Genomic DNA, 113534 nt, shown 5'->3' with positions numbered 1-113534 from the left:
TGATCAGCAGATCGACTTCGCGGGCGAGAGGCGGGCACCGGCGAAGCATCGGATCAGGGCTTTCGTCGACATCGAGGAGCTCGAGGACGGGACCGTGGCGGTCAAGCTGCGCCAGGTGCGGGCGTCGACGAACATCGATTCGACGATCAAGTCCAAGTCGGCGAGCGGACCGGTCGTCGCCGTCGAGATCGACACGCTCGAGTAATGCACCGCGACGAACTGCTCTTCGAGGACCTCCTGGACGAGCACCTCACCCGCGATCTCGTCCGGCGGGACTGGCTCTTGGCGCAGGTCAAGGATCTCCTGGATGCGCCGCGTGTCCGGTTCATCGTGCTCGAAGGGGTCGCCGGGACCGGGAAGAGCACGTTTCTCGCGTCGCTGGCGCGGGAGCCGGGGATCAATCCTCGCTATTTCATCCGGCGTGACAGTGTCGCGCCGTTGTCGTCCGGAGACGGGCGGGCGTTCCTGGTCCGCGTGGGGCACCAGATCGCGGTACTGCGTCCCGAGCTGATGGATCTGGACCTGAACGTGACCGCGACGATGGAGGTCGAGCAGGCCGACGACCTGATCGGCGTCGAGATCCGCAGGCTGGTCGTGTCGTCCTTTCGCAGGACGGCCTTCGCGATCAGGCAGTCGGCGGCGAAGGCCGGGCAAGTGATCGCGGTCAGGATCGGCGAGCTGATCGACGACCTGTCACGGACCAGTCTGGCCGATCTGACCAGGCAGGCACTGATCGAGCCGGCGGCCCGGCTGGCCGAGGCCGATCGGTCGGCCTCGATCGTGCTGCTGATCGACGGACTGGACGAGATCGGCGCGGCCACCGGCTGGGCCGGCGGCGAGGACTCGATAGTCGACTGGCTCACCGACTGCGCGGAACTGCCGGAGAACCTGCGGGTGGTGGTGACGACCCGCCCACTGCCGCTCAAGCAGTTCTACCTGCGCCAGCAGAACCGGTACGCGCGGATCAGCCTGGACGGGCACCGCCGGCAGATCGAGGACGAGATCGCGGAGTACGCCGCGTCCGTCCTCGCCCGGGCCGGGATCACCGGACGCCCCGGGCTCGACCGTGAGGTGGCGCGCAAGGCCGACAACGTCTTCCTCTACGCCGCGCTCTGGGCCAGCACCGTCCCCGACCTGCTCGACCCGCAGAGCCTCCCCGACGGCCTCGACGATCTCTACGAGTATCTGGTCGGCCAGGCACGCCGGGCCTCGGGCCGCCGCGTCCCCGGTGAGAGGGCGGGAGACAGCCGCTGGAAGGCCTACTACCAGCCCCTGCTGGCCACGCTCGCGATCGCTTTCACCCCGCTGCCGCCGCGGAGCCTGGCACGGTATCTCGGGTTCCCCGCGGACTCTCCGGACCTTCTCACGGCCGTCCTGGAGGACCTCGGGCCGATCCTGCGCGTCGACCAGGACCGGGTCAGGTTCTGCCACGGGAGCCTGGCGGACTTCCTCACCGCCGAGTCCGGGCACGAGTATTGGAGCGTGCAGCCTTCGACGAACCACCTCCAACTGGCACGGAACCTTCTCGGTCTGTACGGCCACGACTGGGCGTCCTGCGAGGACGTCTACGCGTTGACCAACACGGCCAGACATCTGGTCACCGCGCTCGAGGAGGGCGTCCCCGAGGCCCTGGATCCGCTCGTGGGCCTGCTGGGAGGCCTGCCGTTCGGCCGGGCGAAGGCTCAGCACGCCGAGGTCGGTTTCGGGAGCCTGGTCACCGACTACATCGCCGCCTGTGCGGTCGCGCCGAACCTGCGGGACGAGCTGGCCCGCGGGCTCGCCCGGGTCGTCATCAGCCTCGAGGCGCACGACCAGCTCGGCGACACACTCGGCTACCGCGCCGACGGCAACGAGCTGCACGAACGGGTCCTGACCCTGCTGGGGGACGAGGAGTTGCTGGGGGAACACGCGTCCCCGGGCCGTCAGCAGGCGCTGGCCCTGGTCGCGGCGCACCGCGAGTCGGCCCGGATCCGTCGTCTGGGCGGCGCGGCCAACCTGGCGCGGGCGGGCGAGATCCTGCGCCGTCTCGTCTCGGCGGACGTCTCCGGCGACGAGGAGCCGGGCAATCTCTCGGCGATGTTCTACGACTTCGCCTATCTCGAGTTCCTGCTCGGCAACGCCGAAGCGGCGCGCTCGTGGTTCCACCGCTCCATCGAGGTGGACGAGCGCCGGGGCAACGCCAAGGGCCGCTACATCACGACGTCCGCGCTGCGCCGCCTGGAGTACCACCTCGGCGAGCTGACCCCTGACGCGTACCGGGCCTTCCTGGACGAGGCCGAGGCCTACTTCAGCGGTCTGGGACCCGACGCCCAGGGCGAGCGCTGGATCATGACCCTGACCTTCCACCGCCTGGAACTCGCCATCGCGACGGACGACCCGGCCCTGGCCGGCCTCCAACTGGCCGCACTCGAGGACAACGCCTGGCTCCGCGACCACGGCCGCACCGACGACCGCGCCAAGGACGACCTGATCACCATCGCCCGCGCCAGAACGGAGCTGGCCCGGCGGAACTGGACAGACGCCATCCCCCTGTTCGAGCAGCGCCTCGGCGAGGACCTCGACGGCGACCCGGACCACCGCGAGGAGATGGCCCGCGACCTGTACGAATACGCCAGGGCCCTGGTCGGCGCGGACCGTCCCGACGACGCCCGGCGCGTGCTGGCCATGGCGGCCGAACTCCCGGACGGCACCGGAGCCTGGCTGTGGAAGCCGCACATCCGCGCTCTCCAGGCCTCCCTGGAGTAGCCGGTTCACCGCTGAGGCGGCCGGCTCCGGGTGGCTTTCGGTGGCCTCGGTTGAGTACGCGTACCCAGTCCCGACCAGGTAGCCGCGCCCATCCACGGCGCTCAACCGCCGGCCTACCCTCCCGTCATGTCCGAGACGACCATACCGACCAGCGCACCCCCCGCACCGACCGATTCCAGGTCCCGCCCGTCCACCCGCAAGGTCCTCGGATGCGGCTGCGCCGCGCTCATCGGCATACCCCTGGTGACCGTGCTCGCTCTGATCGGCAAACTCGCCTGGGAGAACCGGGGATGGGCCGACTTCCCCCGCGTCGCGCCCGAGGACATGGCGAGCCGCGCCTTCCAGCACTCCCAGGAGGCGTACGACGTCATGGGGTTCGAGCGCACCGTGGAACCGGGAGTCGAGGACATCGGCGTCAGCACGGAGAACACGTTCAGCTCCGACTTCTGCTGGACAAGCGGCTCGCTGGGCTTGGAGGACAAGACCGTCGACGGCGCCTATCAGGTGAGCCACAGCTGGGCACTGGACCACGTGCCCGCGGACCAGGCCGTCTCCGGCCTCCGCCGACTCCACCAGCACCTGAAGGCCGACGGCTGGAAGGTCACGGCCTACCGTGAGGGCGGCAAGGGCAAGGACTGGGACCTGTCCGTCCAGCGGGACGACGGGAACGAGCGCATGTCCTTCACCTGGCACCCGGACCGGGAGTACCTCACCGGTGGCGCCGCCATGCCCTGTGCCTACGCCCCCGGCTGGAAGACCGGCGACCCCGGCCCGTCCGACGACCACCGGACGCCACCGGCCCTCGGTCCCGCGCAGCGGGCCTCGGCGAGCTGAATCCGGCCGATCTCGCCGGCCCCTCGGTCGGCGCACCCACGTCGGAGCGGAAGGTAACGGGCTCCGGGAGGGTTCCCGGCAGACCGGTCAGTTCTCCGAGCGCGGGAAGGAGACCTCCACCCTTCGGTTCTTCTTGCGGCCGGACTCCGTCGCGTTGGAGGAGATCGGGTACTGCTCGCCGTAGCCCCGCACCTCGTACGTGATCGTCGAGTCGTTCAGCTCAGACTCCAGGACGCCCTGTACGGCGTTCGCACGCTTCCTGGACAGGACGTCGCCGTGGGCCGAGGAGCCCAGGTTGTCCGTGAAGCCGAAGACGCGGATCCGGGTGGCGTTCTGGGTCTTGATCTCCTCGGCTATCGAGGAGATACGGGCCTTCGCCTCGCCGGTCAGCTTCGCGCTGTCCTTGGGAAACAGGACCTCCGCCTGCAGCGCGAACTTCACGTCCGTGTTGGTGTCCTCCCGGCGTTCCTCACCGGCCTGGTCCTCGACGACCTGCTTGATGTCCAGCACCTTGGGTTCGGCGAGCGTCGCGCCCTCCGGGAGTTTGAGGTCCGGATCGTTCGCGTCCACCTCGACGGGCGCGGCGGCCGTGGCCTCGGTGCCGGGCGGGACGCTGGGGTCGTCGGCCGCGTCGGCTGTGGTGGCGCCGAGGATGTTGGCGGCGACCATGAGGGTGGCAGCGGTGAGGGTGAGGGGGAGGCGGGGGGTGCGGGTCATTGTTGGCCTCACCCGGAGATCGTGATGTCGGCCGGGGCGAACATGGGCAGTTGGAAAGACACGTCGGTCGTGTCCTGGGGCGGTGCCGGGAACTGCATGAACACCGGGATGTCCTCACCGGACTTGATGGACGTGACGCCCGTCGTGGTGAGAGGACGACCGTCCGTGTCCCGGAGCACGTAGTAGCGCTTCTTTCCCTTGGGATCGACCAGTGTGGCTCCGCCGAAGGACCGACCGTTCCTGAGGATCTCGGTCTCGTTGCCACTCAACTGGGCAGGAAGCGACAACGTTTTGTCGGCGTCGCTCTTCAAAGTGCCGCTGACGGTGACGAATCCGCCGGTATCCCGTGTGGCGGAGCTTATCTGGAGCGACAAGCCGTTGGGGCCCTTCAACTCAGCCAGAGGCTCCTCCGCCTGGCCCTCCTGAGCACTCGGCACGGATCCGCTGCTCTTGGATGCGGGCGTCGACGCCTCAGGCTTGTTGTCGTCGCCCCCTCCACTGCCGCAGCCGGCCACGCCGAGGGCCAGGCCAGCCGCAACGGTCAGCGCGACCATCCCCCTGTGGGCCTTCGTGGTGAACCGAATGCTCATGCCTCTGCTTCCCTCGTCACTCGTCGATCGCTTGTCAGTCGGCCAGATGGACGTCGAAGAGGTCCTCGGGCCCTGGTAGATCGTCGAGATCCTCCGGGTCCAGGGTCCAGTTCCGGTCCTTGCAGGTGAGCTCCGGCAGTACGTCGTCTCCGGCATCCTCACCCGGGAGCTCGAACTCGCAGAGCGGCTCGATGACGGCGGTGGCTGTCGCGGTCGAGTGCATGTCCTCTGTGCCCGGCACAATGGAATCACCGACGGGTTTCGTGGTCTCGACGTCGACCTCGTAGCCCGGAGGCAGTCCGAGCGTCGACTGGCAGTCCGCCGTGGCGTCGTTCTGCGCCGCCAGCTCTGCCGCGCGGCCGCACCCGTCGAACACCACGCCCTCGCCGTCGAAGATGGCCTGCCACTTCGTCGGGTCGAGTACGTTCTCCACCCACTCGTCCGTGAGCTTGTCCCGAGTGTCCAGAGCCGCCGCGAGCGCTGCCGCGTCGGCTGCCGTCTGGGCGCCGTTCCGATTTGCCGCCGCCTGGCCGACGGCAAGGTAGGCGAACGCGAGAAAGAGCAGGCCCGCCACCACCGTGATGTAGATGGGGAAAGCCTGCCCTGCGTCGCCAGACCTTCGGGGCCGCATCAGCCGCCGGTGACTTCGAGGATCTTGTCGGTGATCGCGTTGTAGATCGTCTGACCGATGTCGGTCCCTGTAATCGCCAACACAATCGCCACCACCACCGCAATGATCCCCAGGTATTCCACCGCCGTCTGCCCCTCGTCCCCCCGAGCAGCCCGCGCGCGGAGGTGTGCGACGGTGGTGTTGATCCAGTTGCTCATGGTGTTCCCCTCTGGTGTCCGGCGATCGCTGAGCACTTGGCTCGTATTGCTCAGGAGAAAAGTAAGCGGGATTACCCGGAACACCAGAGGGTCCCTGGGCCCAATTACGGGCCCAGGCCGAAAACCGTCGCTGTGTCATCGCCGGTCAGCTCCGTCCTGGGTGTGAACCCGGGGCCGTGCCCAGCCACTTGGCCGCGGCTTCCGCCCGGCTGGTGCTGTGGAGTTTGGCGAAGATGCGGTTGATGTGGTTCTTGACCGTCTTCTCGCTGATGAAGCAGGCGGCGGCGATCTGCTGGTTGTTCATGCCCGATGCGATGAGGTCCATGATCTCCGCCTCCCTCCTGCTCAGCTGGAACCCTGACCGATACGACGACGACTGTCCCACATCCGGTTGCACTTGCGAAAGGCGTTCCAGGGAATTGCCCGTAGGGGTTGGTAGTTGAGTATTTGCTTCCGTTAGTGATGCCGCCGCCGTGGGGGTGAGTCGAGGCGGCCCGCCCCGCCTGATGTCCCGTACGGCCTCCACCAGTTCGTCCGTCGTGAACTCACCGTGGACCAGGTAGCCGACGGCCCCTCGGCGCAGGGCCTCTCGGACCGTCTCCGACTCACTGCTGTAGGTCAGCATCATCACCGGAGCCATACGGACCAGGTGCGGCAGTGCCTCGATTCCGCCCACACCCGGCATGCGAACGTCCAGGAGGATCACGTCGGGACGGTGATCGCGCGCCGCGGCCTCGGCCTCCTGGCCGTTGGTCGCCTCCGCTACGACCGTGATGTCCTCGTGGCTGGAGAGGAGAGCCGTCAGACCTGCCCGGACCACTGGGTTGTCGTCGGCCACGACGATCCGCAAGGGGGTGTTCATGGGGTCGCCTTCGTCGTCGTCAGGGCCGCCAGCGGGAGTTCCAGGCGGACCTCCGTGCCGCGTGCGTGCCTGCCCTTGCCGATGTGGATACGGGCTCCTATCGATGCGGCCCGTTCCGTCATGCCCAGCAGACCGAAGTGGCCCGTCCTGCGTTGCTGTTCGACCGTCGTGCCGGCGGGGAGGCCCTGGCCGTCGTCCCGGACCGTCAGGCGGAGTTCGTCGGCCTCCACTCCCGCGCGTACCTCGACCCGTGTCGCGTTCGCGTGGCGGTGGGCGTTCTCCATGGCCTCCTCGGTGATGGTGAGGAGGTGGCGGGCCACCGTCGGCGGGACCGAAGGCAACGGGGCCTCGCCTGTGACGTCGAACGTGGTGTGCAGGCCGGTGCGGGATGTGAAGTCCTGCGTGCGGGCGGCCAGTTCCGGCGCGATGTCCGTCGTGTGGTCCGGGTCGGACTCGCGGCGCAGGTCCGCCAGGAGCTCCCGGGACTCCGCGGCGGCTCGGCGGGCCGCCCGGGACACCAGCTCCGCCTGCTGCCTGATCACGCTCGGGTCCACGCGGGACGGGTCCTTGGAGGCCGCCGACGAGATCGCCAGTCCCTCCGCCGCCAGCGCCACGCCGTGCAGCGTCTTCGCCACCGAGTCGTGCATCTCACGGGCCAGGCGGGCCCGTTCCGCGCTCACCGCCTCCGTGACCGCCAGGCGGGCCTGGATCGTCGTGAGGGCCTGGGTGGCCGTGCCGAAGCGGAGCATGAGGTTGCGCAGGGACGAGCCGAGGGCGCCCGTGATGACGCAGAAGCCCGGGAGGAGGAGTTTCTCCGCCAGTCCGCTGCCCGCCTGTGCCTCCCGGTCGATCGCATAGGCCAGGAGCAGGATCAGGGACTGCACGCTGGCGAACGCCGCCGCGCCTCGGTAGCCGTAGACGATGCCGGCCAGGAGCGGGGTGCAGACGCTGACGTAGGCGAGAGTCGTGTCCGGGCCCGCGGAGATCAGGAGGAGGGAGGTGAAGAGGGTGTCCGCCGCCAGGAGGGTGGGGTGGCGCAGGAGGAGGGGGCCGAAGCGTTCCCAGTCGCGGAACAGGGCGTAGGAGACCATGAAGGTGATCACCACCGCCGCGCCCACCAGACGGGTGCCCAGGCCCGGCGCCGCGTTGAGCAGTGCCCCGGGAGCGGCGAGCGCGATCATGGCGAGCCGGAAGCCGAAGACCTGGCGGCACAGCGCCTGGAGCGCGTTTATCTGGAGGGAGATCGTCGCGGACCGCTCCGGCTGCTCCCCGGTCGCCGACCGGGACGTCCAGCGGCGGCGGATGAGCGCGCGGCCGCCCTTCGTCGCGCCCCGGCCCGCTGCCGTACCGACCCCCGCACTCATCCGCACCGGCATCCCCGCCATACCGCCCGCCCCCTACTCCCCCGTCAGCGACCCGAAGTCCGTCCCCGACCCCAGCAACAACCCCGCCCCCAGCAGGATCATCGTCGCCGGAACCATGAACGTCGTGATCATCATCGTGGCCTTGGGCACCGCCCTGGCCGCCTTCCGCCGGGCGTTCTGGGCATCCGTCCGGCGCATGTCCTTCGCCAGCGCCACCAGTGTGTCGACGATCGGCGCACCCAGCTCCTCGCCCTGCTGCAGCGCCGTCACGAACATCGCGACCTGCTCCGAGTCGTTGCGCCGCCTCAGCTCCGCGAAGGCCTGGCGGCGGCTCATGCCGAGGTCCATCTGGCGCAGGGTGATGCGGAGTTCGTCGGCCCACGGGCCCTCGTACTTCGAGGCCACCCGGTCGAGTGCCTGACGGAAGCCGAGGCCCGCGCTCACGACGACGGCCAGTACGTCGAGGAAGTCCGGCAGGGTCCGTTCGATCTCGTCCTTCCTGATGCGGATCGCCGACCAGATGCCGACCTCCGTCCAGAAGGCGCCGAAGGCCAGCAGCAGCAAGGCCACCAGCACCTGGCCCCGGGCCAGGAAGACCAGGAAGCCGACCGCGCCCAGGAAGCCGTACACCGCCCGCCTGGCCGCATAGCGGTCGATGGTCAGGCCGCCGGGGTTGCCCGCGAGGTCGATCTTGCGGCGGTACTTGGCGACCAGTTTCGGGCCCATCAGGCGCAGCACGGCGGGGGCGTAGCGCATGCCCATGCGGTCGATGAGCGAGTCCACGGCGCCGGTGCGGGTCGCGCCGACCTCCAGGGCCAGCGCCAGGTCGCTGGGCAGTTTGGCGTCCGCCCGGTACATGCGGATGCCGGCGAAGATCCCCCACACGCTCAGGCCCGTCACCAGCGCCAGGAGCAGGCCCAGTTGTCCCAGTGTCATCGTCGTCCTCCCCTCGAGAGCCTCAGGCGCCTCAGACGTCGATCCGCGACAGACGGCGGATCAGGATGAAGCCGACCGCGTACAGCCCGAACGCGATCAGCACCGCCGCCTGGCCGAACGGCGAGCCCGTCATGCGGTCCAGGGCGCCGTCCTTCACGCCGTTCATGAGGAACAGCGATCCCACGCCCAGCGCCGGGACCGCGTACGACGTCATGCTGACCTGGGAGAGCTGGGTGCGGACCTCGCGTCGGGTCTCCTTGCGCTCCTCCAGCGTCTCCGTCAGGTTCCGCAGGGCGCTCACCACCTGGCCGCCCGCCCGGTTCGACAGCACCAGGGTCGTGACGAGGACGACCAGTTCGCGGGACGGGAGGCGTTCGGCGAGTTCGCCGAGGGCGTCGTCCATCGACGCGCCGAGGGCCAGCTGGTTGGAGACCTTGGCGAGTTCCTCGCCCGCCGGGGCCTCCAGTTCCTCGGCCGCGAGGCCGATGGCGGTGCGCATGGCCAGGCCCGCGTGGGCGGCGTTGGCCAGGATGCGGGCGAGCTCGGGGAGCTGGTTGATGAACTTCTCGATGCGCTTCTGGCGCTGCCAGTTGAGGAACTGGACTGCCGCCCAGACGCCCAGCAGGCCCGCGATCGGGCCGAAGAAGGGTGCGAGGGTCGCCTGGCCGATCAGCCACAGGCCCGCGACCGTCGCCAGCATGTAGACGAAGAACTCGCCGGGTGTCACGTCCAGCCCCGTTGCCGCCAGGCGTAGTTCCAGCCGCTTGCCCGGCTTCGTACGGCGCAGCCGGCGGTCCAGGTCGGCGAAGCGGCGCCGGCGGCCCCCTGCCCCGGTGATCTGGCCGGTGGAGGTCAGACGGTCGACCAGTGCCTGGCGCTGGGCCCGGCCGGAGGCGTACGCGTGGACACCCAACACCGCCAGTGCGCAGGTCAGCAGGGCTATGCCGGTCGTGAGCGTGATGCGGGTCTGCAGGTCCATAGCGACCGTGACGGTGTGGGGTTCCATGGCAAGGGTTCCTACCTGGCTTCTCGGGTGGCGAGCTCGAGCGGGGACTGGGCGACGCCGAAGGCCTGCGGGATCGGCTGGCTCGCCATGTAGAGGCGGTCGGCGGTGCGGCGCGGGAGCGGGAAGTAGCCGAAGGCGCCGTGCACGCGGCCGTCCGGCGTCATGGGCTGGGCCTGGAAGCGGGCCACCGTGGCCAGGCGGTACGGCTCCGCCCCGTGGCTGTCCAGGATCGCGATCTCGGTGATCCGGCGGGCGCCGTCCGGGAAGCGGGTCAGCTGGATGATCACGTCGATGGCACTGTTGATCTGGTCGTGCAGCGCCTCGAACGGGACCGCGACGTCGGACATGGACGCGAGGGTCTTGAGACGCATCAGGGCGTCCTCCGCGCTGTTGGCGTGCACGGTGGCCAGGGAGCCGTCGTGGCCGGTCGACATCGCCTGCAGCATGTCCAGGGACTCACCGCCGCGGACCTCACCGACGACGATCCGGTCGGGGCGCATGCGCAGGGAGTTGCGGACCAGGTCGCGGATCGTGACCTGGCCCTTGCCCTCGACGTTGGGGGGCCTGGACTCCAGCCGGATCACATGCGCCTGTTGGAGCTGGAGTTCGGCCGAGTCCTCGATGGTGATGATGCGCTCGGACTCGGGGATCAGGCCCGAGAGGGCGTTCAGCAGGGTCGTCTTGCCGGTGCCGGTGGCGCCCGAGACGATGATGTTGGACTTCGCCTGCACCAGCCCGGCCAGCAGGTACACCATGGGCTCGTCGAGCGAGCCGAGGCCGATCATCTCGTGCAGGGTGAAGGAGCGGGGGAAGCGGCGGATCGTCAGGGTCGCGCCGGTCAGGGACAGCGGCGGGATGATGACGTTCACGCGCTCGCCGGACGGCAGGCGGGCGTCCACCATCGGGTTGGACTCGTCCACGCGCCGGTTCACCGTCGAGACGATGCGCTCGATGGTCTGCATCAGCTGGTCGTGGGAGGGGAAGCGGAGCGGCAACTGCTCGACGCGGCCCCCTCGTTCGACGAAGATCGCGTCCGGGCCGTTCACCATGATCTCGGTGATCGACGCGTCCTCCAGGAGGGGCTCCAGGATGCCGAGGCCCAGCGCCTCGTCGACGACCCGGCGGATCAGCTGCGAGCGCTCGACCGTCGACAGCACCGGGCCCTCACGGCTGATGATGTGGCCGAGGACCCGTTCCAGGCGTGCCCTGCGCTCGGCGGCGGCCAGCGAGCTCATCTCCGCGAGGTCGATCTCCTCCAGGAGCTTGGCCCGGTAGGAGGCGACCAGGTGGCCGTCCTCGCCCCGGCTGCCGTTCTCCTCGGGGGTGTTGATGCGTGACCTCAGGCTCATGGGGATCCTCGTTCAGCGGTCGAGCGGCATGGTCGCGGTCTTCTGGGCGTCGCCGAAGTCCCAGCCGGGGACGATCGACGGGATGTCGACGGTGGCGGTGACGGTGACCTCGTCGCCGCCGTACGACTCCGGACAGCTGGTGCCGTCCGCGAGCCACCCGCTCACCGCGGTCCGGCAGCCGTCCTCGGCGCTCTGCTCCAGTGAGGCCGCGCGCGCCCCGGCCCGGGCCGCCGTGCCCGCCTGCTGGGCGGTGTAGGCGATCAGGCCGATCTGCACGCCCGCCAGGGCGACGAGGATCAGGATCGGGATGAACCCGAGGTACTCGATGGCGACTTGGCCGCGCTCACGGCCTTCACGGGCGTACGGCATCTCAGTCCGTCTCCTCCTCTACGGCACCCGCGTGGCCCTCGACCTCGAACGGGAAGCCGATCGCGCCGGGGAAGAGGACGGGAACCTTCAGGCTGACGTCGGCGGTGACATAGCCGCCCCCGGTGGAGCAGGTCACCTCGCCGGCCCACGCGTCCGGAAGCTTCTCCAACCCGGCCTCCTGGCACGCCGCCTGCCGGCCGCCGGGGTCCGCCGCCGTCCCCGCCCGCACCGCTTCGTCCGCAGCATTCCCCGCGAGCGAGAACGTGTACCCCACCAGCACGAACTGCCACAGCAGCACCAGCGTGACGATGATCAGCGGCATCATGCCGAGGAACTCGACGGTGACCTGGCCTGTGTCCCCCCGCCGCCTGCGCCCCGGCCCCCTCACCGCCCCAGCTCCTTGCGCCGCCGGAACGTCAGCGCCGCCCGCTCCCCGCCCCGCGCCTTGTCGTTGCGCCGCTGAAGGGCCCCCTCCGTGCCCTTGACCAGCCCCAGCTCCCCGGCGAGCGCCCACAGGGCCTGCCGGACCGCCCCCTTGCCGTCCAGCTCGTGCACGCGGCCGGCGTCGACGGCGCCCTGGAGTTCCTTGTAGTTGGCGGGGATCGCGGTGGCGGCGATCGAGGTGCCGGTGATCTTCTGGATCAGGGCGGGCTGGATCTCCGCGCCGCGCGAGTACCGGTTGACGACGATCGTGGTCTCCTCCGCCTTGCGGATCTGCAGGCGGTCCCACATCCGTACGGTGCGCTTGGCGCCGCGGACGGCGACCACGTCCGGGGTGGTGACCAGGAGCGCCGTGTCGGCCATCTCCACGGCCGCCGCGCTCGCGCCGGTCAGCTGGCCGCCGCAGTCGATGACGACGACCTCGTAGCGGGAGCGCAGGGCGCTGACGATGTGGCGGGCGGCGCGGTCGGTGACCTCCTCGCCGCGCTCGCCGTCGCCGGGGGCGAGCAGCAGGGCGACCCCCGAGTCGTGCCGGAACACCGCGTCCGCGAGCACGCGCGGCGAGATGTCGTTGATGGCGGCGAGGTCGACGACCGAGCGGCGGAACTGGACGTCCAGGAAGGCGGCGACGTCCCCGGTCTGCAGGTCCATGTCGAGCAGGGCGGTGCTGCGGCCCGACGCCTGCGCGGCGAGCGCCAGCTGGATGGCGGTGAGCGTGGTCCCCACCCCGCCCTTGGCGCCGCTCACCGTCACGACGGTGCCGCCGACGCCGCTGAACACGTCCCCGCCGGCGCCCAGATGCCGCCGTACGCCCACCGACCACTGGGCCACCGCGTGGACGCGGCTGGCGAGCTCCTCGTAGTGCAGGGGCAGGGTGACCAGTCCCCGGGCGCCGTAGTCCATGGCGGCCTGGAAGAGGCCGGGGCCGGCGTCGGAGGTCACGAGGATGACGCCCACCGCAGGGAAGCGCAGGGCGACCTCCCGGATGAGCTCCAGGGCCGGGACGGGGCCGATGCGTTCGTGGACGACGACGACCTCGGGCAGTTCGTCGACGGACTCGGCGGCCAGGCGGGCGAGGGCGTCGACGAGCTGGGTGGAGTCGGTCACCGGGGCCACCGGCTCGGCGTCGGGGAGCTGGCTGAGCAGCGTCGTGAGGGACCGGACCGCGTCCGCGTCGCCGACGGCCGGGAGGATCCTCGTGGGCATGGGGGCCTCTCACTTGTCCTTGGCGAGTTCGTACGTGCGGTCCGTCGGGGAGATGTCGGACTCGCCGCCGGGTGCCACCAGGGCGAGCCGGACCTCGTCGGCGAACGACTCGGCGTAGGTGATGCGCTGGGCGTCGACGGCGGTCAGGGCGAAGGTGATCGGGACGGCCTCGGTGGTCCGGCGGGTGCGGTCGTCGTCGTCGGGCTCCAGCGAGGTCAGCCTGCCCACGTCGATGACCCTGGCGTTCTCCACGATGAGCTTGGACTGGTCGGGGTCGCCGTCGCGCTGCCCCTCGAAGGTGGCGTAGACGTTGACCTTTGCGCCCGGGGTGATCTTGCCGGCCACGCCGGTGGCCGCGTCGATCATGATGGCGATCTCCTGCTCGCCGGCCTGCAGGGCGGGCTGGTCGACGATCATGTCGCTCTGCAGCAGGGAGCCCTCACGCAGGTTCGTGACGGCGATCTTGCCCTGGATCTCGCGGAGGTCGGTGACCGCGTTCCTCGACAGCCACCGCTCGGGCATCTCGATCTTCTCGAACTGGCCCGCGCTGAGCGGGGTGTAGGGAGCCACGTCCCGCTTGAGCTGGTACGCGAAGACCTCGGGACCGACCTTGGACTTCACGTCGCTGATGACGGAGAGGACGCCGGCGAAGGCGCCGAGGGCGCAGACCACCGACAGGAGCAGGAGTATCACGCCGCGGCGCTGACGGGAGTTCATTGAACCGTACAACCTCATTGGGGGAATCGGTCGGGAGCGGTCGGGTGGGGTCGGGGCGGCCTCGGTGGGCCGGGGTCCGGTCAGCCTGCGCGGGCCGGTTGCTCGTGGGCGGGCGGGATGGCGGAGCAGAAGACGCAGCGGTCGCCGATGACGTCGATGCCGCACCAGTGACAGGAGTTCTGCCGTACGGAGGTGACCAACTGGTAAAGCACCGACAGGTCGGGCAGATAGGCGCAGAACTCGATCAGCTTGGACGTCCCCCACCAGGCCGCCGACTCGGCGGGCAGCGCCGCCTCGCGCAGGCCCTGCGCCTTCCAGGACGGGGCCAGGGCGGTGGTGACCCAGTCGGACTGGAGCTGTCCCTTGGCGAACAGCAGCGAGGTGCCGAACTCCGGGCCGTCGAGGGCGACCCCGGGGCCCATCCTGACCAGTTGCGGGTTCGGGTGGGCGAGGACGCCGAACTGGCTGCCCGGGACCCAGGACTTGGCATGCGACTTGAGGTCGACGGGGATGCGGTCGAGCTTGGCGACGGAGCCGAGCAGGGCCCCGGCGTGGATGTAGTGGGTGAGCAGCCGGCCGGCCGAGGCGAGGACGCCGGGGCTGAGGTCGCAGGAGGCCAGCTGCCGCAACTGGCGGGCGAGGACGGCGAGTCCGAGCGGGGGCAGTTCGGGGCGGAACAGGGCGATCCGGTCACTCTCCAGCAGGGACCGTACGGTGCGCAGCCGCTGCTCCACACTCCGGGGGACGGCCTGTGAGCAGACGACGACGACATGCCCGTGCTGCTCGATGAGCGTCTGCATGTCCGCCAGCGAGTGGTCCAGCGGCTCGCGGTCGAGGTCCCCGAGCACGACGGCGGGCACGGTTCGCTGGTCCTGCGCCGGCAGCGCCATGTCGGCGCTGGTCACGGCAATGGCAGTTGGCACGCGCAGCTCCCCGATGACTTCATTGCGTGACTGTCTCAGCACTGTATCCACGGCTCTGTGGCCGGAGAACAGCTTCTCTCCAGCCGAGAAGCAACTCCACTCGCCCAAGTCACGCCAAAACGGGGCAGGTTACGCACACGATTTCTCCACCACCGCAATCCCTTGACAGGCGAATTGGTCTGGACCAAGTTGTTCAACATGTCTCTTGTCATGTCCATACGCGGCAGATTCCGGGTGGTGGGCGCGGTCACCGCAGCCCTCGCCCTCTCCTTCCTCCCGGCGGGCCAGGCGTCCGCGGCGGACGTCAACAACGCCAGGAACGCCGGCTTCGAGTCCGGCCTGAGCAACTGGACCTGTTCGGCGAACAGCGGCACGACCGTCTCCTCCCCGGTGCACGGCGGCACGACCGCGCTCAAGGCGACCCCGGCCGGGCAGGACAACGCCCGGTGCTCCCAGACGGTGGCGGTGAAGCCCAACTCGTCGTACACGCTGAGCGCCTGGGTGCGGGGCGGCTACAGCTACCTGGGCGTGACGGGCACGGGCACCACCGACGTGTCCACCTGGACGCCCGACTCGACCGCCTGGAAGCAGCTGTCGACCACCTTCACCACCGGCGCCGCCACGACCTCGGTGACGGTGTACACGCACGGCTGGTACGGACAGGCCGCGTACTACGCGGACGACGTGTCGGTGTTCGGCCCCGACGGCGGCGGTGGCACCGACCCCTCCCCCACGATCCCGGGGGCGCCGAGCGGGCTCTCCGTGTCGGGTACTTCCTCGTCCTCGGTCTCCCTCGCCTGGAACACCGTCTCGGGTGCCACCGGCTACCACGTCTACCGCAACGGCACGAAGGTGACCGCGGTGACCGGCACCTCCGCGACGGTGACCGGGCTCGCGGCCTCGACGTCGTACTCCTTCCAGGTCACGGCGACCAACGCGGCCGGTGAGTCGCCGAAGTCGGCGGCGGTGACGGGGACGACCACGGCGGGCCCGGTGGGTCCGGCCCTGCCCAAGCACGCGGTGACCGGCTACTGGCAGAACTTCAACAACGGGGCGACGGTCCAGAAGCTCGCCGACGTACAGTCCCAGTACGACATCATCGCCGTCGCCTTCGCGGACGCGACCTCGACGCCGGGCGCGGTGACCTTCAACCTGGACTCGGCCGGGCTCGGCGGCTACACCGTCGACCAGTTCAAGGCGGACATCAGGGCCAAGCAGGCCGCCGGGAAGAAGGTCATCGTCTCCGTCGGGGGTGAGCGCGGCACGGTGACGGTGAACGACTCGGCGTCGGCGACGAACTTCGCGAACTCGGTGTACGCGCTGATGCGGGAGTACGGCTTCGACGGCGTCGACATCGACCTGGAGAACGGCCTCAACGCCACCTACATGACGCAGGCGCTGCGCTCCCTGTCGGCGAAGGCGGGCTCGTCGCTGATCATCACGATGGCACCGCAGACCATCGACATGCAGTCGACGTCGAACTCCTACTTCCAGACCGCGCTGAACATCAAGGACATCCTCACGGTCGTCAACATGCAGTACTACAACAGCGGTTCGATGCTGGGCTGCGACGGCAAGGTCTACAGCCAGGGCTCGGTGGACTTCCTGACCGCCCTGGCCTGCATCCAGCTGGAGGGCGGCCTCGCCCCGTCCCAGGTCGGGCTGGGCCTGCCGGCCTCGACGCGGGGCGCGGGCAGCGGGTACGTCTCGCCGACCATCGTGAACAACGCCCTGGACTGTCTGGCGAGGGGCACGAACTGCGGTTCCTTCAAGCCGTCCAGGACCTATCCCGACCTGCGGGGCGCGATGACCTGGTCGACCAACTGGGACGCGACCGCGGGCAACGCGTGGTCGAACGCGGTGGGGCCGCATGTGCACGCGCTGCCGTAGGCGCCGCCGGCCTCACCCCGTCGGACGGTAATGGCCGAGCACCCAGGCGAGCTGCGGGAACCACTCCTGCAGCCTCGTCCGGGGCTTGGCCTCCACCACGCACTCGTAGAACCGGCCGTCCATGTGGACCACGGCGACCATCAGGGCCTTGCCGTCCGGGCTCGCCTTGTAGTGGACGCTGCGGATCTCGGGCCACTGGAACTCGAGCGTGTTCCCGGACATCTCGAAGGCGACGCCGGACGCGTCGACGACGACCGCGTTGCGCTTGTCGACGGCCAGGAAGTCCGGGCCGGCCGGAGCCGGGTGGGGCGGGACCGGGGCGTACGGGGACTGCGGCGCGGGGGCGTACTGCGGCGCGGGCTGGTGCGCCGGCGGGTACTGCGGCGGCTGCGCGGGCTGCCCGGGCGCATACTGCGGTGGGGGTGGGCCGAAGCCCGGGCCGGGTGGGGGTGTGGGCTGCTCGGTCATTCGTGGGGTCCTCGGTCGATGTGCTCGCGGTGAGCTTTCTGCGTGCTGCGGTGAAACATTCTCCCTGCCCCACCGCATCAGTGAAGTGAGGACCTCACCAGCAGCCGGCGCACAGCAACAGGGGGAGCCGATGAGACAGGCCCGCGCGGACGAGTACGCGGAGTTCGCGGCGGCCAGGGCCGGCCATCTGTACCGGTCGGCCTGTCTGCTGACCGCCGGGGACACCCACCTCGCCGAGGACCTCGTCCAGGAGACCCTCGGCCGGATCTACGTCCGCTGGGGGCGCGTGTCGCGGGTGGGGAACCCCGCCGGGTACGCGCAGACCGTCCTCACCCGTGCCTTCCTCGCCCACCAACGGCGGCGCAGCAGCACCGAGCGGGCCACGGACGCGATTCCCGACCGCGCGGCGACCTACGGCGGCCACGGCGACCTGCCGCTGCGGCTGACCCTGCTCCAGGCGCTCGCCGGCCTGCCCGCCAAGGACCGGGCGGTGATCGTCCTGCGCTACTGGGAGGACCGGTCCGTCGAGGAGACCGCCGACGCGCTGAACGCCAGTTCCGCGGCGGTGCGGACGCGGTGCACGCGGGCGCTCGGGCGGTTGCGCCAGCTGTTGGGCGAGGACCTCGGCGAGTACGCGACGCCCTGACCCGCGGCCCCTCTACGACGACCCCGATCCCCACCCCGACCCTGAGAAACGGTGGTTTCGCCATGCCTGTGGAACACGACGAGGAGCACTTCGCGGGGCGGCTCAGTCACGCCCTGCACGACGCCGGCGACCGCTTCGACGCCGACCGGGCCGCGCTGGTCGCCGGCGGCCTGGTGCGGGGGCGCCGGCAGCGGCTGCGGCGGCGGGCCGCCGTGGTGGGCGGCGCGGCCGGGATCGCGCTGGTCGGCGTGGGCGGGGCGCTGCTGGCGCCGTGGGGCGGCACCCCGGCCCCGCGGCCGTCCACGTCCACGTCCGCCTCCAGCGTGGCCGGGCAGCCCTCCGGCACACCGTCCGCCGTGCCCCTGACGGGCCGCGAACTCATCGCGACACTCGAAGACCTGCTCCCCGAGGGAAAGTTCAGTGAGCAGCAGGCACGCGGCACCGAGGACTCGATGCCGGCGCCGTACGTCCGCCTCGTCTACGACGACGGCAAGGGCCCCGGGGCCATCGGCGTCAGCCTGAACCGGGTCAAGCCCGGCAGCGACCAGGCCCGCGAGACGACCGACTGTCCGGACAACGCGCTCGTCCCGCACGACAGCTGCGTCTCCACCAGGCTGTCCGACGGCTCGCTGCTCAAGCTGTTCCAGGGGTACGAGTATCCGGACCGGCGCGTCGACACCAGGCTGTGGTCGGCCGACCTGATCACGCCCAGCGGACAGCATGTCTCCGTCAGCGAGTGGAACGCCGCCGCCGAGAAGGACGCGCCGATCAGCAGGCCCGAACCACCGCTGTCCACAGCTCAGTTGAAGGAGCTGGTGACGGCGCAGGTGTGGCGCAAGTACGTCGAGTTCATTCCCGACGATCCCAGTAAGCCGACCGCGACGGTCACACCGCCGAGCGCCCCCGCCGAGCCGACCGTCGAGGCGATCCTGGGCACCCTGGTGCCGCTCCTCCCCGAGGACGCCGAGGTCGTCGACAGGGGCAGTGACTACTCGTACGTCGTCGTCGACGACGGCAAGGGCAGGAGCCTCGTCCAGATCGACGTCCAGCACGGCATGGGTGACGTCGCCGACGAGCTGTTCGGCTCCGGCTCCGAGACCCTGGCCGACGGCACCAAGGTCATCGAGCGGAAGGGGCCGGGCGACAAGGGCGTCGCGGGAGGCGCGATGTGGACCGTCGACACCCTGCGCACCGACGGCTTCCGTATCGCCGTGAGCGCCTTCAACGCGGGCACCCAGCACGAGGCACCGACGCGCGAGACGCCCGCCCTGACCACGAAGCAGCTCCGGGAGATCGCCCTCAGCCCGGAGTGGGACCAGTACCGCTAGAAGAAGTCCGCCCACGGCTGGTCCCAGATCTGCTTCACGCACAGGACCAGGAACAGCAGGCCCGCGATCGCGAGCATCGCGTTGCTCACCGGCCCGTTGCGCCACTCCCTCGGTGTGCGGGCGGAGTTGAGGAGCCAGATCAGGGTGCCGGCGAGGAAGGGGAGGAAGGCCGCGCCCAGGACGCCGTAGATGATGATCAGGCGGAAGGGCTGGCCCTGGAAGAGCAGGACGATGGGCGGGAAGGTCAGCCAGAGCAGGTAGGCGCGGAAGGGCCAGGAGCGCTCCCGCTCACCGGAGGCGACCTCCTCGCCCTTCAGCTCCTCCCGCCCCCGGTAGCGCGCCACGAAGTCCGCGAACATCAGGCTCACGCCGTGCCAGACGCCGATCAGCGAGGTGAAGGAGGTGGCGAAGAAGCCGATCAGGAAGAACTTGGCCGTCGCCGTGCCGTACTCGTCCTCCAGGATGTCGCCCAGCTGGATCAGGCCCTTGTCGCCGCTGGCGATGGCGATGTTCGCGGAGTGCAGCAGCTCGGCGCCGACGAACAGCATCGAGATGACGAAGATGCCGGTGGTGGCGTAGGCGACGCGGTTGTCGAGCCGCATGACCTTCATCCAGCCGGTGTTCGTCCAGCCCTTGGCGTTGACCCAGTAGCCGTACGCGGCGAGGGTGATGGTGCCGCCGACGCCGCCGATCAGGCCGAGGGTGTTGAGGATCGAGTCCTTCTCGTCGGGCAGGACGGGCAGCAGGCCGGCGAAGGCGTCCCCGAGGTTGGGCGTGACGCGGATCGCCAGGTACACCGTCACCACGAACATGACGCCCACCAGGACCGTCATGACCTTCTCGAAGACGGCGTACTTGTTGAACCAGACGAAGACCAGGCCGACCAGGCCGCAGGCGATGGCCCACCATTCGAGGTCCATCACGTCCGGGAACAGCGCCTGCAGCGGCAGCGCGCTGGACGACATCGCGGCCGCGCCGTAGACGAAGCCCCAGATCACGACGTAGCCGACGAAGAACCAGGTGGTCCAGCGGCCGAGGCTGGCCCAGCCGTCGAAGAGGGTGCGGCCGGTGGACAGGTGCCAGCGACCCGCCGCCTCGGCGAGGGAGATCTTCACCAGGCAGCCGATGATCGCCGCCCAGAGCAGGGTGTAGCCGAAGTTGCTGCCCGCGATGAGAGTCGCGACCAGATCGCCCGCGCCCACACCGGTCGCGGCGACGACGATGCCGGGGCCGATGTAGCGCCAACTGGACTTACGGGGACGGGAGTCCGTCTCGCCGACTGGTGATGCCGCTGTGTTTCCCGTGGTGTCCGCCATGAGCGTCAAGAAAGCGCAAAGGCGCCGACGGGACAAGAGGGCGTGCGCGATCTCCACTCGATGTGCTCACCGAGGTTTGGCGGGGCCCTACGACTGCCGCCGACAGCAGTCGTCGGACCCACACGTCCCGAGCTCGAACCACACCGTCTTGCCCGTCCCGTCCTGATGGCATCCCCAGCGCCGGGCGAGCGCGTCCACCAGGAACATCCCCCGACCGCTCTCCGAGCCCCCCGCGTCCAGCACCGTGGGAACGCGGCGACCCGCGTCCCGGACCTCGCAGCGCAGGATCCCGTGCGCGGCGAAGAGGGTGAGGCGGAAGCGGCTCGCCGAGTGCAGCAGGGCGTTGGTGGCCAGCTCGCTCACCAGCAACTCGGCCACGTCCGCCACGTCGTCCAGATCAGCGAGCCCCCATCCCTCCAACTGCCGCCGGACCTCCGCACGGGCCTCACGGACCGCGGAGGGACGGGGGTCGTACTCGACGCTCAGATGGCCGGCTCCCATGGGCGGTTGGGGATACGAGCCGTACTGGTGATCAGGATCAGGGAAGCGCGCCCCGGAGAGGTGCAGCATGGGTACAGGGTTGCGGATACGGGGGTACGGCCGCACGGGGAGGAATACCCGATTCCATACCTGCACCGGGACTCCGCTAGCCGTACTGCAGCCGTACGCTCGTCCCCTCACCCTCCGCACGCACATCGACGTACGCGCACACCTGCCGCGCGAACCACAGCCCCTGCCCGGGTTCCAGTTCCGCGCTCGGCGGCGGCACGAAGCCCGCGAGCGGGTCGTCGACGCGGCGGGGGGCGCGCAGTTCGGCGACGCAGGCCGGGGCCATGCCCCACAGCACGGCTCCGTCGAGCGGGCCGAGGGCCTCGGCCGCCTCGGTGACGGCCGTGGCGAACAACTCGGCGTCCGCGACGGCCAGTCCGCGCGTGCCCGCCCAGTCGCGTACGGCGTCGGCGGTGGGCGCCGGGCCGGGGAGCCGCTCGGCGTCGGCGGGAGCCGGTGGCAGTGGTACGGCGTCGAGTTCCGCGGCGACGCGGACCGGGTCCTCGTACACGTCCGTGTCGGGGTGGGCGCGGCGGGCCGCGGCGACGATGGCGGGGCCCGCGACGCGGGAGTCGTAGGCGCACAGGGCGGTCGTCGCGAGCGGGGCGAAGAGGAGGTTGGCGAGGGCCTCGTAGCGGATCCACTCGGCGGTCTCCCGAGGTGAGCGGCCCGCGCGGCCGCCCCAGTCGGGTTCCATGAGGAGATGGATACGGCCGCCGGGGCCGGCGTTCGCGGCGAGGTAACCGGCGCCCTGGGCGATCGCGTTGGCGGCGGAGCCGGTGTACCACTCGGTGTGCGGGACGAGACCGACGTCCTTGGCGTCGGTGCCGAGGGCGTCGCGCAGGAGGTCGAGGTTGCCGGGGGCGGCGATGGCCACCGGCGGGGGTTCGGCAGGGGCGGCGAGGGCTTCGGTGAGGAAGGGCAGGGCGGTGGCGAGGAACTCCTCGTCGGTGGCGTAGACGGCCATGCGGTGGTCGAAGGGGGACTGGGGCGGGGCGGGCTGGGGGGTCATGGGGGTGGGCTCTCCTTGGGAGCGGGGTGTCGGGTGTGCCGGTCGTGTGGCTCAGCGCTGGGCCGCCACCCAGGCCGCGATCTGGCTGCGGTTGCTGAAGCCGAGCTTGCCGAGGATGCGTTCCACATGGCCCTCGGCGGTGCGGCGGGCGATGATCAGGCGGTCGGCGATCTGCTGGTTGGCCAGGCCCTGGGCGACGAGTTCGGCGACCTCGGTCTCACGGCGGGTGAGGTGGACGCCGGTGGCGGGGTGGGGGGAGCCGGGTCTGCCGTTCGTCTGGCGGGGGCCGGTGGCGCCCGTCGTGTTCGTGACGCCGGTGATTACTGCGCTGAGTGTCCTGCTCGTGGTGCCCGGGGTGCCTGCCGGCCGCCGGGGCTGTCTGTCGTCGACCGCGTAGGCGACGGTCTCGGCGAGACCGAGTCCGGTGCCGTGGTCGTACGACCGTTGGAAGGCGGGTCCGTCAAGGGCCTTGCGGGCGCGGGTCTCGCTGTCCTGACGGGTCGCGTTGAGGGCCGCCGATCCCCAGCGGTCGCTGTCGATGCCGGACCAGGTGCGGTCGGCGGCGCCGAGCAGGACGGCCGCGCGGTCGTGGGCGCCGGTCTCCGTGGCGACGCGGGCCAGGAGGTCGAGGGTGAGGGCGATGCCGATGACGTCGTGGACGGCGAGTTTGAGACGCAGGGCCTCGCGGGCCTGGCGTTCGGCCCGCCGCCAGTCGTGCCGCACGGTGTGGGCGAGGGCGAGCATCCGCAGGACGTACGAGTGCACCCACTCCTCGCCGTGCCGTTCGCACATCCGCCGGGCCCGCTCACAGACCTCGACGGCACGGTCGGCCTCACCCAGGAAGCCCAGGGCACAGGCGAGTTCGACCTGGTCCAGGCCGTACAGGCTGAGGTGCTGGCCGGGGACGGGGCCGCGGGCGACGCTGGCCTCGAAGTGCTTCAGCGCGGTCGGGAGGTCGTCCAGGAACAGGGTGATGACGCCGATGGCGTACGCGGCGTGGGCCGCCTCGGCCTCGTCGGCCAGTTCGCGGGCCAGGGCGTGGGCGTCGCGGGCACGGGCGAGGCCGGCGGTGAGGTCGTGGGTGGCGGCGGCGAGGAGGCCGGCGATCCACAGGCCGCGGGCCCGTTCGCGGGTCGGCTCCGGGTTGGCGGCCAGGGCGCGGTCGAGCCAGTGGCGGCCCTCGCGGGGGGCGCCGCAGGCGTGCCAGTAGAACCACAGGGTGCCGGCGAGGCGCAGTCCGGCGAGGCGTTCGCCCGGGGTGGTGAGGCTGAAGTCGAGGGCACTGCGGAGGTTGTCCTGGTCGGCGCGCAGGCGTGCGACGATCTTTCGCTGGCCGGGTCCGAACCAGGCCTGCTCGCAGGCGGTGGCGCGGTGCAGCATCCAGTCCCGTTGGCGGCGGCGGGCGGCGGGCTCCTCGCCGGGGAGCCGGCGCAGGCGGTCCAGGCCGTAGTGGCGCAGGGTGTCGAGGAGGCGGTAGCGGATGCCGTCGGGGCCGTTCTCCCGGGACAGTACGGATTTGTCGACGAGGCCGGTGACGGCGTCGAGGACGTCGGAGGGTCGAAGGGGCTCCGCCCCCTGGACCCCCGTCGGCCCTGAAGACACCGCCTCCGCCGTATCCAGATCAAAACTGCCCGCCAGCACCGACAACCGCGCCCACACCAACCGCTCCCGCTCGGTGCACAGTTCATGGCTCCAGTCGACCGCCGCGCGCAGCGTCTGGTGGCGGGGCAGGGCGGCGGGGCTGCCGCCGGTGAGGAGGCGGTAGCGGTCGTCGAGGCGGTCGAGGAGCTGGTCGACGTCGAGGACGCGCATACGGACGGCGGCGAGTTCGATGGCCAGCGGGAGGCCGTCGAGGCGGCGGCAGAGGCGGGCGACGGCCACCCGGTTCGCGGCGGTCAGGCGGAAGCCGGGGACCACTGCGGCGGCCCGGTCGGCGAAGAGGGCGAGGGCCGGGTAGCCCTCGGGGGTGGAGAGGTCGCCGTCGGGGTCGGGGACCGGCAGCGGCCGTACGTCCAGGAGGTGTTCCTCGGTCAGGCCCAGGCGGTGGCGGCTGGTGGCGAGGATCCGTACGCCGGGCGTGCCGTGCAGCAGGGCGGCGGCGAGTTCGGCGCAGGCCGGCAGCAGGTGTTCGCAGTTGTCGATGAGCAGGAGCAGCCGGCGGTCCCGCACCCGCTCCACCAGCGCCTGCAACGGCGGCCGCGCGGAGTGGTCGTGCAGGTCGAGCGCGTCGGCGGCGGCCAGCGGGACGAGTGCCGGGTCGTCCAAGCCGGAGAGGTGCACGAACCGCACCCCGTCCGGGAAGGTGCGCCGTACGGCGGCCGCGATGCGCGCGGCGAGGCGGGTCTTGCCGACGCCGCCGGGTCCGGTCAGCGTGACCAGCCGGGTCCTCGCCAACAGCTCGCGTCCCGCGGCGAGTTCGCCACGCCGGTCGACGAAACTGGTCGTCTCGACCGGCAGCCGGTGGTCCCGTCGTGGCGCTGATCCGCCCATGATCAGCCGTTCCTCTGGGGTGTCGTCCGCAGGAGCCGGGGAGACGGAGGGTGCGGCGTTCCCCACCACTCCCGCCGCTCCCACCGCTCCCCCTTGCGCGGTTTCTCACCCTTCCCCGCTCCCGCGCCGCCCCGCACGTCCGGATCACACCCCTGGGTGGACTTGGTCCGGGACCACTCCGCACCGAGGGCGCACGCGTACACTGCGCGGCTGATTTCCGCATGGTTCTCGCCATCGATCAGCGAGTCACCCTTGACCTGCACATGCCATCGGCCCACCATGAGCGCCACACCCGCACCAGCACGTCGCACTGAACCCCACCCCCCACTCCCACAAGGAGAATTCATGCGACTCCGCATCCGCGGCTCAGGCGCTCGAAGCGGCAGACGAACCGCCGCACTCGCCACCCTGCTCGCCCTCGCCCTCGCGGCTCCCCTCTCCTCGAACGTGACCGCGAACGCCGACAGCGCCGCCAAGGCGGCCTCTTCGGCCGATGACGTCCGGCAGTACGAGGTCCACATGCACTCGACCGCCAAGGACCGCACGGCACTTCAGCGGACCGGCGTGACCGTCGACGAGGTCCACGGTCACGGCGTCGTCGTCTCCGGCCGCGCGGACCAGATCAAGAAGCTGAAGTCGCTCGGCTACGACGTCACCCCGCTCGGCGCGGTCCCGGACCGGTCCGCGGGCGAGGACGACGTACGCCTCTACGACTTCCCGTCGGGCGACTCGCGCTATCACAACTACGCGGAGATGACGAGCGAGATCAACTCGATCGTCTCGGCCAACTCCTCGATCGCGAGCCAGCGCGTCATCGGCACGTCGTACCAGGGACGGAACATCGTCGCGATCAAGATCAGCGACAACGTGGGGACGGACGAGTCCGAGCCTGAGGTCCTCTTCACCCACCACCAGCACGCCCGTGAGCACCTCACCGTCGAGATGGCGCTCTATCTGCTGCGCGAGCTGACCTCCGACTACGGCAGCGACTCCCGCGTCACCAGCATGGTGAACAACCGCGAGATATGGATCGTGCCCGACCTCAACCCGGACGGCGGCGAGTACGACATCGCCACCGGCTCCTACCGGTCGTGGCGCAAGAACCGGCAGCCCAACTCCGGTTCGTCGTACGTCGGGACCGACATGAACCGGAACTGGAACTACCGGTGGGGTTGCTGCGGCGGTTCGTCGGGGTCGCCGTCCTCGGACACGTACCGGGGTACGTCCGCCGAGTCCGCGCCCGAGGTGAAGGTGGTCGCCAACTTCGTGCGCAGCCGGGTCGTGGGCGGCGTGCAGCAGATCAAGGCGGGCATCGACTTCCACACGTACAGCGAGCTGGTGCTGTGGCCGTTCGGGTACACGTACTCCGACACCACGACCGGGATGACGGCCGACGACCGGAACGCCTTCGCGACGGTCGGACAGAAGATGGCGGCCAGCAACGGCTATACGCCGGAGCAGTCCAGTGACCTCTACATCACGGACGGGTCGATCGACGACTGGCTGTGGGGGTCCCAGAAGATCTTCGGGTACACCTTCGAGATGTACCCGTCGTCCAGCGGCGGTGGAGGGTTCTACCCGCCCGACGAGGTGATCGAGCGGGAGACGTCCCGGAACAGGGATGCGGTGCTGCAGTTGCTGGAGAACGCCGACTGCATGTACCGGTCGATCGGCAAGGAAGCCCAGTACTGCAGTTAGGACTCGCTGTCCTCGAAGTAGGCGTCGAGGACAGCGTCCAGCTGCTCGTCCCACTCCTTGAAGCGGCTCCTGGCCGTCGCCTCGATCTCGATCGGGTACCAGCGGCGGTCAGGAGTGTGCACCGTGACGGTGAATCGCTTCCCGAAGCGCGGGGACTCCGTCTCGACGGCGCCGATCTCGTCCCAGCGGAACTCGCACTCCTGGTCGTCCAGGGAGAGCCGTACGCCCTTGTGGTCGGCGACGATACGGGCCCGGCGGTCGGCGGCCTCGAAGACGGGGCCGTCGACGGGAGCCTCCTCGCCGTCCTCCGCGTCGGCTTCCCCGTCGTCGTCCGCTTGGTCGTCCGCGTCGTCCGCGTCGTCCTCCGCCACGGCCTCGACGTCCGTCGCCTCGGAGTCGGGGTTCTCGGAACCCGGGTCCTCGGATCCGGTCTCCGTCTCCTCGGCGGCGGCCTCCTCGGCGACGTCCTTCTCCTTCACACCCCCCGGCTTGGCGGACGCGGGCGAGGTGAGCCCAGGGATGAAGGCCGGGTCGAAACCGGCGCCTTCCAGAGGCTGGCTGCCTGAACCTATGCGCTGCTCCACAACGGGCAGTATGGCGGACGAGCCTGTGCCTTGGGGCGCCGGGGGCGGAAGCCGTCTCACGGTGCGGACGGGACGGGGCCTCACTCGTCCATGAAGACGATCCGGCGGGCGGGACCCGCGGAGCCGGCTGCCGTGCTGGTCGCCGTCCGGCCCGCCGGCACCGCGCGCTCGCGGCCCCAGGCGCGGATCTCCTCGATCTGCTCGGGGTTGACCCGGCTGAGCGGGACGGTGTTGGCGAAGGCGTCGAGCAGGAAGGACGGCTTCAGACGGTCGGCGCCGCCGCAGCGGTAGGCCTCCTGGCCGGCGTCGTGCAGGGTGGACTCGATGTCGGACCCGGCGAAGCCCTCGGAGAGGTCGACGAGGCGGTCCACCTGCTCCCGGTCGGGATCCGTCTTCAGATAGCGGCGGTAGTAGAGCTCGATGATCTCCTTGCGGTCCTCGCCGTCGGGCAGGTCCACGAAGAACAGCTCGTCGAAGCGGCCCTTGCGCAGCAGCTCCGGCGGCAGGCTGCGGATGTCGTTGGCGGTGGCCACGACGAACGCCCGGGACCGGGACTCCTGGAGCCAGAACAGGAACTGGCCGATGATCCGCTGCGGGACGCCGGACATGTCGTCGCGGCCCGCGAGGCCCTTCTCGATCTCGTCGATCCACAGGATGCAGGGCGCCACCCGGTCCGCCATGGCGAGCGCCTCCCGGAAGCGGCCCTCGGACTCGCCGAGGTACTTGCCGTGGATGCTGGCCATGTCGAGCCGGTAGAGCGGGAGCCGCCACTCGTGGGAGATGGCCTTCGCCGACAGCGACTTGCCGCAGCCGGGCACGCCCACGAGCAGGACGCCCCGGGGCGGCCGCAGTTCCGTGTCGCGCAGGTCGGCGTGCATCATGTCGTGCTTGCGGCGCAGCCACTCGCGCAGACTGGTCAGGCCGCCGACCGTGTAGTCGCTCTCCTTGAGGTGGACGCGCTCCAGTCCCGTGAGGTCGCTGAAGATACGGTCCTTGGCCTGGGCGAGCCCGAGGACGTCGCTCTTGAGGATGGAACCCTTGGCGGCGATGGTGGCCATGAGGTTGATGCACTCGGCCTCGGTGACGCCGCTGAGGAACTCGGCTGCGCGCCGGGCGTCGTTCTCGTCCCACTCGATGGGGATGTGGCCCTGGTGGTCGCTGAGGAAGCCGGAGAGCGTGCCGTACATCTCGTCGGTGTCCGGCAGGTCCAGGTGCAGGCTCATGCCGAGCCGTTGCAGACCGCTCCAGATCGGGGCATCGGTGATCAGGACGATGCTGCCCGAGTTGTTGTCGGCGAGCCGGGCGAGTTCGGCGATGTGCCGGGTGACGGGAGTGTCGTCCTCGAGGTGGTCGGGGTCGACGAACACCACGGTGGCGTTGGCGCGGCTGCTGAACTGCGCGGCGGCGAAGTCCATGGCTCCGGTCAGCGAACGGTCGTCGTGCACCGGGGCGTTGGTCCTGAGGTCACGCAGGCCGGTGGCCCGGGTGTAGATCCAGAACGGCATGCTGCTGCGGCGCGCCTGGGTGGCCGCCTCCCGCAGCAGCCGCAGGGCACGCTGCTGCTCGATGGTCCGCATGCCGATCACGGGCACTCGGGCGGAGATGTAGCTGTCGAGGTGGGCCAGGCTTTCGGTGAAGTTCGACATGCGGGCCTTCGGTGGCGTGGGCGGACGGCGTGTGTGCGGTGGGGATGCGGGGTCAGTCGGTGATCACCCGGCGGCGGGGACCGGCTGCCGGGGGCTGGGCCGCCCACGGGTCCGGGACGGCACTGGCCGCCGGGGTCTGCGGGGCGTCCGTGAGCAGGGCGGTGAGGGGGTTGTCCCGGAGGGTGCGGCGCCGTCGCTCCACCCAGCGCGGGTCGGAGCCGCCCGCGGCCGCGAGTCCGTCCAGGGCGCGTTCCATCTGGTCCTGCAGGTCCCTGATCTGACCGTCGACCAGTTCGGTGAACCGGGTACGGGCCGACTCGGGCAGCCCCGCGTGCCCGGCGAGCGCGCGCACCGACCGCAGCCCCTCCCTGGCCTGGGTCAGCGCCCGGCCCGCCGAGAACTCGTCCGGTGCCGCGGTCATCGCCGCCAGGAACCGGTCGGCCCAGGAGCGCAGCCGGGTGTCGAGGGCGTTCCCGAGGTGCAGCCCGAGCCGCTCCCAGGTCTCGCCGGGCCACTGCTCCTCGGCGAGCGCCGGCAGCGCCCCCGGGTCCACCGGTTCCTCGGCGGCCCACCGGCGCAGGAACTCCACCCAGGTCTCGTACGCCCCGCCATGCCCCCAGTACGTGCTCACGCCGTGCCACGGGGTCGACGTACGACAGTCTCACCGGGCGGCAGCGGCTCCCATTCCGGCAGCCCCTCGGCGATCTTGCGCACCCGACTGGTGACCCGCTCCCCGGCGGACCTGCGGGTGGCCCCCCACGGCGAGGCCGCACCGCTCGCCCCGGCGGCACCCCAGGGCGAGGGCGCGGGGGAGGCAGGCGCGGGGGCGCTGGGTGCGGGGACGCCGGGTGCGGGGGCGGCCGCGGGCACCTGCCCTGCGTAGGCCCGCCGGCCGGGGCCGGGCGCGGATGCGGGCGCGGTGCCTCCCGGGGCGCCGGCCGGAGGGGCGTAACCGGGCGCCGGGACCGAGCCGGGCGCCGGGGCTGCCGCGGGCTGCTGCCCGGCATAAGTCCGCTCAGCGGGACCGGATGCCGGTGCGGGCGCGGTGGCCGACGGGGCCGTGGACGGCGGACCGAAGCCGGGCGCGGGGCCCGAGCCGGGGCCCTGACCGGGGGCGGGCGCAGCGCCAGGAACGGACGGCTGACCGGGACCGGAGGCCGCACCGGGACCAGAGCCCTGACCGGAGACGGGTCCCGCGCCGGGCGCCGCCCCCGTGGGTGTCTCCGCCGGTGTCGCCCACTGGGGGTCGCCCGGCGGTCGGCGGGGCGGTGGCGGAGCCGATGCGTGGGCGGCGGGGTCCGGGCCGTTGGTGGTCATGATGCGTTGTCCTCCTTGCTGACGGTGCGGCCCTCGAACGGGGAGGCGCCGCCCCGCGTCGCGGTGGCCAGGGACTGGATCAGTTCCCGGCAGCCGGGCTCGACGCCGTCGGCGGTGCGCAACTTGGCGTTCCAGTCGGTGAGTTCGGCGGAGGCCGCCCGCAGATGGTGCAGCGACTCCTGCTTGGCCGACGCCAGGATCCCGCGGGCGTTCTGCTGGAGGCGCTGGGCTGCCTGGGCGCCGTTGTGCAGGATCAGCCCCCACACGCCGCCGGTGATCAGGGCGACCACCAGTGCGAACCCGAAGCTGAAGGACCCGACGACCACCAGGATGCCGAACAGGACCAGCGCGAGCGGCGTCGCCTTCTTCGCCCACGGAAAGGCGAAGGAGTCGATGAAGGGCCCCATGTGCTGGTCCCAGTGCGTGGACAGCGACCGCTCCAGGTCGGCCAGCGACTGGGTGAACGAGCCGGTCCACGGCGGCAGTTGGAAGGTCCGCGCGGCCACCGTGTACGCCGTGCCGAACCGCGCCTGCACATCCTGCGGCACCGCGGCCCGGTAGTCCCGGGTGAACTGGGCGTGCGCCTGCAGGAACCACTCCTGGCAGGCGGCGACGGCCAGCCGCTGGGTCGCGGGCGAGGTGCCGATCGCCGCCGGGTTGAGCGCCGCGGTGGTCTGCACGGTCAGATAGTCGAGCGTCTCGTCGTACGAGGCGGAGTCCGCGTCCGCCGACCTGCGCGCCTCGTCCAGATCGCCGCCGTGGTCGATGACCGCGTGGTTGAAGGCGAGTTCACGGCGCAGCGGCAGCTCCTCGTTGTCGTACTCGGACACGAGCCGGTCGAGGATGTCGTCGACGGCGTCCTCCAGCCGCTCGGACGGCTGGAACTCGCGGGCCATGATCGCCTGGTACTTGTCGAGCACCGCCTGCTGGGCGCGGGCCCGTCCGAGGACGGCGTCGAGCTGCGGCCACTGCGGGCTGACCTGGGCCAGCCGCGGGAACTCGGCGGCCGCGGACGGCTGGGCGAGGGAGTCGATCTCCTCGCGCCAGCGGGTGATCTGCCGCTGCTGGGCGTCCGCGCTGTCCATGAGCTGCTCGCGCCAGCCGGCCAGCGTGCTGTCGAGCAGTTCGCGGCCGGCGAGCCCGAACGCGCCCTGCGCGATGGACTCCAGGATGACCGCGAACTCCCGGCCGAGGGCCGCCGGGTCCTGGGCGATCAGATAGTGCCGCAGCCAGCGCACCGCCGCCTCCCGGCGGTCCTGGCGGCGCAGCACGAGGGCGAAGAACAGCGAGGTGCGGTCCGGCGAGCGGCGGAAGGCCTCCTCGACGGCCTTCTCGCACAGCGTGCGGTCGTCGGCCGACCAGGAGGCGAGTGCCACCAGGGCGGGCGCCAGCCAGTAGCGGGGCGTCTGGATCATCAGCTGGTCGCCGACGAGCCGGACGTTGTCCTCGGAGACCAGGCCCAGGTCGAAGGCCTGGAGCATGCCGACGGCGGTGCGTCGTACGGTCTTGTGGTGGCCGAACTCGTGGTCGACCTGGTCCTGGATCACGCCGACGCGGGTCTCGGCGCGCTGGACGTTGGCGGTGAGCTGGGCGGTCTTGACGAAGGCGAGGAATTCGTCGCGCAGTTCCTGCAGTTCGGTGCGGGTCTGCTGCTGGTTGGCCTCGACGGCCGAGACCTGGCCGGACACGGAGCCCACCTGCTCACTGAGCCGGACCACGAGGTTGCTGACCTGCTGCACCTTCTGGTGAAGGGCGTAGTCCACCTCGGACATGCGGTTTCTCCGATCAGACGTGCGATGTCAGGGACGGGCGTGTGTGGGGGCGTCGGGGACGGGCGTGCCTCAGGGGCGGACGACCGTCCCGTCGTCGAGGACCGGCAGGAGCAGGCCCCCGGAGTAGACCTCGACGAAGGCGTAGCCGCCGGAGCGCACCAGCATCCGGGCGCCCGCGAACGGTTCGGGCACCTGGTCGGTGGGGGCGAAGTGGCGGACGATCACCTGGAAGAGGTCGAGCTGGTGGTCGACGTAGGGCGGGCCGAGGTAGCAGCGGGCGAGGAAGCCGAGCGGGATCTCGCCGTAACTGGCCTGGTACTGCTCGCCGATCCACTCGGCCAGCTGCCGGCGCGCGTTCTCGTCCAGGCCCGCGTCGAGGCGGCCCACCGCGTCGCGCAGTTCCCGCGGGCGCGGAGCGAGGCGCTCGCGGCGCAGCGGGGCGGCGGGGCCCGGTGCGCCGACGGCGCGGCGCGAGGTGCCCGTCGTGAGGTTCTGGCCGGTGCCCCGCAGGACGTCCGACGAGGTGGAGGGTGTGCCGGCGCCGCCCGGCTGCACGATGCGTCGAGGCCGCTCGAACTGGCCCATGTCTCCCCCGACTTGAGTTCCAGCGCGGTCCGCAGTTCTGGGGCGTTCCGCGAAAGGTGAAGAATAGTGACGTCAGGTCAATAGTGCGACCGGATCGGCCGCTTGACACACCCGCGACCGGTTTCGGGTCAGGATCCGCCCCGGCTCCGACCAGTTCACTCACGTCGCGGGGCCGCCCGGGGTGTCAGACTTCCCGCCATGGGGTCGATCTACGCGTTCATGGCGGGTGTCAACGACTACCCGTCGCACATCGCCACGCCGCTCACGGGCTGTGTCAACGACATCCGCGAGGCCCGGCGGCTGCTGGCGGAACGGACCGGGGGCGCCGCCGAGGTGCGGACGGCGCTGGACGGCGAGGCGACGGTCGGGGCCGTCGAGGACGGGATCCGTGGGTTCCTCGGGTCGGCCGGGTCCGGGGACACGGCGCTGTTCTGGTTCTCCGGGCACGGCACCCGGCGGATCGCCACCGGCGCGGATCTGCTCATCGAGGCGACGGGCTGGAACCAGGCGCTGGTCTGCGCGGACGGTCCGCTGCCCGACAAACGGCTCGGCGTGCTGCTCGACGAGGTGGCGGCGCGCGGGGTCACCGTGGTGGCGGTCCTCGACTGCTGCTACTCCGGGGGCGCGACGCGCGAGGACGACCTGGTCCCGGCGGGCCTGACCGCCCGGTTCGCGCCGCCTCGCCCCGAGTGGGCGGCGGTGCGGGACGCGGTGGCGCCCGAGGGGCCCGCGCGGCATCTGCTGCTGGCCGCGAGCCGGCTCGACCAGCTGTCGTACGAGGACTTCTTCGACGGCCGCCGGCACGGCATGTTCACGCACGCGCTGCTGAACGCGGCGCGCACGGCGGGCCCGGACGCCACCTACCGGCAGCTGCTGGCGGCGGCCGACGCCCGGGTACGGCGCTCGGGCGGGCGGCAGCAGCCGGTGCTGTACCCCGAGGCGCCGGGCCCCGCCGATCTGCCGTTCCTCGCGGGCGCGGTGGCGGGCACGGCGAGCGAGCATCTGCTGCGGCGCGGGCCGGACGGCTGGGAGGTGGACTGCGGCACCGGTCACGGGCTGCGGGACGGCGCGGGCGCCGAGGGCACCCGGTTCGCGGTCGTGGGGGACGGCCCGGACGCGGGTGCGGTCGTACGGGCCCGGGTGGTGCGGGCCGACCGGTCGCTCGTGGACCCGGTGGACTGGACGCCGGACCCGGAGCGGGTCTACCCGCTGGCCCTGACCGCGCTGGCGTCGGCGCCCGCGACGGTGAGCATCGAGGGGCCGCACGGACAACTGCGGGCCGCCGTCGGGTCGTACGGCGCCGGAGGCGGGCCCGCGCCGCTCGTGCGGGTCGTCGAGACCCCGCAGGAGTACGGCGACCCGCACTTCCGGGTGGTCGTGGCGGACGGCACGGCACAGGTGCTGGGCCGGGACGGGACGGCGTTCGTCGAGCCGCTGCGGTTCGAGGACGGCATGACCCCCGGCGGCGCGCGACACATCGTCGACTGCCTGACGCACCTCACGCGCTGGCATCGGCTGCGGGATCTGACCTCCCGTCCGTCGGTGCTGGACAACCAGGTGCGGGTGGAGGTCGTGCCGTGGCACACGCCCGACGGCCCCGCGCTCACGCCGGACGGCAGGGGAGAGATCGTCTGCGCGTACGGGCCGCAGGACGCGGGCGGCCCGCGCGAGCCCTGGGTCTCCATCCGGCTGCACAACCGCTCGCAGCGCCCCCTGTGGTGTGTGCTGCTCGACCTCACCGAGAGCTACGCCTCGGACCCGGCGCTGTTCCCGGGCCACTTCATCGGCCCCGGGCAGACGGGATACGCCCTGGACGGCGATCCGGTGCAGCTCTTCCTGCCCGAGTCGCGGCCCGCCGTGCCCGGCGCGGAGGTCCGGGACTGGCTGAAACTGATCGTCGCGGAGGGCGAGTTGAACACACTGCCCTTCCAGCTGCGGGCCTGGGACCCGGTGGCGCCGCCGGGCAGCCGCGACCCCGGCGAGGGGGACGACGGGGTGCTCCGGTTCGACGGCGTTCCACGCCCCTCGCGTGACGCCGGGCGCGTCCCGGGCGGCACCGCAGGGCGCTGGAGCACCCGCACCATCGCCCTGCGGACCGTCGTGCCCCCGGCGGCCTACTGACCGAGATGGGTGAAGCCCGCCCAGGAGCTGAGGTCGTCCGGGTCGATGCAGCGGGCGCGCTCGGCGAGACGTTCGGGCAGGTCGGCGGGGAGTTCACGGGCCGGGTCCAGCATCCACAGCTGGGCCCGGCGCAGGGCGCGCGCGGGCGGCTCGCCCTCGGTGCGCAGGTAGTGGTGGGTCAGGAACATCAGCACCGAGGTCGCGTCGTCCGGCACGGGCCACAGCGACCCGACGACGGACCGCGCTCCGGCCACCAGGAAGGCGGTGGCCAGACTGTAGGCCTCGTTGTACCCGCGCCCGGAGACATGACTGCGGCACGCGGCGAGCAGCACGAGCCCGAGCCGCCCCCGCCCCGCGCCGCCGACGGCCTCGGTCAGCTCCTCGGCCGCCAACTCACCGCCGTGCAGCGAGAGATGGGCCGTGCGCCGGGCGTCCCGCGCGATGGCGGCATGACAGGCGAGATGCAGTACGGCCCCTTCCTCGACGCCTTCCCCTGGGCCTCCTTCGGCACCGGGACCGCCGTGCGTCAGCCACTGCAGCACCTCCCCTGGCGTCCCCGTCCCGTCCGCCTCCCCCGTCTCCCGGCGCCCGAGGAAGCGGCCCCGCGGATAGAAGACCCGCTGGACCGCGTCCGCCTCCTCGCCCGCGTACCGGAGGTCTCCGGTGGGGTTGCCCACGACGAGGGCGGCGCCCGAGTGGTCGACGGCGGGGCGGGCGGCGACGTCGCACAGGAGGCGGGCGGAAGCGGCGTAGGAGATCTCCGCCTCGTGCAGCGCGTACCGGCGTCCGTCGTCCGGGCCGCCCCACGCGGCGTGCCAAGGGACGAGGCTGAGCGTGTCCATCGGTATGAACACCAGCCGGGGCACGCGTCCGGTGCGCGTGGCGAACATGTCGAGCAGCGGCCGCATCCCGGCGTACCAGGCCCAGCCGCACAGCCTGTCGAGACGCTGCCGCAGCGACGGGCCCGCGGCGGCGGCCGACGTGTAGCCGGGTACGGGCCCCATGTCGCGGCCCGCCGCGCCGCCCGCTGCCGCCGCGTACTCCCGCAGCGGCGCCGCGTCCGCCCTCAGGGTCGGCAGCGGGACTGAGTGGACCGCGCCCGTGGAGGTGACGACCACAGCGGTGCCGGGGGTGTCGTCGGTGACGGGGACCAGGTAGACGAGGGCGTCCTTGCGGAGCGTGCGCAGGGCCGTGCCGATCTCGTCGGGGGACGGCGGGTCGAGGAGGCGGTCCTGGACGGAGTCGGTGCCGGTGAGGGCGGCCAGCACGCGGCGGCGCAGGCTGCTGGGGACGCTCTGGGGCGCGCGCATCGCGGCGAGCGGGTCGGCCGGTTCGCTGCCGAGGCCCGCGGCGTGCCACTCCTCGGCGAGGTCGTCGCGCCCGGCCGCGACGAGGCGTTCGGGCACGGTGCGGGAGGTGGTGGCGGCGTGCAGGACGAGGCCGCGGCAGGCGTCCAGGGCCCGCACGGCCTCCTCGGCGGTGCCGTCGCGCAGACACCATCCGGCGACCTCGAACGCCGTGTCGGTGGCCTCCCGTACGGCCTGCGCGGCGTGTTCGGTGCCGGACTGCAGCAGCGCGGCCCAGGCGTGGCCGCGCAGGGCGTCGAGGCCGGTGCGGCGGCCGGCGGCGCGGTCGTCGCGGCTCAGCTCGCCGCGGGTGCGGTAGGCGCGGCCGAGGGCGAGACCGGCTCCGGCGTAGAGGCGGTGCTCGGGGCCGCCGGCCAGGTCGAACGCGGTCTCCAGCAGGGCGATGCCGCGGGTGAGGTGGCGGGTGCGGGCGGCGGGCAGGCGTTGCATCTCGGCGAGCGCGCAGTGGCTGCTGCCGAGGCAGTGGGCGTAGCGCAGCTTGCTGTCGCTGCCCTCGTCGACCAGGTCGTAGGCCTCCTGGAGCAGTTCCATGGCCTCGGCGAGCATCTGGGGGTCCCGCGCCTCGCTGGCCCGCACGCAGCGGGTGATGCCGTTGTCGCCGAGCACCCAGGCCCGGTGGTCGCGGGGCAACTGCTTGGCGGCGCGCCGCAGTTCGAACAGGGACGGCCGGCCGACGAGGGGCGGCGCGGGCGGTGCTCCGAGGGTGCGGGCGAGACGGTCGCGGGCCGAGCGGGCGTTCTCCAGGTGGGTCCACAGTTCGACGCGGGAGTGGTCGTCGGGGTCGAGGGTGGCGTGGGCCGCCTGAAGGTCGGCGAGGTGCCGGTCGGTGGCGGCCAGGTCGCCGCGCTGGGCTGCGGCCACGGCGTCGAACGCGGACTGCTGGGCCGCCATGACCTTGCGCAGATGCGGGGTGAGCGCGGGGTTGTCGCGCAGCTTCCCCCACATGGCGGCGGCGGCCTCGATGTCGTCGCCGGCGCCCGCGGTCTGCCCCCGGTGGTGGGTGGCGGCGATCCGGGCCAGGTCGATGCCATGCCCGAGGCGCTGGTCGCCGCCGTTCGGGTCGGCCGCCTCCTCGGCGCGGGCGAGGTGGTCGAGGACCTCGTCCATGCCGCGGCCCGTGCCGGCGAGTTCCTCACGCAGCCGCACCGTGGCGACGACGGCATGGGCCCTGCGCTGCCAGACCGGGTCGTCCTCGCCGTAGGAGAGGGCGCAGTCGATCAGCTCCTCCTTCTGCTCGGCGGGGATGTGGGTGCCGTGCGGGTCGAGGAGCATGCTGTGCGAGAGCAGGGCGACGGCGAACCAGGCCCGGTCCCGCCCCGGCTCCAGTTCACGGAAGCGCGCGTAGCCGTGGTCGAAGCCCTCCCCCAGCCGGCCGACGCCGCCGAACGACTTGAAGATGCCGGGGAAGTCCTCGCTGGTGTCGCTGAAGTCGAGGAAGCCACGCCCGGACTCGAGGTCCCTCAGCATGGCGAGGTAGGCCTCCCGGGCGTCGTCGGTGCTCATTCCCGCCGGGACGCCTGCGCCCGCCTCGGGCGCGATGCCGTGCGTGTCCTCCAGGATGATCCAGGCCCAGGCTCCCATCATCCGGGCGAGCTGACGCATCCCGTCGTCGAACGCCTCGTCGGCGAGGACCAGCCCCGCGGCCTCGGCCACGTCGTGCAGGCGGCCCGGGTCGGGATCGTCCCGGTAGCGGCTCTGCTGGAAGACGCCGAGGAACAGGGCGGTGGTGGTGACCGGGCCGTCGCGTTCGGGCACCCACTCGTCGACGGCCTTGCGGATCAGGGCGATCGCCCGGTCCTGGGCGGCCCCGTCACCGCGGACGCCGCCGCGTTCGAAGAGCAGCCGGCCGAAGGTGTCCAGGTACAGCGGCAGCAGCCGGTCGACGTCGGCCGGGTCGGCGAGCAGCCCGGCGAGCTCCACCTCGGCGGCGGCGGCCTGCGCGTGGTCCTTCCAGTGGGCCCAGATGGTGGCGCGGACGAAGACCGCGCGGATCTCGGCCTCCCAGGCCCAGGAGGGCGGCGTACCCGTCGTCCGCCGGACCTCGAGCAGCGCGGCGCCGAACTCCTCCCGTGCCCGCTCCAGTTCCTCCCGGTCCTGGGTCATCCGGCCGTGCGCCATCAGCGCGAGGCCGAGGCTGTGCCGCAGCAGCGGCACATCGGCGCCGGGCAGGCCGGCGTCCAGCGCGGCGCCGTAGTGGCGGGCCGCGGCCTCGGCGTCCGCCGGGTCGGAGCGCAGCTCGACGCGCTCCAGGTGCAGATAGCCGCGCGACACCATCAGGTCGACGGCCTCCTCGCTGCCGGGTTCCAGGGTGCCGGCGGCGTCCTCGTGCAGCCGCAGCGCCTCGTCGAGGAGTTCCAGGCGCCGCTGGGCCGGCCCCTCGCAGCCCATGTAGCGCTGCTTCGCGCAGGCCGCGAGGAGTTGCCGGGCCAGATCGCGTACGAGGTCGTGGTAGTCGTCCCCGTCGTCCAGGCCGGACACCCCGTCCCGCAGCAACTCCCACATCTGCTCGCGGAGTTCAGGGCTCGGGTCGGCGTCGTACTGGAAGGCCCGGACATGCCCGTAGAAGATCCGCCAGGCCGCCCAGTCCCCGTCGTCCCCCGGTGTCCGGAAGGCGAGCGCGAACGCCTCGGCGGCCAGCCTCAGGTCCTCCTCGCCGCCTTCCATCACCAGCAGGCGGTAGCTGAGCTCGCCGACCAGCCCGCACAGGGCGGGCGCGTCGGGGTCGTCGGAGGCGGTGTCGGCGAGGGTGTCGAGGAGTTCGTCGCGCCGGGCGCGGACTTCCTCGGCGGTCGGGTTCAGGTCGGTCACGGTGCGAGCATTCCAGGAAGCGGGGGGATCAACCCGTCGTGTCAGGGGGCGAGTTGGACGAAGTAGGGCGCGAGGACGGAGTTGAGCCACTCGAGACCCTCGGCCGTGTCGAAGTCGGTGACGTCCTCCGCGTCAGCGGGCAGCTCCGCGGCGAGGCCGCGGTCACCGAACAGGACCACCGCCCGTTCCGCCGGCTCCCGCTTGGACGACCACACCAGCCCCTGCGCCCACGGGCCGGCGTTCCGGCGGATCCAGTGCGCCCAGTCACGTGTGTAGGCGTACTCCTGGGCCTCGGCGTGCACCAGCCAGCTGTCCTGGTGCACGGCGGCCAGGTCGCGGGCGCTCATCAACGGCAGGACACGCAGGTCGGCGGTGAGCCGCAGGGTGGTCATCCGGCGGCCCTCCACCGCGCGGTGCGGCAGCAGCCGGGGCCCGCCCGTGGGGTCGAAGGGCAGGGAGCGCAGCAGGGTCTCGCAGACGGCGGCGGCCGGGCCGAGTCCGGCGTACAGATAGCCGTACCGGTCGCAGGAGGTGGCGTCGAACCGGCCCCCTCCGTACAGACAGTGCGAGGGCTTCGGGTTGAACGAGGCGGCGGGGTGGCGGGAGGCGTGGACGCGGTACAGCAGGGTGCCGCGGGTCAGCGTGACCTTCTCGGGGGTGCCGGTCAGCGCGGCCGGTGGCCGGTAGTTGGGCACGGTCTACTCATCCTCCATCAGGAACCGCGCGGTGTCGGCGAGTTGGCGGTCGCGGCCGGTGCCGAGCAGGCGTGCGGGGCTGGTGCCGAGCCAGGCGTTGGCGGACAGCCACCAGTCGGCGGCGCCCCACGGGTCGCGGTCGGCGGCGAGCAGGCCGTTGACCTCCAGAACGACGGGCCAGGGCAGGGTGTCCTCGGAGAACTGGAAGCGCGGCAGCCGCACCTGTCCGCCGGTCCCCCGCAGCCGGATCAGATCGGGCGCGAAGGGGTCGCCGCCGCACCGGCGCAGCTCCTCGGCGTCCAGCGCGGGCTGGGCGAGCAGCCGTTCGCGTACCGGGCCGAGCACCGGCCCCACCATCCGGTGCCCGTCGATGAGCAGGATGGCGAGATCCTCGGGCGCGAACCCCTGCACGGTCACCCGCCCGTCGGCGGCCGGGGTGGCGACGAGCCTGGCCCCGGCGTCCTCGCCGAACTCCTCGGGCACCCGCTCCCGCAACAGCCCCGCGGCCTGGCGAGCGGCGTCGAAGCGGATGTCCGGATCCCGGCCCCCGGCCCGTACGAGATCCAGCAGCTCGGCCAGCCGGTCGCGGGTGGCCCGCTCGATCCGGCCCGCGACGAGCCCCCACTTCGCCGCCGCGGCGGCCAGGACGACGTACGCGTCGAGCGGCTCCTCGCTCTCCGGGTCGAAGTGCTGGGGCGGTGGGACGTGTCCCATCAGTCCTCCCTGGAGGCCAGCAGCCGTTCCAGCAGATCGGCGCGGGCGTGTCGGCGTACGACGAAGTGGATCTCCCAGTCGGCCCCGCGGGCGAGTTCGGCCTCGACCGCGGCCCACAGCGCGGCGAAGCTCTCCAGCGGGCTGAGGCCGCCGCGTCCGGCGCCGAGGAGCGGCAGGCAGACCGAGCGCAGGGGCGGGTCGTGCCGAGCGGTCTCCTCGGCCAGCAGCGCGAAGACGCGGGCGACGCCTCTGGTGATGTCGGCCGGCTGCACGTCGTAGTCGTTGGTCTCCGGGCGGGGTACGGCCACGGCGACGTGGTAGATGCGGCGGATGCCCTGCCCGTCGAGCGCGCCGGCGGAGGTGACGGCGACGGTGCCGGGCTGTGCCGCCCGGCCGGGAGCCCCGTGCCGGGCGGTCCAGCCCCGTAGCTCGTCGTCGATCCTGTCGTCGACGAGTCCCCCGACGGGGTCGCGGTGCGCGCCCGCGCGGCGCAGCGTGGCGGAGACGGACGACTTGTAGGGCGCGGGCAGCGCGAAGTAGGTGTTCGTCGGGGAGACGACGACGTCGATGTCGCGGAGCAGGTCGACGGAGTGGACGTGCAGGGTGACGGGGACGGTCCCGTGGTGGACGCGGACGGGCAGCGTGCGATGGGCGGCGGGGATGCGGTCGTACGACGTCGGCGCGGGCCGCGCATGAGCACCGCTCTCGGCGCCCAGCTGGACTACCTGCTCGGCGACCTGCCCGAGGACCATCAACTCATGGTGTTTGCGGAAGCGTTCGACGCTCACCCCGTACACCTGGGCGGCCCTTCGGCGCCGGTCGGCGGCCGGCCAGTCGCGGGTGCCCTGCGCGAGGCCGAGGCTGTACTCGGCGGCGGTCTGCAGGGTGCCGCCGCCCATGCGGGAGACGGCGAGCCGTAATACCTTCTCCACCGGCCCCCCTGGCGACTCGCCGTCTCCCCGCGGAAGTTCACGGGCGACCCCGGCAAGTGCCGGCACGTCGAGTGCGCGCAGTCTGACGACTCCCGCTCGCCGCACCTTCCGCACCTCCGCGAGGACCGCTCCGTGATCGGGCGCGTGAGGAGACGGCGGCATGACGATCAGCATCGCACCGCCGCCACGGCCCTCACAACCCCGTTCCCGCCCCTCCATTCCACCGCACGCCCCGGGCGCGAACGGGTCACGTCCGGGGCGTATTCGGGGCGTTGAGGCCGGGGCGTGTTCGGGGCGTTGAGGCCGGGGCGTGTCCGGGGCGTGAGGCCGGACCGTTCGGTCGACGGCGCGGAAGGCCTAGACGAACACGCTCAACACCGCAGCCACCACGAACCCGGCCACCGACAGCACACTCTCCAGCACCGTCCACGTCTTCAACGTGTCCCGCTCACTGATGCCGAAGTACTTGGCGACGATCCAGAAGCCCCCGTCGTTGACGTGCGAGGCGAAGATCGAGCCGGCCGAGATGGCCATGATGACCAGGGCGATGAAGGGCTGGGAGTGGTCGCCCTCGGTGAGGAGGGGGGCGACGATGCCGGCCGTGGTGACGATGGCGACCGTCGCCGAGCCCTGGGCGACCCGGAGGACCACGGAGATCAGGTACGACAGGACGATCACCGGGAGGCCGACGTCGTTGAAGGTGTCGGAGAGGGCCTGGGCGACGCCGCTGCCCTTGAGGACGGCGCCGAAGACACCGCCCGCGCCGACGACCAGGAGGATGTTGCCGACCGGCTTCAACGACGACGTCGAGACCGTTTCCAGGGACTTGCGGGACCAGCCGCGGCGGATGCCCAGCAGGTAGTACGCGAGGAGCAGGGCGATCGTCAGGGCCACGAACGGGTTGCCGAAGAACTCGACCACCGAGCGGGTGGTGGACGGGTCCAGGGCGATCGAGGAGAACGTCGCGGCCAGGATCAGCACCAGCGGCGTACCGATGATGGCGAGGACCGTGCCGAGCGGGACCGGCTTCTCCTGGGGCTCGACCCCGGCCGCCCGCTGCTCGTCGATGACGGCCTGCTTCGCCTCGTCCGCCGCCTCGACCATGTCCTGCGGTACGGCGACGAAGATGCGCCGCCCGATCCAGGCCGAGAACGCCCACGCGGCCAGCACCGCCGGGATGCCGCAGACGATGCCCATGAGGATGACCCAGCCGAGGTCCACGTGGAGCAGACCGGCCGCCGCCACCGGTCCCGGGTGCGGGGGCAGGAAGGCGTGCGTCATCGACAGGCCCGCGAGCAGCGGCAGACAGTAGAGGAGGATCGACTTCCCCGAGCGCTTGGCGGCGGCGTACACGATCGGCGCGAGGACGAAGATGCCGACGTCGAAGAAGACCGGGATACCGAAGATCAGGCCGGTCAGACCCATGGCGAGGGGGGCTCTCCTCTCGCCGAAGAGATTGAGCAGTCGGGACGCCAGCACCTCGGCGCCACCGCTCACTTCGAGGATCGCGCCGAGCATCGTGCCCAGGCCGATGATGATCGCGACATGGCCGAGGATGCCGCCCATTCCGGACTCGATGGTCGACACGGCGTCGCTTCGCTGGACCGTGCCGAAGAGTTCGGTGACCGACAGGCCGGCCATCAGGCCGACGGCTATGGAGACCGCGAGCAGGGCCACGAAGGGCTGCAGGCGCACCTTGATGATCAGGAAGAGCAGGAGGGCGATACCGATCGCGGCGACGGTCAGGAGACCGGCCGTACCGTCGATCCAGAGGAGGAGGCCGCCGGTGTGGGGTGGGGTCTCGGCGGGGGCGGATGCGGCGAGCGGGAAGGACAAGGGGGACATTCGGGGGTCCTCGGGGTAAGTACATCTGGCTTTCGGGCAGGGGGGATCGCGGCATGGCGCCCCAGGGACAGCGGGCACCATGCCGTGTACGGAGTGCGGGAGTTGAGGAGGCGTCAGCCGAGTACGGCCAGCGCGTCGATCTCGATGAGGAGCCCCGCGGGCAGACCGACGTACACCGTCGTGCGCGCGGCGGGCGGCTGGGTGAGGTTCTGCGCCTCGAAGTAGGCGTTGTAGATCTCGTTCATCTCGGCGAAGTGGGCGACGTCCGTCAGATAGACGCGGATCATCATCACGTCCTCCCACGAGGCGCCGCCCTCCTCCAGGATCGCCTTGACGTTGGCGAGGGTCTGGAGGGTCTGCTCGCGCAGGGTGGGGCCGGCGGGCGTCGGAGGCTGTCCCTCGGCCGCGGGGAGGAACCCGACCTGGCCGGCGACCTGGAGGATGTTCCCCTTCTTCACGCCGTGCGAGAACTTCGCGGGCGGGGTGGTGTGGGTCTTCGGGGTGAGTGCGGTCTTCTCGGTCATACGGGTTCCTTGCCGTCCTCGGTCATACGGGGTTCTTCGCTGAGGTCCTGCCGGAGTACTCGCCGCTGATGTCGTCCGCCGTACGGCGCACCAGCGGGAGCAGGGTGAGGAGTTCGTCGGCGGTGACCACGACGTTCGGCGCGGAGACCGACATCGCGGCGACGACCCGGCCGTCGGCACCACGGATCGGCGCGGCGACGCAGTTGATGGACTCCTCGTGGCCACCGAGGTCGGTGGCCCAGCCCTGTTCGCGCACCTTGGCCAGCTCCTTGAGGAAGGCCTCTTGATTGGGCGTCGAACGGGACGTGTACATGGGGTAGTCGAGCTTGTCGGAGAGGGCGCGGCGCTCGTGCTCGGGCAGGTCGGCGAGCAGCAGCTTCGCGACGGCGGCGACCGTGATGGCGACCGGCTTGCCGATCCGCGAGTACATCCGCACCGGGTAGCGGCTCTCCACCTTGTCGATGTAGAGGACCTCGTCCTCCTCGTACACGGCGAGGTGGACGGTGTGTCCGCACTGCTCGTTGAGGCGTACGAGGTGGGGGTGGGCGATCTCGCGGATGTCGAGGTTCTCCATCGCCTCCTGGGCGAGGGCGATGAGGCGGGCGCCGAGGCGGTAGCGCTGGTCGGACTGGCGGTAGACCATGCCGTGCTCGTGGAGGGTGCGCAGGAGGCGGAGGGCCGTGGATTTGTGCACGCCCAGGCGGTCGGCGACCTGGCCGAGGTCGGCGGGGCCCTCCGCGAGCAGCGGCAGGATGCTGAGTGCGCGGTCGACGGTCTGGCTCATGGTGTGCGTACCTCCTCGTCGGCCCTGTGTGCGGCTTGCGTCCAGCCGGGGCCGAGTCGAAGTTTCTCCCACGCGACGTCGTCGAGGGCGGCCAGGCGGTCGGCGTGGTCGCGGGAGGGGGGTGGGGCGAGGTCGCCGGGGGCGGTGAGGGTGGCGGCGGCCCAGAGGTGGGCGTGGCGGAGGCGGTCCTTCATGGGCAGGTCGCGGAGGGTTGCGGAGAGGAAGCCGGCGGCGAATGCGTCGCCTGCGCCAACCGTTGCCACGGGGGTGACGTGGAGGGCGGGTGCGAAGGTGGTCGTCGGCTGTGCGGTGCCCGGAGTCGGGGTGGGCCGGGGGTGGGACGCGCAACTCGGCGCTGACGAGGTGCCGCCCTTCTTTGGGTCGGGAGCCGCCCCAGCGGCACGACTGCCCGCAGGCTGCGCGGGTCGGCCGTCCGCGGCTTGCGACTGGCGGCTGTCGGCCAACCCAAGGGGCGCGGGGCTGTGACACTTGCGGCTCCGCCGCGTGGGCGCGACCAGCCCACCACCACCCGCAGCCGACACGAAAGCTGTAGCCCCCACTGGCCCCCGCTTCACCACCAACACCCGCGGCTCCGGCAACAACGCACGCACCGCCTCCGGTCCCCCCGTGATCCCCCAGGCCGCTTCAGCCTCGTCCTCCCCCACGAACACCACATCAGCCCCGCGCGCCAGATCCAGCAGCACCATCGGACCGCTGCCGTCTCCCCACAACCCCGCCCGGTAGTTGACGTCGAAGGACACCAGCGGCCGCCCCTCCACCGGCCCCGTCAGCTCCCGCATCAGCTCCAGGCACCCCTCCGACAACGCCGCAGTGATCCCCGAAAGATGCAGCACCCGCCCCGCCCGCACCGCCCCAAGGTCCACGTTCGCCACGGACATCGCCGACGCCGCCGACCCCGCCCGGTAGTACGCCACCTCGTGCGCATCCGTCCCCCGGTCCTCCGCCGTACGGAAGTACACCCCCGTCGGCCGCACCGGATCCCGGCGGACGGCCGAGACGTCGACGCCGTACCCTCCGATCGCCTCCACCAAGTGGTCGCCGAACCCGTCCGCCCCCACCCGGCTCACCCACCGCACCGCATGCCCCGCGGCAGCGAGCCCGCAGGCCACGTTCGACTCCGCGCCCCCGATCCCCCGCTCGAACGACGGCACATCGGCGAGCCGCCCCGGTCGGGTCGGCAGGAACGTGACCATGGACTCGCCGAGCGCGACAACGTCGACGACGTCGAGGGCATTGCGGGGTCCGGTGACAGTCACGATCGTCGTAGCTCCTCGGCGGGTTCGCGGGACGCGGCTTTCGTTGACCCCGCGTTGGCCGAGATGTTAGACAGCGGTAAGCGATATACGCAATGAGCATTGCAGCTAATGCAACCACCCAGATCAGGGAGGCTCCATGACAGCCGACAGCCCTCACGAAGCCCTCGCCCGCCTCGCAGAGGACCGCGTCGACCACCGCTTCAAGGGCCTCCCCCCGGACGCCGACGGCCTGACCGTCGCGGAGCTCGCCGCCCAGCGCCGCAACCTCTTCACCGGCGGTTTCGCCACTCCCGTCCTCGCGCTCTCCGCCGAGCGACTGGAGCACAACCTCGACCTCATGGAGACGTACGCCGCCCGCCACGGCCTCGCCTTCGCCCCGCACGGCAAGACCTCCATGGCGCCCCAGCTGTTCCAGCGGCAGATCGAGCACGGCGCGTGGGGCATCACGCTCGCGGTGCCGCACCAGGTGCGGGTCGCGCGGGCGTACGGCGTCCAGCGGGTCTTCCTCGCGAACGAGCTGGTGGACGCGGCCGCCCTGCGCTGGATCGCCGGCGAGCTCAGCGCCGACCCGGACTTCCGTCTCGTCTGCTACGTCGACTCCGTGCGCGGCGTGGAGCTGATGGACGCGGCGCTCAGCGGCGCGGGAGCCGCCCGCCCGGTGGACGTCGTCGTCGAACTCGCCGCCGGTGAGGGCGCCCGTACCGGCGTCCGTACGGAGGCGGAGTGCGCGGCCGTCGCGGACGCGGTGGCCGCCGTGCCGTCACTGCGGCTGGTCGGTGTCGCGGGGTACGAGGGCGAGGTCCCGCAGGCAGACACCGAGCGGGTGCACGCGTGGCTGCGGCGGCTGGTAGCGCTGGCGGTCGAGTTCGACAAGGCGGGCCGGTTCGCCGGGCTGGACGAGATCGTCGTCAGCGCGGGCGGCAGCGCGTGGTTCGACGCGGTGGCGGACGTGTTCACCCAGATCCCCGAACTGTCCGTTCCCGTACTGAAGTTGCTGCGCTCCGGCGCGTACGTCTCGCACGACGACGGCCACTACCGCAAGCTGACCCCGTTCAACCGGGTCCCGGAGGAGGGCGCACTCGAACCCGCCTTCCGGCTGTGGGCCCAGGTCGTCTCCCGCCCCTCCCCCGACCAGGCCTTCGTCAACGCGGGCAAGCGGGACGCGGCGTACGACCTCGATCTGCCGTTCGCCCAGGTGGTCCGCCGCGACGGCGCCGAGCGCCCGGCCACCGGCATCTCGGTGACCGGCCTGTCCGACCAGCACGCGTGGCTGCGGACGACCGAGGAGGCGGACCTGGAGGTCGGGGACTGGCTCGGCATGGGGCTGTCCCACCCGTGCACGTCGTTCGACAAGTGGCAGTTGATCCCGGTCGCCGAGGCGGACGGGACGGTCGTCGAATACATCCGCACGTTCTTCTAGGAGGTGGCGGCAGTGGAAGAACTCGTCATCCGGGACGCGGAGGTCGTGGACGGCAGCGGCGGCCCCTCCTACCGCGCCGACGTGGTCGTGGACGGCGGCCGGATCGTGTCGATCGTCCAGGAGGCGGCCGCGGCCGGCTGTCAACGCCCCAGGGCGCGACGGGAGCTGGACGCGGAGGGCCTCGTCCTCTCCCCCGGCTTCATCGACATGCACGCCCACAGCGACCTGGCGCTGCTGCGGGACCCCGACCACAGTGCCAAGGCCGCGCAGGGCGTCACCCTGGAGGTCATAGGTCAGGACGGGCTGTCGTACGCCCCGGTCGACGACCGCACCCTCGCCGAGGTCCGCCGCGCGATCACCGGCTGGAACGGCTCCGGCGACGACATCGACTTCGACTGGCGGTCGGTGGGTGAGTACCTGGACCGCCTCGACTCCGGTTTCGAAGGCCGGGGCATCGCCGTGAACGCGGCGTACCTCATCCCGCAGGGCACGGTCCGCGCGCTCGCCGTCGGCTGGGAGGACCGGGAGGCGACGCCGGACGAGCTGGACCGGATGCGGCAGCTCGTCGCGGAGGGCATGGAGCAGGGCGCCGTCGGCCTGTCGTCCGGGCTGACCTACACGCCCGGCATGTACGCCAAGGACGCCGAGCTGACGGAGCTGTGCCGGGTGGTGGCGTCGTACGGCGGCTACTACTGCCCGCACCACCGCTCCTACGGGGCCGGCGCCCTGGAGGCGTACGAGGAGATGGTGGCCCTGACGAGGGAGGCGGGCTGCGCTCTCCACCTGGCCCACGCCACCATGAACTTCGGCGTGAACAAGGGCCGGGCGCCCGAGCTGCTGTCGCTGCTGGACGAGGCGCTCGCCGAAGGAGCCGACATCAGCCTCGACACCTACCCCTACACACCCGGCTGCACGACGCTCGTCGCCATGCTGCCGAGCTGGGCGAGCGAGGGCGGGCCCGAGGCGGTCCTGGCCCGCCTCACGGACGACGACACCGCCGAACGCATCCGCCACCACATGGAGGTCATCGGCGCGGACGGCTGCCACGGGGTGCCCATCGAGTGGGACACGATCGAGATCTCCGGCGTGAGCGACCCGGCGCTCGGGGACTTCGTCGGCCGTACGATCCGGCAGTCGGCGGACGCGCGGGGCGAGGACCCGTGGGTGACCGCTCGCCGTCTCCTCCTGGACGACCGGCTGGGTTCGACGATCCTGCAGCACGTCGGCCACGAGGAGAACGTGCGGACGATCATGCGGCACCACGTCCACACGGGCGGCTCGGACGGCATCCTGCAGGGCACGAAGCCGCATCCGAGGGCGTACGGAACGTTCCCGCACTACCTCGGCCACTACGTACGGGAGTTGGGGGTCCTGTCACTGGAGGAGTGCGTGGCCCATCTGACCTCGCGCCCGGCGGCCCGGCTGCGACTGCCGGACCGAGGGCTGGTCCGCGAGGGTCACCGGGCGGACCTGGTGCTGTTCGACCCGCGGACGGTGGCGGCGGGTTCGACGTTCGAGGAACCGAGGAAGCTGCCCACCGGCATCCCGTACGTCCTCGTCGACGGCCGCTTCGTGATCGAGGACGGCCGCAGGACGGACGTACTGGCGGGGCGGGCAGTCCGCAGGACACCGCGCTGAACTGCCGCGGTACCCCGGGACCACCCGCCCCGATCCCCTTGCCGCTGTTACGGCTTGGGCAGTACGCACCCGCTCGCGCTCAGGTCGAGCTTGTTGTCGACGCCGAAGCAGGCGGGGATCTGGTACGTCTGCTGGGCGTAGTTGATGCCCTGGCGGACGGTGACGTTGCCGCTCTCGTCCACCTCGCACGGGTTGTTGACCGTGCAGCGCTGGCCGTCCTCGTTGCCGGTGTTGTTGACGGCGACGACCTGCTTCGTGGCCTGGTCGATGACGGGGGAGCCGGAGGTGCCGCCGATGGTGTTGCAGGCGGAGGTGTAGCGGACCGAGTCCTTGAAGGTCCAGTCGCCTTCCTTGAGGCGGTATGCGAACCCGTCGATGTTGCAGTTGTACAGCCGCTTCCAGTAACCGGAGGCGACCGTGATGGCCGTGCCGGCGACCGGGTGGGTGTCGGCCACCTTCAGCGCGTCGATCCCGTACGAGCTCTTGATCTGCGCGTACGTGGTGGTGAGCTGATAGATCGCCACGTCCGTGTCGGTCATGGTCCCGTAAGCGATCTTGCTGGCGCGCAGCGTGCCGACCCGGGAGCCGGACGAGTTGAGCAGGCCGAACGTCCGGCTGGACGCCCGGTCGACGACGACCTGTCCGGGTCCCGGCATGCCGGTCTCCAGACAGTGGCCGTTGGACATCACCAGCGCCGGGTCGTTGTCCTCCGAGTCCGGGAACCGGACGACCGAGCCGGAACAGTTGCTGAGCGAGACGGTACCCGCGAAGTCGACGGCCTGGACCGAGGGGTTCAGGGTCCGGTTGAGGCTCTCCGTGGTGGACGTGACGGCGTCGTGGACCACGGACGTGATCGTGTCCGCGTCCACGCTCTTGCCGAAGGACTCTGCCGTGTCCACGGGAGCCGCGACCGCGGGCGCGGCGCCGGCCCCGGCTATCGCCAGGGCGAGGAGGGCGGCGCCGAGAGGTTTTCTCATGTGGGGGTCCCCTCATACGAGGAGGGTGACCGGAAAATCTCCGGCCACCCGCACTTTTGTCATGCGCATTCTCACGCAGGAGGGGGGTGTGGACAAGGAGTTGGTTACTGGTGAGTTCGCGCCGTAGGGGATTCCCTATCACGGCGGACCGGTGTGTTCGGCGGGCGGCGCAGGACGTTCACGAGAGGGTGATCGGATCACCACAAGCGAGCGGCAGCGGGCGTGGTGACCTACCGCCGCGACCCCGACGAGCGCGCGGCACGGCTGCAGTTCGTGCGTCAGGAGCCCCCGCTTCGCCAGCGAGTCGGCGTTGACCGCGATCGACACCCGGGTCGCTTCCCCGGCCCCGCGCAGCCCCAGCTCGGCACGCGAGTTGACGCGGCCGTGACTACTTGGGGCGCTTCGTGTTTCCCTGCCCCCGGCCCGGCTTGTCGGCGGAGGTGCCCGTCGCTGTCGCCGTCGCCGTCACTGTCGCGGTGGGTGCGGAGGGAGCCGTCCCGGCGGCGGTCGGGTCGGTCGAGGGTTCCTCGGTGCTGTCGTCGGACGCGGCGGCGTCGGAGGCGGCCTCGTCCGACACGGTCGGGCTCGCCGAGGCGCTCGGGGACGTGGTTCGCGGCGGATCGGCGTCTTCGGACCGGCGGGTACCTGGTGACGTACCCACGGATGGCTCACCCGGCACCACCGAGTCGTCGGACGTCGTGGCCGTCCTGTCGCCCTTGGTCTTCGTGCCGCCCGTCGAGGAGGGCCCGGACAGGGAGAACCCGGCTATCAGCGCCCCCACCGACACCGCCCCCACCACACCGGCGACCACCGCGACGCGACGCGAGCGCCAGACGCCGGGCTGGTGGCGGCCTCGGTGGCTGCGGGGGCTGCCGCGTCCCGCGTCACGGGCGGCGTCGTAGTCGTAGCCGTGGCCGTCCTCGTAGACGTAGTCGTAGCCACCGCCGGGACCGGAGCCGCCACCGGCGCCGCAGTCCTCGTGGGCACCATCCGCCCCCTCGACCACCGGAGGCAGCTCGGTCGTCTCGTCGTACGCGTTCTGCCACCCGTGGGCGGTCGCGGGGTCGGCGTACGCCTCGTAACGCGGGGACGACTCGACCCGCGGGTGGTACACGTTCGGTGACATCCCGGGCACGTCCGTCGGCCGAATCCCGCCAGGGGTGACGTGCGCACCGGGGGCACCGTAGGCGCTGTTCGCCCCGTACCTTCCGTTGTCGTGCTCAGGCGGGCTGGACATGAGCGCGCATTGTAGGGACCGGAGGGACCGGCGGGACAGCTACCGGCGATAACGGGCCAAACCCCCGCGTCTCACGTGTCGGAAAACACGGCCCACCGGACGTTACGCGGCCGTAAGCTCCTTGACATGCAGGTGATCCAGTCGACCAAGCTCGCCAACGTCTGTTACGAGATCCGGGGCCCGGTGCTCGAGGAGGCGATGCGGCTCGAGTCGGCGGGGCATCGGATCCTCAAGCTGAACACCGGGAACCCGGCCGCGTTCGGTTTCGAGTGTCCGCCCGAGATCCTGGAGGACATCCTCCGGAACGTGTCCACGGCACACGGGTACGGGGACGCGAAGGGGCTGCTCGCCGCGCGCCGGGCCGTCGTCATGCACAACCAGACCCTCGGCATCGAGACCGACGTCGAGCACGTCTTCATCGGCAACGGCGTCTCCGAGCTGATCGTCATGGCGATGCAGGGGCTGCTGGACGACGGCGACGAGGTGCTGGTTCCGGCTCCCGACTATCCGCTGTGGACCGCCGCCGTCTCGCTGTCCGGCGGCACCGCCGTCCACTACCGGTGCGACGAGCAGGCCGACTGGATGCCCGACCTCGCCGACATCGAGCGCAAGGTCACCGACCGCACCAAGGCCATCGTCATCATCAACCCCAACAACCCGACGGGTGCCGTGTACGACGCGGCCGTGCTGCGAGGGCTGACGGACATCGCCCGGCGGCACAACCTGCTCGTCTGCTCGGACGAGATCTACGACAAGATCCTGTACGACGGGGCCTCCCATACCCCGACCGCCGCCGTCGCCCCCGACCTGCTCACCCTCACCTTCAACGGCATGTCGAAGGCCTACCGGGTCGCCGGATACCGGGTCGGGTGGATGTCGATCTCGGGCCCCCGCGCCCACGCCGACTCCTACATCGAGGGCCTCACCATCCTCGCGAACATGCGGCTGTGCGCGAACATGCCCGGTCAGCACGGGGTCGTGGCCGCGCTGAGCGGGCGGCAGTCCATCAATGACCTGGTGCTGCCCGGGGGGCGGCTGAAGGAGCAGATGGATGTGGCGTACGAGCTGCTGACGCAGATCCCCGGCGTCACGTGCGTACGGCCGAAGGGGGCGCTGTATCTCTTCCCCAGGCTCGACCCCAAGGTTTTCAAGATCAAGGACGATCGACAGATGGTCCTGGACCTGCTGCGGCGCGAGAAGATCATGGTGGTGCAGGGCAGCGGCTTCAACTGGCCGGAGTCCGATCACTTCCGGGTGGTGACCCTTCCGACGGTCACGGACCTGCGGGACGCGGTGGGGCGGATCGGGCGGTTCCTGGACGGCTACAGCCAGCCCTGACGCTCACGCTATGTATGCGGACCGTCCTGTTTTGCGAAGCGCTCAACTTTAGACGGAATCTAAGCTAGGATGGCTTCCTGTCAGCGCACAGGAGGCCATCCCCATGTACGAACCGATCCGCACCAAGTCGGTCCACAGCACGATGGCCGGCAACACCACCGACTTCCCCCACCGCTCGCGTGAGGAGGAGCTGGACATCCAGCTCGCGGGCCATCTCGCCGCGCTGCTCGCCGTCACGGATGCGCTGCGCTCGCTTGAGCCGTCGACCGACCTCGACGCGGCCGCCGAGCGGCTCGCCGAGGAGGTGGGCCGGCTGCGGGGTGGCACGACGCCGGTCCGGACGTCGGCGTCGGCCGCCGGCGGCGAGGCGGGGACTGCGGCGCTGCACCGCCGGGCGCATGCCCTTGCGGGGCGGGCGTTGGTCGTTGCCGCGTCTCGTGCGGATACCGCTGCCGCGATTCTCGCCGCCGAGCGCATGGACGCGCATGCCGCTGCGCTGGCCGAGCCGCAGGAATTGACCGGCGTCGGCTGACGCCCCCTTTAACGGCCCCGGTCCGCGTGCACCCGCAGTGACGCGCGGACCGGGTTGCCATAGTTTGTCGTTTAGCGGCTGACGGTTGTGTGTGGCTGGTCGCGCAGTTCCCCGCGCCCCTAAAAGCAGGGCGTTGCCGCTGACCCGTGTTGTACCGGGACCGGTATGACACCTCCCGTTCATCCCTTCCGGCGGGGAACGTTGAATTCCGCGAGCACTCTCCCCGCGTGAGACGTATCGCAGGAATCATCCTCGCGGTGTTGCTGATCGGTGGCGTGGTGGTCGCCGTCGTCGCGGGCCGCAGTAGTGAGGACGGCACGGCAACGAAGACCGTGCAAGCTGTGATCGGGTCGGAGAAGGCCGAGTTCTTCGCCGATCCCGACGTGGTGAAGGCCCTCGCCGCCAAGGGCTACACCGTGAAGGCCGAGACCTCCGGGTCCTGGGCCATGGAGGGGCTGGACCTCGAGGGGTACGACCTCGCGCTGCCGTCGAGTCAGGCGCCGGCCGTCGAACTCGCCGCGAAGTACAAGGTGACGGGGACCCTCCCCCGCCTCTTCTACTCGCCCCTCGTCGTCGTGGCGCACAGGAACGCCGCCGAGGTGCTCGCGGCGAACAAGCTGGCCACCCTGGACACCGAGCATCGCGGCACCTTCACGATGGCCGCCTATCTGGCCGCCGCCCGCGCAGACCGCACCTGGCAGCAGCTCAAGGGCGCCCAGAAGTACGGCGAGTTGACGGGCACCCTGTACCTGTCCAGCACCGATCCCGAGACCTCGAACTCCGGCGCCCTGTATCTGGCCGCCGCCTCCTATGTCGAGAACGGCGGCAAGGTGGTCGCCACCGACGCCGAGATCGGGCGCACCGCACCTCTGCTGCAGAAGCTGGTCCGCGTGCAGGGCGCCCAGCAGTCGAGCAGTGACGCCGTCTTCCGGGACTTCGTCAGCGGGGCCGGCAATCCGCTCGTCGTGGTCTACGAGTCCCAGGTCGCCTCCCTGCTGGCGGAAGGGCAGCAGCCCGACGACCTCGTCGTCCTGTACCCGGACACCACGGTGAACAGCGACCACACGGTCGTACCGCTGACCGAGAAGGGCAATGCCGTCGCCGCACTCCTCTCCCAGGACAAGCGGTTGCGGGAGCTGGCGGCCCGGCACGGGTTCCGGCCGCAGGGCGGGGCCGCCGAGTTCGCATCGGACACCACCTATCTCAAGCAGGAACTGACCGGCGTCCACCAGGCGGCCGTGCCCACCTCCGAGGTGCTGCACGAGCTGGCGCGACGGGCGCGCGGATAAGGGGGGCAGCAGTACATGACCAACAGCGACGACACCTTCGTCCTCACTCCGCCCGAGCCCGTGGCCACGGTGCCGCGCGAGAAGGCCGGCGGACTCGTCCCGGTCGACGAGGGGGTCCGTACCGACATGGCCAAGAAGGCGTCCGAGTATGTGGCGGGGATCGCGGCGCTCGACGCCCGCTCCCCCGAGTTCGCCGGCAAGGTCGGGGAGATCACCGCACTGGGCGCGGGTGAGATGCGTACCGCCGCCGCGCAGTCCAACCGCATGCTGGAGCGGACCATCCGCAGCCTGCCCGACAAGGGCGGGGACGCGCAGTCGCAGGTCGCCGGCTCGCTCGTGGAACTGCGGCGGGTCGTGGAGGACCTGGATCCGCGGGACCTGCCCGCTTCCAAGGGGCGCAAGTTCCTGTCCAGGCTGCCCGGCGGCAACAAGCTGCGCGACCACGTCGCCAAGTACGCCTCCGCGCAAGGGACGCTGAACAGGATCGTGGGATCGCTGCGGGGTGGGCAGGACGAGCTGCGGCGGGACAACGCCGCCCTGCAGACCGAGCGGGTGCGGCTCTGGGAGAGCATGGGCAAGCTCCAGGAGTACGTCGTCCTGACCGAGGCCCTGGACACCGCTGTCGAGCAGCACATCGCCCAGGTCACCGACCCCCAGCAGGCCGACGGTCTGCGCGCCGACATCCTCTTCCCGGTCCGGCAGAAGCACCAGGACCTGCTCACCCAGCTCGCGGTGTGCGCGCAGGGATACCTCGCCATGGACGTCGTACGGCGTAACAACGAGGAGCTGATCAAGGGCGTCGACCGGGCGGCGACCACGACCGTCTCGGCGCTGCGGATCTCGGTGATGCTGGCCTCCGCGCTCGACAACCAGAAGAAGGTCGTCGAGCAGGTCAACGCCCTGCGCGGGACCACCGAGGATCTCATTCGGGGCAACGCCGAGATGCTCGCCACGCAGAGCGGTGAGATCCAGCGCATCGCCGCCGATCCGGCGGTGGGAGCGGAGACCCTCCGCAACGCCTTCCAGCAGATCTACCGCACGCTCGACGCGATCGACACCTACAAGGTCCAGGCGACCGAGGCGATGGCGACGACCGTGGAGAACCTGACCGCCGAACTGCAGCACGCGAGCGCCTACCTGGAGCGCAGCCGTTCGCAGGGCGCGCTGGAGGGTGGGCTCGGATGAGACACGCCCAAGGCCGACGTCTGCTCGCCGTCGCCCTCTCCGCGCTCGCCCTGCTCACGGCCTGCACCTCACAGAAGGCGGCCGACGAGCCGGACAACGCCCCGCAGCCCGGCACCCTGCGTCCTCGCCTCCAGCGAGCTCGGTGACATGACCCCGGTCCTCGACCGGATCGCCGACGACACCGGCATCAAGGTCCGGCCCACCTACATGGGCACCCTGGACGCGGTGGAGCTGCTGGCGAAGGGCAAGGCGGACGGGCAGTACGACGCGCTGTGGCTGTCCAGCAACGACTATCTGCGGCTACGGCCGGAAGCGGCGAAGAAGGTCGTGTCGGAGACCCCGGTGATGTCGAGCCCGGTCGCCGTCGGGGTCAGGACCACGACCCTCGGCACGCTGGGCTGGAAGCCGGACGACGTCACCTGGTCGCAGGTCGAGCAGGCCGTCCAGGACGGCCGTCTGACCTACGGCATGACCGATCCGGCCCGCTCCAACTCCGGCTTCGCCACCCTCGTCTCCGTCGCCTCCGCCCTCTCGGGCGCCCAGTCGGCCCTGACGGACGCGGACGTCGACAAGGCCACGCCCCGGCTGAAGGAGTTCTTCAAGGGGCAGAAGCTGACGTCGGGTTCGTCGGGCTGGCTGGCGACGGCGTACAAGCGGCGCGGAAACGTGGACGCGCTGCTCAACTACGAGTCCGTTCTCAAGGGCATCCCGGGCCTGACCGTGATCCGCCCCACGGACGGCGTCGTCACCGCCGACTATCCGCTCTCCTCCCTCGCGTCGACCGACGCCGCGACCCGCGACGACGTCCGCCGTGTCACCGAGGCGCTGCGCACCGAGGACGTCCAGCGGCTGATCACCGAGCGCACCCATCGCCGCCCGGTCGTCGCCTCCGTCCCGCCCGCGTCCGGTCTCGACCCCGCCCGACGGCGCGAACTGCCCTTCCCGGGCACCCGTTCCGTCGCCGACGGCCTGCTGGACTCGTACGAGAACGAGCTGCGCCGCCCGTCCAGGACGGTCTACGTCCTCGACACCTCGGGCTCGATGGAGGGCGACCGCCTGGAGCAGCTGAAGCGGGCGCTCACCGACCTCACCGGCGACTTCCGTGAGCGCGAGGAGGTCACGCTGATGCCCTTCGGGTCGGACGTGAAGAGCGTGCGGACGCATGTCGTGGAGCCGGCCGACCCGAAGGCCGGGCTCGACGGGATCCGCGAGGACACCGAGGCGCTGTCCGCCGAGGGCGACACCGCGATCTTCACCTCGCTGGAGAAGGCGTACGACCATCTCGGCGCCGGTCGGTCCCAGGACACGTTCACGTCGATCGTGCTGATGACGGACGGCGAGAACACCGCCGGCGCCGAGGCAGCCGACTTCGACTCCTTCTACGCCGGGCTCGACCGCGACCGGCGGGAGACGCCCGTCTTCCCCATCCTCTTCGGCGACTCCGACAAGTCCGAGCTGGAGCACATCGCCGAGCTGACCGGCGGCCGCCTCTTCGACGCCCAGGAGGGCTCGCTGGACGGCGCCTTCGAGGAGATCCGTGGCTACCAGTAGATTCACCGGGTACCTGGAGTCCCGCAAGAACATCGCCGGCAGCGCGTGCGGGCTGGTCGGCCTGGGGCTGACCTTCACGGGGGTGGCGGGTCCGTACTGGCCCGTCGTCGTCGCCGGCCTCTACGGCGCGGGCGCGCTGATCGCCCCGCCGGAGCGGCCCGCGCTGCCCGAGTTCCCGGACCCGTCGGCCCAGTTGGACGAGGTACGGGACGACTTCGAGAAGCTGCGCGGCTATCTGACGGAGATCGAGCTGTCGGTCACGGCCGCTGCCCGGCTACGTGAACTCACCGAGCTGCTGGCCGCGCTGCTCGACAAGGGCTGGGTGGCCGAGCTGCTGGCGCACGATCCGGAGGGCGTGCACATGCTCTCCCGGATCGTGCGGCGCGACCTTCCGGAGGCCGTCGACAGTTTCGTACGGACTCGGTGGTGGACGCGGATGACACCGGGCACGGAGTCTCCGGAGCTGCATCTGGAGCGCCAGCTGGGCCTACTGAAGAAGGAGGCCGAGCAGCTGGCGGCAGCCTTGCGAGAGACGGAGGCCCGTCGGCAGGAGTCCCACACCCGCTACTTGGAGGACCGTTCCCAGTAGCGCCCCAAAGGGGCGCGGGACTGTGTCGATTTGCGGCTCCGCCGCGTGGGCGCGACCAGCCACAACGCAACCCGCACCCGGCACACCACACGCACCGCCAACGGCGAGCCCCGCACATGGCGAAGGCCTGCCGCCGTCACCCCCGTCGGGGCGGACGGAGTCGACAACAGCAGGCCCAGAACCACACACGCCATTGTGCGCGGCTTCGCCGTACCGCACCGCGGCCGGCCGTGACGATCACTGGTCAGGGCATCCCAACCGGCCGCGGAGTCTTCGGGTCGGGACTCAGCCCAGGCGCTCAACCAACGCGCGGTACTCGTCCCACAGCTCCTTCGGCGTGTGGTCGCCGAAGGTGTTGAGGTGGTCAGGGACCAGCGCGGCCTCCTCGCGCCAGACCTCCTTGTCGACGGTGAGCAGGAAGTCGAGATCGGAGTCCGACAGTTCGAGGCCGTTCGTGTCCAGCGCGCCCTTGGCCGGCAGGATGCCGATCGGGGTCTCGACGCCCTCCGCCTTGCCCTCCAGGCGCTCGACGATCCACTTCAGGACCCGGCTGTTCTCACCGAAGCCGGGCCAGACGAACTTGCCCTCGTCGTTCTTGCGGAACCAGTTGACGTAGTAGATCTTCGGCAGCTTGGACTGGTCCTTGTCCTTGGCGACGTCGACCCAGTGGGCCATGTAGTCGCCCATGTTGTAGCCGCAGAAGGGCAGCATCGCGAACGGGTCGCGGCGCAGCTCGCCGACCTTGCCCTCGGCGGCGGCGGTCTTCTCGCTCGCCACGTTGGCGCCGAGGAACACGCCGTGGTTCCAGTCGAAGGACTCGGTCACGAGCGGTACGGCCGTGGCGCGCCGCCCGCCGAAAAGGATCGCCGAGATCGGCACGCCCTTGGGGTCCTCCCACTCGGGCGCGATGATCGGGCACTGGGACGCGGGGACCGTGAAGCGGGCGTTGGGGTGGGCGGCCGGGGTCTGGCTGTCCGGCGTCCAGTCGTTGCCCTTCCAGTCGGTGAGGTGGGCCGGGGTCTCCTCCGTCATGCCCTCCCACCAGATGTCGTTGTCGTCGGTGAGGGCGACGTTGGTGAAGACCGAGTTGCCCCACAGCGTCTTCATCGCGTTGGCGTTGGTGTGCTCACCGGTGCCGGGAGCGACGCCGAAGAAGCCGGCCTCGGGGTTGATGGCGTACAGGCGGCCGTCCTCGCCGAAGCGCATCCAGGCGATGTCGTCGCCGATCGTCTCGACCGTCCAGCCGGAGATGGTGGGCTCCAGCATGGCGAGGTTCGTCTTGCCGCAGGCGCTCGGGAAGGCGGCGGCGACGTACTTGGACTCGCCCTGCGGCGGGGTGAGTTTGAGGATCAGCATGTGCTCGGCGAGCCAGCCCTCGTCGCGGGCCATGACGGAGGCGATGCGCAGGGCGTAGCACTTCTTGCCGAGCAGGGCGTTGCCGCCGTAGCCGGAGCCGTAGGACCAGATCTCGCGGCTCTCCGGGAAGTGGGAGATGTACTTGGTCTGGTTGCAGGGCCAGGGGACGTCCTCCTGGCCTTCCTCCAGCGGGGCGCCGACGGAGTGCACGGCCTTCACGAAGAAGCCGTCGTCGCCGAGCTCGTCGAGGACGGCCTGCCCCATGCGGGTCATGGTGCGCATGGAGACGGCGACGTAGGCGGAGTCGGTGATCTCCACGCCGATCGCGGACAGCTTGGAGCCGAGCGGGCCCATGCAGAACGGGACGACGTACATGGTCCGGCCGCGCATCGAGCCGCGGAAGACGCCCTTCTCACCGGAGAAGACCTCACGCATCTCGGCCGGGTCCATCCAGTGGTTCGTCGGGCCCGCGTCCTCTTCCTTCTCGGAGCAGATGAAGGTCCGGTCCTCGACGCGGGCGACGTCGGTCGGGTCGGAGGCGGCGTAGTAGGAGTTGGGGCGCTTGATCGGATCGAGCCTGCGGAAGGTGCCCTTCGCGACGAGCTCCTCGCTCAGACGGTCGTACTCGGCCTCGGATCCGTCACACCAGACCACGTTGTCCGGCTGCGTCAGTTCAGCGATCTCGTCGACCCACGAGATCAGCCCCTGATGGTTGGTGGGAACGACGGGGGGAGCCGCGATGTCGCGCGCCACGGTTGCTCCTAAGTGAGGGATTTTGTCCTGAAATATGCCCTTGTATGCCCCGTGGGGGCCGCGACCCGGATGCTTCGCGGACGGGATGCGTCTCGATCTTCCGCGCTCATCCGGTGCCGACCGCACTCATTTGATCATCCGACGGGTCTGCGCATATGTCCAGAGGGCGTCACAGGTGAGCGGCGTGAGCATCGCCACTCATCCAGATGTTTTCGATGCGTCACCACGGCTTCACCCGTGGTGTGGCCACACCGGGTACCCCATGAGACGATGGCCACTTACGGGCCCCCATCTGGCCGCCCTGACGCGTAACTTACGGTTCCGTAGGTACGATGCCCCGCATGACTGCGCCCGTCCCCGACGCGCCCACGGACAGGCCGGCCGACGGCCGCGATCCCGACGCGCCCTCCCTGCCACACCAGATCGCGCACCACGCGCACCAGATCACCGAAGAGATCAAGCCCAGACTCCGCGGCTGGCTGCACCTCGGCATGTTTCCGGCCGTCCTCGTCGCGGGCCTGGTGCTCACCGCCCTCGCCGACTCCCCCCGCGGCCGGCTCGCCTGCGGGATCTACGCCCTCACGGCCTGCCTGCTGTTCGGCGTGAGCGCGCTGTACCACCGGGGCAACTGGAGCCCGCGCATGGACGGCATCCTGCGCCGACTGGATCACGCCAACATCTTCCTGATCATCGCGGGCACGTACACACCGCTGACCATGCTGCTCCTGCCGGGAGCCAAGGGGCAGTGGCTGCTGTGGGGAATCTGGGCGGCCGCGCTGGCCGGAATCGTCTTCCGGGTCTTCTGGGTCGGTGCCCCGCGCTGGCTCTACACCCCCTGCTACATCGCGATGGGCTGGGCGGCCGTCTTCTTCCTGCCGGACTTCATGCGCACCGGCGGCATCGCGGTACTGGTCCTGGTGATCGTGGGCGGTGTCCTCTACAGCGCGGGCGGCGTGATCTACGGCATCAAGCGCCCCAACCCGTCACCGCGCTGGTTCGGCTTCCACGAGGTCTTCCACTCCTTCACGCTGGCGGCGTTCATCGCGCACTACGTCGGGATCTCGCTGGTGGCGTACCAGCACGGGTAACCCACCACGCAACTCCTTCAAGGGCCACGGCTAGCGAGCCGGGGCCCTTTTTGCATGCCCTTTCCCCGCGGACAGCAGCATTCTTTTGATAGCACCTCTCATTTCATGGACACTGTCACTTCAGGCACTATCCTCCTCGCCGGGTCGCTGGTCGGCGCGCTGGCCGACGCGGCTCAGCTCGCGGCCTCCGCGAACAGCGCGTACGTGCACGGCACGGGGGTCGCCTGCTGGTGTGCGGCGTCGCGGCCCTCGTCGCCGCCCTGCCGGCGGCGGCGTTCCTGCCGGCCACACCCCGCCCGACCGAGACCTCCACCACCGCGGACATGGCCGCCGAACAGGCCGATGCCCGACAATGACCCGCATGACACCCGCACGCCCCGTCCCCCTCCCCGAACGCCCCCAGCTGGGGCTTCGCGAACGGAAGAAGATCAAGACCCGGATGGCGATCCGTGAGGCGACGTACACCCTGATCAAGGAGCAGGGCTACGACGCCACCACGATCGAGCAGATCGCCGAGCGCGCCGAGGTGTCGCCGTCCACGGTCTTCCGCTACTTCCCGACCAAGGAGGACATCGTCCTCACGGACGAGTACGACCCGATCCTGCTGGCGGAACTGCGCAAGCGGCCTGCGGACGAGCCGTGGATGGAGTCCCTGCGGTACGTCGTGCGGCTGGCCATCGGCGCCGCGACGGAGGAGGACCCCGAGGTCGTCCGGCTGCGTTCGCATCTGCTGGTCCAGGTTCCGGCGGTGCGCTCCCGGATGCTGGAGAGCATGTCGGTCACCGGCCGGATGCTCGGCGAGGCCATCGCCGAGCGCACCGGCATGGCACAGGACAGCTTCGAGGTACGGGTCTTCACGATGTCCCTCATCGGCGGCCTCGCGGAGATCTCCCTGTACTGGGCCGAGCACGACTTCAAGGACGACCTCCAGGACCTCCTCGACCGCGCCCTGGACGTCATCGAGCACGGCCTCCCCGCGAAAAACACCTGAAGCACGAGCCCTGGGCCGTGACATCCTGACCTGGTGAACGGTCCCGAGATCCATGTCGAGTTCGCCCCCGAGCTGCGCTTCTTCCTCCCCAACGGACGGCGTGAGAACGGTGCCGCCCGGGCCGCCACCGACGGCGTCTCGACCCTCGGCCATGTCGTGGAGTCCCTCGGCGTCCCGCGGACCGAGGTCGGCGCCGTGGTCGTGGACGGCCGGGAGGTGCCGGTGTCGTACGTCCCGGCGGGCGGCGAGTCCGTCACGGTACGGCCCGTCGCGCGCCCCCAGCGGGTGCCCGGCGCTCCCCTGCGCTTCCTGCTCGACGTCCACCTCGGCACCCTCGCCCGCCGTATGCGCCTGCTCGGCGTGGACACGGCATACGAGTCGACGGACATCGGCGACCCCGCGCTCGCCGCGCGCTCGGCCGCCGAGCAGCGGGTCATGCTGAGCCGGGACCGGGGGCTGCTGCGGCGCCGCGAGTTGTGGGCCGGCGCATACGTCTACAGCACCCGGCCCGACGAGCAGCTCAGTGATGTACTCGACCGGTTCCGGCCCGAGTTGCGTCCCTGGACCCGCTGCACCGCCTGCAACGGCCTGCTCAAGGAGGCCACCAAGGACGAGGTCGCGGACCAGTTGGAGGGCGGGACGCAGCGGTCGTACGACGTCTTCGCGCAGTGCACCGCATGCGGGCGCGCGTACTGGAAGGGCGCGCACCACGAGCAGCTGGTTGCCATCGTGGAGCGCGCCCTCGCCGACTACGCGAACTAACGCCGGGTCACATCACCCTTTCCGCACGCGATTCCGTCCTTGTTCCTGTCCAGCCTGAGCGGGTCGTCCTTGCCGTTGACGTTCAGGCGGCCGTAGTCGTTCTTCGTCAGCCAGTCGCAGCGGGACTTCGTCGTCGCCTGCACGGTCGGCGGGAAGTCCGTCGGGACGCAGACGTTGGCGGAGCCGTAGTGGCGGTCGCAGCCGGAGACGGTCGGGCTGACCTTCTGCGACGTGCGCTTCTTGCCGGGGCCCGTGACCTTGCCCTTGAGGTCGTCGGCGAAGTCGTGGACGTGCGGCGAGGCGGCCGTGGCGCTCAGGGCCTGCGGGCCCTGGAGGTGGACCCACTTGGCGACCGACGGGACCCCGTTGGCATCGACCGCGAAGAGCATGTACCAGCCGGGCGGGGCCAGGTTGGGGTTGCTCGTCACGTTCAGGTCGACGTTGTTGCCGTCCACCGACAGGGGCAGGTCGACGAAGCGCTGGTTCGGGTCGGAGGAGTGGGTGACGGCGGCCGGGCGGATCAACTCGGCCTTGGCGATGGGCCGGTCGACGGTGATCCGCTGGGTGTCGCCGTACGTCCACTCGGTGTCGATCACCGATGTGATCGTCGGGCGGGGGCCCTTGAGGAGATACGGCGGGGTGTAGATCGACACGTCGTGGTTCCAGCTGCCGTTGCCCGGGTTGTCGCCGGTCGCCATCACGCGGCCGTCGGGCAGGAGGAAGGCCGAGGAGTGGTAGCCGCGGGCCTCCGGGTCTACGGCCACCGGGTCGAAGGTGTTGGTCTGCGGGTCGTACAGCGAGGTCTCGAAGACCGGGTCGGCACGGTTGTGCAGGGCGCCGCCCGTCTCCAGCACCTTGCCGTCGGGCAGCAGCACCGCGGAGGCGTACATCTTGCCCTGGCCGCCGGTCTGCGGGACCTTTCCGTTGCCGAAGTCGACGGTGCCCTGCGGGAGCGGCGGGCCGGCGACGTAGGACGGGTTGGGCTGCTTGAGGTCGATCACGTCGGTGAGGCGGTTGGCGTCCGGGTTGGAGTCGATGTTGCCGCCGCCGATGGTGAGGACCTTCTGGTCCTGGGCCGGGGGCAGCAGCACGCTCGCGGACTGGTCGCGCTCGTCCTTGTTCCGGAGGCCTGGAACCTGGGTGATCGTGTTGGCGTTGTAGTCGTAGATCGCCGATCCGGTGCCCGGGATGTTGTTGCCGAAGGTGTGGCTGCCCGAGTAGAAGAGGCGGCCGTCCTGCATGAGGATCATCGACGGGTACAGGCCCCAGAACGACCAGGTCTGGTTGACCTTCCAGGTCGGCTGCCACTTCTGCTCGGCCTGCGACCACACCTCGGCGGTCACCGAGCCGGTGGAGTCCTCCTTCAGACCACCGAAGGAGATCACGTCACCGTTGCCGAGGATGGTCGCCGACGGGTACCAGTGCCCGTCGTTCATGTCGTTCGTCCTGACGTACGCCTCGGTGGCCGGATCGAAGAGGTACGAGTCCTTGTACCCCTGGTAGCCGATCCTGCCGTCCGCCGACGGATAGCCCTTGTTGCCGCTCATGATCAGCACGCGCCCGTCCTGGAGCTGGACGTGCCCGGCGCAGAACATGTCCTTGGGCGTGGGAATCTGCTTGTACGTGCCGTTCGCCGGGTCGTAGACCGCCGAGGTGAAGGTGCCCGCCGCGAACTTCTCCGGGTCGTTGCCGGAGCCCGCGATCAGCAGGACCTTGCCGTTGTGGAGGACGACCGAGTGCATGGACCGCACCGGGTTCTGGGTGGGCAGTACCTCCCACTTGCCGTTGGCGCACTCGTCCGCCGTACCGGTGCACACCGGGGGCGGGACCGGGTCGGCGACCTGCTCCATGGTGTAGTCGTCGGTGGTGGCGGAGCCGGTGCCGTAGACGGAGACGCCCCAGCTGATGCGGTCGGTGCCGGCCGGGATCTCGGGGGTGCGGACCGACGCCTGGGTCCACGTCCCCGCCATCTCCAGCGTCTTGAGGTCGGTCCAGTACTGCCAGCCCTTCGTGGTGTCGTGCCGGAAGAGAGTGACGTTGGCGTCCGGTGTGGTCGTCTTGTACCAGAGGGACAGGTCGTACTGCTTGCCGACCGTCACCACGGGCGCGCAGTCGGCGGACTCGGTGATCAGCGCCTTGCGGTCGCCGTCCACGCGCCGGGTCAGCGTGACCTTCATCGCCTTGCCGCCGGAGTGGGCGTCGGTGGTCGTGGCAAAGGTGAAGTCGTTGTCGCCCCAGCCGGATTTCTGCCAGCAGTACGGCATGTCACCGGTGCCCGCCGTCTCGAACCCGGGGTTCTTGATGAGGTTGGCGGCGGAGGCGGACTGGGGCGAGGTGAGGAGAAGGCCTCCGGTGAGGCCCATGACGGCCAGCAAAGCCGATCTCCGTCTGAATCTCATGCAGTACTCCTTGCTGTGCGGCTCCTGCGCGGCAGATAGACCAGCGCCTCGGTACCGACGAAGCGCAGGACGAAGGTGATGACCAGGGCCAGCGCGGTGGCCGGCAGCACGGCCAGCCCGAACTGGCCCACCAGCAGCGCGATCAGCGGGATGCGCAGCACCAGGTCGGCGTTGGCGAGCAGCGCGAACCGGACGGTGCGGTCGGCCCAGTGGCGGTGTCGGCGCCGGTCGCGGAACAGCAGCTTCTCGATGAGCAGGAAGTTCCAGGCCACGCCGAACTGGTTGGCGACGATCTCGGCGGGAAGGTAGTGCAGCCCCGCCTCGGTCATCGCCCACAGCGCTGCCAGGTTCGGCACGAAGCCGGTCAGCCCGATCAGCCCGAAGACCACCATCCGGGCCAGCGGGTCGGCCGTACGCAGCCCGGCCAGGTGCCGCAGGAAGCGGCGCCCCTCCGCCGCCGTGGACTTGGACTCCCCCGCGAACCGCTCCTGGAACACGAACGGCACCTCGGTGACCGCGCGCGGGCGGCTGCGGACCGCCAGCTCCAGCAGGATCTTGTAGCCGAGCGGCTTCAGCGCCTCGGCGGTGATGTCGCTGCGGCGGATGGCGAAGAAGCCGCTCATCGGGTCGCTGATGCCGTGCAGCCGGCGCGGGAAGAGGGACTTGGTCAGCCAGGTCGCCGCCCGTGACACGGCCACCCGGTAGCTGCCCGCGAGCCCGGCGCGGCTGCCGCCCTTGATGTACCGGGAGGCGACCACGAGCCCGGCGTTCGCCCGCTCGCCGGTGACCACCAACTCCGGGACGAGCGACGGCGGATGCTGGCAGTCGCCGTCCATGACGACGATCCAGTCCGAGCCGGCCGCCTTCATGCCCTCGACGACCGCGCCACCGAGCCCGCCGACGGGATCGTCCCGGTGGATGACGGTGACGGGGAACGGGCAGTCCTGCGCGGCCTCCTTGATGACCTGCGGGGTGTCGTCGGTGGAGTCGTCCACGAAGACGACCTCGCAGGGCAGCCGGGACGGCACCGACTCGGTGATCTGGTGCAGCAACTGCCGTACGTTCGCAGACTCGTTGAAGGTCGGCACGACGATGGTGACGGCGCCCGGCTCGGCCACCTCGGCGGCCTCGACCGCCGGATCACCGAGCTCCTCGGGGGCGGTGTACTCGTGGGTCATCGCACGCCTCCGGCGGCTGTCTGGATCTGGCGGATCTCGATGCGGTCGTCGCCGCTGCCGAACACGGCGACCGGGGTCGAGTGCTCCATCGCCGCCTTGACGTTGGGCAGGTCGACCGCGTCGCGCCGTACCGTCGGCGAGGCGACGACGTAGTCGAGGTCCTTCCAGCCGCGCGGCATCGTCTTCGTCACGGCCGGGTCGAGGTCGGCCTTGTAGAACCAGATGACGCCGCGCCCGGGCTGGTACCCGGCGTGCACCAGGTCCAGCCACAGCGCGTCGTCGACGAGGACGCGGGTGTCCTTGGGGTCCTCCACCTCGGTGGACAGCCACTTCGAGGCGGCCTGGTAGGGCGCGTTGGCGTCGGCGGTGACGGCGGTGCGGTCGCCGTCGTACCAGCGGGGCACGACATAGGCACCGGCCGCGATCGCGAGCACGGCCGCGAGGGCGTACCGCCCGCCGGTGACGTACCGGTGCTCGGCCTCGGACCGCCACCGCCGCAGTACGGCGTGGGCGACGGAGGCCGTTCCTCCGGCGAGGACCAGGGCGAGGAACGGGAGCGCCTGGATGACGTACATGGCGGGCAGGTAGCCGCTGGGGCGCATGGCCACCAGGGCGAGGATCGCCACCGCGAACGACGGTCCGGCGAGAGCGCGTGCGGTGACCGACCAGCGCCAGGTGAACAGGAGCAGCAGCGCGCCCGCGAGGCCGCCGACGATGAGGACGCGGTCGTAGTAGAGCCACGACTGCAGGACGCCGTGCGAGCCGGAGCCCTGGTCGAGGATGAAGCCCGAACCCGGCCTGGTCATCTGGTACTTGATGCCGTCCCACAGCGAGACGTGCCCGCTGCCCGGGAACAACTCGCCCTTCAGCAGGGCGAACAGGGGGTACGCCAGACCGATCAGCGCGCACGCGGTGACGGCGCCGGTCAGGGCGAACTTGCGGGTGTCGCGGTGGCTGTGCCACCACATGGTGATGAAGACCGCCGGGAGGACGAAGAGCATCGTCTCCTTGGTCAGTACGGCCGTCGCGGCCGCGATCCCGGCGCCGAAGTGGTGCCAGAGGTGACGGCTCGGCGAGGCGGCGAGGGCGAACGCGAGAAGCGTCCACATCACCGCCAGGTTGTCGAGGAAGATCTCCCGCTGGAGGACGACCGACAGCGGCGAAAGGCCGAACAGGACCATGCCGAGGCCCGCCGCCCAGCGCGGCAGGGACAGCCGCCGCCCGAGCACGTAGACGAGGACCGCGCTGACCGCGCTGATCACGAGCATCGCGGCGCGCATGCTGCCGACGGTCATCGACTCGGGGCTGAGCGCGGCCGGTATCCAGGTCAGCAGGGCTATCTGGATCCAGCCGAGGGGCGGGTGGTCGTACCAGTACGTGTAGTGGGCGAGGCCCCGGCCCTCCTGGACGGCCCAGGCCTGGGCGAGGTAGGTGCCCTCGTCGTCGCTGAGGGTGGGGTAGTCGGCGATGTTCCAGCCCTGCACGACGAGGATCGCGACAAGGAGTACGCCGCACAGGATCAGGTCGGGGCGGGAGGAGCGGAGGCGGAGCGGCAGGCTTGTTCGATTGGTCGAACGCTCGATAGGGACAGGTTGTCTCTGCGCGGGGACCTTCGGAGTGGTCACCGCGGGAAGGGTGGAGGTCACGCAGGGACGTCCTCTCGGAGGCCTCGGGCGGCTTCGGCGTCGGCGAGATGCGCGCCGACGTGGGTGGTCAGCTCCCAGTCGTTCTGGCCGCGCTGCTCACGCCATACGGCGCGGACGGCGGCCCCCGCGAGGAGCACCTGGTAGAAGGGACCGCCCACGACGAGCTTCAGGTAGTGGACGAAGCGGACGCGAAGCCCGTACTGCTTGCCGAAGTCGTGCAGTCCGACGACCTCGAAGACGAAGGTGACGAGCGCGGTGACGGCCGGCAGGAAGGTGATGAACGCGACGCTCACCGGAACGTCCAGCCAGAGCGCGACGGCCACGTTGAGCGGGATGATCAGGCCGGTGAAGGCCTGCATGAACGGCGTGGTGAGGGTGTAGCGGGCGAGCAACCGCTGCCCGAAGGTGGGCAGTTGCTTCCAGTCCTTCTTCCGGTAGACCTGAAGGAAGCCCTGGTTCCAGCGGGTGCGCTGCTTGAGCAGCGACATGAGGCTGCCGGGCGTCTCCTCCTTGGTCACCATGTCGGAGTCGTAGGCGACGACGACCTTCTTGCCGACGCTGGACAGCCGCACGCCCAGATCGCAGTCCTCGGCAAGGCAGTCGGGGTCCCAGCCGTCGGCTTCCCTGAGCACGTCGGTGCGCACGAAGACGGTGTTGCCGCCGAGCGGAATGAACCCCTTCTGCGCGTGCAGGTGGAGTCGCGACCGGAACCAGAAGAAGTACTCCAGGCAGTTGCGCAGGCTGTACCAGCTGGAGTGGAAGTTGATGAGCTGGACGCCGCCCTGGACGACATCGGCTCCCGTGGTGCGGAAGGCGTGGTCCACGTGCGCGAGCAGCTCCGGATGCACCTGGTCCTCGGCGTCGAAGACCCCGACGACGTCGCCGCGGCAGTGCGGCAGCGCCGTGTTCATGGCCTTCGGCTTGTTCTTCTTCTCGTGGGTGTCGACGACGACACGGACCCGCGGGTCACGTGCCGCGGCCCTCTCGGCGACCTCCGTTGTCTCCGGGTCGTCGTGCCCGACGATGACGATGATCTCGAAGTCGGTGTGCGTGGATTCCAGCAGCCGCTGGATGGTGTGGTCCAGCACGGCCTGTTCGTGCCGTGCCGGGAGCAGCAGCGAGAACGACACGTGCTCGCCACCGTCCGGTCTGCTGAACCGGGTGGAGGCAAGCACCTCGGGCGTACGCCACGCGTGCATCTGCCACCACAAGGTGAAGGCCGCCATCCAGAACAAGGCCAGCGAGACAGCCGATATGAAGACAGAAGTCAACAACAGATCCCCCCAGATCCCAATGCCCCCTGTCGCGACGGTGCGTCACACCAGTCGCGGCACTGTGCAGAGATTAGGGGGGATCTGTGAAGTCCGCAGTCCGTTTCAGTGAAGAGCGCGTTTCATCACAACGATCCCCGAGAGTGAACAATTCGAACACAGCTCACGTAACCGCCCCGTACCCACCGACATTTCAGCTGGTCAGCGCGGCTCGCAAGCGGTTCGGATCGGTGGTCGGGGCGTCGCACGTGAAGTTGCGGCAGACATAGGCGGCGGGTTGACCCTGCTGCAACGGCCGGTCGGCGAGAAGCGGAAATTCGTCACTCTCCGGAGTTCCCAAGGCCACGACCGCACCCGGAGCGGTGGCCAGAAGTGCCGTGTGGTGCAAGGCCTTTGTCGCCTCGTCGTCGAGGCCCGGCCCGACGATCGCGACCTCGCGGGGCCCGTCGAGGTTGGCCTCGGCGACGGCCAGCCCCCAGCCGATGAAGCGGGGGACGCGCGGGCCGAGGGCCTTGACGACGCCGAGCGCCTTCTCGGCGGCGGCGCGATGGGGTTCCGCGCCGGTCTGGGCGGCGTAGCTCAGCAGGGCGCCGGCCGCCGCGGTCCAGCCGGAGGGGGCGGCGTTGTCGGTGGGGTCCTGGGGGCGGCGGATCAGCCGCTCGGCGTCGGCCGCGGTGTCGTAGAGGGCGCCGGACTCCCCGTCCACGAACCGGGCGAGCACGTGGTCGAGCAGGAACCCGGCGAAGTCCAGCCAGACGCCCTCGCCGGTGACCGAGGCGAGCGCGAGGAAGCCCTCGGCGACGTCGGCGTAGTCCTCCAGCACACCCGCGTTGGCGCCGACGCGGCCGTCCTTGCTGGTGCGGGCGAGGCGGGCGGCGTCGTCGAGATGCAGCCGGACGAGCAGGTCGGCGGCGCCGAGGGCGGCGTCCACGAGGTCCGGGCGGTCGAAGTAGGCGCCGGTCTCGGCGAGGGCGGCGATCGCGAGGCCGTTCCAGGCGGCGACGATCTTGTCGTCGCGGCCGGGGGCGGGGCGCTCGGCCCGCGCGGCGAGCAGCCGCTCCTTGACGGAGGTGATCTTCTCGGCGTCGAACACACCCTCGTGCTGAGGCAGTTGGAGGACGGAGGAACCCTGCTCGAAGGTGCCCTCCTCGGTGACGCCGAAGTACTGGGCGGCGAGTTCGGCGTCGTCGTCGCCGAGGACCTCACGCAGCTGCTGCGGGGTCCAGACGTAGTAGGCACCCTCGACGTGCCTGCCGGTGCCGTCGTCACTGTCGGCGTCGAGCGCGGAGGCGAACCCGCCCTCGTCGGTGCGCAGTTCGCGGACCATGAAGTCGGCGGTCTCCAGCGCGACGCGCCGGGCGAGCTCGGAGCCCGTGGCACGCCACAGGTGGGCGTAGACGCGGCACAGCAGGGCGTTGTCGTACAGCATCTTCTCGAAGTGCGGCACGACCCAGTCCCGGTCCACGGAGTACCGCGCGAAGCCGCCGCCGAGCTGGTCGTAGATCCCGCCCCGGGCCATCCGCTCACACGTGTCCTGCGCCATCTGCAGCGCACCCTCGGCCCCGGTCCGCGCGTGATGCCGGAGCAGGAACTCGATCACCATGGACGGCGGGAACTTGGGCGCCCCTCCGAACCCGCCGCGCTGCGGGTCGTACTCCCGGGTGAGCCCGAGCAGCGCCTGCGCGAGCTCCTGCTCGCCGGGGGCCTCGGTGCCGCCGAAGGAGATCTCCCGCTCGGCGAGATCCCGGGTGATCTTCCCCGCGACGTCGGCGACCTCGTCCCGCCGGTCGGCCCAGGCGCTGCGCACGCCCTCCAGCACCTGGCGGAAGGAGGGCATGCCGGCGCGGGGGGCGGGCGGGAAGTAGGTGCCGAAGTAGAAGGGCTCGGCGTCGGGGGTGAGGAACACGGTCATGGGCCAGCCGCCCTGGCCGGTGGCCGCCTGGACGGCCTCCATGTAGACGGCGTCCACGTCGGGTCGTTCCTCGCGGTCGACCTTGATGTTGACGAAGTGGGCGTTCAGGTAGGCGGCGGTCTCCTGGTCCTCGAAGGACTCGTGGGCCATGACGTGACACCAGTGGCAGCTGCTGTAGCCGACGCTGAGCAGGACCGGTTTGCCGCTCTTACGGGCCTCCTCGAAGGCCTCGGCCGACCACGGCCACCAGTCGACGGGGTTGTCCGCGTGCTGGAGGAGGTAGGGGGACGTCTCGTGAGCCAGTCGGTTCGGCATGGGGTCCATCCTGCCGCAGTACCCCTCTGACGTCCGACATCACACAGCCTGGGGCCGGTGCGGGGGCGGGATGATCCGTTCCGGCCCTCTCCACAGGGCGCTCCGTCCGCAGCACACTTGACCAAGAACGCCGTTGCCGCCGGAGGGGGACGTGACATGCGAGACAGCCATCGGACCGATGCCGAGCGGCTGTTGGCCCGGGCCGTGGAGGAGGAAGTGCGGCGCTCGGGCGGGCGCACCGACGGGCAGGTGCTGATGTCACGGGCGCGCGGGGCGCTCGACGCGATGGCGCAGACGGCGGCCGAGGAGTACGAGGCGTACACCCGGGCCCTGGACGAGGCGGAGGCCGGCCGGCTGACGTTCGGGCAGCGCTTCGCCCGCGAGGGCGGCGGTACGCCGCTGATGGTGGCCGGTGTCGCCGCGGTCGCGGCACTCGTGTCCGACCTGGCCCTCGGCACCAGCACGGGAACCGCGGTCAGCGCGGGCGTGACCGTCGGCGTCGTGGGCGCGGCGGCGACGGTCGTGAAGGTGGCCGGCACCCACCTCCCCGCCGCGCACCAGCGCGCCGGCGCCGTCGGCCAGCCCGGCGGTCCGGAACAGCTGCGGCTGCAGTGGCTGACGGCGCTGGAGGTACGGGGTATCCGCCCGTTCCTCGACCAGCAGCGGGTGCTGAGCGCGTCCACCGGCCCGAAGAAGACAGGGCCGCGGCTCAAGGGCGCGGACAAGAGCGCGGCGGCGCGCGGGCGCAGTGTGCTGGAGCAGTCGTTCGGGCAACTCCCGGAGGCGGTGGGCCCGTTCGCGGGGCGCCGGCAGGAGATGGCCCGCATCCGGCAGTGGGTGCAGGCGGCACGCGCGAGTACGGAGACGAAGCCGACGGTCGTCGTGCTGCACGGGGCGCCCGGCAGCGGTCGTACGGCATTGGCGATCCGCGCCGCTCACGACCTGAAGGACCAGTTCCGCGGCGCGTGCGTGGTGGACCTGCGCGGCGACACCGCCGACGAGCCGCCACTGTCCACGAGAGACGCGCTGCTTCATCTGCTCAACCGTTTGGGCGCACCCCGCGAACAGCTCCTGTTCCGCGAGCGTTCGTCCGCCGACCAGCAGGTCAAGCGGCTGAGCGAGCTCTACCACCAGCACCTCACCGGCCTCCCGGTCACGGTCGTACTGGACGACGCCTCGGACCCGGAGCAGGTCCGCACCCTCGTCCCCGAGCGCTCCGACAGTCTGGTCCTGGTCACCGCCCGCGAGCCCCTCGGCCTGCCCGCGGACCTCGCCGCCCGGGTGTACGAGCTGCCGGTGGAGTCGCTGGACGCGGCGGGCGCGGAGGAGTTGCTGACCGCGGCGGCACAGGACTCGTCCGGCCCCTATGACGCCGAGTCCGCCGACCGGATACGGCAGTTGTGCGGCGGGCTGCCGCTCGCGCTGCGCATCGCGGGCTCGTCGCTGGGCCCCCGTTCACCGCGCACCCTGGCTACGGACCTGGGCGCGTACGGCCCGGTGGAGCCGGTCGAGCGGGTGCTGTGGCTGCGCTACACGGACCAGTCGGAGGCGGCGCGGCGACTGCTGCGCAGGCTGGCGCTCGCGGGCCGCGCCTCGCTGGGCGCGGCGGCGGCCGCGTCGCTCCTGGCCACGGACGAGGCGGAGGCGACCCGGCACCTGGTGGCCCTGTCCCGGTCGGGCCTGATCGACCACGTCCGCGGCAGCCGCTACCGCCTGCACGACCTGGTCCGCGCCTTCGCCCAGGCCCGCCTTCTCGACGAGGAGGAGCCGGCGGAGCGTACGGCGGCGCAGGAGCGCCTGATCGTGAACTACGCGGAGTTGGCGGACTCCGTCCTGCGGCTGGTCGACGGCAACATGTCGACCCGCTCGGACCGCTTCAGCCCGCACGGATTCACCTCACTGGACGACGCGCTGCGCTGGCTGGACGACGAGTCGAGCTTCATCACGGCGGCGCTGCGGCACGCGGAGGAGGTGAACCAGGCGGCGGTCCTGAACCTGCTGGGCGCCCTGTGCGACTACTGCCTGCTGCGCGGCGACCTCTACCGTCTCGGCGAGATCAGCGAGCTGGCGGGTGGGGGTCCCCCCGCTCGAGCGAATTCGAGAGTGGGGGAGGTGGACCAGGGCCTGCTGGTCCGCTCGGTGCAGTGGCGCACCGGTATCGCGGCCCGCCAGCTCGGCGAGCTGGACAAGGCCCGCACGACCCTGACCTCGGTGGTCGACCTGTACATGGAGGCCCACCACGACGCGGGGGCGGCCCGCGCCCTGTGCTCCCTCGGCATCACGCTGCACCACCAGGGCAATCTCACCGAGGCGGCGACGAAACTCCGCGAGGCCTTGGACCTGCAGTCGGCACCGGCGCTGTCGACGGACCGCGCCTGGACGATGCACGCGCTGGCGGCGGTGGAACGGGACCGCGGCCGGATCTCCGAGTCGCTGGACCTGCTGACCGAGTCCCTGTCCCTGCACCGCGCCGGCGAGTCGATCCACGGCGAGGCCTGGGCGCACTTCCAGCTCGGCCAGCTGGGCCTGCGCATGGGCGACGTGTCGCGCGCGGAGTCGGAGCTGCGGACGGCCCTGGACCTGTACGGCCGTACCCGCGACGCCCGGGGTGAGGCATGGGCGCTCACCCAGCTGTCCCGTGCCCGCCTGGTCGCCGGCGACCCGTCCCCGGCGGTGGACGGACTGCGCCGGGCGGCCTCCCGCCACCGCGACAACGAGGACGCGCGCGGCGAGGCCTGGTCCGTCTACTACCTGGGCCAAGCCCTGGAGGAGACGGGCAACCTGGACCTGGCGGTCCGCGAGCTGGAACGCTCCCGGACGATGTTCTCCCGCATGCGCGACGTGTACGGCCTCGCCTGCGCCCGCCACCACTCGGCCCGCGTGACCCGCGACCAACGTGCGGCCCAGACGGGCTCGTTGAAGAACTCCGGGTTCGCCCGGCAACTGCTGATGGACGGCCGCGCCGACTTCCAGCGCATCGGTGTCGCGCACGGCGAGGCGTGGACGTGTCTGGAGCTGGCGGTGGTGGACGCCGGGAACACCCGTACGCAACAGGCGCTGACGCTGTGCGACGACGCGCTGAGGCTGTTCGCGTCGTACGGCGACCTGAGAGGCGAGGACTGGGCCCGCTTCCTGCGCTGCACGCTGCTGCCGTACGCGGCGCCCGGCGGCGTGGACGTCGGCACGGCCGTGGCGCAGGAGGAGCTGGCCCAGCTGTCCCGCGCCGCCCATCCGCTGCGGGACGCGAAGCTGGACGAGTACGTGGAGGCGTACCGGCTCCTGCTGGAACGCGGCGTGAACCTGGAGGCCGGCTGGCAGGCATGGCGGCTCGGCATGGTGCCGAACCGCCATGCGCGGGAGGTCATGGGGGTGCCGGTGGCGGCCCGGCAGTGACACGCCGCCGATCAGGCCGGCCCGCGAGGGCTCTCAGCCCTGCTGCTGCTTGGCCGGGCCGGTCGCCTCGGCGCCCTCGCCGGAGGGCTGCGCCTCCGGGTCCGGGGGCTCCTTGAAGTCGACCCTGCTCATGTGGTGGTTCATGGACTTCATCAGCCCCCACACCGCCACCGCCATCACCGCGAAGACGATGAAGCCGAGGACGCCGGGGGTGACCTTGTCCTTGTCGACCTCCTTGGCGAGGGTGACGAGCTGTGTCATTGCCAGGCTTGCGCTTGCGCTCATGTCAGGCATTGTCGCGGATGCCCGCAAAGAGGTCGTCCTCGGGGAGGGAGGTATCGACGAGGGACTTCGCCAGCTCGTACTCCTCCGTCGGCCAGACCTCCTTCTGAAGCTCCAGCGGGACGCGGAACCAGCCGCCGTCGGGGTCGATCTGGGTGGCGTGCGCGATCAGGGCCTTGTCGCGGATCTCGTAGAAGTCGCCGCACGGGACGTGCGTGGTGAGCGTGCGCTGCCCCATCCCGAACTCGTCCCAGCGCTTGAGCCAGTCGCCGTAGGGGGACTCCAGGCCGCGGTCGAGCATGGCCTGGTGCAGCGCCTCGGTGCGGGGGCGGTTGAAGCCCTGGTTGTAGTAGAGCTTCTGCGGCTGGTACGCGGGGCCGTATTCCGCCTCCGGGTACTTCTCGGTGTCCGCCGCGCCCTCGAAGGCCACCATCGAGATCTTGTGGGTCATGATGTGGTCGGGGTGCGGGTAGCCGCCGTTCTCGTCGTAGGTGGTGATCACCTGGGGACGGAACGAACGGATCTGCTTCACCAGCTCGCCGGCCGCCTTGTCGACGTCCTCCAGGGCGAAGCAGCCCTCGGGGAGCGGGGGCAGCGGGTCGCCCTCGGGCAGGCCGGAGTCGACGAAGCCGAGCCACTCCTGCTTCACACCGAGGATCTCGCGAGCCTCGTCCATCTCCTTCTTGCGTACCTCGTGGATGTGCTCCTCGATGTACTTGTCGCCCTGCAGCTTCGGATTGAGGATGGAGCCGCGCTCCCCGCCCGTGCAGGTCACGACCAGCACGTCCACCCCCTCGGACACGTACTTCGCCATGGTGGCCGCGCCCTTGCTCGACTCGTCGTCGGGGTGGGCGTGGACGGCCATCAGTCGCAGCTGGTCAGTCAAGACTCAATCCTTGTAGTCGGCGCCCCGGCGTCAACCGGTGCGATCGGCGGCTTCTATAGTGACCGAATCGGGGGGCGGATAATTCCGGGGTACGGCCCGGAGGCGCTCCTTTGGGACATCCGTCCCGCTCCGGTCGAGAGGACGATCATGAGTACGGCGAGCACGCGGCTGCCCGAGGGCCGCTACGGCCGCTCCTCGGACGCACGCGCCGACCGCACGCTCAAGGTCGTCGGCGCCGTCCTCGGGGTGGCGCTGCTGGCGCTGGTCGGGTACTTCGGCTACCACTACGTCGGCGAGAGCAAGATCAGCGCCGAGGTGATCGAGTTCGACGCGACGAAGGACGCGGTGAAGGTCCATCTGGAGGTCCGCAAGGACGCCGGCGCCTCCGGTTACTGCACGCTGCGCTCCCAGGCCGAGAACGGCGCCGAGGTGGGCCGGGCCGACTTCCGCTTCGACGGTGACGCCACCCGCATCGACAAGGTCGTCACGCTCCGTACGACGTCCCTGGGGACGACGGCCGAGCTGCTCGGCTGCCACGCCGACTGACCCCGTCGACCGAAACCGACCGACGCTGGTCGACACCGACCGGTTGTGTCCGCAATACGTAGGCGCTGACCTGCGTTGATGTGATTCTGATGGCTTATGTCCTCCCCCTTCGGCCATTGAATTGTTAGGCTCGTGGTTTCGCCCTTCCGTGAGGGAACATCCTTCTGGGTAGGGCGATGCTTTGTATTCCCAGTAACTACGAGGAGCACCTGTGACCCAGACCAGCGAGAACGTCACCTGGCTGACCCAGGAGGCGTACAACAAGCTCAAGGACGAGCTTGCGTACCTTACTGGTCCTGCGCGCACGGAGATCGCCGCCAAGATCGCGGCCGCGCGCGAGGAGGGCGACCTGCGCGAGAACGGCGGGTACCACGCGGCCAAGGAGGAGCAGGGCAAGCAGGAGCTCCGTGTGCGCCAGCTGACCCAGCTCCTGGAGAACGCCCAGGTAGGCGAGGCGCCGACATCGGCGGAGGGCGAGGTCGCGCCCGGCATGGTCGTGACGATCGCCTTCGACGGTGACGAGGACGACACCCTGACCTTCCTGCTCGCCTCCCGCGAGTACGCGAGCGCCGACATCGAGACCTACTCGCCGCAGTCCCCGCTGGGCGCCGGCGTCATCGGCCACAAGGTCGGCGAGGACGCCGAGTACGAACTGCCGAACGGCAAGAAGGCCTCGGTGAAGATCATGAAGGCCGAGCCCTACAGCGGCTGACCCGGACACTGCGGGGGCTGACCCCGACCGACATGTCCTTGACCGGCCCCCGGCGCCCATCTGGCGCCGGGGGCTTTCGTCATGCCGTCGCCGAGCGGTACTTCCGGACCGACAGGGTGCGGAATATGACGATGATCAGGAGCGAGTAGATCAGCGAGGCCCAGACCGGATGCTGCATGGGCCAGGCGTCCGAGGGTGAGACCCCTGGATTGCCGAAGAGCTCGCGGCAGGCCTGGACGGTGGCGCTGAAGGGGTTCCAGTCGGCGACGTGACGCAGCCAGGGGGTCATGTGGCTTGTGTCCACGAACGCGTTCGAGATGAAGGTGACCGGGAAGAGCCAGATCAGCCCGCTGGACGTGGCCGCCTCCGGCGTACTGACCGACATGCCGATCAGGGCGCCGATCCAGGTGAACGCGTAACCGAGCAGGAGCAGCAGCCCGAAGGCTCCCAGCACCCGGCCGGCGTCGGTGTCCCCGTCCGACCCGACGCGCCAGCCGACCAGTAGGGCGACGACGGCCAGGACGACCAGCGTCAGGGCGGTCTGGACGAGGTCGGCGAAGGTGCGCCCGGTGAGCACCGCGCCCCGCGCCATGGGCAGGGAGCGGAACCGGTCGATGAGGCCCTTGTGCATGTCGTCGGCGATACCCGCGCCGGAGCTGGCGGTGGCGAACGTGACGGTCTGCGCGAAGATGCCCGCCATCAGGAAGTTCTTGTAGTCCTCGGCGCTGGTGCTGCCCCCGATCTGCATCGATCCGCCGAAGACGTAGGTGAACAGCACCACGAACATGATCGGCTGGATGAGCCCGTAGATGATCATCTCGGGAATCCGCGACATCCGGATGAGGTTCCGTTTGGCAACGACCATGGAGTCCCGGACGGACTGGCTGACCGGGTTCGTGGACGGAGCGACGCGTACCGCGTCGAGAGCACTCACTTGACGGCCTCCTTGCCGTTCTCCTCGTCCTTCACCTCGGCCACGTGTCCCGTCAGGGACAGGAACACGTCGTCGAGGGTCGGGCGACGCAGGCCGATGTCGTCGATCTCGATGCCGCGGGTGTCGAGCTCGCGGATGACCTCGGCGAGGAGCTTGGCGCCGCCGGTCACGGGCACGGTGAGCTGACGCATGTGGTCCTCGACCGTGGTCTCGCCCTTGCCGAAGCCGCGCAGCACCTCGGACGCGGCCGGGATGTCCTCGCGCTCGTGCACCACGACCTCCACGCGCTCGCCGCCGGTGCGGGCCTTGAGCTGGTCGGAGGTGCCCTTGGCGATGACGCGGCCGTGGTTGACCACCGCTATGTCGTGCGCCAGGTGGTCGGCCTCTTCGAGGTACTGGGTGGTCAGCAGCAGGGTCGTACCGCCCGAGACCAGCCGCTTGATGACGTCCCACAGCATCTGGCGGTTGCGCGGGTCGAGGCCGGTCGTCGGTTCGTCCATGAACATCACGGGCGGCGAGACGACCAGCGCGGCCGCGAGGTCGAGGCGGCGGCGCATGCCGCCGGAGTAGGTCTTGGTGGGGCGGTCGGCGGCGTCGGTGAGGTCGAACTGCTCCAGCAGTTCCGCCGCGCGGGCCTTGGCCGCCTTCGCCCTCATCTGGTAGAGCTGGCCGACCATCTGCAGGTTCTCGCGGCCGGTGAGGTACTCGTCGACAGCCGCGAACTGGCCGGACAGGCCGATGGAGCGGCGTACGGCGTCGGGATGTTTGAGGACGTCGATGCCCGCGACGACCGCCGAGCCGCTGTCGGGACGCAGCAGGGTCGTCAGACAGCGGACGGTCGTCGTCTTGCCCGCGCCGTTCGGCCCGAGCAGACCGAGGACCGTGCCCTCGGGGACATCGAGGTCGACGCCGTCCAGAGCCCTTACGTCACCGAAGGTCTTCACCAGGCCTTCGGCATAGATGGCGCCTGGCATATGAATCTCCACGTCGTCGGGGATGGATTCGGAAGCGTGCGGAAAGCCTAGGTTTGCACTGGGTCGGCACTTTTCGCTCCATGCCGTGACTCAGCGTTGTGGCGAGGATACGAGACACACCATAACGCGATGTATCGCGTCTCTCAACGAGGATTACCCGAACGAGTGACAAAGGGTCTCCGACCTGGCCTTTCGCCGGCTCGAGCCTCAGCCGATGACGGTGTAGCCCGCCTCGCGCAGGGCCTGACCGACCTCGACGCAGTGCGCGGTGCCCTTCGTCTCCAGGTGCAGCTCGACCTCCGCCTCCGTGAGCCCGAGCCGTGGGTCGGTCCGTACGTGACTCACATCGAGGACGTTAGCGTCCACCACTGACAACACCCCCAAAAGCGTGGCGAGCGCGCCCGGCCGGTCCGTCAGCCGCAGCCGTACGGCCAGGTAGCGGCCCTGCGCCGCCATGCCGTGCCGCAGGACACGCTGGAGCAGCACCGGGTCGACGTTGCCGCCGGACAGCACCGCCACGACCGGGCCCTCAAAGGCGCCGGGGTCGCTCAGCAGCGCCGCGACGGGGCTCGCCCCGGCCGGCTCGACGACCAGCTTCGCCCGCTCCAGGCACAGCAGCAGGGCGGTGGCCAGCTCGTCCTCGGTGACCGTCCGGACCTCGTCCACCAGGTCGCCGACGATGCGGAACGGCACGTCACCGGGCCGCCCGACCTTGATGCCGTCGGCCATCGTCGCCGGATTGTCGACCGCGACCGGGTGCCCGGCCGCCAGCGAGGGCGGGTACGCCGCCGCGCCCGCCGCCTGCACGCCCACGATGCGCACGTCCGGCCGCAGCGCCTTCACCGCCGTGGCGATCCCCGCCGCGAGCCCGCCGCCGCCGATGCCGACGACGATCGTCCGCACCTCCGGGCACTGTTCCAGGATCTCCAGGCCGACCGTGCCCTGGCCCGCGATGATGTCGGGGTGGTCGAAGGGGTGGATGAACACCGCGCCCGTCTCGGCCGCGTACTCCTGCGCGGCGGCCAGCGTCTCGTCGACCACCTGGCCGTGCAGGCGCACCTCCGCGCCGTAGTCCCGGGTGGCGCTGATCTTCGGCAGCGGGGCGCCCTTCGGCATGAACACCGTGGAACGCACGCCGAGCAGCGCCGACGCCAGGGCGACACCCTGCGCGTGGTTGCCGGCGCTCGCGGCCACGACCCCCGCCGCCCGCTCCTCCGGGAGGAGCCCGGCGATCCGCACATACGCGCCGCGCAGCTTGAACGATCCCGTCCGCTGGAGGTTCTCGCACTTGAAGTGCACCGGCGCGCCCACCAGCTGGGTCAGGTGCCTGCTGCCCTCCATCGCCGTCACCCGCGCCACGCCCGTCAGCATCTTCTGGGCGCCGCGCACGTCGTCGAGCGTGACGGGAGGCAAGGAGTCAGCCGTGCTGTTGCTCATGACCCAAGTCTCGCAGTTCACAGGCGCGACGCCCTGGTGTGACCAAGCACCGAGATGGGTTTCGGCAGCCCTGGTACACCCCGGGTCCGGGCCGCGTACCCTGTCCCCCAACCCAGCACCCCCTTCATGAAGTGAGCCCCCGGCCATGCCCACAACACCTGAAATGTCGATGGACATGACGACCGTCGCTGACAGCGGTCTCCTCGACACGCTGCAGCACGAGGTGGCGGTGTTCGCCCGCCGTGCCGAACAGACCCGGCTCGGTGGGGTCGGCCAGGTGCGCAACTCCATGGACCGCGCCGCATACCTGCTGCTCAACCGCCTCGACAAGGAAGGCCCCATGGGCGTCAAGGCGCTCGCCGCGAGCATGGGGATCGACTCGTCGACGGTCACCCGGCAGGTGGCGCCGCTCGTCGACACGGGGCTCGTCAAGCGGACCTCGCACCCCGAGGACGGGCGGGCGGTGGTGCTCCAGCTGTCCCCGCGCGGGCAGTCGCGGCTGGAGGAAGTGCGCTCGTCCCGGCGCCAGTTGATGGCCGAGCTGACGCACGACTGGGCACCCGAGGAGCGCGAGGCGTTCTGCACGCTCCTGACTCGCTTCAACACCGCGCTGTCCACGCGGATGGCGGCACAGGGCATCTCGGGCGCGGAGACGCCTACGGCGTCCTGAAGGGCGGGGCGGCGGGGGGTGGCCGTCCCGCGCGTGCGATCGGGAGCCGGCACAGGAACCGGCACGCGTACGTGATCGTGTGATCAGGCACCGGCACGCGTGCGTGGACGTGTGATCGAGTCCCGGCTCTTGACCCTGAGCCGCCGCTGGCCTCATATGAAACCGGGTCCTCTTCTCGTACGCGAGCGATGTCTCATGTACCTGGGTCGGGGCCCGGTTCCGCAGGGCTCACTCAGGCGGGAGGGGCGGTGGGACGACGGCGTGCGGCCCAGGACGCCCGCCGGGCCCGGGAGTTCAAGGCGTTCGTCGCGGGCGCGGCAGGGCGGCTGCTGCATGCCGCCACGCTGCTCACCGCGGAGCCGCCGGAGGACAACCCGCGCGCGAGGCGCCTGGTGACGCTGTCCCTCGCGCACACGTACGCGTGCTGGGACCGGCTGCGCGGCGAGGACCCGTACGACCAGGCCCGCCAGTACCTGGCCACCCGCTTCTCCCGCGCCGCCTGGCACCAGTACGGCGGCCTGGGCGGGCTCGGCCGGTTCCGCCCGCACCCCGACGGCCCGCTCGCCCGGCTCTCCCCGCAGGAACGCCTGATCCTGGTCCTGCGGCTGTACGAGGGCGTTGCCGAGGAGCAGGTGGCGGCGCTGCTGGGCCTGCCGAGGGAACGCGTGCACGCGATGTGCGACCGGGCGACCGCGACCCTGCTGCATCCGCCGCGGGGGCCCGCACCGGCCGTGCTCGGAGCGAAGGCGGTCTCGCCGTGAATCGTCCCCAACGGGAAGCGGCCGTACGGCGGATCATGGAAGGCACGCCGCCGCCCGTGCCGCCGGATCTGTACGCGGAAGCAGTACGCCGCGGTGGCCGCATGCTGCGCCGAAGGACGGTCGCCGTACGGCTGATGTGGCTGCTGCTGTTCGCCGCGACGGTGGCGTTCGTGGTGTGGGCACTGACGGCCCGCCCCTGGGTGGAGCCGCCGTCGGAGACGACTCCACCGCTGACGGGCTGGTGAGGACCGCTGACCGGCTGGTGAGACCTTCCTGCGGGCCCCTGGCCGGTCTGGGCCCGCGTGGGCTAGCCGAGCGCCTGCTGGAGGTCCTCCAGGAGGTCGTCGACGTTCTCGATGCCCACGGAGAGACGGACGAGGTCGGCCGGCACCTCCAGGGCGGAGCCGGCCGCCGACGCGTGCGTCATGCGTCCCGGGTGCTCGATGAGGGACTCGACACCGCCCAGGGACTCGCCGAGCGTGAAGATCTTGGCGCGGTTGCAGACCTCGACGGCCGCCTCCTCGCCGCCGGTGACCTGGAAGGAGATCATGCCTCCGAACGCCCGCATCTGCTTGGCGGCGACCTCGTGACCGGGGTGCTCGGGCAGGCCCGGGTACAGAACGCTCGTCACGCGCGCGTGCCGGGTGAGCATGTCGGCGATCTTCGTGGCGTTCTCGCTGTGCCGGTCCATGCGCACCGACAGCGTCTTGGTGCCGCGCAGCACCAGCCAGGAGTCGAAGGGCCCGGCGACCGCGCCCATCGCGTTCTGGTGGAAGGCCAGTTCGTCGCCCAGGTCCGGGTCACTGACGACCAGCGCCCCGCCGACGACATCGGAGTGCCCGCCCATGTACTTGGTCAGGGAGTGCACCACGACGTCCGCGCCGAGGGACAGCGGCTGCTGCAGATACGGCGTGGCGAAGGTGTTGTCGACGACCAGCTTCGCGCCCGCGTCCCGGGCGATCTGGGCGACGGCGGCGATGTCGGTGATGCCGAGCAGCGGGTTGGAGGGGGTCTCCACCCACACGACCTTGGTCTTCGGGGTGATGGCGGCTCGTACGGCGGACGGATCGCCGGTGTCGGCGACCGACCACTCCACCCCCCACCGCGCGACGACCTTCGCGAACAGCCGGAACGTACCGCCGTACGCGTCATTGGGGATGACCACGTGGTCGCCGGGGCTGAGCAGCGTACGCAACAGGCAGTCCTCGGCCGCCAGTCCGGACGCGAACGCAAGGCCGCGGCGGCCGCCCTCCAGGGCGGCGAGGTTCTCCTCCAGGGCGGTCCTGGTCGGGTTGGCGCTACGGCTGTACTCGTAGCCGCCGCGCAGGCCGCCGACGCCGTCCTGCTTGTAGGTCGAGACCTGGTAGATCGGCGGGACGACCGCACCGGTGAGGGGGTCCGCCGTGTTGCCCGCGTGGATGGCGAGCGTCTCGAAGTGCTGACTGATGTGCCTGTCACTCATGTGCACCGAGCGTAGTGCGCGGACGGGGCGGATGCCGCCCGCTGGTGGGTTGCCCGGTGTGAGGGGGGCTGGGCGGGGGTGGATCGCGCGGCCCGGCGCCGGCGGGATGCCCCCGTTTTTCCACAGGTCACCCACCTCGTTGGCCAATTGTCGGCGGCGTCTGGAACGCTGGAGGCATGGAGATTCTCTGGGTCCTGATCGCGCTCGTCATGCTCGGCTTCGTGGTGCTGCCGTTCATGAGGCGCAGGCGGGGCATGATCGAGCAGGTCCCGCCGGGCCACCCGGACGCCGCGGACCCGGCGAACTACGGCTTCGTCCGGCAGGAGGAGCTGGACATCCGCATGCCCGGCCCCGACCAGGACCTGCTGGACGTCCTGGACCTGGTGCAGCGCACCCAGGACTACCGCGCGGCCTCGCAGCTGCTGGCCGGCACGGAGGCGGAGGGCGAGCTGCGCTGGCAGCGCGTACAGGCCTTCGCCGGCGCCGCGTCGCTGGAGCTGCAGCAGCGCCCGGGCGGCGTCAGCGAGTCGCCGGGCGGGCAGTGGCTGCGGGTGTGGCGGTCCGAGCAGCCCAAGGACGCGGGCGGCGCGGCCGTGCACGCGGAGTTCCTGGTGCAGCAGGCGTGGCGCACGGCGACGCCGGGCACGGACGAGTTCCGGATCATCATGGAGGAGGCGAAGTCGGCGTGCTCGGACGCGGCGCTGCTCGCCCCCGGTGACCCGATCCCGTACATCATCGAGCTGTCGGTGGCCCGTGGACTGGCCTACCCCCGGCCGGAGTTCGAGCAGCTCTGGCTGAAGATCCTGGACCGCGCCCCCGCCCACATGGGCGCACACCTGGCGGCCCTGCACTACTGGTGCGAGAAGTGGCACGGCTCGCGCGACCAGGCCTACGACTTCGCGGAGGCCGCGGCGGCCCGCGCACCCCAGGGCTCCCTCCTCGCCGCCATGCCGCTGTTCGCGGTGTTCGAGCACATGCCCGACCTGAACCTGGTCCGCGGCTTCTACCAGAGCGAGGTCGTGACGAAGGCGATCCACGGCGCGCTGTTCGCGGTGCACGCGGCCCGCCCCGACGACCCGATGCTGGCGCACGTACGTCATCTGCTGCTCTTCTTCCTGGTCCGCGGCGAGCGCTGGGCCGAGGCCATGAACCAGCTGATACACGTCGACGGTCATGTCGGCGCCCTCCCCTGGACCCTGTCCGGCGACCCGGCCGCCGAGTTCGCGGTCTACCGCGCGCTGGCGGTGGCGGGCTACGAGGCGAACGGCGGCAGCCCGGCGACACTCCCGCACTGATCCACGCAGGCACACCGCGGGGCGTCTCAGCCGGCCGCACGGGCGGCGGCGACCAGGGCCAGACGACTCCGCCGGACGTTGAACGGGGTACGCCGGCGCGGACGTATCCCGTCGGCGTACCGCACGAGCAGGCGCTGCAGGGCCGCACGGAGCCCGCCTTCTCGGTCCCCGACCGCCACACCCCGGAGCAGGCGAAGACGGCCGAGGCCTCCCGCAGTACCCGGACAAGAACCCGGCGGGGTACTGCGGGATCGGCGGGACCGGTGTCTCCTGCCCCATCGGCGTCGCTCCCGCTGCGGGCTGAGCGACAGTGCCGGCGGCGCTACGCTGCTGATTCATGCAGGAGACGCGCCTCGACACCGCTCGGATCCGGGCGGCTCGCCAGGTGATCGACCCGATGTTCCTCGACACTCCGCTGTACCGCTGCGAGGCGCTGGAGCCCGGCCTCGGGTGCAGGGTGAGCATCAAGCTCGAAACGGCGAACCCGGTCCGCAGCTTCAAGGCCCGCGGGACCGAGCTGGTTGCGAGCCTGCTCGCCGACAATGGCTCGCGAGCCGTGGTGTGCGCCAGCGCGGGCAACCTCGGCCAAGCCCTCGCTTGGTCCGGCCGCGGCCGGGGGCTCGACGTCACCGTCGTGGCATCCCGCTTCGCGACCGCGGCCAAGCTTGATCGCATCCGCGCACTGGGCGCCGGGTTGGAGCTGGTGGACGGCGACCACGAGATGGCTCGCGAGCGGGCGGCGGCCATCGCGCGCCATGACGGCATCCGGCTGCTCGAGGACAGCCTGGACATCGAGACCTGCGAGGGCGCGGCGACCATCGGCCTGGAACTGCTGGACGCCGCGCCGTCGTTCGACGCCGTCCTGATCGCTCTCGGCGGCGGGGCACTGGCCACCGGTGTGGGACATGTGGTGAAGGCCTTGGCGCCCGAAGTCGAGGTGATCTGCGTCCAGCCGCTGGGCGCACCGGCGTTGACACGCTCGTGGCACCAGCGCCGCGTGGTCACCACCGACTCGACCGACACCATCGCTGACGGCGTCGCCGGCCGGTGTCCCATCCCGGCCGTCCTGGACGACCTCCTCCTGGTCGCCGACGACGCCGTCCTCGTCCAGGAGGCGTCGATCATCGCCGGTATGCGGATGCTCCTCGACCACGCGGGCCTCGTCGTCGAACCGTCGGCCGCGCTCGGCGTCGCGGCGATCCTCGAAGACCCTGACCGCTTCGCCGACCGCCACGTGGTCGTCATCGTGTGCGGCGGCAACGTCGACGTTGACGCCTATCGCCGCTGGGTCTGTGCGGCTCCCAGCCACCAGTCTTGACCATTGCTTTTCAACAGCCAGGGCATCTGCGGCCGGTCGGCTTCCGCCGTTCCGCCGTTCCGCCCTGGCCGCCTCTCGGTCAGCCCTCCGCGCGGGCGGGCAGCCGCCATCCCGGGCGCGGGAAGTGGCAGGTGTAGCCGTCCGGGTATCGCTCCAGGTAGTCCTGGTGCTCGGGCTCGGCCTCCCAGAAGGGGCCGACCGGCTCCACCTCGGTGACGACCTTGCCGGGCCACAGGCCGGAGGCGTCCACATCCGCGATCGTGTCCTCGGCGATCCGCTTCTGCTCGTCGTCCACGTAGTAGATCGCCGAGCGGTAGCTGAGGCCGATGTCATTGCCCTGGCGGTTCTTGGTGCTCGGGTCGTGGATCTGGAAGAAGAACTCCAGGATCGCGCGGAAATCGGTCTTCGCGGGGTCGAAAAGGATCTCAATGGCCTCAGCGTGCGTGCCATGGTTACGGTACGTCGCGTTCGGCACGTCGCCCCCGGTGTATCCGACCCGGGTCGCCGTCACGCCCGGGAGCCGGCGGATCAGGTCCTGCATCCCCCAGAAACATCCGCCGGCCAGCACGGCCCTCTGCGTCTGCGCAGACATTGCGACCCTCCATTGATCTCAGCATGCCGACTCGGGCTCTCGGCTCACACCATCTGCATCCGATGCCCACCCTCCTCAACGCACGAGGGCTCCTGGCGATTCCGTCCCCGCCCAGTCCGTCCAGTCCGTCCAGTCCGTCCAGTCGGCCCTGAGGTCCCTTTCCGTCCGCAACCAACGGAACTCGCCCGCTACTCCTTCCAGTTCGGAGTAGGACTGCCAGCACGTCCGGCGACCGTCCTACCGCCGGCCATCGGTGCCATGGTCATCGTGCGTCGTTTCGGGTTTCGTGTGGAGGATTTCGCGAGCCTGTTCCGCGGCACGGACGATGCTCTCGGAGATGAAGTCGACGAATCGGGCGATGTTCTCGAGGCGGGCGGCGGCCGGGGTGCCGGGGCCGAGGACGCCGACGCCCTGCCGTGCGGTCTCGCCGAGGTGGGCGGTGGCACGGGCGCTGGCCATCGTCGATTGGTACATGACGTCGTCGTCGACGATGTAGCGCTCGCGGCGACGTTCGTCGCGTTCCCGGCGGACGAGACCCTGACTCTCGAGGAACGCGATCGCCTTGGAGACCGTCGCCGGGCTGACCTGGAGGCGCTGGACGAGGCCGGCCGCGGTGAGGCTGCCCGCGTCGGTGGTGTAGAGGCAGGTCAGCACACGGGCCGTCATCTTGGGCAGGCCCGATTGCATGCAGACGGTGGTGAGCATCTCCTCGTACTCGCGCACGGCCTCGGCGTCACGCCCGTGGGGCTGCGCGGACGCGTTCGGGTCCCTGGGCGCGGCCTGCCTGCGGCGGTGGGCGCGGTGTTCGGTGGCGCGGTGGGCTAGGTCCGCGCGGTAGCCGACGGGGCCGCCGTTGCGCATGACCTCGCGGGTGATGGTCGAGGTCGGGCGATCCAGGCGTCTGGCGATCTCCGCGTAGGCGAGGCCGTCGGCCAGTCCCAGCGCGATCTGCTGACGTTCCTGCTGGGTGAGCCTGCCTCCCGGCATCGCGGTCTCCTTCGTGGTCCGTGGCGTCTGCAGCATAGCGTTCACAACCAATCCATTGCAACGAAGCCAGGCAGTGCCCGTTGCGTTAGATTCAAATTCATTGCAACGATTTCTCGGCTTTTACCTGCGCTGATCGCAATTTAACGCAACAAGCTTGTTGCCTCATCTATGAACGCAACGTAGCGTTTTCGTCATCGGAAACGACGACGGGCCGCACCGGCCCCGCGACGCAGCTGCAGACGCAGATGCACATTCAGCAGATGCACATTCAAAGGAGCGCACGATGCAGAAGTTCGACTCTCCCGCCCAGGTGACCGCCGTCCTGGACATCCCCGCCGGCCGCATCCAGCTCATCGCCGCCGACCGCGCCGACACCACCGTCGAGGTCCTGCCCGCCAACGCCGCCAAGAGCCGCGACGTCAAGACCGCCGAGCAGATCGAGGTCAGCTACCGCGACGGCGTCCTGCGCATCGAGACCCCGCAGGCGAACAACCGGCTCCTCGGACACTCCGGCGCCGTCGAGGTGACGGTCCAGCTGCCCGTCGGCTCCCGCGTCCAGGCCACGGCCGGCGCCGCCGAACTGCGCGGCGTCGGACGCCTCGGCGACGTCACCCTCGACGGCGGCTACCGCTCGGTCAAGCTCGACGAGGCCGCCGGCGCCCACCTCACCGCCCACGACGGCGAGATCACCATCGGCCGCCTCACCGGTCCCGCCGAGATCAGCGCCCAAAGGGGCGACATCCAGATCACCGAGGCCGTACGCGGCACCCTCACCCTGCGCACCCAGCAGGGCGACATCACCGTCGGCGCCGCCCGCGGAGTCTCCGCCTCCCTCGACGCCGGCACCACCTACGGCCGCATCCACAACACCCTCACCAACACCGACGGCCCCGACGCCGCCCTGACCATCCACGCGACCACCGACCACGGCGACATCACCGCCCGCAGCCTGTAGGTGCGGGTGGGTACGCAGGGCATACGCGGACCGCGGCGCCGGCAGAGCACGGTCGTCGCCTCGGCCGTCGAGCGATTGTCAGACCCTGCTGCTTTCATGGGTGGCATGACCAGCAGAAGCGTCCTCGTGGAGCGGCGTATCGCCGCGGGCCAGGGGCCCGTGTGGGAGGCTCTCACCGATCTTCGGGGCATGGAGCGGGTGCTCAGCGGTGTCTCGAAGGTCGACGTGATCACGGAGGGGGCGTTCGGTGTCGGGACTCGGTGGCGGGAGACCCGGCGGATGTTCGGCAAGGAGGCCACCGAGGAGATGTGGGTGACCGCCTGCGAACCGCCCGAGAGCTATGTGGTGGAGGCCGAGTCGCACGGCACCCACTACATCTCGGAGTGGGTGCTACGGGCGGACGGGCCATCGGCGACGACGGTCCGGATGACCTTCACGGCCGAGGCCTCCGGCGGCGTCACGGGCCTGCTCGCCAGGATTCTGGGCGGCCTGGGGTCGCGGGCGGTGAGCAAGGCGATCGCCAAGGACCTGGACGAGGTCGCCTCGGCGGTCGAGGGACGCAGCCGCTGAAAGGGAGCGGGCGGTCGGCGTCGGTGAGCAGCGCACCGTCGGCGCCGCGTACGTCGGCGGAGCGTAGCCGGACGGTTCCCCTACACCCTCAGCCGACCCCACCCACTCACATGGCCACACGCACTCACGTGACCCCATACACTCACGCGCCCCCATACCCTCACACTGCCCCGCACATCTACGGCGCCGAGGTCCCCGTCCCCGCCTTCGTCGCATCCGCCCCCCAGCTCGCCAGCAACCGCAACGCCTCCGCCGACGGCGACCCCGGCTCCGCGTGGTAGGTGATCAGGACCTGCTCCGTGCCGTCGGACAGACGGAACGACTCGAAGTTCAGGGTCAGTTCGCCCACCAGGGGATGCCGGATGTGCTTGACGCCGTACGTCTTCTCCTTGACGTCATGCGTGGCCCACAGCCGTCGGAACTCCTCGCTCTTGACGGAGAGTTCGCCGACCAGGGCGGACAGGCGCGGGTCGTCCGGGTGGCAGCCCGCGTCCATGCGCAGATAGCTGACCATGTCGGACGCCTTCTGGTCCCACTCCACGAACAGCTCGCGGTACTCGGGCCTCAGGAACACCAGCCGAGCCCAGTTCCGCTCCTGCACCGGCAGCTCCGACCAGTCGCCGAAGACGGCCGCCGCCATCCGGTTCCAGGCGAGGATGTCCGACCGCCGGCCCGTGACGTATGCGGGCACCCCCTCGATCGAGTCCAGCAGCTGCGCCAGCGCCGGCCGCACCTGCTCCGCCCGCGCCGCCGGCTTCTTCTTGTGCTGCTTCGGCTTCGCGAGGTGCGTGAGGTGGGCGTGCTCGGCGTCGCTGAGCCGCAGCGCCCTAGCGATCGCGTCGAGGACCTCCGCCGAGACGTTCCGCCCGTTGCCCTGCTCCAGGCGCGTGTAGTACGCCACGGACACCCCGGCCAGCTGCGCCAGCTCCTCGCGTCGCAGCCCGGGCACCCTGCGGTGCCGCCCGAAGTCCGGCAACCCGACGTCCTCGGGCTTCAGCCGGGCACGCCGGGTGCGCAGAAACTCGCTGAGTTCGGCGCGCCGGTCCAGGCCGGCACCGGTGTCGGCGGCGGTACCGGCGGAGGGCCCCGTCGCGGATTCGGGCTTTTCGTCCATGCACTCCAGTATTCCCGGTCGTACGCACACGAGCCTGACCCCGTCAGTGGTAGGACCGGCGAACGTACGAAAACCCGAGGTCTGGGTAGCTCCGCAGCCCTTCGGCAGGCTTGACGACGTGCCCGGACGGAAGCAGGACCAGCAGGACCAGACCAGAAGGCAGCCGGGCGCGAACCCCCTAGGAGATCCCGGCATGACCACCGTTGCCGCATACGCAGCACCCGCCGCAAAGGCTCCGCTGGAGCGCACCACCATCGAGCGCCGTGAGGTCGGCGAGTTCGACGTCCTGATCGACATCAAGTTCGCCGGTATCTGCCACTCCGACATCCACCAGGCCCGGGAGGGCTGGGGCGAGGCGATCTTCCCGATGGTCCCCGGCCACGAGATCGCCGGCGTGGTGTCCGAGGTCGGTCCGGGTGTGACGAAGTACAAGGTCGGCGACCGCGTGGGCGTCGGCTGTCTGGTCGACTCCTGCCGTGAGTGCGAGAACTGCAAGGCAGGGCAGGAGCAGTACTGCCTGAACGGGAGCATCGGCCCCACGTACAACGCCATCGGCCGGGACGGCACGCCCAACTACGGCGGCTACTCGCAGAAGATCGTCGTCGACGAGGGCTACGTCGTCCGCATCCCCGACGGCCTGTCCCTGGACGTCGCCGCACCGCTGCTGTGCGCCGGCATCACCCTCTACTCCCCGCTGAAGCGCTGGAACGCCGGCCCCGGCAAGAAGGTCGCGATCCTCGGCATGGGCGGCCTCGGCCACATGGGCGTGAAGATCGCGCACGCCCTCGGCGCCGAGGTGACGGTGCTTTCGCAGTCCCTGCGCAAGCAGGAGGACGGCCTCAAGCTGGGGGCCGACCACTACTACGCCACCAGCGACCCGAAGACCTTCGAGGAGCTTCGCGGCACGTTCGACCTGATCGTGTCCACGGTGTCGGCCCCGCTGGACTTCAACGCCTACCTGACGCTGCTGAAGACGGAGGGCGCGCTGGTGAACGTGGGCGCCCCCGAGGAGCCGATCTCCCTCAACCTCTTCTCCGTGATCGGCGGCGGCAAGACCCTCGCCGGCTCGATGATCGGCGGCATCGCCGAGACGCAGGAGATGCTGGACTTCTGCGCGGGGCACGACTTCGGCGCCGAGATCGAGCTCATCCGCGCCGACCAGATCAACGAGGCGTACGAGCGGGTGCTCAGCAGCGATGTGCGGTACCGGTTCGTGATCGACACGGCGACGATCTGATACAGCGCTCGGACAGGACGATCTGACACGGCGAGGATCCGATACGTCGACCGCTGACGCCGATGGCCTGAACGGCCGCCGATGACCGAGGGGCCCCGGAGCCGCACTGCTCCGGGGCCCTCAGCGTGTCGCCGTACGGCGCCCCAGCAGCCACAGCGGATACGGCCCGCCGACGCGCGCGGTGAGCCCGAGCCGCACCCGGTCGACCCGTACCTGGATTAGCGCGGCCGCGCCGAGTCCCCCGAGGACGGACACGAGGGGCACGGAACGAGCAACTCCGGAGGCCGAGCACCGGAGGAGTACGGCCACCCCCTCCCTGCGACCGATGTGCCGCGCGACAGCGCTGCCTAGCGTGAAAGCAGGCCAGTCCGAACCGTGCACACGAGGAGGCAGCCCCGATGACCGTCCAGCTCAACCACACCATCGTCGCCGCGCACGACAAGAAGGCGTCGGCCCGGTTCCTCGCCGACATCCTGGGCCTTCAGGTGAGCCCGCAGTACGGTCCGTTCATCCCGGTCGAGATCCCCAACGGCGTGACCTTGGACTACCTGGAGTCCCCCGGCGACATCACGCCGCAGCACTACGCGTTCCTGGTGTCGGAGGACGACTTCGACACGATCTTCGGCCGGATCCGGGAGGCCGGCCTGACGTACTGGGCCGACCCCTTCCACAGTCACCCCGGCGAGATCAACCGCAACGACGGCGGCCGCGGCGCCTATTTCGAGGACCCGAACGGCCACAACCTGGAGATCCTGACGAGGCCGTACGGCAGCGGCGCCTGACGTACCGCCGCCGTCATCCCCGGTAGGGCGGTGCGGCCCCCCAGTTCCACTTCGGCACCGGCTGCTCCGCCGGCGGCGCCGCGTCCGGGCCGGAGAAGTACACCGCCAGCCGCGTACCCCACTCCACATACGCCAGGAACGCCGAGCGGAACTCCGCGTCCGTCGGCAGGCCCGCCTCGTCGGCGGCGTCCTGGATGAGGTTGACCCAGCGGCGGCGCTGCGGCTCGGTGATCCCCCGGCCCAGGTGCTTGGCGACCATGTGGCCGTGGCCGCCCTGGGTCTCGGAGTAGGCGGGCGGGCCGCCGAAGACCTCGCCGAGCCAGAGCGCCACGTGTTCCGCGTGGTGCGGGTCCAGGTTGGCGAACAGCGGGGCCAGCAGGTCGTCCTTGCGGACCTTGTCGTAGAAGGCCGACGTCAGGCGGGAGAACGCCTCCGCCCCGCCCGCCCAGGCATACAGCGTCGGCGCCGAGGCGCCCGCGCCGCGCACCACCGTCGGCTTGTAGTGGCGCATCTCCTCGATGTGCGTGATGTACGGCCGGATCTCGGCGAGGAAGTCGGGGAACAGCTCCGACTTGCGGAAGCCCTCCAGGTGGTCCTCCGTCGACGTCCAGGTGATGCGCAGGACGAAGTGCTCGAAGTCCTCCTCGCAGCGGGCGAGTTCATAGTCGACGCAGTGCGGGGAGGCGGCCAGTTGGGCCGCGGCCCGGGTGTAGGCGGCGAGGAACTCCGCCGACTTCTGCTCGGGGATGCGGTACCGGATGTATTCCACCGTGTGAGCCGTCATGGCCTCACGGAAACACGAAAACCGACCGGACGCTCGCCCTCCGCCGCTTCCGGCCTCAGACAACCGCCCCGGCCGACGCCCGCATCGCACACGAGAGCCCCACCGGAGGCGGCACCTCCGGCGGGGCTCTCGCTCAGGGACCTGTTACTTCCCGTAGTACGCGTTGTAGATCGAGATCGTCGACTTGTTGCCCTTCTTGTCGGCGACCTTGGCGTGGAAGGAGATGGCCTTCCCCTTCGCCGGGTTCTTCACGGTGATCTTGCCGTTCTTGACGTCGACCTTCTTCCAGGTCTGCCCGTAGTCGTACGACACGTACACGTGCAGCGACTTGAGGTTGCTGCCCGCGGCCGAGCCCACGACGGTGACCGGGAACGTCACCTTCTTGTCGGCCTCGACCCGGCTGTCCAGGCCCGTCTTGGCGTTGAAGCGGACCGTGGACGCGGGGAGCATGACCCGCTCGGCGGCCGGCTTCTTGGAGCGGAAGGTCCAGCTCGCGTCGATCCGCGTGGACGCGGCCGCGACCTTGACGCTCCGCTTGACCGAGGTCGTCAGCTTGTACTCGGCGTCCCCGACCGGGACCTTGAACGTCTCGCTGCCGAACAGCGGGTCCTGGTTGGTGCCGATCTTGGTGCCGTTGCGGTACAGGCTGGTGGTGACCGAGGTGAAGTCGGACGAGCCCGCGTGCTTGCTGCCGTCGGCGAACAGCGGCAGGAAGCCGTAGATCTCGTTGCCCTCGCGGATCAGGCCGTAGTCCTTGTTGATGTGCGGGCCGAAGACCGCTGTGTTGAAGGTCTTCGAGTAGCTCTGGCCGCCCTTGAAGGTCTGCGGGTCACCCAGGATGTAGTACGCGTCGACGATCGGGAAACCGTCCGCGTCCTTGCCGGCGTACTGCTCGAAGTCGAGGGTCCACTTGATCTTGTCGGACGTCGACAGGTACACCGTCCGCGAACCGGGCAGCTTCTGCTCGATCGGCGTGCTGAGCGCGGCCTCCTCGGGGAAGATGCCGACCGGGAGCAGCGCGCCCGTCTTGTTCGGGGCCGAGGCGCCGAGGCTGTTCTTCACCTTGGCGAGCTCGCCCGCCTTGAAGTGGCGGACCTTGTGGCCCTGGATCTTCTTGACCTTGGCGGTGGTGGCGACGTCGTACTCGGTGCCGGCGCCCTTGGTCCACTGGCCGTTCCAGGTCTGGCTCAGACCGCTCGCGACCTCCGGACCGACGTGCGCCATCCGCAGGTCGGCGAAGGAGTCGAGGCCGACGCCGACGCCGACGGCCGCCGCGTCGTAGAAGTAGTTGCTGGCGGCGAACACCTGCTTGGCCTGCGCGTCCGGCACGGTGATGTCGGCGCTCTTGGCCGTCCGGGCGTCGATGGTCACCGAGGTGTTCTTGGTGACGCTCAGCTTCGGCTGGACCAGCCAGTCGAGGCCGCCCTCCAGGTTCACCCAGTCCTTGGCGATCCAGGCGTCCAGCAGGTACGTGCCCTTGGGCAGCCGCATCTTGGTGGTGCCGGACTCGGCGAGCGGCACCTCGTAGAGGCGGTCCTTCGCCAGGTCCGAGTAGCCGAACAGGGCGGTGTTGTACTCGGGGGCCGGCTTGCCGTCCTGGCCGATGTGCTTGACGGTGACGTCGTACGACTCCACCTCACGCTGCACCGCGGCGGCCGTACGGACGCTCTGCCCGCCGCCCGTCGCCGTCACATACGCGCTGTAGGCGCCGTCGACCGTGCCGCCCAGCTTGGTGTTGACGGTCATGTCGACGGAGGCCTTGCCGCCCGCCGGGACCGTCACCTTCGTCGCGCCGAGCTTGAAGAAGCCCGCGGGAGCCGGCTGGCCCTTGGGGTTGGTGGCCGTGGCGGACAGCGTCAGCTCGACGTCCTTCGTACCGAGGTTGCGGTACGTCAGTCCCTTGGTGACCGGCGTGTCGTCGGTGTGCGGCCAGGCCTGCGTGCCGAAGCTCACCGACACCGGGTCGGCGATCACGGTCTGCTTGATGGCCTTGTCGACCTGGATACGGCCCGAACCCTGCTCGAACGGCGTGTACTTGCCGCCCTTGGTGGAACCGGTCAGTGCGCCCTTGAGCTCGGCGTACGTCCAGTCCGGGTGCTGCTGCTTGAGGATCGCCGCCGCGCCCGCGACATGCGGGGTCGCCATGGACGTACCGTCGATGGTCAGGTAGCCGGGCGGGTTCTCGCCGACCTCCTGCTCGATGAGGCTGCCCTTGGCGGACGCGGCGGTGATGGCCACGCCCGGCGCGGTGACGTCCGGCTTGATGGCGCCGTCGCCGAGCCGCGGGCCGGTGCTGGACCAGGGGGCGAGGACGTCCTTGTCGTCGACGGCGCCGACGGTGAGCGCGGCCTCGGCGCTGCCCGGCGAACCGACCGTCTCCGGCCCGGAGTTGCCCGCCGCGATGGCGAACAGGATCCCCTTCTCGGCGGACAGTTTATTGACCGCCGCCTCCAGCGGGTCGATCTCCGGCGTGTCCATGCCGCCGAGGCTGAGGTTGACGACCTGGGCGCCCTGCTCGGCGGCCCACTCCATGCCGGCGAGGATGCCGGAGTCGTCGCCGAAGCCCTCGTCGTCGAGGACCTTGCCGTTGAGGATGTCGGCGCCGGGCGCCACACCCTTGTACTTGCCGCCCGACTTGGCACCGGTGCCGGCCGCGATGGACGCGACGTGAGTGCCGTGGCCGACCTTGTCCTCCGCGGAGGTGGACGGCGTGAAGTTCTTGGCGGCGATCACCTGGTCCTTGAGGTCCGGGTGGGTCGCGTCGACGCCGGTGTCCAGGACGGCGATCTTGACGCCCTTGCCGTCGTAGCCGGCCTCCCACGCCTTGGGGGCGCCGATCTGCGGCACGGACTTGTCGAGGCTGGCCTCGCGGACGCCGTCGAGCCAGACGTGCGCGATGCCGGAGGCCGCCCTGTCGCCGTTGGTGAGCGCGTCCCACAGTTCGGGCGCGTCCTGTTGCGGGGTCTGCACCGCGTCCGCGTTCAGGGACTTCAGGGTCCGGCGCAGCGTGCCCGCGTCGCGGACGTCCGCCTTGGCGCCGGCGGCGGCGCCCTTGTAGCCGACGATGACCTTCAGACCCTTGGCCTGGGAGGCGCGGGTGGCGGACTTGGTCAGCTCGGTGATGTCGAACAGCCGCTGGTCGAGCTTGCCGGTGGCGACCAGGCGGACCGCGTCGGCCGGGATGACGAGCGTGCGCCCGTCGACCTTGCGTATCTGTACGGGTATGTGCTCGCGCCCCTTCGCCCGCTCCAGGCCGACCACACGGCCCTTGGAGTCGACGGAGACCCGGTCACCCGTGATCAGGGTGATGCGGTGGGGGGACGCGATGGAAGCGGCGGCGCTTGACGCGCGCTGCTCCGGTTCGGCCGACGCCGGGCTGGTCATGCCCGCGGCGAGGGCGACGGCGGCCGCCGTGGCGACAGAGGCCGCGCATGCTCTTTTGAATTGTCTGCGCAAGTTTCCCCCTTGCAGAAGGTCCGGGCGAATTACCCGTTCACCCGGCCGGGGGAGATCCCGTACGCATGCTCGTCACCCCCCGGAATACGCAGTATGCCGAGGGGTGATCAGGCTCTCAATAGTTGAGAGGGAGGCAAGAAGCACGCCGGCCGGCTGTTACGTGACGGCGTGAACTCCGTTACAGAATCGTCGAGTTACGCCCCAGCGTTCTCCTTGACACTGATGCGTCCCTTGCGGATCGTCGCCAGCCGGGGGGCCTTGCTCGCGATCGCCGAGTCGTGGGTGACCATGACGAAGGTCAACCCGAGCTCTTTCCACATGCGTTCGAGTACGTCCATGATCTCGTCGCGCATCGACTCGTCCAGGTTTCCGGTGGGTTCGTCGGCGAGCAGTACCTTCGGCTCCTTGACCAGGGCGCGGGCGATGGCGACGCGCTGCTGCTGGCCGCCGGACATCTCGGACGGAAGATGGCCGAGCCGCTCGCCGAGCCCGACCGACTTCAGCGCATCGGCGGCCCGTTCGCGCCGTTCCTTGGTCTTGACGCCGAGGGGGACGAGGGCGGTCTCGACGTTCTCCTGGGCGGTGAGGGTGGGGATGAGATTGAACGACTGGAACACGAACCCGATGTTCTCGCTGCGGACCTTTGTCAGCCGGGTCTCGGAGAGCTTGGCCAGGTCGGTGCCGTCGAGAACGACCTCACCTTCGGTGGGCCGGTCCAGGCCGCCGAGCATCTGGAGGAGGGTGGACTTGCCGCCGCCGGTGGGGCCCTGGATGACGAGACGGTCCCCGTCGGCGATGGTGAGGTCGACGCCGTCGAGGGCGTGGACGGTGTCCTTGCCTCGGGGGTAGCGCTTGGTGACGCTTCTGAGTTCGTACATGGTGGGTTGCTCCTGGGAGAGGCTCTTCGGGGGGTGAATCGTTTGTGGCTGCGGGTGCGTGGGGGCTGGTCGCGCAGTTCCCCGCGCCTCTGAAAGGGCGTTGCAGTCCCGCCAGCTGCCATGGCCTGCCTGGCTGCGGGCAGTCGTGCCAGCCGACGTCGGTTACTCGACGCGCCGCAGCGCATCCGCCGGACGGAGCCGTGACGCCCGCCAGCCACCGAAGGCACCGGCGATCAGCCCACCCGTCACCGCCAGCCCCACCGCGAGCGCAACCGTCGTCAGACTGACCGGCGCCGTCAGCGCCACGTCCAGCGTCGTGCTCGAAGCCTGCCGCCCGGGACCGCCGCCGAAGCCGCTACCACCCGGACCGCCGCCCATACCGCCGCCACCGGTGCCACCCCCCAACTGCGCCTGCAGCGTCGGACTGATCGCCGTGACCACATACGCCCCCGCAAGCCCGACCGCGATCCCCAGCGCACCGCCCAGCAGCCCGTTGACGACCGCCTCCCCGACCACCTGCCGGGTCACCCGCCCCGACTTCCACCCCAGCGCCTTGAGCGTGCCGAACTCCCGCACGCGGCGGGACACAGCCGAGGAGGTGAGCAGCCCGGCGACCAGGAAGGCCGCCACGAGCACCGCGATCGACAGCCACTTGCCCACACTCGCCGCCAGCGAGGACGCCGTGGACAGCGAGCCGGACACCGTGTCCGCGAGATCCGCGGAGGTCGTCACCGTCGTACCGGAGATGTTCTTCTGGATGGTCGACTTGACGGAGTCGATCCGCTGGGAGTCGGTCGCCTTGACGTAGATCGTGGTGACCTTGTCCTTCGCATCGGCGAGCGTCTGCGCCTGCTTCAGCGGGATGTAGAGGTTGGCGGCCGCGTCCCCGCTGTCGGGCGTGGCGATGCCGATCACCTCGAACTTGGTGCCCTTGACGGTGACGGTCGAGCCGACCTTGAGCTTCTTCTCCTTGGCGTACGAGGTGTCGGCGACGACGACCTCGGCATTCGTCTCCGTCGTCTTGAACGTACGCCCGCTGGTGATCTTCGACGACGTCAGTGGACCGAGCGCCGGCTCGGTGACGTCGGTGCCGTAGACGGAGTAGTTGTTGACGTCGAAGTCGGCGCCGCCACCGCGCACTTCGCCCTGCGGCTGCCCGCTGCCGCCAGTGCCCTGCTGCCCGGGTCCACCGCCCTGCTGGCCCCCGCTGCTCTGGTCCTGCTGGAACTGCCCCCGTGTGAACTGCCCGCTGACCTTGATGACCTGCAGGCTCAGCCCGCCCACGGCGTCCGAGACCCCGCTCTGCGAGCCGACCTTGGTCACCGTGGAGGCGGACAGGGTCTGGAAGCCCTGGACCATGACGCGGTCGCTGGACTGCTCCTCGTCGGAGCCGTCCTCCTGCGCGTCGAACTGGAAGCGCGGGCGCTCGGAGCTGCTCGCCGCGGGCTCGGCGGCCTTGGTGACGGTCATGTCCGTGCCCAGGCCGTACAGGGACTGCAGGACCTTGTCCTGCGCCTTGCTCATGCCGGAGGACACGGAGTTGACCACGATGACCAGCGCGATGCCCAGCGCGAGTCCGGAGGCGACGACGAGGGCCGCCTTTCTGCGGCGGCGCAGCTCGCGCCTCAGGTAGGTGAAGAACATGCGCCGCAAGCTAGGGACGGCGCGTGATGACTGGATAAGGCCGAAATAAGAGATGGATGAGAAGGCTGAGACGGTCCCAGGAAACACCGATGCCGCCCCTGGGGGCGGCATCGGTCATCTGTGAGAGAGCTGTCGGGCGGCTGAGCGTCCAGGACCGTCAGACGGCCGAACCGGCCTTCCACTGCGCCCAGTCCATGTTCCAGCCGTTGAGGCCGTTGTCCGGCGCGATCGTCTTGTCGCCGGTGTTCTCGACGACCACGACGTCACCGACGATCGAGTTGTTGTAGAACCAGTAGCCCGCCGTGCCCTTGTCGTTGGCACCCTTGGTGTCGTTCAGGCCCACGCAGCCGTGGCTGGTGTTCACGCTGCCGAAGATGGAGTCGCTGCCCCAGTAGTTGCCGTGGATGAACGTGCCGGAGGTCGACAGGCGGATGGCGTGCGGCACGTCCTTGATGTCGTATTCACCCTTGCCGTCGTCGTCCGTGAAGCCCACGGTCGCGCCGTTCATGCGCGTCTCCTTGAACTTCTCGGACATCACCATGATGCCTTCGTAGGTCTTGTTCTCCGGCGAGCCGGCCGAGATCGGGATGGTCTTGACGGTCTTGCCGTCCTGCGTGACCTTCATCTGCTTGGTCTTCGCATCGACGTAACTGATCTGGTTGCGGCCGATCTTGAAGGTGACCGTCTTCTCCTGGACGCCGTAGACACCGTCGGCGCCCTCGACGCCGTCCAGCGCCATCTTCAGGGTGACGGTCGAGCCCTCCTGCCAGTACTCGTCGGGCCGGCAGTCCATGCGCTGGTCGTTGAACCAGTGGCAGACGACTTCCTGGCCGCTGGTCGTGGAGACGGTGATGCCCTTCTGGACGCCCGCCTTGTTGCTGATCGCCTTGTCGAAGTTGATCGACACGGGCATGCCGACGCCGACCGTGGAGCCGTCCTCCGGCGTGAAGTAGCCGAGGAAGCTGTTGTCCGGGGAGACGGTGGTGAAGGAGGCGTTCTCGTGGGCCTCCAGGCCCTTGGAGTCCTTCGCGGTCGCCGTGACCTTGTAGGTCGTGGAGCGCTCGAGCTGGGCGCTGGGCTTCCAGCTGGTCTTGTCGGCGGATATCTCGCCCTCGACGGCCGCGCCCTCGGCGGTCGTCATCGTCACCTCGGTGAGCGTGCCCTTGCTCACGGTGACGGCGGCGGAGTTGTTGATGGAGGCGTTGTCGGTGCCGTCCTCGGGCGTGATCTTGATCTGGGCCTCGGAGGTCTTCTTGGCGGCCGCCTCGTCGACCTTGGCCTGCGAGGTGTCGCCGTCGCCGCTTCCGGAGGCGTTGTCGCCGCCGCCGGAGCAGGCGGAGAGCACCAGGACACCGCCGAGCAGTGCGGACACGACCGCGAGGCCCTTGCGCCGCTTACTGTTCGTCATCACACGCTTCTCCATAGTTCCCGAATCCCAAAAACCCCGAGAGTCCCCGTCAAGAATCTTCAACGCTACGACCGGTTCATCCCGTTCCACATACCTGGTATGTGTGGGGCGCACCACGTCACATACGCCGTGACGGATGGTGCGGGTGTCGGCCAGTGCGCACCATGAGACGACGAAACCCCGGACGGCGGTTGCCGTCCGGGGTCACGTTTTCCCCAAGACGCCTCAGCCGACCCTGTTCGGCGCTTCGTCGTCGAAGTCCTCGTCGACATCATCGTCGTCGAAGTCCCACTCGGGCGAATCCGGATCGTGCTCGATGCGTTCGCTGGACCAGGAGGCCTGCGCGAGCTCGATCCCGGGTACCTCGCTGACCAGGTCGAATGGATCAACGAGATAGGCGAGGGCCTCCGCGGTGTCTTCCGTCACACTCCCCTCGGCATGGGCCCGTTCGTCGGCCGGCATGGTGCTGTCGCCGGCGATGCGCCGCAGCGCGGCCTTGGTCAGGGCGTCCTCGTCGTCCACCTCCAGGACGACTTCAACGCGAAGCCGGACAAACCGTGATGTTTCTGGATTGCTCATGCCCGGAGCGTACGGCTCATTTCCCCCGTGACTTTCCCGTGACCCGCGACTTTCACTAACATCGCCCCACACGGCCAATTCGCCAGCACCACAAGGGGATCGATATTCCGTGTCCGCCGCTCACCGATCGTCGTCCACCGCACGCCGATCGCTGCTGACCGCCACCGCCGCGGGGGCCCTGCTGGGCGCCCTGTGGTTCGTTCCCTCCGCGAACGCGACGGGCGACGAGCCGGCGAGAACGGAGCCTTCGGCGGCCCCCTCGGCACAGACCACCCAGCAGGCGCGGGCCGCTTCCGCGAGCTCCGACGACACCACCGGCGACGGCACCCGGCTCGCCGACACCGGAAGCTTCGACACCACGCCGTACATCGTCGGCGGGACCGTCTGCCTGGCGCTGGGCGCGGGCTTCGTCGCCTATTCGGTACGGCGGGAACGTCTCGGGTTCTGAAATCACTTGACGCCCTCTTGACCCGGGCTTCATAGTCCGCGCATGAAGAGATCATCGGGCGTGCGTGCAGCCGCCACGGTTGTCGTGAGCGCGCTGTCGCTCGCCCTTGTCACGGGTTGCGGCGGGGAGTCCGGCGGTGCTGACGCGAAGGCGCTCAGCTCCGCGGAGTTGAAGAAGGCCCTCATCGCCGAGGGCGATGTCGACGGGTACAAGGTCTCGACGGCCGAGGCCATGAAGATCCAGACCCCCAACACCGTGGACGAGAAGTGCAAGCCGCTCGTCCAGGTCATCACCGGCGACGCCCCGGCCGACGCGGCCGCCGAGGCGAAGACGGTGGCCACGCAGGAGAAGAAGCCCACCGACACCGCCTCCAAGTCCATTGAGGACTTGTCCGAGGGGGAGTTCGAGGACGCGTTCAACGAATCGTTGAGCGTCGACGTCACCGTCGTGGGGCTCTCGTCCTACGACGGCGACGGCGCCGAGAAGGCGTTCAAGTCCGTCTCCGACGCGGTGGAGAACTGCGCGGGCGGCTTCACCGCCGACGAGAAGAGCGACGACGGCAAGTTCACCGAGGTCGCCGCCGAGAAGGGCTCGGGCGCCGGCGACGAGTCGGTGGCGTTCGCGCTGACCTCGGACCTGGAGGACGGGGAGACCGGTCAGGCCCACGCCGAGGTCGTGCGCCACGGGAACACCGTCGCGACGTACTACACGATGAACATCGGCGCGTTGATGACGGGTAAGGCCTACACGGTCCCGGCCGCGGTGGTCGACGCCCAGGGCGCCAAGCTGAAGTAACGAACCGCCGGGGCCCTGTCCGCCGTACGACGCGAACCGCTCGTACGGCGGACGGGGCCTCCTTCCATGTCACCGAGGCGACACGGGCGTCACTGGAGCGGCCCGGTGACCTTCTCCGCCGCCGCCACCAACTCCCCGCCGCGCACGAACGCGTCGGCCGCGGCGAGGTCGGGGGCCAGGAACCGGTCGGGGCCGGGGCCCTGGACTCCGGCGGACCGTACGGCGTCGATGACCGCCTGCGAGGCCGGTGCCGGGGCGAGTCCCTCGCGCAGTTCGATGGCGCGGGTGGCGGCGTACAGCTCGACGGCGAGCACCCGGGTGAGGTTGTCGATCGCCGTACGGAGCTTGCGCGCGGCGGACCAGCCCATGGAGACGTGGTCCTCCTGCATGGCGGAGGACGGAATCGAGTCGGCGGACGCGGGAACGGCCAGCCGCTTCATCTCGCTCACCAGGGCGGCCTGGGTGTACTGGGCGATCATCAGCCCCGAGTCGACACCCGCGTCGTCGGCCAGGAACGGCGGCAGCCCGTGGCTGCGGTTCTTGTCGAGCAGCCGGTCGGTGCGGCGCTCGGCGATGGAGGCGAGGTCGGCGGCGGCGATGGCGAGGAAGTCGAGGACGTAGGCGACGGGCGCGCCATGGAAGTTGCCGTTGGACTCGACGCGCCCGTCGGGCAGTACGACGGGATTGTCGACGGCCGAGGCGAGCTCCCGCTCGGCGACCAGCCGCGCGTGCGCCATGGTGTCCCGCCCGGCACCGGCGACCTGAGGGGCACAGCGCACGGAGTAGGCATCCTGCACCCGGGGCGCGTCGTCCTGGTGGTGCCCGGTCAGCCCCGAACCCTTCAGCACGGCCAGCATGTTGGCGGCGGAGGCACCCTGCCCCGGGTGCGGCCGGATGGCGTGCAGCTCGGGCGCGAGGACCTTGTCCGTCCCGAGCAGGGCCTCGAGGCTGAGGGCCGCGGTGACGTCGGCGGACTTGTAGAGCATGTCGAGGTCGGCGAGGGCCATGACGAGCATCCCGAGCATGCCGTCGGTGCCGTTGAGGAGGGCGAGGCCCTCCTTCTCGCGCAGTTCGACGGCCGCGATGCCGTGCGCGGCGAGCAGTTCACCGGCGGGCCGCACGACCCCGTCGGGCCCCTCGGCGTCGCCCTCCCCCATGAGCGCGAGGGCGCAGTGCGAGAGGGGAGCGAGGTCGCCGGAGCAGCCGAGAGAGCCGTACTCGTGGACGACGGGGGTGATACCGGCGTTGAGAAGGTCGGCCATGGTCTGCGCGACCTCCGGCCGCACGCCCGTGTGCCCGGAGCAGACCGTCTTCAGGCGCAGGAACATCAGGGCCCGTACGACCTCCCGCTCCACGCGCGGCCCCATCCCCGCGGCGTGCGACCGGACGATGTTGCGCTGCAGCTGTGCCCGCAGTTCCTGGCTGATGTGCCGGGTCGCCAGGGCGCCGAACCCGGTGGAGACGCCGTACACGGGGTCGGGCTTGGCCGCCAGCGCGTCCACGATCTCGCGAGCCGCGCCCAGTGCCGCGACAGCCTCCACCGACAACTCGACCCGCGCCCCGCCCCGCGCCACGGCGAGCACGTCGGACGCGGTGACCCCGGAGGTCCCCACCACCACAGTGTGCATATCCATATTCAGGAGCGTACGCAGTGAAGACGAAGATGTCACTAGTGGGTGGGGGGTACACCCCTTACCACGCCGGACAGGGACGACGAGGCCGAGGACGAGGAAAGCCAAGGCCCGCTCCGGGTGCCGGCCGCCTCACGGCACACGCCCCCGGAACCGCCGCCGCTCCACGACCCCCTCCTCCCCGGACGGCTCCGCGTCGGCGAGCCGCAGCACCGGATCGTCCGGGCCCTCCCGCCCCGCCACAACGGCCCGGTCCGCCCGCACGGCCTTCGCCTGGTACTGCGCCGCATCGGCCAGCCGGAACAACCGCCGGGCGGACCGAACGGGCCCGACGGCGTCGTCGGTCGACGCCACCCCGCACGCGACCCCCTCGCCGAGCTCCAACTCAGCTGCCCGACGGCACAGTTCGTCGGCGGCCTTCACCACCTCGTCGACCGGCGACCCCACGGCGAGCAGGCAGAACTCGTCCCCGCCGAGCCGCGCGGCGAGCGCACCGGGCAGCATCGCCCCGCACAGCGACAACACCGACCCGAACCTCTCCAGCAGCCGGTCACCGACGGCGTGCCCCAGCGTGTCGTTGACCCGCTTGAGCCCATTGAGGTCACACACGACGAGGCTGACGACGACGCCGTGATCACGGTGCCGCTCGATGGCCTCCTCCAACCGCACATCCACCGCACGCCGATTGGCGAGCCCGGTCAGCGCGTCGGTGAACGCCAGCCGCCGCGCCTCCTCCAGCCGCTCGCTCTGCGCCATCCCGGCGGCCACGACGGACGCCAGCACGGTCGCGAAGTCGGCGTCGCCCCGGTCGAAGACGGGCGCACCGGCGGATCGGGCGACATACAGCTCCCCCCAGGCCCGACCGTTCAGCACGATCGGCGCGACGACACAGCACCCCCGCCCACGTCGCCGTAGAGCGGCGACCCGCTGATGGCAGTACCCGGGGTGCCCCGTGGCGGGACCGTCGGCGGTCTCCACCCAGGCGTTGGGCTCACCACCGGACGCCCACCGCTCGTGCAGGAACTCGGTGATCTCCGGAAACTGATGCACGGGATAGGCCTCGTCGCCCGGAAACTCCTCCTCCCCCCGTGCCCGGTCCCCCACGTTGACGAGCACCCGCAACCGCCCGAGCTCCCGCTCCCACACCGACAGCGCGGCAAAGCTCCCGGCCAACGCCCGACACGCCCCGAGCGCCGCCGCCCGCCAGGACTCACGCGGGGTGTGCGCCGCCGCCATCCCCTGCGCCAGCGCCACCACGGCCGCGAGCCGTCTGTCCTCACCCATCACTCCAGGCTAGGAGGTTTAGGGCGAACTAGGACATTGATACGGCGGTGGAGTGACGGACGGCCACCCGACCACCCTCCCACCTACTCCCCCGGCCACTCCGGCTTCCGCTTCTCGTTGAACGCCGCCACCCCTTCCGCCCGGTCCCCCGAGAACGCCACCGCCCGCCACGCCGCGTCTTCGACCTCCAGCCCGGCCCGCAGATCCAGCCCCTGCCCCAGCCGCAACGCCCGCTTGGCCGCCCGCAACCCCACCGGCGAGTTCCCCGCGATCCGGGCGCCCAGCGCCAGCGCCTCCTCCCGGTCCCGCCCCTCGTCCACCAGCTCGTCCACCAGCCCCAGCTCCCGAGCCTCGACGGCCTCGACCCGCCGCGCCGTGAAGATCAGCTCCGCCGCCCGGGCGGCCCCCACCCGCCGCGGCAGCAACTGCGTCCCGCCACCGCCGGGAATGACCCCGACCGACACCTCCGGCAGCCCCACCACAGCCGTACGGTCGGCCACGATCACATCGCAGGCCAACGCCAGCTCGAAGCCACCGCCCAGCGCGAAGCCGTGCACCGCCGCGATCGTCGGCACCGGCAACTCGAGCACCCCGGTGTACGCCCCCCGCGCCACCGGCCGCTGCCGTACCAACTCCGCGTCACTGAAGGAATTCCGCTCCTTCAGATCCGCCCCGACACAGAACGCCCGCTCATGCGTCGAGGTCAGCACCACCACCCGTACGTCACGGTCCGCGCCCAGCGCCGCACACGCCCCCGCGATCGACCGGGCCATCTCCGTCGAGACGGCGTTCATGGCCTTGGGCCGGTCGAGGACGAGCTCCGCGACATGCCCGACACCCCCGTCGCCGTGTCGCCGCACCAGCACGAACTCCCCGTACCGCTCCTCACTCATGACGCCCTCCGGTTAACGCGGGTTAACAACACTCGCCCCGATCATCGCAGCCGTACCCCGCCGGGGAAAGGCCCGCCGCGAGCGGTTCCCGGGTCGAGGCCCGACACCCCGTTCGAGTGACATGCCACCCAAGTCCCGCCGCACCGTCACGGACAGCGCATAACGTGCGCGACACCACGGCGCATTGGGGGCGCGAGCGCATGGGGAGGGGTAACGATGGGCGGTACGGCGAACGGGTCGAGGGCGAGCGCTACGGGGAACGAGCCGACGGCGAGCGGCACGGTGAACGGGGCAAGGGCGAGCGGCACGGGGAACGAGTCGAGGGTGAGCGGCACGGGGAACGAGTCGAGGGTGAGCGGCACGACGCCCCCTACCGGAGCCACGGAGCCGTCACCGGAAACCGAGGCGAACGAGGCGTACGCCTCCACCGCCCGTCTCTTCGGCCCCCGCGGCCGTCACCGCCGCCCCCGCCCCCGCAAGGCCCTCCTCGCGGCCGGCGGCCTCGCCCTGGCCGCCGGCGCCCTGAGCCTCGTACGCCTGACCCCCGACTCCGACGTCACCGGCCTCGGCACGCCGCAGACCGACCCCGCCTCGGACCCGATCAGCGCCCCGGAGCACGCGAACAACGCCGCCGCCACGGTCCCGACGACAGCCCCGAAGCCGAGCCCGTCAACGACCCACGTCATGGGCGGCCAGGGCGCGACACCGACGACGGCCACGATCGTCGTACCGACCGCGAACACCGGGGCTACGCCGCGGCCGGACAGGACAGCAGGCCAGACCCCTGCGCCTCACCGACCCGCGCCGACCAGCCAGGCACCCGACCCGGCTCCAACCCGGCCCCCGACTCAGCCCCCGGGCCGGCCCACCCCGAACCCCCCGGCCCCACAACCGGATCAGCCGACCGACGACGGCGTGTGCGTCCCGGTCATCGGCCTGTGCGTCGATCCCCTGAACAACTGACGGCACCGCAACGCCGCTCACTCGCCCCCGGCGGACGCCCTCCGCGTCAAAAGCCACGGCTCGACAACGCCGAGCCCTCGCACCGGCCGCTGCCACATCGGCTGCAACGCAAACCGGTACACCGGCGGCTCCTCCCCCTCCTTCTCGGCGGCAGCAGCCGCTTCCGCCGCCTCCGCCTCCGACGCCGGCGCTTCACCCGTTCGGACGAGCTCCTCCGCGAACGCGCTGTCGACGAGAACGGCGTCACGCGGAGCTATCGACGTCAGCCGGGAGGCAAGGTTCACGGTCGTACCGAAGACATCGCCCATTCGAGTGGTCACCGTGCCGAACGCGATGCCGACGCGCAGCTCGGGCATCGTCTCGTCGTTGGCCATGGTCTCGATGAGGCGAAGGGCGATCTCCGCGGCGACCCCGGCGTCGTCGGCCGCGTACAGAACCTCGTCACCCAGGGTCTTGATCAGCCGTCCGCCGCGCGCCGCCACCAGGTCGGCCGCGGTGGTCTCGAAGGCCTCGACGAGCTCGCCGAGTTCCTCCTCCTCCATACGGCGGGTCAGCCGCGTGAAGCCGACCAGGTCGGCGAAGCCCACGGCCAGGCGCCGGTCGACCATCTCCTCGTCGTCGGCGGCCTGGATGACCCGGCCCGCCGAGGCGGCGAGCTGACGCCGCCAGACGTAGACGAGGAACTCCTCCAGCTCGGGCAGGAGCAGTTCGATGATCGGGTACGTCACCTCGGTCCGTGTCATCCCCGGCTCGGGCGGCTCGGTCAGCCCCTCCAGGAACGAGTCGATCTGCCACTCGGCCAGCCGGGCGGTGGTCTGCCCGGTGGACCGGGCCACCTGCACGGCCATGGCCTCGCTGAGCAGCCCCGCCTCGACGAGACCGGCGAGACGTCTGAGCGCCAGTACGTCGGCCTCGGTCAGCGCCTTCGCCTGCCCGATGTCGGCGAACCCCATGGCCCGCCAGAACCGGGACGCCAGCTCCATGGAGACACCGGCGCTACGGGCCGCCTGAAACGGGGTGTAGCGCCGCTCGGCGCCGAGGATGAGCTGTTCCAGGCGGAGGGCGAGCGGATCCTCGCCGGGGTCGGCGGCGTGGGGGTCCACCCGGCCGTCCGCGCCCGCGCCGGAGCCCGAATCGTCGACGGTCACGCCTGCTGCCCTTCCGATCTGCCGCGGTCAGTACTCGACCGGCCTTCACTGTACGGCAGGTGTGCGCCAGCTCACTCCGTTAGGTTGAGCCGACGGTTCCAGTGGCCGCCTGCTGGTGGGGCGCCCGGCGTGCGGGCCGGCCTGGCTGGGGGCTGCCGCCCCCAGACCCCCGCTTCGGCCCCGAAAGGGCCTCGTCCTCAAACGCCGGACGGGCTGATATTCCTCACGCCAACCGCAGGTGCACGATGTCCCCCGCCCCCACCGGCTCCTGTACCCCTTCCTCCGTCGCGATCACCAACCGCCCGTCCCCGTCGATCGCGACCGCCTCGCCCGTGATCGCCCGATCCCCCGGCAACTCGGCCCGCACCACCCTCCCCAACGTCGCGCACCCCGCCGCATACGCCTCCTGCAGCCCGCTCACCACCGGATCCCCCGCCGCGGCCCGCCACCGCCCGTACCACTCCTCCAGCGACCGCAGCACCGCCCGCAGCAACGGATCCCGGTCCGTGCTCACCGCCCCGGCCAGCGCCAGCGACCCCGCCTGGGGCACCGGCAGCTCATCCTCACGCAACGTGACGTTGATGCCGACGCCGATGACCACCCCGGCGCTCCCGGCCCGCTCCGCGAGGATCCCGCCGGCCTTGCGTTCCTCGCCGCCCACGGTCACCAGCAGGTCGTTCGGCCACTTGAGTGCCGTGTCCACGCCCGCCGCCCGCGACAGCCCGGTCGCGACGGCGACGCCCGTGAGCAGCGGCAGCCACCCCCACCGGGCCACCGGCACCGGCACCCCGGCGGGATTCAGCAGCACGGAGAAGAACAGCCCCGAGCGGGGCGGAGCCGACCACTGCCGGTCGAGGCGGCCCTTGCCGGCCGTCTGCTCCTCGGCGACCAGGACCGCGCCCTCCTCCGCCTTGCCCTCGGTGGCCAGGGCCACGAGGTCCGTGTTGGTGGAGCCGGTGCTCCGCACCACGTCCACGTCGCACCACAACCCGCCCTCCCGTACGAGCCCGCGCCGCAGTGCGGCGGCGTTGAGCGGCGGACGGTCCAGGTCGGACCAGCGGCTGTCGTCTGATGCATCTCGCGGCGTCATGCAAGCCACCCTAGGTGTGGCAAACGCCGCACTGCTGTTTCGTAGGCACCCCACTACGCTACGGATGAGTAACCGTCCCCCCTTTTGAGCAGGCAGGGAGCGCCATCCCGATGTCCGAGCCGGAAGAGCGTCACGAGATCCAAGAGCCCCAAGGGATCGACATCCACACCACCGCGGGCAAGCTCGCGGATCTCCAGCGCCGTATCGAGGAAGCGACGCACGCCGGCTCCGCACGCGCCGTCGAAAAGCAGCACGCCAAGGGCAAGTTGACGGCCCGTGAGCGCGTCGAGCTGCTCCTCGACGAGGGGTCGTTCGTCGAGCTCGACGAGTTCGCGCGGCACCGCTCCACCAACTTCGGGCTGGAGAAGAACCGCCCGTACGGGGACGGGGTCGTCACCGGGTACGGGACCGTCGACGGCCGTCCGGTGGCCGTGTTCTCGCAGGACTTCACCGTGTTCGGCGGTGCGCTGGGCGAGGTCTACGGCCAGAAGATCGTCAAGGTCATGGACTTCGCGCTGAAGACCGGCTGCCCGGTCATCGGCATCAACGACTCCGGCGGCGCCCGCATCCAGGAGGGTGTGGCCTCGCTGGGCGCGTACGGCGAGATCTTCCGCCGCAACACCCATGCGTCCGGGGTCATCCCGCAGATCAGCCTGGTCGTGGGGCCCTGTGCGGGTGGCGCGGTCTACTCCCCCGCCATCACCGACTTCACGGTCATGGTCGACCAGACCTCGCACATGTTCATCACCGGCCCGGACGTCATCAAGACCGTCACCGGCGAGGACGTCGGCTTCGAGGAGCTGGGCGGCGCCCGCACCCACAACTCGGCCTCCGGCGTGGCCCACCACATGGCCGGTGACGAGAAGGACGCCATCGAGTACGTCAAGCAGCTGCTGTCGTACCTGCCGTCCAACAACCTCTCCGAGCCCCCGGCCTTCCCGGAAGAGGCGGACCTCTCCGTCACCGACGAGGACCGCGAGCTGGACACGATCGTGCCGGACAGCGCGAACCAGCCGTACGACATGCACGCGGTGATCGAACACGTCCTGGACGACGCCGAGTTCTTCGAGACGCAGCCGCTGTTCGCGCCGAACATCATCACCGGGTTCGGGCGGGTCGAGGGCCGTCCGGTCGGCATCGTCGCCAACCAGCCGATGCAGTTCGCCGGCTGCCTCGACATCGACGCGAGCGAGAAGGCAGCGCGGTTCGTGCGCACCTGCGACGCCTTCAACGTCCCGGTCATCACCTTCGTCGACGTCCCCGGCTTCCTTCCGGGCGTCGACCAGGAGCACACCGGCATCATCCGGCGCGGCGCCAAGCTGATCTACGCCTACGCCGAGGCGACGGTCCCGCTCATCACGGTCATCACCCGCAAGGCCTTCGGCGGCGCCTACGACGTCATGGGCTCCAAGCACCTGGGTGCCGATCTCAACCTCGCCTGGCCGACCGCCCAGATCGCCGTCATGGGCGCCCAGGGCGCCGTCAACATCCTGCACCGCCGGACCATCGCTGAAGCGGAGGCAAACGGTGAGGACCTGGAGGCGGTGCGCGCCCGGCTGATCCAGGAGTACGAGGACACCCTCCTCAACCCCTACGTCGCGGCCGAGCGCGGCTACATCGACGCGGTGATCATGCCGTCCGACACCCGCCTGCACGTCGTACGCGGCCTGCGTCAGCTGCGTACCAAGCGGGAATCCCTGCCCCCGAAGAAGCACGGCAACATCCCCCTCTAGGCCTGCTGGGAGCCGTCATGAACATCAAGGTCCTACGGGGCAACCCGACACCCGAGGAGCTGGCCGCCGCACTGGCGGTGGTCCGCGCCCGCGCCGCGGCGGCCAGCGCCCTCCCGCCCGGCGCACCGACCCCGCGCGACTCCTGGGCGGACCCGGCCCGCATCGCGGCCCAGAGGGTGCCGCAGCCGGGGCCGACGACGTGGGCGCGTACGTACTGGCCCGCTTAGAGGAGCGTTGACACGACTTCGGCCATCACCTCGTACCCGGCATCGTTCGGGTGCAGGTGGTCGCCGAAGTCGTACGACGGCCGCAGCCGGTCCGGGTCCGCCGGATCGGCCAGCGCCCGGTTCAGGTCCACCACCGCGTCGTACGCCCCCGAGCAGCGAATCCACTCGTTCAGCTCGTGGCTCACCTTGGCCGCGTGCTCACCCCAGTGGTCCGAGCCCCCGAACGGCAGCAGAGTCGCCCCGATCACCCGCAGTCCCGCCGCCCTGCCCTGCCGTATCAACTCCCGGTGCCCGGCGATGAGTTCCTCCGCCTCCACCACCGGCGCCGGTTTGTAGGTCGGCTGCTCGTCCGTCTCGCTGAAGCCGATGTCGTTCAGACCGAGCAGCACGACGAGCGCGTCCACGCCGGGCCGGTCGAGGACGTCCCGGCGCAACCGCCGGACACCCCGCTCGCCGTACCACGCCGAGTCGTTGAGCAGCAGGTTCCCGCCGATACCGGCGTTGAGCACCGGCCGTCCCGTGCGCCCGGCGAGCGCGTCCGACCAGCGACGGTTCGCGCCCGGCGTCGAGCCGAACCCGTCCGTGATGGAGTCGCCGAAGAGGGCGACGGCGTCCGCGCGGCCGGAGTCGACCTCCACGGCCGACAGGAAGTACCAGGACTCGGTCGTCGCGTCGAAGCCCTCGCCGCCGGGGTCCGCCGACAGGTCGCCCTCGCCCCGGTGGCTGGTCGTGAAGGCCTGTGCGTGGAAGGTCGCGGGGCCGGTCGTGGCGTCGAAGTACAGAGTCACGGTCAGGGACTGCCCGGCGGCGACGGCGAGGGGGACGTCATCGCTGACCAACTCCCCGCGCGCCGGTATCGCCGCCGCACCGGCACCCCCGAAGGTGAGCCCCGTGAGCGACCCCGGCGCCACACGGGCCCCGGCGGCCGTAAGCCCCACGCTCGCCCGCACGACCCGCACGGGCGAGGTGCCGTACGCGTTGGAGAGCCGCACCCGCACCCGGTCACCCCCCGCCGCCAGCCGTACGACCTGCCGCAGTGACTGGCGCCAGAAGCCCTCGCGGGACCAGTTCGGCGTGAAGCCCTCGCTGGGCAGCTGAGGTGACGCGATCCAGGAAGCGATGAACATGATGCATCCTCCAAACGGAACCGAAGGCCCATTAGCTAATGGCACGCTAGCACCGTTTGGAGGGAAGTTGAGTACGCGTACTCAGGCGCCGCACCGGACCGCCGACGGACGATGGAAGGCATGCTGTGGTCCGACCCCGAGAACGAGCCGCCCAAGGAACTGCGTGACATGCAGGAGATGTTGCGGCGGCTGGGCGTTCTCATGGCGCTGGCCATGGTGCTCACGATGATCGTGCTCGGGCTGTGGTGAGTCCGGCCGTGGTGAGCCCCGGCGGGCGCGCCGATACGCTGACCGCATGACTGATCAGCCCCGCCGCCGGCTCGTCCTCGCCTCCCAGTCCCCCGCCAGGCTCAACCTGCTGCGCCAGGCCGGACTCGACCCCGAGGTCATCGTGAGCGGCGTCGACGAGGACGCCGTCACCGCGCCCACGCCCGCCGAGCTCGCGCTGGCCCTGGCCGAGGCGAAGGCCTCCGTCGTGGCGGCGAAGCCCGAGGTCAAGGGCGCGATCGTGATCGGCTGCGACTCGGTCCTCGACCTGGACGGCGAGGCCCTGGGCAAGCCGGCCGACGCCGAGGAGGCCACGGCCCGCTGGAAGTCGATGCGCGGCCGGGCGGGCACACTCCAGACCGGCCACTGCGTCTACGACACCGTCACCGGCCGGTACACCTCCGCCACCGCCTCCACGGTCGTCCGCTTCGGCGAGCCGACCGACGAGGAGATCGCGGCGTACGTGGCCTCCGGTGAACCCCTCTACGTCGCCGGGGCGTTCACCCTCGACGGCCGCTCGGCCCCGTTCATCGACGGCATCGACGGCGACCACGGAAATGTGATCGGCATCAGCCTGCCGCTGGTGCGCCGGCTGCTCGGCCAACTGGGCATCGGCATCACGGAGTTGTGGGCGCCGGCGGAGGGCTGACCGGGGAGCCCCCGGCCGGGGAGCCGTCGTCGCCCCGATCCCCGTCGGGAACGGCGTCGGTGGGCTCCTCGGGCGCGCCCTGGGCGTCGTACGTCATGAGCAGCAGCACTATCAGGGCGAGCACGACCATCATGAACAGGAACGCCGTCCAGCCCACCAGCCCCCAGACGAACGCGCCCAGCAGCCCGTGCACCACGGCCGCGCTGATCAGCAGGATGCGCCCCAGGCCGGCCGGGGCGCGGTTGCGCACGCCGACGAGCAGCGCGACCAGGCCGCACAGCGCGAAGTAGGCGCCGAAGACCAGGCCGCCGATCTTCGACGACATCGACATCACGTCCGGGTCCAGCCCCGCCAGGGACATGTCCTGACCGTCGACGACATTCCCGAGGAGCCAGTTCAGCCCCGCGATGCCGAGCGCCTCGACGAAGAGCACGAGCGCCAACACCCACGCCACCGGCCTGCGCACCACCGGCCCCCACCCACCTTCGGCCGCCGCCCGAGCCGGGCGCCGGTTACCCCTAGTACGTTCGAGACATCGCGAACGCTACTAACGGGTAAACCCCGGGACAAGGGTTCGGGCAGGGGCAAAGAATCATTGGGCCATTCGTAGGGATTCCACAAAGAAACCAAGTGGCCCGCAGCACGTGATGACAGAGACCTTGACCACAGCGGAGGGCTAGGGTTTTCCGGGAGAGACCTGCGTGCCGAGGCGCGACATGGGATTTCGCAGGTGGAGCGAGCCTGGAATCACGCTCCGTGTGGGCAAGCTCACCACCGGGGACGGGTCGATGTGGCGTGTCGGCAGTCCCTAAACTCGGCTTGTTTCAAGGAGGGAGCCTCAATCGTGCGCAAGGTGCTCATCGCCAACCGTGGCGAAATCGCTGTCCGCGTGGCCCGGGCCTGCCGGGATGCCGGCATCGCGAGCGTGGCCGTCTACGCCG

Annotated in this window: 103 protein-coding genes and 2 pseudogenes (1 of these 105 running past the window's edge); 42 read left to right on the top strand and 63 right to left on the bottom strand. The window is 70.7% G+C overall.

All coding sequences use genetic code 11. The features are described from left to right. The 3 genes from IF78_RS0120015 to IF78_RS0120005 all read left to right on the top strand — a co-directional run. Positions 1-205: the final stretch of a hypothetical protein gene (locus IF78_RS0120015; RefSeq protein ID WP_158751442.1), read on the top strand. The gene continues 275 nt to the left of window position 1, outside the view; 205 of the gene's 480 nt are visible here — the last part of the coding sequence; the start codon falls outside the window, past its left edge; it ends in the stop codon at positions 203-205. After that, positions 205-2745, top strand: a complete 2541-nt coding sequence (locus tag IF78_RS0120010; RefSeq protein WP_031483708.1) for an NACHT domain-containing protein — start codon at positions 205-207, stop codon at positions 2743-2745. The genes IF78_RS0120015 and IF78_RS0120010 overlap by 1 nt, the downstream gene beginning before the upstream one ends. Positions 2746-2871: 126 nt before the next feature. Further along, positions 2872-3579 (top strand): hypothetical protein, encoded by a 708-nt coding sequence (locus IF78_RS0120005; protein ID WP_031483706.1) that lies wholly within the window; start codon positions 2872-2874, stop codon positions 3577-3579. Positions 3580-3666: 87 nt separating this feature from the next. Here IF78_RS0120005 and IF78_RS0120000 read toward each other — a convergent pair whose 3' ends face one another. The 14 genes from IF78_RS0120000 to IF78_RS0119935 all read right to left on the bottom strand — a co-directional run bounded on the left by IF78_RS0120000 (position 3667) and on the right by IF78_RS0119935 (position 14854). After that, the gene (locus tag IF78_RS0120000) at positions 3667-4296 is read right to left on the bottom strand and encodes an OmpA family protein (protein ID WP_031483704.1); all 630 of its coding nucleotides are present in this window, start codon (positions 4294-4296) and stop codon (positions 3667-3669) included. 8 nt (positions 4297-4304) lie between these two features. Continuing rightward, on the bottom strand, positions 4305-4886 hold the full coding sequence (locus IF78_RS0119995) for a hypothetical protein (RefSeq protein ID WP_031483702.1): 582 nt from the start codon (positions 4884-4886) through the stop codon (positions 4305-4307). A 34-nt stretch (positions 4887-4920) separates the two neighbouring features. Further along, positions 4921-5517, bottom strand: coding sequence for a pilus assembly protein TadG-related protein (locus IF78_RS0119990; protein WP_031483700.1), 597 nt, complete (start codon positions 5515-5517; stop codon positions 4921-4923). Further along, positions 5517-5714 (bottom strand): membrane protein, encoded by a 198-nt coding sequence (locus IF78_RS0119985; RefSeq protein ID WP_031483698.1) that lies wholly within the window; start codon positions 5712-5714, stop codon positions 5517-5519. The genes IF78_RS0119990 and IF78_RS0119985 overlap by 1 nt, the downstream gene beginning before the upstream one ends. A gap of 145 nt (positions 5715-5859) precedes the next feature. After that, a complete protein-coding gene (locus IF78_RS0119980) occupies positions 5860-6576 on the bottom strand; it encodes a response regulator (protein WP_037640826.1) in 717 nt (238 codons plus the stop codon). After that, positions 6573-7961 (bottom strand): sensor histidine kinase, encoded by a 1389-nt coding sequence (locus IF78_RS0119975; protein ID WP_425314623.1) that lies wholly within the window; start codon positions 7959-7961, stop codon positions 6573-6575. The genes IF78_RS0119980 and IF78_RS0119975 overlap by 4 nt, the downstream gene beginning before the upstream one ends. Positions 7962-7973: 12 nt before the next feature. Then, entirely contained in the window at positions 7974-8861 is an 888-nt protein-coding gene (locus IF78_RS0119970) for a DUF5936 domain-containing protein (protein ID WP_031483691.1), read from the bottom strand. A gap of 46 nt (positions 8862-8907) precedes the next feature. Continuing rightward, positions 8908-9855: a type II secretion system F family protein gene (locus tag IF78_RS0119965; RefSeq protein ID WP_031483689.1), complete on the bottom strand. Its 948-nt coding sequence runs from the start codon at positions 9853-9855 to the stop codon at positions 8908-8910. A gap of 38 nt (positions 9856-9893) precedes the next feature. Next, a complete protein-coding gene (locus IF78_RS0119960) occupies positions 9894-11231 on the bottom strand; it encodes a TadA family conjugal transfer-associated ATPase (RefSeq protein ID WP_031483687.1) in 1338 nt (445 codons plus the stop codon). A gap of 12 nt (positions 11232-11243) precedes the next feature. Next, entirely contained in the window at positions 11244-11600 is a 357-nt protein-coding gene (locus IF78_RS0119955; RefSeq protein ID WP_031483685.1) for a TadE/TadG family type IV pilus assembly protein, read from the bottom strand. A 1-nt stretch (position 11601) separates the two neighbouring features. After that, the gene (locus tag IF78_RS0119950; protein WP_051828040.1) at positions 11602-11925 is read right to left on the bottom strand and encodes a hypothetical protein; all 324 of its coding nucleotides are present in this window, start codon (positions 11923-11925) and stop codon (positions 11602-11604) included. 59 nt (positions 11926-11984) lie between these two features. After that, positions 11985-13247, bottom strand: a complete 1263-nt coding sequence (locus tag IF78_RS0119945; RefSeq protein ID WP_031483681.1) for a CpaE/TadZ family protein — start codon at positions 13245-13247, stop codon at positions 11985-11987. A gap of 9 nt (positions 13248-13256) precedes the next feature. Further along, positions 13257-13964: a Flp pilus assembly protein CpaB gene (gene cpaB / locus IF78_RS0119940; protein WP_031483679.1), complete on the bottom strand. Its 708-nt coding sequence runs from the start codon at positions 13962-13964 to the stop codon at positions 13257-13259. A gap of 80 nt (positions 13965-14044) precedes the next feature. After that, positions 14045-14854 (bottom strand): hypothetical protein, encoded by an 810-nt coding sequence (locus IF78_RS0119935; protein ID WP_078662521.1) that lies wholly within the window; start codon positions 14852-14854, stop codon positions 14045-14047. A gap of 231 nt (positions 14855-15085) precedes the next feature. Here IF78_RS0119935 and IF78_RS0119930 point away from each other — a divergent pair, with 231 nt between their 5' ends. Then, positions 15086-16777: a chitinase gene (locus tag IF78_RS0119930; protein ID WP_031483675.1), complete on the top strand. Its 1692-nt coding sequence runs from the start codon at positions 15086-15088 to the stop codon at positions 16775-16777. A 12-nt stretch (positions 16778-16789) separates the two neighbouring features. Here the strand turns inward: IF78_RS0119930 and IF78_RS0119925 are convergent, their stop codons facing one another. After that, positions 16790-17245, bottom strand: a complete 456-nt coding sequence (locus tag IF78_RS0119925) for a hypothetical protein (RefSeq protein WP_031483674.1) — start codon at positions 17243-17245, stop codon at positions 16790-16792. Between the two features lie 130 nt (positions 17246-17375). Between IF78_RS0119925 and IF78_RS0119920 the strand changes: the two genes are divergently transcribed. Next, positions 17376-17891, top strand: coding sequence for a SigE family RNA polymerase sigma factor (locus IF78_RS0119920; protein WP_031483672.1), 516 nt, complete (start codon positions 17376-17378; stop codon positions 17889-17891). Between the two features lie 62 nt (positions 17892-17953). Continuing rightward, the gene (locus IF78_RS0119915; RefSeq protein ID WP_031483670.1) at positions 17954-19219 is read left to right on the top strand and encodes a hypothetical protein; all 1266 of its coding nucleotides are present in this window, start codon (positions 17954-17956) and stop codon (positions 19217-19219) included. Here the strand turns inward: IF78_RS0119915 and IF78_RS0119910 are convergent. The 4 genes from IF78_RS0119910 to IF78_RS0119895 form a co-directional block, all read right to left on the bottom strand. Continuing rightward, the gene (locus tag IF78_RS0119910) at positions 19216-20535 is read right to left on the bottom strand and encodes an Nramp family divalent metal transporter (RefSeq protein ID WP_031483668.1); all 1320 of its coding nucleotides are present in this window, start codon (positions 20533-20535) and stop codon (positions 19216-19218) included. The two genes, IF78_RS0119915 and IF78_RS0119910, sit on opposite strands and share 4 nt — an antisense overlap. 87 nt (positions 20536-20622) lie before the next feature. Then, positions 20623-21105, bottom strand: a complete 483-nt coding sequence (locus IF78_RS0119905) for an ATP-binding protein (RefSeq protein WP_031483666.1) — start codon at positions 21103-21105, stop codon at positions 20623-20625. 76 nt (positions 21106-21181) lie between these two features. Next, positions 21182-22096, bottom strand: a complete 915-nt coding sequence (locus IF78_RS0119900) for an MEDS domain-containing protein (protein WP_031483664.1) — start codon at positions 22094-22096, stop codon at positions 21182-21184. 51 nt (positions 22097-22147) lie between these two features. After that, a complete protein-coding gene (locus IF78_RS0119895; RefSeq protein WP_031483663.1) occupies positions 22148-24586 on the bottom strand; it encodes an ATP-binding protein in 2439 nt (812 codons plus the stop codon). Positions 24587-24931: 345 nt separating this feature from the next. Between IF78_RS0119895 and IF78_RS0119890 the strand changes: the two genes are divergently transcribed. Beyond that, positions 24932-26284: a M14 family metallopeptidase gene (locus IF78_RS0119890; protein WP_031483661.1), complete on the top strand. Its 1353-nt coding sequence runs from the start codon at positions 24932-24934 to the stop codon at positions 26282-26284. Here IF78_RS0119890 and IF78_RS0119885 read toward each other — a convergent pair. From IF78_RS0119885 to IF78_RS0119875, 3 genes are all read right to left on the bottom strand, one after another. Next, the gene (locus IF78_RS0119885) at positions 26281-26868 is read right to left on the bottom strand and encodes a hypothetical protein (RefSeq protein WP_031483659.1); all 588 of its coding nucleotides are present in this window, start codon (positions 26866-26868) and stop codon (positions 26281-26283) included. The genes IF78_RS0119890 and IF78_RS0119885 overlap by 4 nt on opposite strands. An 80-nt stretch (positions 26869-26948) precedes the next feature. Further along, complete coding sequence (locus IF78_RS0119880) at positions 26949-28514, bottom strand: AAA family ATPase (protein ID WP_031483657.1); 1566 nt, start codon at positions 28512-28514, stop codon at positions 26949-26951. Between the two features lie 52 nt (positions 28515-28566). Further along, positions 28567-29145 (bottom strand): hypothetical protein, encoded by a 579-nt coding sequence (locus IF78_RS0119875; RefSeq protein ID WP_031483654.1) that lies wholly within the window; start codon positions 29143-29145, stop codon positions 28567-28569. 75 nt (positions 29146-29220) lie between these two features. Between IF78_RS0119875 and IF78_RS48485 the strand changes: the two genes are divergently transcribed. Next, positions 29221-29397 (top strand): hypothetical protein, encoded by a 177-nt coding sequence (locus tag IF78_RS48485; RefSeq protein WP_158751440.1) that lies wholly within the window; start codon positions 29221-29223, stop codon positions 29395-29397. 430 nt (positions 29398-29827) lie between these two features. Here the strand turns inward: IF78_RS48485 and IF78_RS0119870 are convergent, their stop codons facing one another. Together IF78_RS0119870 and IF78_RS0119865 are read right to left on the bottom strand one after the other, a co-directional pair. After that, the gene (locus IF78_RS0119870; RefSeq protein WP_031483652.1) at positions 29828-31603 is read right to left on the bottom strand and encodes a hypothetical protein; all 1776 of its coding nucleotides are present in this window, start codon (positions 31601-31603) and stop codon (positions 29828-29830) included. Between the two features lie 69 nt (positions 31604-31672). Further along, entirely contained in the window at positions 31673-32188 is a 516-nt protein-coding gene (locus IF78_RS0119865; RefSeq protein ID WP_031483649.1) for a hypothetical protein, read from the bottom strand. Between the two features lie 198 nt (positions 32189-32386). Between IF78_RS0119865 and IF78_RS0119860 the strand changes: the two genes are divergently transcribed. Further along, positions 32387-34309: a caspase family protein gene (locus tag IF78_RS0119860; protein ID WP_031483648.1), complete on the top strand. Its 1923-nt coding sequence runs from the start codon at positions 32387-32389 to the stop codon at positions 34307-34309. Here IF78_RS0119860 and IF78_RS0119855 read toward each other — a convergent pair. The 8 genes from IF78_RS0119855 to IF78_RS0119820 all read right to left on the bottom strand — a co-directional run bounded on the left by IF78_RS0119855 (position 34303) and on the right by IF78_RS0119820 (position 45192). Beyond that, entirely contained in the window at positions 34303-38484 is a 4182-nt protein-coding gene (locus tag IF78_RS0119855) for a CHAT domain-containing protein (protein ID WP_031483646.1), read from the bottom strand. The two genes, IF78_RS0119860 and IF78_RS0119855, sit on opposite strands and share 7 nt — an antisense overlap. 41 nt (positions 38485-38525) lie before the next feature. Then, entirely contained in the window at positions 38526-39179 is a 654-nt protein-coding gene (locus tag IF78_RS0119850; RefSeq protein WP_031483643.1) for an RES family NAD+ phosphorylase, read from the bottom strand. A gap of 3 nt (positions 39180-39182) precedes the next feature. Further along, positions 39183-39893: a hypothetical protein gene (locus tag IF78_RS0119845; RefSeq protein WP_051828025.1), complete on the bottom strand. Its 711-nt coding sequence runs from the start codon at positions 39891-39893 to the stop codon at positions 39183-39185. Beyond that, on the bottom strand, positions 39893-40987 hold the full coding sequence (locus tag IF78_RS0119840) for a macro domain-containing protein (protein WP_031483639.1): 1095 nt from the start codon (positions 40985-40987) through the stop codon (positions 39893-39895). Before IF78_RS0119840 ends, IF78_RS0119845 begins: the two co-directional genes overlap by 1 nt. A 195-nt stretch (positions 40988-41182) precedes the next feature. Beyond that, positions 41183-42670 (bottom strand): GntP family permease, encoded by a 1488-nt coding sequence (locus tag IF78_RS0119835; protein WP_031483637.1) that lies wholly within the window; start codon positions 42668-42670, stop codon positions 41183-41185. Between the two features lie 113 nt (positions 42671-42783). After that, complete coding sequence (locus tag IF78_RS0119830) at positions 42784-43194, bottom strand: RidA family protein (RefSeq protein WP_031483635.1); 411 nt, start codon at positions 43192-43194, stop codon at positions 42784-42786. A gap of 22 nt (positions 43195-43216) precedes the next feature. Beyond that, positions 43217-43978 carry an IclR family transcriptional regulator gene (locus IF78_RS0119825; RefSeq protein ID WP_031483633.1) on the bottom strand — a complete coding sequence of 254 codons (762 nt, stop codon included), beginning with the start codon at positions 43976-43978 and terminating at the stop codon, positions 43217-43219. Beyond that, positions 43975-45192 (bottom strand): sugar kinase, encoded by a 1218-nt coding sequence (locus IF78_RS0119820; protein WP_078662520.1) that lies wholly within the window; start codon positions 45190-45192, stop codon positions 43975-43977. The genes IF78_RS0119825 and IF78_RS0119820 overlap by 4 nt, the downstream gene beginning before the upstream one ends. A 199-nt stretch (positions 45193-45391) precedes the next feature. Here IF78_RS0119820 and IF78_RS0119815 point away from each other — a divergent pair, with 199 nt between their 5' ends. Together IF78_RS0119815 and IF78_RS0119810 are read left to right on the top strand one after the other, a co-directional pair. Further along, complete coding sequence (locus IF78_RS0119815) at positions 45392-46675, top strand: amino acid deaminase (protein WP_031483629.1); 1284 nt, start codon at positions 45392-45394, stop codon at positions 46673-46675. 12 nt (positions 46676-46687) lie between these two features. Continuing rightward, entirely contained in the window at positions 46688-48313 is a 1626-nt protein-coding gene (locus tag IF78_RS0119810) for an N-acyl-D-amino-acid deacylase family protein (RefSeq protein WP_031483627.1), read from the top strand. Between the two features lie 47 nt (positions 48314-48360). On the opposite strand, the gene IF78_RS0119805 is transcribed toward IF78_RS0119810, so the two are convergent. Beyond that, entirely contained in the window at positions 48361-49290 is a 930-nt protein-coding gene (locus IF78_RS0119805; RefSeq protein ID WP_031483625.1) for a trypsin-like serine peptidase, read from the bottom strand. Positions 49291-49678: 388 nt separating this feature from the next. Continuing rightward, the gene (locus IF78_RS47725; RefSeq protein WP_158751438.1) at positions 49679-50527 is read right to left on the bottom strand and encodes a hypothetical protein; all 849 of its coding nucleotides are present in this window, start codon (positions 50525-50527) and stop codon (positions 49679-49681) included. A 126-nt stretch (positions 50528-50653) separates the two neighbouring features. On the opposite strand from IF78_RS47725, the gene IF78_RS0119795 reads away from it, so the two are divergent. The 6 genes and pseudogenes from IF78_RS0119795 to IF78_RS0119770 all read left to right on the top strand — a co-directional run bounded on the left by IF78_RS0119795 (position 50654) and on the right by IF78_RS0119770 (position 57011). Further along, entirely contained in the window at positions 50654-51865 is a 1212-nt protein-coding gene (locus tag IF78_RS0119795) for a pyridoxal phosphate-dependent aminotransferase (protein WP_031483621.1), read from the top strand. Positions 51866-51968: 103 nt separating this feature from the next. Further along, positions 51969-52397, top strand: a complete 429-nt coding sequence (locus IF78_RS0119790) for an SCO4983 family protein (protein WP_031483619.1) — start codon at positions 51969-51971, stop codon at positions 52395-52397. A 227-nt stretch (positions 52398-52624) separates the two neighbouring features. Further along, a complete protein-coding gene (locus IF78_RS0119785; protein ID WP_031483617.1) occupies positions 52625-53686 on the top strand; it encodes a hypothetical protein in 1062 nt (353 codons plus the stop codon). Between the two features lie 15 nt (positions 53687-53701). Continuing rightward, positions 53702-54871: a toxic anion resistance protein gene (locus IF78_RS0119780; protein ID WP_031483615.1), complete on the top strand. Its 1170-nt coding sequence runs from the start codon at positions 53702-53704 to the stop codon at positions 54869-54871. Next, positions 54868-56422, top strand: a pseudogene (locus IF78_RS43735) (substrate-binding and vWA domain-containing protein). Before IF78_RS0119780 ends, IF78_RS43735 begins: the two are co-directional and overlap by 4 nt. Then, the gene (locus IF78_RS0119770) at positions 56409-57011 is read left to right on the top strand and encodes a hypothetical protein (RefSeq protein WP_031483612.1); all 603 of its coding nucleotides are present in this window, start codon (positions 56409-56411) and stop codon (positions 57009-57011) included. Before IF78_RS43735 ends, IF78_RS0119770 begins: the two are co-directional and overlap by 14 nt. Positions 57012-57296: 285 nt before the next feature. Here IF78_RS0119770 and IF78_RS0119765 read toward each other — a convergent pair whose 3' ends face one another. Next, the gene (locus IF78_RS0119765; RefSeq protein WP_031483610.1) at positions 57297-59120 is read right to left on the bottom strand and encodes a phosphoenolpyruvate carboxykinase (GTP); all 1824 of its coding nucleotides are present in this window, start codon (positions 59118-59120) and stop codon (positions 57297-57299) included. A 341-nt stretch (positions 59121-59461) separates the two neighbouring features. Here IF78_RS0119765 and trhA point away from each other — a divergent pair, with 341 nt between their 5' ends. The 4 genes from trhA (at position 59462) to IF78_RS0119745 (ending at position 61961) form a co-directional block, all read left to right on the top strand. Beyond that, complete coding sequence (gene trhA, locus IF78_RS0119760) at positions 59462-60208, top strand: PAQR family membrane homeostasis protein TrhA (RefSeq protein ID WP_031483608.1); 747 nt, start codon at positions 59462-59464, stop codon at positions 60206-60208. Between the two features lie 230 nt (positions 60209-60438). After that, the gene (locus IF78_RS46260) at positions 60439-60564 is read left to right on the top strand and encodes a hypothetical protein (protein ID WP_267882961.1); all 126 of its coding nucleotides are present in this window, start codon (positions 60439-60441) and stop codon (positions 60562-60564) included. 5 nt (positions 60565-60569) lie between these two features. Continuing rightward, on the top strand, positions 60570-61199 hold the full coding sequence (locus tag IF78_RS0119750; RefSeq protein ID WP_167348322.1) for a TetR/AcrR family transcriptional regulator: 630 nt from the start codon (positions 60570-60572) through the stop codon (positions 61197-61199). 33 nt (positions 61200-61232) lie between these two features. Further along, the gene (locus IF78_RS0119745) at positions 61233-61961 is read left to right on the top strand and encodes a Mut7-C RNAse domain-containing protein (protein WP_031483603.1); all 729 of its coding nucleotides are present in this window, start codon (positions 61233-61235) and stop codon (positions 61959-61961) included. On the opposite strand, the gene IF78_RS0119740 is transcribed toward IF78_RS0119745, so the two are convergent. The 5 genes from IF78_RS0119740 to IF78_RS0119720 form a co-directional block, all read right to left on the bottom strand. Then, positions 61958-64360: a galactose oxidase family protein gene (locus IF78_RS0119740; protein WP_031483601.1), complete on the bottom strand. Its 2403-nt coding sequence runs from the start codon at positions 64358-64360 to the stop codon at positions 61958-61960. The genes IF78_RS0119745 and IF78_RS0119740 overlap by 4 nt on opposite strands. Beyond that, complete coding sequence (locus tag IF78_RS0119735; protein WP_031483600.1) at positions 64357-65538, bottom strand: glycosyltransferase; 1182 nt, start codon at positions 65536-65538, stop codon at positions 64357-64359. Before IF78_RS0119735 ends, IF78_RS0119740 begins: the two co-directional genes overlap by 4 nt. After that, positions 65535-67184: an ArnT family glycosyltransferase gene (locus IF78_RS0119730; protein WP_031483598.1), complete on the bottom strand. Its 1650-nt coding sequence runs from the start codon at positions 67182-67184 to the stop codon at positions 65535-65537. Before IF78_RS0119730 ends, IF78_RS0119735 begins: the two co-directional genes overlap by 4 nt. Continuing rightward, positions 67181-68458, bottom strand: a complete 1278-nt coding sequence (locus tag IF78_RS0119725) for a glycosyltransferase (protein ID WP_031483596.1) — start codon at positions 68456-68458, stop codon at positions 67181-67183. Before IF78_RS0119725 ends, IF78_RS0119730 begins: the two co-directional genes overlap by 4 nt. A gap of 190 nt (positions 68459-68648) precedes the next feature. Continuing rightward, entirely contained in the window at positions 68649-70682 is a 2034-nt protein-coding gene (locus IF78_RS0119720; protein ID WP_031483594.1) for a thioredoxin domain-containing protein, read from the bottom strand. Between the two features lie 156 nt (positions 70683-70838). Here IF78_RS0119720 and IF78_RS0119715 point away from each other — a divergent pair, with 156 nt between their 5' ends. After that, a complete protein-coding gene (locus IF78_RS0119715) occupies positions 70839-74075 on the top strand; it encodes a tetratricopeptide repeat protein (RefSeq protein ID WP_031483592.1) in 3237 nt (1078 codons plus the stop codon). A gap of 33 nt (positions 74076-74108) precedes the next feature. On the opposite strand, the gene IF78_RS0119710 is transcribed toward IF78_RS0119715, so the two are convergent. Both IF78_RS0119710 and mca read right to left on the bottom strand, forming a co-directional pair. Next, positions 74109-74369: a hypothetical protein gene (locus IF78_RS0119710; RefSeq protein ID WP_078662512.1), complete on the bottom strand. Its 261-nt coding sequence runs from the start codon at positions 74367-74369 to the stop codon at positions 74109-74111. Next, positions 74362-75222, bottom strand: a complete 861-nt coding sequence (mca, locus tag IF78_RS0119705; protein WP_031483587.1) for a mycothiol conjugate amidase Mca — start codon at positions 75220-75222, stop codon at positions 74362-74364. Before mca ends, IF78_RS0119710 begins: the two co-directional genes overlap by 8 nt. A 168-nt stretch (positions 75223-75390) precedes the next feature. Here mca and IF78_RS0119700 point away from each other — a divergent pair, with 168 nt between their 5' ends. Both IF78_RS0119700 and greA read left to right on the top strand, forming a co-directional pair. After that, complete coding sequence (locus tag IF78_RS0119700) at positions 75391-75789, top strand: DUF4307 domain-containing protein (protein ID WP_031483584.1); 399 nt, start codon at positions 75391-75393, stop codon at positions 75787-75789. Positions 75790-76000: 211 nt separating this feature from the next. Then, complete coding sequence (gene greA, locus IF78_RS0119695; protein ID WP_031483582.1) at positions 76001-76501, top strand: transcription elongation factor GreA; 501 nt, start codon at positions 76001-76003, stop codon at positions 76499-76501. Positions 76502-76580: 79 nt separating this feature from the next. On the opposite strand, the gene IF78_RS0119690 is transcribed toward greA, so the two are convergent. From IF78_RS0119690 to ilvA, 3 genes are all read right to left on the bottom strand, one after another. Further along, positions 76581-77435 (bottom strand): ABC transporter permease, encoded by an 855-nt coding sequence (locus IF78_RS0119690; RefSeq protein ID WP_031483580.1) that lies wholly within the window; start codon positions 77433-77435, stop codon positions 76581-76583. Beyond that, entirely contained in the window at positions 77432-78409 is a 978-nt protein-coding gene (locus IF78_RS0119685; RefSeq protein ID WP_031483579.1) for a daunorubicin resistance protein DrrA family ABC transporter ATP-binding protein, read from the bottom strand. The genes IF78_RS0119690 and IF78_RS0119685 overlap by 4 nt, the downstream gene beginning before the upstream one ends. A 207-nt stretch (positions 78410-78616) precedes the next feature. Continuing rightward, a complete protein-coding gene (gene ilvA, locus IF78_RS0119680) occupies positions 78617-79846 on the bottom strand; it encodes a threonine ammonia-lyase (RefSeq protein ID WP_031483578.1) in 1230 nt (409 codons plus the stop codon). Positions 79847-80009: 163 nt separating this feature from the next. Between ilvA and IF78_RS0119675 the strand changes: the two genes are divergently transcribed. The 3 genes from IF78_RS0119675 (at position 80010) to IF78_RS49730 (ending at position 81522) form a co-directional block, all read left to right on the top strand. Further along, positions 80010-80516, top strand: a complete 507-nt coding sequence (locus tag IF78_RS0119675) for a MarR family winged helix-turn-helix transcriptional regulator (protein WP_031483576.1) — start codon at positions 80010-80012, stop codon at positions 80514-80516. A 248-nt stretch (positions 80517-80764) separates the two neighbouring features. Beyond that, on the top strand, positions 80765-81277 hold the full coding sequence (locus tag IF78_RS49735; protein ID WP_031483574.1) for a sigma factor-like helix-turn-helix DNA-binding protein: 513 nt from the start codon (positions 80765-80767) through the stop codon (positions 81275-81277). Next, complete coding sequence (locus IF78_RS49730; protein ID WP_031483573.1) at positions 81274-81522, top strand: hypothetical protein; 249 nt, start codon at positions 81274-81276, stop codon at positions 81520-81522. The genes IF78_RS49735 and IF78_RS49730 overlap by 4 nt, the downstream gene beginning before the upstream one ends. Positions 81523-81584: 62 nt before the next feature. On the opposite strand, the gene IF78_RS0119660 is transcribed toward IF78_RS49730, so the two are convergent. Next, a complete protein-coding gene (locus tag IF78_RS0119660; RefSeq protein WP_031483571.1) occupies positions 81585-82739 on the bottom strand; it encodes a cystathionine gamma-synthase in 1155 nt (384 codons plus the stop codon). Between the two features lie 176 nt (positions 82740-82915). On the opposite strand from IF78_RS0119660, the gene IF78_RS0119655 reads away from it, so the two are divergent. The 3 genes and pseudogenes from IF78_RS0119655 (at position 82916) to IF78_RS0119645 (ending at position 85352) form a co-directional block, all read left to right on the top strand. Next, positions 82916-84034 (top strand): hypothetical protein, encoded by a 1119-nt coding sequence (locus tag IF78_RS0119655; RefSeq protein ID WP_031483569.1) that lies wholly within the window; start codon positions 82916-82918, stop codon positions 84032-84034. A 214-nt stretch (positions 84035-84248) separates the two neighbouring features. After that, a pseudogene (locus tag IF78_RS46250) lies at positions 84249-84338 on the top strand (peptide-methionine (S)-S-oxide reductase MsrA); the annotation flags it as partial. A gap of 33 nt (positions 84339-84371) precedes the next feature. Then, the gene (locus IF78_RS0119645) at positions 84372-85352 is read left to right on the top strand and encodes a threonine ammonia-lyase (RefSeq protein ID WP_031483567.1); all 981 of its coding nucleotides are present in this window, start codon (positions 84372-84374) and stop codon (positions 85350-85352) included. A 79-nt stretch (positions 85353-85431) separates the two neighbouring features. Here IF78_RS0119645 and msrA read toward each other — a convergent pair whose 3' ends face one another. Beyond that, positions 85432-85944, bottom strand: a complete 513-nt coding sequence (msrA, locus tag IF78_RS0119640) for a peptide-methionine (S)-S-oxide reductase MsrA (protein ID WP_031483564.1) — start codon at positions 85942-85944, stop codon at positions 85432-85434. Between the two features lie 237 nt (positions 85945-86181). Then, a complete protein-coding gene (locus IF78_RS0119635) occupies positions 86182-86931 on the bottom strand; it encodes a helix-turn-helix domain-containing protein (RefSeq protein ID WP_037640851.1) in 750 nt (249 codons plus the stop codon). A gap of 283 nt (positions 86932-87214) precedes the next feature. Between IF78_RS0119635 and IF78_RS0119630 the strand changes: the two genes are divergently transcribed. Together IF78_RS0119630 and IF78_RS0119625 are read left to right on the top strand one after the other, a co-directional pair. Next, the gene (locus IF78_RS0119630) at positions 87215-87886 is read left to right on the top strand and encodes a DUF4097 family beta strand repeat-containing protein (protein ID WP_031483560.1); all 672 of its coding nucleotides are present in this window, start codon (positions 87215-87217) and stop codon (positions 87884-87886) included. Between the two features lie 105 nt (positions 87887-87991). Further along, positions 87992-88456 (top strand): SRPBCC family protein, encoded by a 465-nt coding sequence (locus IF78_RS0119625; RefSeq protein ID WP_031483559.1) that lies wholly within the window; start codon positions 87992-87994, stop codon positions 88454-88456. A 178-nt stretch (positions 88457-88634) separates the two neighbouring features. Here the strand turns inward: IF78_RS0119625 and IF78_RS0119620 are convergent, their stop codons facing one another. After that, on the bottom strand, positions 88635-89570 hold the full coding sequence (locus IF78_RS0119620) for a helix-turn-helix domain-containing protein (RefSeq protein WP_031483556.1): 936 nt from the start codon (positions 89568-89570) through the stop codon (positions 88635-88637). A gap of 193 nt (positions 89571-89763) precedes the next feature. On the opposite strand from IF78_RS0119620, the gene IF78_RS0119615 reads away from it, so the two are divergent. Further along, on the top strand, positions 89764-90807 hold the full coding sequence (locus IF78_RS0119615; RefSeq protein WP_031483554.1) for an NAD(P)-dependent alcohol dehydrogenase: 1044 nt from the start codon (positions 89764-89766) through the stop codon (positions 90805-90807). Between the two features lie 120 nt (positions 90808-90927). Here the strand turns inward: IF78_RS0119615 and IF78_RS48480 are convergent, their stop codons facing one another. After that, positions 90928-91071 (bottom strand): hypothetical protein, encoded by a 144-nt coding sequence (locus tag IF78_RS48480; RefSeq protein WP_158751436.1) that lies wholly within the window; start codon positions 91069-91071, stop codon positions 90928-90930. Positions 91072-91205: 134 nt separating this feature from the next. Here IF78_RS48480 and IF78_RS0119605 point away from each other — a divergent pair, with 134 nt between their 5' ends. Further along, the gene (locus IF78_RS0119605) at positions 91206-91589 is read left to right on the top strand and encodes a VOC family protein (protein ID WP_031483552.1); all 384 of its coding nucleotides are present in this window, start codon (positions 91206-91208) and stop codon (positions 91587-91589) included. A 13-nt stretch (positions 91590-91602) separates the two neighbouring features. Here the strand turns inward: IF78_RS0119605 and IF78_RS0119600 are convergent, their stop codons facing one another. The 6 genes from IF78_RS0119600 to IF78_RS0119575 all read right to left on the bottom strand — a co-directional run bounded on the left by IF78_RS0119600 (position 91603) and on the right by IF78_RS0119575 (position 100281). Further along, complete coding sequence (locus IF78_RS0119600; protein ID WP_031483550.1) at positions 91603-92373, bottom strand: group II truncated hemoglobin; 771 nt, start codon at positions 92371-92373, stop codon at positions 91603-91605. A 144-nt stretch (positions 92374-92517) separates the two neighbouring features. Beyond that, positions 92518-95829 carry a S8 family peptidase gene (locus IF78_RS0119595; RefSeq protein WP_031483549.1) on the bottom strand — a complete coding sequence of 1104 codons (3312 nt, stop codon included), beginning with the start codon at positions 95827-95829 and terminating at the stop codon, positions 92518-92520. A 194-nt stretch (positions 95830-96023) separates the two neighbouring features. Further along, complete coding sequence (locus IF78_RS0119590) at positions 96024-96707, bottom strand: ABC transporter ATP-binding protein (RefSeq protein ID WP_031483547.1); 684 nt, start codon at positions 96705-96707, stop codon at positions 96024-96026. Between the two features lie 162 nt (positions 96708-96869). Beyond that, on the bottom strand, positions 96870-98351 hold the full coding sequence (locus tag IF78_RS0119585; protein ID WP_031483545.1) for an ABC transporter permease: 1482 nt from the start codon (positions 98349-98351) through the stop codon (positions 96870-96872). A gap of 157 nt (positions 98352-98508) precedes the next feature. Next, on the bottom strand, positions 98509-99759 hold the full coding sequence (locus IF78_RS0119580) for a L,D-transpeptidase (protein ID WP_031483542.1): 1251 nt from the start codon (positions 99757-99759) through the stop codon (positions 98509-98511). Positions 99760-99984: 225 nt separating this feature from the next. Further along, complete coding sequence (locus IF78_RS0119575; protein ID WP_037640821.1) at positions 99985-100281, bottom strand: hypothetical protein; 297 nt, start codon at positions 100279-100281, stop codon at positions 99985-99987. Between the two features lie 208 nt (positions 100282-100489). Between IF78_RS0119575 and IF78_RS0119570 the strand changes: the two genes are divergently transcribed. Both IF78_RS0119570 and IF78_RS0119565 read left to right on the top strand, forming a co-directional pair. Next, positions 100490-100786, top strand: a complete 297-nt coding sequence (locus IF78_RS0119570; protein ID WP_031483539.1) for an LAETG motif-containing sortase-dependent surface protein — start codon at positions 100490-100492, stop codon at positions 100784-100786. Positions 100787-100828: 42 nt separating this feature from the next. Beyond that, positions 100829-101581: a hypothetical protein gene (locus IF78_RS0119565; RefSeq protein ID WP_199921412.1), complete on the top strand. Its 753-nt coding sequence runs from the start codon at positions 100829-100831 to the stop codon at positions 101579-101581. An 89-nt stretch (positions 101582-101670) separates the two neighbouring features. On the opposite strand, the gene hutH is transcribed toward IF78_RS0119565, so the two are convergent. The 3 genes from hutH to IF78_RS0119550 form a co-directional block, all read right to left on the bottom strand. Beyond that, the gene (gene hutH / locus IF78_RS0119560) at positions 101671-103209 is read right to left on the bottom strand and encodes a histidine ammonia-lyase (RefSeq protein ID WP_031483535.1); all 1539 of its coding nucleotides are present in this window, start codon (positions 103207-103209) and stop codon (positions 101671-101673) included. Between the two features lie 135 nt (positions 103210-103344). After that, a complete protein-coding gene (locus IF78_RS0119555; protein WP_031483532.1) occupies positions 103345-104496 on the bottom strand; it encodes a GGDEF domain-containing protein in 1152 nt (383 codons plus the stop codon). An 83-nt stretch (positions 104497-104579) separates the two neighbouring features. Beyond that, the gene (locus IF78_RS0119550) at positions 104580-105389 is read right to left on the bottom strand and encodes an enoyl-CoA hydratase/isomerase family protein (protein ID WP_031483531.1); all 810 of its coding nucleotides are present in this window, start codon (positions 105387-105389) and stop codon (positions 104580-104582) included. A 324-nt stretch (positions 105390-105713) separates the two neighbouring features. On the opposite strand from IF78_RS0119550, the gene IF78_RS0119540 reads away from it, so the two are divergent. Beyond that, a complete protein-coding gene (locus tag IF78_RS0119540) occupies positions 105714-106352 on the top strand; it encodes a hypothetical protein (RefSeq protein WP_234439851.1) in 639 nt (212 codons plus the stop codon). A gap of 17 nt (positions 106353-106369) precedes the next feature. On the opposite strand, the gene IF78_RS0119535 is transcribed toward IF78_RS0119540, so the two are convergent. Both IF78_RS0119535 and IF78_RS0119530 read right to left on the bottom strand, forming a co-directional pair. Further along, complete coding sequence (locus IF78_RS0119535; protein WP_031483524.1) at positions 106370-107500, bottom strand: adenylate/guanylate cyclase domain-containing protein; 1131 nt, start codon at positions 107498-107500, stop codon at positions 106370-106372. 223 nt (positions 107501-107723) lie between these two features. Beyond that, a complete protein-coding gene (locus tag IF78_RS0119530) occupies positions 107724-108590 on the bottom strand; it encodes a biotin--[acetyl-CoA-carboxylase] ligase (protein WP_031483522.1) in 867 nt (288 codons plus the stop codon). 110 nt (positions 108591-108700) lie between these two features. Between IF78_RS0119530 and IF78_RS0119525 the strand changes: the two genes are divergently transcribed. Together IF78_RS0119525 and IF78_RS0119520 are read left to right on the top strand one after the other, a co-directional pair. After that, positions 108701-110323, top strand: a complete 1623-nt coding sequence (locus IF78_RS0119525; RefSeq protein WP_031483520.1) for an acyl-CoA carboxylase subunit beta — start codon at positions 108701-108703, stop codon at positions 110321-110323. A gap of 17 nt (positions 110324-110340) precedes the next feature. Beyond that, a complete protein-coding gene (locus IF78_RS0119520) occupies positions 110341-110550 on the top strand; it encodes an acyl-CoA carboxylase epsilon subunit (RefSeq protein ID WP_031483518.1) in 210 nt (69 codons plus the stop codon). On the opposite strand, the gene IF78_RS0119515 is transcribed toward IF78_RS0119520, so the two are convergent. Further along, positions 110547-111677 (bottom strand): SGNH/GDSL hydrolase family protein, encoded by a 1131-nt coding sequence (locus IF78_RS0119515; RefSeq protein WP_031483516.1) that lies wholly within the window; start codon positions 111675-111677, stop codon positions 110547-110549. The genes IF78_RS0119520 and IF78_RS0119515 overlap by 4 nt on opposite strands. Before the next feature lie 120 nt (positions 111678-111797). On the opposite strand from IF78_RS0119515, the gene mmpB reads away from it, so the two are divergent. Next, positions 111798-111926 carry a morphogenic membrane protein MmpB gene (gene mmpB, locus IF78_RS50445; protein ID WP_093905041.1) on the top strand — a complete coding sequence of 43 codons (129 nt, stop codon included), beginning with the start codon at positions 111798-111800 and terminating at the stop codon, positions 111924-111926. 46 nt (positions 111927-111972) lie between these two features. Then, positions 111973-112593, top strand: a complete 621-nt coding sequence (locus tag IF78_RS0119505; RefSeq protein WP_031483514.1) for a Maf family protein — start codon at positions 111973-111975, stop codon at positions 112591-112593. On the opposite strand, the gene IF78_RS0119500 is transcribed toward IF78_RS0119505, so the two are convergent. Beyond that, the gene (locus tag IF78_RS0119500) at positions 112562-113062 is read right to left on the bottom strand and encodes a hypothetical protein (RefSeq protein ID WP_031483511.1); all 501 of its coding nucleotides are present in this window, start codon (positions 113060-113062) and stop codon (positions 112562-112564) included. The two genes, IF78_RS0119505 and IF78_RS0119500, sit on opposite strands and share 32 nt — an antisense overlap. A 375-nt stretch (positions 113063-113437) precedes the next feature. Here IF78_RS0119500 and IF78_RS46245 point away from each other — a divergent pair. Continuing rightward, on the top strand, positions 113438-113534 hold a 97-nt coding region (locus tag IF78_RS46245), incomplete at its 3' end, for a biotin carboxylase N-terminal domain-containing protein (RefSeq protein WP_279617129.1).

Source organism: Streptomyces bicolor (assembly GCF_000719285.1).
Classification (GTDB): Bacteria; Actinomycetota; Actinomycetes; order Streptomycetales; family Streptomycetaceae; genus Streptomyces; species Streptomyces bicolor.
This window is presented reverse-complemented; position numbering and strand designations above follow the sequence as displayed.

Bases quoted from the DNA above. Each gene is read 5' to 3' on its own strand.
- IF78_RS0120010 (WP_031483708.1), top strand. From the start codon at position 205: ATGCACCGCGACGAACTGCTCTTCGAGGACCTCCTGGACGAGCACCTC.
- IF78_RS0120005 (WP_031483706.1), top strand. From the start codon at position 2,872: ATGTCCGAGACGACCATACCGACCAGCGCACCCCCCGCACCGACCGAT.
- IF78_RS0120000 (WP_031483704.1), bottom strand. From the start codon at position 4,296: ATGACCCGCACCCCCCGCCTCCCCCTCACCCTCACCGCTGCCACCCTC.
- IF78_RS0119995 (WP_031483702.1), bottom strand. From the start codon at position 4,886: ATGAGCATTCGGTTCACCACGAAGGCCCACAGGGGGATGGTCGCGCTG.
- IF78_RS0119990 (WP_031483700.1), bottom strand. From the start codon at position 5,517: ATGCGGCCCCGAAGGTCTGGCGACGCAGGGCAGGCTTTCCCCATCTAC.
- IF78_RS0119985 (WP_031483698.1), bottom strand. From the start codon at position 5,714: ATGAGCAACTGGATCAACACCACCGTCGCACACCTCCGCGCGCGGGCT.
- IF78_RS0119980 (WP_037640826.1), bottom strand. From the start codon at position 6,576: ATGAACACCCCCTTGCGGATCGTCGTGGCCGACGACAACCCAGTGGTC.
- IF78_RS0119975 (WP_425314623.1), bottom strand. From the start codon at position 7,961: ATGGCGGGGATGCCGGTGCGGATGAGTGCGGGGGTCGGTACGGCAGCG.
- IF78_RS0119965 (WP_031483689.1), bottom strand. From the start codon at position 9,855: ATGGACCTGCAGACCCGCATCACGCTCACGACCGGCATAGCCCTGCTG.
- IF78_RS0119960 (WP_031483687.1), bottom strand. From the start codon at position 11,231: ATGAGCCTGAGGTCACGCATCAACACCCCCGAGGAGAACGGCAGCCGG.
- IF78_RS0119955 (WP_031483685.1), bottom strand. From the start codon at position 11,600: ATGCCGTACGCCCGTGAAGGCCGTGAGCGCGGCCAAGTCGCCATCGAG.
- IF78_RS0119950 (WP_051828040.1), bottom strand. From the start codon at position 11,925: ATGATGCCGCTGATCATCGTCACGCTGGTGCTGCTGTGGCAGTTCGTG.
- IF78_RS0119945 (WP_031483681.1), bottom strand. From the start codon at position 13,247: ATGCCCACGAGGATCCTCCCGGCCGTCGGCGACGCGGACGCGGTCCGG.
- cpaB (WP_031483679.1), bottom strand. From the start codon at position 13,964: ATGAACTCCCGTCAGCGCCGCGGCGTGATACTCCTGCTCCTGTCGGTG.
- IF78_RS0119935 (WP_078662521.1), bottom strand. From the start codon at position 14,854: ATGGCGCTGCCGGCGCAGGACCAGCGAACCGTGCCCGCCGTCGTGCTC.
- IF78_RS0119930 (WP_031483675.1), top strand. From the start codon at position 15,086: ATGTCTCTTGTCATGTCCATACGCGGCAGATTCCGGGTGGTGGGCGCG.
- IF78_RS0119925 (WP_031483674.1), bottom strand. From the start codon at position 17,245: ATGACCGAGCAGCCCACACCCCCACCCGGCCCGGGCTTCGGCCCACCC.
- IF78_RS0119920 (WP_031483672.1), top strand. From the start codon at position 17,376: ATGAGACAGGCCCGCGCGGACGAGTACGCGGAGTTCGCGGCGGCCAGG.
- IF78_RS0119915 (WP_031483670.1), top strand. From the start codon at position 17,954: ATGCCTGTGGAACACGACGAGGAGCACTTCGCGGGGCGGCTCAGTCAC.
- IF78_RS0119910 (WP_031483668.1), bottom strand. From the start codon at position 20,535: ATGGCGGACACCACGGGAAACACAGCGGCATCACCAGTCGGCGAGACG.
- IF78_RS0119905 (WP_031483666.1), bottom strand. From the start codon at position 21,105: ATGCTGCACCTCTCCGGGGCGCGCTTCCCTGATCCTGATCACCAGTAC.
- IF78_RS0119900 (WP_031483664.1), bottom strand. From the start codon at position 22,096: ATGACCCCCCAGCCCGCCCCGCCCCAGTCCCCCTTCGACCACCGCATG.
- IF78_RS0119895 (WP_031483663.1), bottom strand. From the start codon at position 24,586: ATGGGCGGATCAGCGCCACGACGGGACCACCGGCTGCCGGTCGAGACG.
- IF78_RS0119890 (WP_031483661.1), top strand. From the start codon at position 24,932: ATGCGACTCCGCATCCGCGGCTCAGGCGCTCGAAGCGGCAGACGAACC.
- IF78_RS0119880 (WP_031483657.1), bottom strand. From the start codon at position 28,514: ATGTCGAACTTCACCGAAAGCCTGGCCCACCTCGACAGCTACATCTCC.
- IF78_RS0119870 (WP_031483652.1), bottom strand. From the start codon at position 31,603: ATGTCCGAGGTGGACTACGCCCTTCACCAGAAGGTGCAGCAGGTCAGC.
- IF78_RS0119865 (WP_031483649.1), bottom strand. From the start codon at position 32,188: ATGGGCCAGTTCGAGCGGCCTCGACGCATCGTGCAGCCGGGCGGCGCC.
- IF78_RS0119860 (WP_031483648.1), top strand. From the start codon at position 32,387: ATGGGGTCGATCTACGCGTTCATGGCGGGTGTCAACGACTACCCGTCG.
- IF78_RS0119845 (WP_051828025.1), bottom strand. From the start codon at position 39,893: ATGGGACACGTCCCACCGCCCCAGCACTTCGACCCGGAGAGCGAGGAG.
- IF78_RS0119840 (WP_031483639.1), bottom strand. From the start codon at position 40,987: ATGCCGCCGTCTCCTCACGCGCCCGATCACGGAGCGGTCCTCGCGGAG.
- IF78_RS0119835 (WP_031483637.1), bottom strand. From the start codon at position 42,670: ATGTCCCCCTTGTCCTTCCCGCTCGCCGCATCCGCCCCCGCCGAGACC.
- IF78_RS0119830 (WP_031483635.1), bottom strand. From the start codon at position 43,194: ATGACCGAGAAGACCGCACTCACCCCGAAGACCCACACCACCCCGCCC.
- IF78_RS0119825 (WP_031483633.1), bottom strand. From the start codon at position 43,978: ATGAGCCAGACCGTCGACCGCGCACTCAGCATCCTGCCGCTGCTCGCG.
- IF78_RS0119820 (WP_078662520.1), bottom strand. From the start codon at position 45,192: ATGGTCACGTTCCTGCCGACCCGACCGGGGCGGCTCGCCGATGTGCCG.
- IF78_RS0119815 (WP_031483629.1), top strand. From the start codon at position 45,392: ATGACAGCCGACAGCCCTCACGAAGCCCTCGCCCGCCTCGCAGAGGAC.
- IF78_RS0119805 (WP_031483625.1), bottom strand. From the start codon at position 49,290: ATGAGAAAACCTCTCGGCGCCGCCCTCCTCGCCCTGGCGATAGCCGGG.
- IF78_RS47725 (WP_158751438.1), bottom strand. From the start codon at position 50,527: ATGTCCAGCCCGCCTGAGCACGACAACGGAAGGTACGGGGCGAACAGC.
- IF78_RS0119795 (WP_031483621.1), top strand. From the start codon at position 50,654: ATGCAGGTGATCCAGTCGACCAAGCTCGCCAACGTCTGTTACGAGATC.
- IF78_RS0119790 (WP_031483619.1), top strand. From the start codon at position 51,969: ATGTACGAACCGATCCGCACCAAGTCGGTCCACAGCACGATGGCCGGC.
- IF78_RS0119780 (WP_031483615.1), top strand. From the start codon at position 53,702: ATGACCAACAGCGACGACACCTTCGTCCTCACTCCGCCCGAGCCCGTG.
- trhA (WP_031483608.1), top strand. From the start codon at position 59,462: ATGACTGCGCCCGTCCCCGACGCGCCCACGGACAGGCCGGCCGACGGC.
- IF78_RS0119750 (WP_167348322.1), top strand. From the start codon at position 60,570: ATGACACCCGCACGCCCCGTCCCCCTCCCCGAACGCCCCCAGCTGGGG.
- IF78_RS0119740 (WP_031483601.1), bottom strand. From the start codon at position 64,360: ATGAGATTCAGACGGAGATCGGCTTTGCTGGCCGTCATGGGCCTCACC.
- IF78_RS0119735 (WP_031483600.1), bottom strand. From the start codon at position 65,538: ATGACCCACGAGTACACCGCCCCCGAGGAGCTCGGTGATCCGGCGGTC.
- IF78_RS0119720 (WP_031483594.1), bottom strand. From the start codon at position 70,682: ATGCCGAACCGACTGGCTCACGAGACGTCCCCCTACCTCCTCCAGCAC.
- IF78_RS0119715 (WP_031483592.1), top strand. From the start codon at position 70,839: ATGCGAGACAGCCATCGGACCGATGCCGAGCGGCTGTTGGCCCGGGCC.
- IF78_RS0119710 (WP_078662512.1), bottom strand. From the start codon at position 74,369: ATGCCTGACATGAGCGCAAGCGCAAGCCTGGCAATGACACAGCTCGTC.
- mca (WP_031483587.1), bottom strand. From the start codon at position 75,222: ATGGCCGTCCACGCCCACCCCGACGACGAGTCGAGCAAGGGCGCGGCC.
- IF78_RS0119700 (WP_031483584.1), top strand. From the start codon at position 75,391: ATGAGTACGGCGAGCACGCGGCTGCCCGAGGGCCGCTACGGCCGCTCC.
- IF78_RS0119685 (WP_031483579.1), bottom strand. From the start codon at position 78,409: ATGCCAGGCGCCATCTATGCCGAAGGCCTGGTGAAGACCTTCGGTGAC.
- ilvA (WP_031483578.1), bottom strand. From the start codon at position 79,846: ATGAGCAACAGCACGGCTGACTCCTTGCCTCCCGTCACGCTCGACGAC.
- IF78_RS0119675 (WP_031483576.1), top strand. From the start codon at position 80,010: ATGTCGATGGACATGACGACCGTCGCTGACAGCGGTCTCCTCGACACG.
- IF78_RS0119660 (WP_031483571.1), bottom strand. From the start codon at position 82,739: ATGAGTGACAGGCACATCAGTCAGCACTTCGAGACGCTCGCCATCCAC.
- IF78_RS0119655 (WP_031483569.1), top strand. From the start codon at position 82,916: ATGGAGATTCTCTGGGTCCTGATCGCGCTCGTCATGCTCGGCTTCGTG.
- IF78_RS0119645 (WP_031483567.1), top strand. From the start codon at position 84,372: ATGCAGGAGACGCGCCTCGACACCGCTCGGATCCGGGCGGCTCGCCAG.
- msrA (WP_031483564.1), bottom strand. From the start codon at position 85,944: ATGTCTGCGCAGACGCAGAGGGCCGTGCTGGCCGGCGGATGTTTCTGG.
- IF78_RS0119635 (WP_037640851.1), bottom strand. From the start codon at position 86,931: ATGCCGGGAGGCAGGCTCACCCAGCAGGAACGTCAGCAGATCGCGCTG.
- IF78_RS0119630 (WP_031483560.1), top strand. From the start codon at position 87,215: ATGCAGAAGTTCGACTCTCCCGCCCAGGTGACCGCCGTCCTGGACATC.
- IF78_RS0119625 (WP_031483559.1), top strand. From the start codon at position 87,992: ATGACCAGCAGAAGCGTCCTCGTGGAGCGGCGTATCGCCGCGGGCCAG.
- IF78_RS0119620 (WP_031483556.1), bottom strand. From the start codon at position 89,570: ATGGACGAAAAGCCCGAATCCGCGACGGGGCCCTCCGCCGGTACCGCC.
- IF78_RS0119615 (WP_031483554.1), top strand. From the start codon at position 89,764: ATGACCACCGTTGCCGCATACGCAGCACCCGCCGCAAAGGCTCCGCTG.
- IF78_RS0119605 (WP_031483552.1), top strand. From the start codon at position 91,206: ATGACCGTCCAGCTCAACCACACCATCGTCGCCGCGCACGACAAGAAG.
- IF78_RS0119600 (WP_031483550.1), bottom strand. From the start codon at position 92,373: ATGACGGCTCACACGGTGGAATACATCCGGTACCGCATCCCCGAGCAG.
- IF78_RS0119590 (WP_031483547.1), bottom strand. From the start codon at position 96,707: ATGTACGAACTCAGAAGCGTCACCAAGCGCTACCCCCGAGGCAAGGAC.
- IF78_RS0119585 (WP_031483545.1), bottom strand. From the start codon at position 98,351: ATGTTCTTCACCTACCTGAGGCGCGAGCTGCGCCGCCGCAGAAAGGCG.
- IF78_RS0119580 (WP_031483542.1), bottom strand. From the start codon at position 99,759: ATGACGAACAGTAAGCGGCGCAAGGGCCTCGCGGTCGTGTCCGCACTG.
- IF78_RS0119565 (WP_199921412.1), top strand. From the start codon at position 100,829: ATGAAGAGATCATCGGGCGTGCGTGCAGCCGCCACGGTTGTCGTGAGC.
- hutH (WP_031483535.1), bottom strand. From the start codon at position 103,209: ATGCACACTGTGGTGGTGGGGACCTCCGGGGTCACCGCGTCCGACGTG.
- IF78_RS0119555 (WP_031483532.1), bottom strand. From the start codon at position 104,496: ATGGGTGAGGACAGACGGCTCGCGGCCGTGGTGGCGCTGGCGCAGGGG.
- IF78_RS0119550 (WP_031483531.1), bottom strand. From the start codon at position 105,389: ATGAGTGAGGAGCGGTACGGGGAGTTCGTGCTGGTGCGGCGACACGGC.
- IF78_RS0119530 (WP_031483522.1), bottom strand. From the start codon at position 108,590: ATGACGCCGCGAGATGCATCAGACGACAGCCGCTGGTCCGACCTGGAC.
- IF78_RS0119525 (WP_031483520.1), top strand. From the start codon at position 108,701: ATGTCCGAGCCGGAAGAGCGTCACGAGATCCAAGAGCCCCAAGGGATC.
- IF78_RS0119520 (WP_031483518.1), top strand. From the start codon at position 110,341: ATGAACATCAAGGTCCTACGGGGCAACCCGACACCCGAGGAGCTGGCC.
- IF78_RS0119515 (WP_031483516.1), bottom strand. From the start codon at position 111,677: ATGTTCATCGCTTCCTGGATCGCGTCACCTCAGCTGCCCAGCGAGGGC.
- mmpB (WP_093905041.1), top strand. From the start codon at position 111,798: ATGCTGTGGTCCGACCCCGAGAACGAGCCGCCCAAGGAACTGCGTGAC.
- IF78_RS0119505 (WP_031483514.1), top strand. From the start codon at position 111,973: ATGACTGATCAGCCCCGCCGCCGGCTCGTCCTCGCCTCCCAGTCCCCC.